Source organism: Kiloniella sp., from assembly GCF_048270245.1.
GTDB lineage: Bacteria > Pseudomonadota > Alphaproteobacteria > Kiloniellales > Kiloniellaceae > Kiloniella.
Window position 1 is genome coordinate 1 of record NZ_JBLWTH010000009.1, and the last position, 115,343, is coordinate 115,343.

General features: G+C 45.6%; 102 protein-coding genes and 2 pseudogenes (1 of these 104 running past the window's edge). 55 read left to right on the forward strand and 49 right to left on the reverse strand.

Translation table 11 applies throughout. The features are described from left to right. The first annotated feature begins 405 nt into the window (after positions 1–405). Positions 406–801 carry a group III truncated hemoglobin gene (locus ACN0W5_RS16745; RefSeq protein WP_417455228.1) on the forward strand — a complete coding sequence of 132 codons (396 nt, stop codon included), beginning with the start codon at positions 406–408 and terminating at the stop codon, positions 799–801. Positions 802–902: 101 nt separating this feature from the next. Here the strand turns inward: ACN0W5_RS16745 and ACN0W5_RS16750 are convergent, their stop codons facing one another. Together ACN0W5_RS16750 and ACN0W5_RS16755 are read right to left on the reverse strand one after the other, a co-directional pair. Further along, on the reverse strand, positions 903–2,597 hold the full coding sequence (locus ACN0W5_RS16750; RefSeq protein ID WP_417455229.1) for a methyl-accepting chemotaxis protein: 1,695 nt from the start codon (positions 2,595–2,597) through the stop codon (positions 903–905). 328 nt (positions 2,598–2,925) lie between these two features. After that, positions 2,926–4,476 (reverse strand): sigma 54-interacting transcriptional regulator, encoded by a 1,551-nt coding sequence (locus tag ACN0W5_RS16755; protein WP_417455230.1) that lies wholly within the window; start codon positions 4,474–4,476, stop codon positions 2,926–2,928. Positions 4,477–4,699: 223 nt separating this feature from the next. On the opposite strand from ACN0W5_RS16755, the gene ACN0W5_RS16760 reads away from it, so the two are divergent. Both ACN0W5_RS16760 and ACN0W5_RS16765 read left to right on the forward strand, forming a co-directional pair. After that, positions 4,700–5,932, forward strand: a complete 1,233-nt coding sequence (locus tag ACN0W5_RS16760) for a methionine gamma-lyase (protein ID WP_417455231.1) — start codon at positions 4,700–4,702, stop codon at positions 5,930–5,932. Between the two features lie 143 nt (positions 5,933–6,075). Continuing rightward, entirely contained in the window at positions 6,076–7,461 is a 1,386-nt protein-coding gene (locus ACN0W5_RS16765) for a tetratricopeptide repeat protein (RefSeq protein WP_417455232.1), read from the forward strand. Between the two features lie 39 nt (positions 7,462–7,500). Here the strand turns inward: ACN0W5_RS16765 and eda are convergent, their stop codons facing one another. The 9 genes from eda to ACN0W5_RS16810 form a co-directional block, all read right to left on the reverse strand. Then, complete coding sequence (gene eda / locus ACN0W5_RS16770) at positions 7,501–8,151, reverse strand: bifunctional 4-hydroxy-2-oxoglutarate aldolase/2-dehydro-3-deoxy-phosphogluconate aldolase (RefSeq protein ID WP_417455233.1); 651 nt, start codon at positions 8,149–8,151, stop codon at positions 7,501–7,503. 11 nt (positions 8,152–8,162) lie between these two features. Beyond that, complete coding sequence (locus tag ACN0W5_RS16775; protein WP_417455234.1) at positions 8,163–9,110, reverse strand: sugar kinase; 948 nt, start codon at positions 9,108–9,110, stop codon at positions 8,163–8,165. 136 nt (positions 9,111–9,246) lie between these two features. Continuing rightward, the gene (locus ACN0W5_RS16780) at positions 9,247–11,037 is read right to left on the reverse strand and encodes an IlvD/Edd family dehydratase (protein WP_417455235.1); all 1,791 of its coding nucleotides are present in this window, start codon (positions 11,035–11,037) and stop codon (positions 9,247–9,249) included. A gap of 53 nt (positions 11,038–11,090) precedes the next feature. Then, the gene (locus tag ACN0W5_RS16785; RefSeq protein ID WP_417455236.1) at positions 11,091–11,891 is read right to left on the reverse strand and encodes an SDR family NAD(P)-dependent oxidoreductase; all 801 of its coding nucleotides are present in this window, start codon (positions 11,889–11,891) and stop codon (positions 11,091–11,093) included. Positions 11,892–11,907: 16 nt separating this feature from the next. Next, positions 11,908–12,768, reverse strand: coding sequence for an SMP-30/gluconolactonase/LRE family protein (locus ACN0W5_RS16790; RefSeq protein ID WP_417455237.1), 861 nt, complete (start codon positions 12,766–12,768; stop codon positions 11,908–11,910). A 68-nt stretch (positions 12,769–12,836) separates the two neighbouring features. Beyond that, positions 12,837–13,961 (reverse strand): ABC transporter ATP-binding protein, encoded by a 1,125-nt coding sequence (locus ACN0W5_RS16795; RefSeq protein ID WP_417455238.1) that lies wholly within the window; start codon positions 13,959–13,961, stop codon positions 12,837–12,839. Between the two features lie 14 nt (positions 13,962–13,975). Next, a complete protein-coding gene (locus tag ACN0W5_RS16800) occupies positions 13,976–14,863 on the reverse strand; it encodes a carbohydrate ABC transporter permease (protein WP_299371255.1) in 888 nt (295 codons plus the stop codon). Then, positions 14,856–15,764 carry a carbohydrate ABC transporter permease gene (locus ACN0W5_RS16805; protein ID WP_417455239.1) on the reverse strand — a complete coding sequence of 303 codons (909 nt, stop codon included), beginning with the start codon at positions 15,762–15,764 and terminating at the stop codon, positions 14,856–14,858. Before ACN0W5_RS16805 ends, ACN0W5_RS16800 begins: the two co-directional genes overlap by 8 nt. A gap of 236 nt (positions 15,765–16,000) precedes the next feature. Continuing rightward, on the reverse strand, positions 16,001–17,263 hold the full coding sequence (locus tag ACN0W5_RS16810; RefSeq protein WP_417455240.1) for an ABC transporter substrate-binding protein: 1,263 nt from the start codon (positions 17,261–17,263) through the stop codon (positions 16,001–16,003). Between the two features lie 308 nt (positions 17,264–17,571). Between ACN0W5_RS16810 and ACN0W5_RS16815 the strand changes: the two genes are divergently transcribed. From ACN0W5_RS16815 to ACN0W5_RS16850, 8 genes are all read left to right on the forward strand, one after another. After that, on the forward strand, positions 17,572–18,333 hold the full coding sequence (locus ACN0W5_RS16815; RefSeq protein WP_417455241.1) for a response regulator: 762 nt from the start codon (positions 17,572–17,574) through the stop codon (positions 18,331–18,333). Positions 18,334–18,341: 8 nt separating this feature from the next. Next, positions 18,342–19,817, forward strand: coding sequence for a sensor histidine kinase (locus ACN0W5_RS16820; RefSeq protein WP_417455242.1), 1,476 nt, complete (start codon positions 18,342–18,344; stop codon positions 19,815–19,817). A gap of 195 nt (positions 19,818–20,012) precedes the next feature. Next, positions 20,013–21,578: an ABC transporter substrate-binding protein gene (locus ACN0W5_RS16825; RefSeq protein ID WP_417455243.1), complete on the forward strand. Its 1,566-nt coding sequence runs from the start codon at positions 20,013–20,015 to the stop codon at positions 21,576–21,578. Beyond that, positions 21,568–22,380 (forward strand): ATP-binding cassette domain-containing protein, encoded by an 813-nt coding sequence (locus ACN0W5_RS16830; protein ID WP_417455244.1) that lies wholly within the window; start codon positions 21,568–21,570, stop codon positions 22,378–22,380. The genes ACN0W5_RS16825 and ACN0W5_RS16830 overlap by 11 nt, the downstream gene beginning before the upstream one ends. Continuing rightward, positions 22,373–23,149, forward strand: a complete 777-nt coding sequence (locus ACN0W5_RS16835) for an ABC transporter ATP-binding protein (protein ID WP_417455245.1) — start codon at positions 22,373–22,375, stop codon at positions 23,147–23,149. The genes ACN0W5_RS16830 and ACN0W5_RS16835 overlap by 8 nt, the downstream gene beginning before the upstream one ends. A 2-nt stretch (positions 23,150–23,151) precedes the next feature. Next, the gene (locus ACN0W5_RS16840) at positions 23,152–24,099 is read left to right on the forward strand and encodes an ABC transporter permease (RefSeq protein WP_417455246.1); all 948 of its coding nucleotides are present in this window, start codon (positions 23,152–23,154) and stop codon (positions 24,097–24,099) included. 67 nt (positions 24,100–24,166) lie between these two features. Continuing rightward, positions 24,167–25,039: an ABC transporter permease gene (locus tag ACN0W5_RS16845; RefSeq protein ID WP_417455247.1), complete on the forward strand. Its 873-nt coding sequence runs from the start codon at positions 24,167–24,169 to the stop codon at positions 25,037–25,039. 42 nt (positions 25,040–25,081) lie between these two features. After that, positions 25,082–25,969: a DMT family transporter gene (locus ACN0W5_RS16850; RefSeq protein ID WP_417455248.1), complete on the forward strand. Its 888-nt coding sequence runs from the start codon at positions 25,082–25,084 to the stop codon at positions 25,967–25,969. 80 nt (positions 25,970–26,049) lie between these two features. On the opposite strand, the gene mdoH is transcribed toward ACN0W5_RS16850, so the two are convergent. Both mdoH and ACN0W5_RS16860 read right to left on the reverse strand, forming a co-directional pair. After that, a complete protein-coding gene (gene mdoH, locus ACN0W5_RS16855) occupies positions 26,050–27,894 on the reverse strand; it encodes a glucans biosynthesis glucosyltransferase MdoH (RefSeq protein WP_417455249.1) in 1,845 nt (614 codons plus the stop codon). Between the two features lie 15 nt (positions 27,895–27,909). Then, positions 27,910–29,475 carry a glucan biosynthesis protein gene (locus ACN0W5_RS16860; protein WP_417455250.1) on the reverse strand — a complete coding sequence of 522 codons (1,566 nt, stop codon included), beginning with the start codon at positions 29,473–29,475 and terminating at the stop codon, positions 27,910–27,912. Between the two features lie 277 nt (positions 29,476–29,752). Here ACN0W5_RS16860 and ACN0W5_RS16865 point away from each other — a divergent pair, with 277 nt between their 5' ends. The 3 genes from ACN0W5_RS16865 (at position 29,753) to ACN0W5_RS16875 (ending at position 33,604) form a co-directional block, all read left to right on the forward strand. Continuing rightward, the gene (locus ACN0W5_RS16865) at positions 29,753–30,997 is read left to right on the forward strand and encodes an OpgC family protein (RefSeq protein ID WP_417455251.1); all 1,245 of its coding nucleotides are present in this window, start codon (positions 29,753–29,755) and stop codon (positions 30,995–30,997) included. Between the two features lie 27 nt (positions 30,998–31,024). Beyond that, entirely contained in the window at positions 31,025–32,026 is a 1,002-nt protein-coding gene (locus tag ACN0W5_RS16870) for an alpha/beta hydrolase (RefSeq protein ID WP_417455252.1), read from the forward strand. Between the two features lie 246 nt (positions 32,027–32,272). After that, positions 32,273–33,604, forward strand: coding sequence for an NAD(P)/FAD-dependent oxidoreductase (locus tag ACN0W5_RS16875; RefSeq protein WP_417455253.1), 1,332 nt, complete (start codon positions 32,273–32,275; stop codon positions 33,602–33,604). A 6-nt stretch (positions 33,605–33,610) separates the two neighbouring features. Here the strand turns inward: ACN0W5_RS16875 and ACN0W5_RS16880 are convergent, their stop codons facing one another. Then, a complete protein-coding gene (locus ACN0W5_RS16880; RefSeq protein ID WP_417455254.1) occupies positions 33,611–35,008 on the reverse strand; it encodes a tetratricopeptide repeat protein in 1,398 nt (465 codons plus the stop codon). 92 nt (positions 35,009–35,100) lie between these two features. Between ACN0W5_RS16880 and ACN0W5_RS16885 the strand changes: the two genes are divergently transcribed. Beyond that, on the forward strand, positions 35,101–36,495 hold the full coding sequence (locus tag ACN0W5_RS16885; RefSeq protein ID WP_417455255.1) for a YeeE/YedE family protein: 1,395 nt from the start codon (positions 35,101–35,103) through the stop codon (positions 36,493–36,495). A gap of 125 nt (positions 36,496–36,620) precedes the next feature. Here the strand turns inward: ACN0W5_RS16885 and ACN0W5_RS16890 are convergent, their stop codons facing one another. After that, positions 36,621–37,661 (reverse strand): lipid II:glycine glycyltransferase FemX, encoded by a 1,041-nt coding sequence (locus ACN0W5_RS16890; protein WP_417455256.1) that lies wholly within the window; start codon positions 37,659–37,661, stop codon positions 36,621–36,623. Between the two features lie 232 nt (positions 37,662–37,893). Here ACN0W5_RS16890 and ACN0W5_RS16895 point away from each other — a divergent pair, with 232 nt between their 5' ends. Then, positions 37,894–38,310 (forward strand): PilZ domain-containing protein, encoded by a 417-nt coding sequence (locus ACN0W5_RS16895; RefSeq protein WP_417455257.1) that lies wholly within the window; start codon positions 37,894–37,896, stop codon positions 38,308–38,310. Here ACN0W5_RS16895 and ACN0W5_RS16900 read toward each other — a convergent pair. Genes ACN0W5_RS16900 through ACN0W5_RS16910 form a run of 3 tightly spaced genes read right to left on the reverse strand, consistent with a single transcriptional unit; the run spans position 38,302 to position 40,963 of the window. Then, positions 38,302–39,168: an SDR family NAD(P)-dependent oxidoreductase gene (locus ACN0W5_RS16900; protein WP_417455258.1), complete on the reverse strand. Its 867-nt coding sequence runs from the start codon at positions 39,166–39,168 to the stop codon at positions 38,302–38,304. The genes ACN0W5_RS16895 and ACN0W5_RS16900 overlap by 9 nt on opposite strands. Before the next feature lie 25 nt (positions 39,169–39,193). Further along, on the reverse strand, positions 39,194–40,165 hold the full coding sequence (locus tag ACN0W5_RS16905) for an LLM class oxidoreductase (protein WP_417455259.1): 972 nt from the start codon (positions 40,163–40,165) through the stop codon (positions 39,194–39,196). Between the two features lie 15 nt (positions 40,166–40,180). Beyond that, positions 40,181–40,963 (reverse strand): CmcJ/NvfI family oxidoreductase, encoded by a 783-nt coding sequence (locus ACN0W5_RS16910; protein ID WP_417455260.1) that lies wholly within the window; start codon positions 40,961–40,963, stop codon positions 40,181–40,183. A gap of 147 nt (positions 40,964–41,110) precedes the next feature. Here ACN0W5_RS16910 and ACN0W5_RS16915 point away from each other — a divergent pair, with 147 nt between their 5' ends. The 4 genes from ACN0W5_RS16915 (at position 41,111) to ACN0W5_RS16930 (ending at position 44,974) form a co-directional block, all read left to right on the forward strand. Further along, on the forward strand, positions 41,111–42,019 hold the full coding sequence (locus tag ACN0W5_RS16915) for a LysR substrate-binding domain-containing protein (protein WP_417455261.1): 909 nt from the start codon (positions 41,111–41,113) through the stop codon (positions 42,017–42,019). 102 nt (positions 42,020–42,121) lie between these two features. After that, the gene (locus ACN0W5_RS16920; RefSeq protein WP_417455262.1) at positions 42,122–43,111 is read left to right on the forward strand and encodes a zinc-dependent alcohol dehydrogenase family protein; all 990 of its coding nucleotides are present in this window, start codon (positions 42,122–42,124) and stop codon (positions 43,109–43,111) included. Between the two features lie 553 nt (positions 43,112–43,664). After that, positions 43,665–44,294, forward strand: coding sequence for a DUF4447 family protein (locus tag ACN0W5_RS16925; protein ID WP_417455263.1), 630 nt, complete (start codon positions 43,665–43,667; stop codon positions 44,292–44,294). A gap of 29 nt (positions 44,295–44,323) precedes the next feature. After that, positions 44,324–44,974 (forward strand): alpha-ketoglutarate-dependent dioxygenase AlkB family protein, encoded by a 651-nt coding sequence (locus tag ACN0W5_RS16930; protein ID WP_417455264.1) that lies wholly within the window; start codon positions 44,324–44,326, stop codon positions 44,972–44,974. Between the two features lie 410 nt (positions 44,975–45,384). Here ACN0W5_RS16930 and ACN0W5_RS16935 read toward each other — a convergent pair whose 3' ends face one another. Further along, positions 45,385–45,765, reverse strand: a complete 381-nt coding sequence (locus ACN0W5_RS16935; protein WP_417455265.1) for a VOC family protein — start codon at positions 45,763–45,765, stop codon at positions 45,385–45,387. A 69-nt stretch (positions 45,766–45,834) separates the two neighbouring features. Here ACN0W5_RS16935 and ACN0W5_RS16940 point away from each other — a divergent pair, with 69 nt between their 5' ends. Then, a complete protein-coding gene (locus tag ACN0W5_RS16940) occupies positions 45,835–46,374 on the forward strand; it encodes a winged helix-turn-helix transcriptional regulator (protein ID WP_417455266.1) in 540 nt (179 codons plus the stop codon). A 129-nt stretch (positions 46,375–46,503) separates the two neighbouring features. On the opposite strand, the gene ACN0W5_RS16945 is transcribed toward ACN0W5_RS16940, so the two are convergent. The 3 genes from ACN0W5_RS16945 to ACN0W5_RS16955 form a co-directional block, all read right to left on the reverse strand. Continuing rightward, entirely contained in the window at positions 46,504–48,678 is a 2,175-nt protein-coding gene (locus tag ACN0W5_RS16945) for a KAP family P-loop NTPase fold protein (protein WP_417455267.1), read from the reverse strand. A 177-nt stretch (positions 48,679–48,855) separates the two neighbouring features. Continuing rightward, positions 48,856–50,904, reverse strand: a complete 2,049-nt coding sequence (locus ACN0W5_RS16950; RefSeq protein WP_417455268.1) for a hydantoinase/oxoprolinase N-terminal domain-containing protein — start codon at positions 50,902–50,904, stop codon at positions 48,856–48,858. 413 nt (positions 50,905–51,317) lie between these two features. Further along, a complete protein-coding gene (locus ACN0W5_RS16955) occupies positions 51,318–52,223 on the reverse strand; it encodes a DMT family transporter (protein WP_417455269.1) in 906 nt (301 codons plus the stop codon). 243 nt (positions 52,224–52,466) lie between these two features. On the opposite strand from ACN0W5_RS16955, the gene ACN0W5_RS16960 reads away from it, so the two are divergent. After that, positions 52,467–52,925, forward strand: coding sequence for an Lrp/AsnC family transcriptional regulator (locus ACN0W5_RS16960; protein ID WP_417455270.1), 459 nt, complete (start codon positions 52,467–52,469; stop codon positions 52,923–52,925). Positions 52,926–53,168: 243 nt separating this feature from the next. Here ACN0W5_RS16960 and ACN0W5_RS16965 read toward each other — a convergent pair whose 3' ends face one another. From ACN0W5_RS16965 to ACN0W5_RS16975, 3 genes are all read right to left on the reverse strand, one after another. Further along, complete coding sequence (locus ACN0W5_RS16965) at positions 53,169–53,819, reverse strand: GDSL-type esterase/lipase family protein (protein ID WP_417455271.1); 651 nt, start codon at positions 53,817–53,819, stop codon at positions 53,169–53,171. 44 nt (positions 53,820–53,863) lie between these two features. Continuing rightward, entirely contained in the window at positions 53,864–54,865 is a 1,002-nt protein-coding gene (locus ACN0W5_RS16970; protein WP_417455272.1) for a D-cysteine desulfhydrase family protein, read from the reverse strand. Positions 54,866–55,254: 389 nt separating this feature from the next. Continuing rightward, positions 55,255–55,917 carry a cupin domain-containing protein gene (locus tag ACN0W5_RS16975; protein ID WP_417455273.1) on the reverse strand — a complete coding sequence of 221 codons (663 nt, stop codon included), beginning with the start codon at positions 55,915–55,917 and terminating at the stop codon, positions 55,255–55,257. A gap of 133 nt (positions 55,918–56,050) precedes the next feature. Here ACN0W5_RS16975 and ACN0W5_RS16980 point away from each other — a divergent pair, with 133 nt between their 5' ends. The 8 genes from ACN0W5_RS16980 to ACN0W5_RS17015 all read left to right on the forward strand — a co-directional run bounded on the left by ACN0W5_RS16980 (position 56,051) and on the right by ACN0W5_RS17015 (position 63,701). Then, positions 56,051–56,614, forward strand: a complete 564-nt coding sequence (locus ACN0W5_RS16980; protein ID WP_417455274.1) for a TetR/AcrR family transcriptional regulator — start codon at positions 56,051–56,053, stop codon at positions 56,612–56,614. A 337-nt stretch (positions 56,615–56,951) separates the two neighbouring features. Further along, positions 56,952–57,704: a hypothetical protein gene (locus tag ACN0W5_RS16985; protein ID WP_417455275.1), complete on the forward strand. Its 753-nt coding sequence runs from the start codon at positions 56,952–56,954 to the stop codon at positions 57,702–57,704. Continuing rightward, the gene (locus tag ACN0W5_RS16990) at positions 57,701–58,957 is read left to right on the forward strand and encodes a hypothetical protein (protein ID WP_417455276.1); all 1,257 of its coding nucleotides are present in this window, start codon (positions 57,701–57,703) and stop codon (positions 58,955–58,957) included. The genes ACN0W5_RS16985 and ACN0W5_RS16990 overlap by 4 nt, the downstream gene beginning before the upstream one ends. After that, positions 58,944–59,900, forward strand: coding sequence for an AAA family ATPase (locus ACN0W5_RS16995; protein ID WP_417455277.1), 957 nt, complete (start codon positions 58,944–58,946; stop codon positions 59,898–59,900). The genes ACN0W5_RS16990 and ACN0W5_RS16995 overlap by 14 nt, the downstream gene beginning before the upstream one ends. Beyond that, positions 59,900–61,216, forward strand: coding sequence for a DUF58 domain-containing protein (locus tag ACN0W5_RS17000; RefSeq protein ID WP_417455278.1), 1,317 nt, complete (start codon positions 59,900–59,902; stop codon positions 61,214–61,216). Before ACN0W5_RS16995 ends, ACN0W5_RS17000 begins: the two co-directional genes overlap by 1 nt. Positions 61,217–61,234: 18 nt before the next feature. Further along, entirely contained in the window at positions 61,235–62,242 is a 1,008-nt protein-coding gene (locus ACN0W5_RS17005) for a stage II sporulation protein M (RefSeq protein ID WP_417455279.1), read from the forward strand. Then, positions 62,227–63,285 carry an RDD family protein gene (locus tag ACN0W5_RS17010; protein WP_417455280.1) on the forward strand — a complete coding sequence of 353 codons (1,059 nt, stop codon included), beginning with the start codon at positions 62,227–62,229 and terminating at the stop codon, positions 63,283–63,285. The genes ACN0W5_RS17005 and ACN0W5_RS17010 overlap by 16 nt, the downstream gene beginning before the upstream one ends. Positions 63,286–63,434: 149 nt before the next feature. Beyond that, on the forward strand, positions 63,435–63,701 hold the full coding sequence (locus ACN0W5_RS17015) for a metal-sensing transcriptional repressor (protein ID WP_417455281.1): 267 nt from the start codon (positions 63,435–63,437) through the stop codon (positions 63,699–63,701). Between the two features lie 4 nt (positions 63,702–63,705). Here ACN0W5_RS17015 and ACN0W5_RS17020 read toward each other — a convergent pair whose 3' ends face one another. Next, complete coding sequence (locus tag ACN0W5_RS17020) at positions 63,706–64,119, reverse strand: DUF1801 domain-containing protein (protein WP_417455282.1); 414 nt, start codon at positions 64,117–64,119, stop codon at positions 63,706–63,708. A 134-nt stretch (positions 64,120–64,253) separates the two neighbouring features. Next, on the reverse strand, positions 64,254–64,994 hold the full coding sequence (locus tag ACN0W5_RS17025; protein ID WP_417455283.1) for a pyridoxine 5'-phosphate synthase: 741 nt from the start codon (positions 64,992–64,994) through the stop codon (positions 64,254–64,256). Between the two features lie 109 nt (positions 64,995–65,103). Between ACN0W5_RS17025 and ACN0W5_RS17030 the strand changes: the two genes are divergently transcribed. The 3 genes from ACN0W5_RS17030 to ACN0W5_RS17040 all read left to right on the forward strand — a co-directional run bounded on the left by ACN0W5_RS17030 (position 65,104) and on the right by ACN0W5_RS17040 (position 67,911). Next, positions 65,104–66,474 carry a PLP-dependent aminotransferase family protein gene (locus tag ACN0W5_RS17030; protein WP_417455284.1) on the forward strand — a complete coding sequence of 457 codons (1,371 nt, stop codon included), beginning with the start codon at positions 65,104–65,106 and terminating at the stop codon, positions 66,472–66,474. A gap of 176 nt (positions 66,475–66,650) precedes the next feature. Beyond that, the gene (locus tag ACN0W5_RS17035) at positions 66,651–67,004 is read left to right on the forward strand and encodes a VOC family protein (RefSeq protein WP_417455285.1); all 354 of its coding nucleotides are present in this window, start codon (positions 66,651–66,653) and stop codon (positions 67,002–67,004) included. A gap of 193 nt (positions 67,005–67,197) precedes the next feature. Continuing rightward, on the forward strand, positions 67,198–67,911 hold the full coding sequence (locus ACN0W5_RS17040) for a substrate-binding periplasmic protein (RefSeq protein WP_417455286.1): 714 nt from the start codon (positions 67,198–67,200) through the stop codon (positions 67,909–67,911). 34 nt (positions 67,912–67,945) lie between these two features. Here the strand turns inward: ACN0W5_RS17040 and ACN0W5_RS17045 are convergent, their stop codons facing one another. From ACN0W5_RS17045 to ACN0W5_RS17065, 5 genes are all read right to left on the reverse strand, one after another. Continuing rightward, complete coding sequence (locus ACN0W5_RS17045; protein WP_417455287.1) at positions 67,946–68,710, reverse strand: DeoR/GlpR family DNA-binding transcription regulator; 765 nt, start codon at positions 68,708–68,710, stop codon at positions 67,946–67,948. A gap of 36 nt (positions 68,711–68,746) precedes the next feature. Then, on the reverse strand, positions 68,747–69,823 hold the full coding sequence (gene ugpC, locus ACN0W5_RS17050; RefSeq protein WP_417455288.1) for a sn-glycerol-3-phosphate ABC transporter ATP-binding protein UgpC: 1,077 nt from the start codon (positions 69,821–69,823) through the stop codon (positions 68,747–68,749). Further along, positions 69,823–70,677: an ABC transporter permease subunit gene (locus ACN0W5_RS17055; protein WP_417455289.1), complete on the reverse strand. Its 855-nt coding sequence runs from the start codon at positions 70,675–70,677 to the stop codon at positions 69,823–69,825. Before ACN0W5_RS17055 ends, ugpC begins: the two co-directional genes overlap by 1 nt. A gap of 11 nt (positions 70,678–70,688) precedes the next feature. Then, positions 70,689–71,567, reverse strand: a complete 879-nt coding sequence (locus ACN0W5_RS17060; RefSeq protein WP_417455290.1) for an ABC transporter permease subunit — start codon at positions 71,565–71,567, stop codon at positions 70,689–70,691. Positions 71,568–71,654: 87 nt separating this feature from the next. Then, a complete protein-coding gene (locus tag ACN0W5_RS17065) occupies positions 71,655–72,959 on the reverse strand; it encodes an extracellular solute-binding protein (protein ID WP_417455291.1) in 1,305 nt (434 codons plus the stop codon). A 363-nt stretch (positions 72,960–73,322) separates the two neighbouring features. On the opposite strand from ACN0W5_RS17065, the gene ACN0W5_RS17070 reads away from it, so the two are divergent. Beyond that, the gene (locus ACN0W5_RS17070) at positions 73,323–75,782 is read left to right on the forward strand and encodes a DUF3772 domain-containing protein (protein ID WP_417455292.1); all 2,460 of its coding nucleotides are present in this window, start codon (positions 73,323–73,325) and stop codon (positions 75,780–75,782) included. 138 nt (positions 75,783–75,920) lie between these two features. Further along, a complete protein-coding gene (locus ACN0W5_RS17075; RefSeq protein WP_417455293.1) occupies positions 75,921–76,679 on the forward strand; it encodes a DeoR/GlpR family DNA-binding transcription regulator in 759 nt (252 codons plus the stop codon). Between the two features lie 7 nt (positions 76,680–76,686). Here the strand turns inward: ACN0W5_RS17075 and ACN0W5_RS17080 are convergent, their stop codons facing one another. Then, positions 76,687–77,967 (reverse strand): NAD(P)/FAD-dependent oxidoreductase, encoded by a 1,281-nt coding sequence (locus ACN0W5_RS17080; RefSeq protein ID WP_417455294.1) that lies wholly within the window; start codon positions 77,965–77,967, stop codon positions 76,687–76,689. Between the two features lie 36 nt (positions 77,968–78,003). After that, positions 78,004–79,344 (reverse strand): NAD(P)/FAD-dependent oxidoreductase, encoded by a 1,341-nt coding sequence (locus tag ACN0W5_RS17085; RefSeq protein WP_417455295.1) that lies wholly within the window; start codon positions 79,342–79,344, stop codon positions 78,004–78,006. A 319-nt stretch (positions 79,345–79,663) separates the two neighbouring features. Here ACN0W5_RS17085 and ACN0W5_RS17090 point away from each other — a divergent pair, with 319 nt between their 5' ends. Continuing rightward, positions 79,664–80,176 (forward strand): HEPN domain-containing protein, encoded by a 513-nt coding sequence (locus ACN0W5_RS17090; protein WP_417455296.1) that lies wholly within the window; start codon positions 79,664–79,666, stop codon positions 80,174–80,176. 177 nt (positions 80,177–80,353) lie between these two features. Here the strand turns inward: ACN0W5_RS17090 and ACN0W5_RS17095 are convergent, their stop codons facing one another. Further along, positions 80,354–80,614, reverse strand: coding sequence for a hypothetical protein (locus ACN0W5_RS17095; RefSeq protein WP_417455297.1), 261 nt, complete (start codon positions 80,612–80,614; stop codon positions 80,354–80,356). Positions 80,615–80,898: 284 nt separating this feature from the next. Here ACN0W5_RS17095 and ACN0W5_RS17100 point away from each other — a divergent pair. After that, positions 80,899–81,021 (forward strand): annotated as a pseudogene (locus tag ACN0W5_RS17100) (IS30 family transposase); the annotation flags it as partial. A gap of 330 nt (positions 81,022–81,351) precedes the next feature. After that, positions 81,352–81,573, forward strand: coding sequence for a hypothetical protein (locus ACN0W5_RS17105; protein WP_417432906.1), 222 nt, complete (start codon positions 81,352–81,354; stop codon positions 81,571–81,573). Positions 81,574–81,789: 216 nt separating this feature from the next. Here the strand turns inward: ACN0W5_RS17105 and gcvA are convergent, their stop codons facing one another. Beyond that, complete coding sequence (gene gcvA, locus ACN0W5_RS17110; RefSeq protein ID WP_417455298.1) at positions 81,790–82,695, reverse strand: transcriptional regulator GcvA; 906 nt, start codon at positions 82,693–82,695, stop codon at positions 81,790–81,792. A gap of 319 nt (positions 82,696–83,014) precedes the next feature. On the opposite strand from gcvA, the gene ACN0W5_RS17115 reads away from it, so the two are divergent. The 3 genes from ACN0W5_RS17115 to ACN0W5_RS17125 all read left to right on the forward strand — a co-directional run bounded on the left by ACN0W5_RS17115 (position 83,015) and on the right by ACN0W5_RS17125 (position 87,182). Continuing rightward, positions 83,015–84,202, forward strand: a complete 1,188-nt coding sequence (locus ACN0W5_RS17115) for an acyl-CoA dehydrogenase (RefSeq protein ID WP_417455299.1) — start codon at positions 83,015–83,017, stop codon at positions 84,200–84,202. Between the two features lie 83 nt (positions 84,203–84,285). Next, the gene (locus ACN0W5_RS17120) at positions 84,286–85,494 is read left to right on the forward strand and encodes a CaiB/BaiF CoA transferase family protein (RefSeq protein ID WP_417455354.1); all 1,209 of its coding nucleotides are present in this window, start codon (positions 84,286–84,288) and stop codon (positions 85,492–85,494) included. Between the two features lie 59 nt (positions 85,495–85,553). Beyond that, entirely contained in the window at positions 85,554–87,182 is a 1,629-nt protein-coding gene (locus tag ACN0W5_RS17125; RefSeq protein WP_417455300.1) for a thiamine pyrophosphate-binding protein, read from the forward strand. 302 nt (positions 87,183–87,484) lie between these two features. On the opposite strand, the gene ACN0W5_RS17130 is transcribed toward ACN0W5_RS17125, so the two are convergent. Further along, complete coding sequence (locus tag ACN0W5_RS17130; protein ID WP_047765275.1) at positions 87,485–87,694, reverse strand: cold-shock protein; 210 nt, start codon at positions 87,692–87,694, stop codon at positions 87,485–87,487. 406 nt (positions 87,695–88,100) lie between these two features. Between ACN0W5_RS17130 and ACN0W5_RS17135 the strand changes: the two genes are divergently transcribed. The 7 genes from ACN0W5_RS17135 (at position 88,101) to ACN0W5_RS17165 (ending at position 93,259) form a co-directional block, all read left to right on the forward strand. Continuing rightward, positions 88,101–88,574: an MEKHLA domain-containing protein gene (locus tag ACN0W5_RS17135; protein ID WP_417455301.1), complete on the forward strand. Its 474-nt coding sequence runs from the start codon at positions 88,101–88,103 to the stop codon at positions 88,572–88,574. Positions 88,575–88,864: 290 nt separating this feature from the next. Then, positions 88,865–89,866, forward strand: a complete 1,002-nt coding sequence (locus ACN0W5_RS17140; protein WP_417455302.1) for a GlxA family transcriptional regulator — start codon at positions 88,865–88,867, stop codon at positions 89,864–89,866. 82 nt (positions 89,867–89,948) lie between these two features. After that, positions 89,949–90,863, forward strand: coding sequence for an NAD(P)-dependent oxidoreductase (locus ACN0W5_RS17145; RefSeq protein WP_417455303.1), 915 nt, complete (start codon positions 89,949–89,951; stop codon positions 90,861–90,863). Positions 90,864–90,874: 11 nt separating this feature from the next. Beyond that, complete coding sequence (otnI, locus tag ACN0W5_RS17150; RefSeq protein ID WP_417455304.1) at positions 90,875–91,663, forward strand: 2-oxo-tetronate isomerase; 789 nt, start codon at positions 90,875–90,877, stop codon at positions 91,661–91,663. A gap of 140 nt (positions 91,664–91,803) precedes the next feature. Further along, positions 91,804–92,244, forward strand: coding sequence for an Rrf2 family transcriptional regulator (locus ACN0W5_RS17155; RefSeq protein WP_417455305.1), 441 nt, complete (start codon positions 91,804–91,806; stop codon positions 92,242–92,244). 298 nt (positions 92,245–92,542) lie between these two features. Further along, positions 92,543–92,800, forward strand: a complete 258-nt coding sequence (locus ACN0W5_RS17160) for a YjhX family toxin (RefSeq protein WP_417455306.1) — start codon at positions 92,543–92,545, stop codon at positions 92,798–92,800. A gap of 30 nt (positions 92,801–92,830) precedes the next feature. Beyond that, positions 92,831–93,259, forward strand: a complete 429-nt coding sequence (locus ACN0W5_RS17165; RefSeq protein WP_417455307.1) for a GNAT family N-acetyltransferase — start codon at positions 92,831–92,833, stop codon at positions 93,257–93,259. Between the two features lie 61 nt (positions 93,260–93,320). On the opposite strand, the gene speB is transcribed toward ACN0W5_RS17165, so the two are convergent. The 4 genes from speB to ACN0W5_RS17185 are packed head-to-tail and all read right to left on the reverse strand — an operon-like array spanning position 93,321 to position 97,606. After that, a complete protein-coding gene (gene speB / locus ACN0W5_RS17170; protein WP_417455308.1) occupies positions 93,321–94,289 on the reverse strand; it encodes an agmatinase in 969 nt (322 codons plus the stop codon). Positions 94,290–94,341: 52 nt separating this feature from the next. Continuing rightward, on the reverse strand, positions 94,342–94,890 hold the full coding sequence (locus tag ACN0W5_RS17175; RefSeq protein WP_299372897.1) for a cupin domain-containing protein: 549 nt from the start codon (positions 94,888–94,890) through the stop codon (positions 94,342–94,344). Positions 94,891–94,940: 50 nt separating this feature from the next. Next, on the reverse strand, positions 94,941–96,218 hold the full coding sequence (locus ACN0W5_RS17180) for an NAD(P)/FAD-dependent oxidoreductase (protein WP_417455309.1): 1,278 nt from the start codon (positions 96,216–96,218) through the stop codon (positions 94,941–94,943). 2 nt (positions 96,219–96,220) lie between these two features. Continuing rightward, positions 96,221–97,606 (reverse strand): glutamine synthetase family protein, encoded by a 1,386-nt coding sequence (locus tag ACN0W5_RS17185; protein ID WP_299375601.1) that lies wholly within the window; start codon positions 97,604–97,606, stop codon positions 96,221–96,223. Between the two features lie 287 nt (positions 97,607–97,893). Here ACN0W5_RS17185 and ACN0W5_RS17190 point away from each other — a divergent pair, with 287 nt between their 5' ends. The 7 genes from ACN0W5_RS17190 to ACN0W5_RS17220 all read left to right on the forward strand — a co-directional run bounded on the left by ACN0W5_RS17190 (position 97,894) and on the right by ACN0W5_RS17220 (position 105,606). Next, complete coding sequence (locus ACN0W5_RS17190; RefSeq protein WP_417455310.1) at positions 97,894–98,649, forward strand: gamma-glutamyl-gamma-aminobutyrate hydrolase family protein; 756 nt, start codon at positions 97,894–97,896, stop codon at positions 98,647–98,649. Positions 98,650–98,714: 65 nt separating this feature from the next. Continuing rightward, a complete protein-coding gene (locus ACN0W5_RS17195; protein ID WP_417455311.1) occupies positions 98,715–100,061 on the forward strand; it encodes a glutamine synthetase family protein in 1,347 nt (448 codons plus the stop codon). A gap of 44 nt (positions 100,062–100,105) precedes the next feature. After that, positions 100,106–101,479, forward strand: a complete 1,374-nt coding sequence (locus tag ACN0W5_RS17200) for an aspartate aminotransferase family protein (protein WP_417455312.1) — start codon at positions 100,106–100,108, stop codon at positions 101,477–101,479. Positions 101,480–101,567: 88 nt separating this feature from the next. Then, positions 101,568–102,665: a polyamine ABC transporter substrate-binding protein gene (locus ACN0W5_RS17205; protein ID WP_417455313.1), complete on the forward strand. Its 1,098-nt coding sequence runs from the start codon at positions 101,568–101,570 to the stop codon at positions 102,663–102,665. A 69-nt stretch (positions 102,666–102,734) separates the two neighbouring features. After that, entirely contained in the window at positions 102,735–103,880 is a 1,146-nt protein-coding gene (locus ACN0W5_RS17210; protein ID WP_417455314.1) for an ABC transporter ATP-binding protein, read from the forward strand. Positions 103,881–103,891: 11 nt separating this feature from the next. Then, positions 103,892–104,794, forward strand: coding sequence for an ABC transporter permease subunit (locus tag ACN0W5_RS17215; protein WP_417455315.1), 903 nt, complete (start codon positions 103,892–103,894; stop codon positions 104,792–104,794). Beyond that, a complete protein-coding gene (locus tag ACN0W5_RS17220) occupies positions 104,791–105,606 on the forward strand; it encodes an ABC transporter permease (RefSeq protein ID WP_299375587.1) in 816 nt (271 codons plus the stop codon). The genes ACN0W5_RS17215 and ACN0W5_RS17220 overlap by 4 nt, the downstream gene beginning before the upstream one ends. 91 nt (positions 105,607–105,697) lie before the next feature. Here the strand turns inward: ACN0W5_RS17220 and ACN0W5_RS17225 are convergent, their stop codons facing one another. The 8 genes and pseudogenes from ACN0W5_RS17225 to ACN0W5_RS17260 form a co-directional block, all read right to left on the reverse strand. Beyond that, positions 105,698–106,678 carry an FAD:protein FMN transferase gene (locus tag ACN0W5_RS17225; RefSeq protein ID WP_417455316.1) on the reverse strand — a complete coding sequence of 327 codons (981 nt, stop codon included), beginning with the start codon at positions 106,676–106,678 and terminating at the stop codon, positions 105,698–105,700. Positions 106,679–106,702: 24 nt separating this feature from the next. Further along, entirely contained in the window at positions 106,703–107,236 is a 534-nt protein-coding gene (locus ACN0W5_RS17230) for a nitrous oxide reductase accessory protein NosL (protein ID WP_417455317.1), read from the reverse strand. Beyond that, on the reverse strand, positions 107,233–108,063 hold the full coding sequence (locus tag ACN0W5_RS17235) for an ABC transporter permease subunit (protein ID WP_417455318.1): 831 nt from the start codon (positions 108,061–108,063) through the stop codon (positions 107,233–107,235). Before ACN0W5_RS17235 ends, ACN0W5_RS17230 begins: the two co-directional genes overlap by 4 nt. 1 nt (position 108,064) lies before the next feature. Further along, positions 108,065–108,898 (reverse strand): annotated as a pseudogene (locus tag ACN0W5_RS17240) (ABC transporter ATP-binding protein); the annotation flags it as partial. A gap of 86 nt (positions 108,899–108,984) precedes the next feature. Further along, positions 108,985–110,334, reverse strand: a complete 1,350-nt coding sequence (locus ACN0W5_RS17245; RefSeq protein ID WP_417455319.1) for a nitrous oxide reductase family maturation protein NosD — start codon at positions 110,332–110,334, stop codon at positions 108,985–108,987. Between the two features lie 18 nt (positions 110,335–110,352). Then, positions 110,353–112,254: a TAT-dependent nitrous-oxide reductase gene (nosZ, locus tag ACN0W5_RS17250; RefSeq protein ID WP_417455320.1), complete on the reverse strand. Its 1,902-nt coding sequence runs from the start codon at positions 112,252–112,254 to the stop codon at positions 110,353–110,355. A gap of 89 nt (positions 112,255–112,343) precedes the next feature. Continuing rightward, positions 112,344–114,737, reverse strand: coding sequence for a 4Fe-4S binding protein (locus ACN0W5_RS17255; protein ID WP_417455321.1), 2,394 nt, complete (start codon positions 114,735–114,737; stop codon positions 112,344–112,346). 198 nt (positions 114,738–114,935) lie between these two features. Next, positions 114,936–115,343, reverse strand: partial view of a 5-guanidino-2-oxopentanoate decarboxylase gene (locus ACN0W5_RS17260; protein ID WP_417455322.1) — the end only. It continues 1,209 nt past the right edge of the window; 408 of the gene's 1,617 nt are visible here — the last part of the coding sequence; the start codon falls outside the window, past its right edge; its stop codon occupies positions 114,936–114,938.

The window sequence follows — 115,343 nt, forward strand, 5'->3', positions numbered from 1 at the left end:
TGCAAGCTTTTTACGGCCTGTTGGATTGATCCGCTCGCCAATAATACAGAAAGGATCATCAAAACCAATCGCGATCTCTTTGGTCGCTGAACTAACGATCGTACGGGTCATATCGGTGCGTCTCCGGTAAAGTAGGGTATTAACCCAAAAAGTTATAAACAATAACCCCAATTATTTTCGGGGTTTTATTATTAATTATATATAGACTGGTAGGCGCACAGACGCCTGCGCGACACTATGTAGCCCAAAAACGCTCTTAGGGCAAAAGAGACGAAATAATATACTTTTAAAGGCGTTGTTTTCCTTTTGAATTTGGATAACATTTTGTTGCGACAATTTTGCCATTCGCATACTTTAAAGATATATATTATAATCATCTTAATGTTTGTTTATTGAGTAGATTAAATGCACCAGCCGTACACAGAGATTACAGAAGAAGCCATACATACTATGGTGCACAGATTTTATGACAGGGTTCGTAAAGACCCGATGTTGAAAGACGTCTTTAATAATAGCATTGGTGATCGGTGGGATCCTCATTTGGCGACGATGTGTCGCTTCTGGTCTTCGGTTTTATTGACATCTGGTCAATATAAGGGAAACCCGATGATGGTTCATATGAAGGTTGACGGTATTAAAAGACATCTGTTCGACCGATGGTTAGAGCTTTTTCGCGAAACCAATTTGAATTTGTTTACGACAGAAATTGCTGACTTTATTCAGGAAAAGGCTGAGCGAATTGCCCAAAGTTTGATGTTGGGTATTTTCTATAAACCGGAAGACGTCAAAGTTGGTACTTAACGAATATCGCGGGAATATCTAATTATTAAGGCGAATAGAAAAGGGCTGGAAAAACACCAGCCCTTTTGTCATATCTTTTGTACAATCTTTAAAAATTGCACTTAACCATTACGGACCTGAGACAAGAAAGTATCCAGTCCTTGTTGGAGATTCACAGATTGGTGTGACAGACTGCTAGAGGCTTTTAGTATTTCTTTCGCGGTCTCGCCCGTATCTGCGGCTGCTTGCCTGACGTGCTGGATGTTGCTGGAAACTTCGCGGGTTCCTGCAGATGCTTGCTCAACATTTCGGGCGATTTCCTGTGTTGCAGCGCCTTGTTCTTCAATGGCTATGGAAATGGCGTCGCCTATTTCATTCACTTCACGGATAGAATTTCCAATGGATTCGAGTGCTTTGGCTGCATCTTCCGTGACGGATTGAACATTGGAAATCTGTCCAGAGATTTCTTCGGTCGCTTTTGCCGTTTGATTGGCAAGGTTTTTTACCTCACTTGCGACAACGGCAAAACCTTTTCCGGCCTCGCCTGCACGTGCGGCTTCGATCGTTGCGTTGAGCGCAAGAAGGTTGGTTTGTTCTGCAATGCCCGTAATGAGTTCGATAACCTTACCAATCTCATCTACCGAGCTGACGAGGGTTCCAACTGTATCGTGCGCGCCATCTGCTTTCTTGACAGCTCCGGCGACGACCTCTGATGATCTTCCTACTTGACGATTAATCTCTCGTTCAGAAGCGGAAAGTTCTTCGGCAGCAGCAGCAACAGTCTGCACGTTAGAGGCCGCTTCATCTGATGCCGCCGCAACGGATGTGGCCTGTTGCGATGTGTTCTCCGCTGTGGTTGATAAAAGTTGGGCTGATGCTTCCATGCCAGTCGCGGCGTTACTGACTTCTCTGATGGTCGAACCAACCTGGTTTTCAAAATCGTCAGCCAGTTTGTTGATCAGGCTCTTTCTTTCAAGCTCGGCCTGTTCTTCTCTTTCTTTTTGTCTCTTTTCCATTTCGTGGATTTTTTCGGCGTTTTCTTTAAAGACAAGAACAGCGCGGGCCATTTGTCCAATTTCATTTTTCCACTCTATTGCTGGTACCATGATAGAAAGGTCGCCATCTGCCAATCGTGTCATGACTGAGGTGATAGCTGTTATCGGTTTGTTGAGGTGGTTTCGGCTCCACCAAAGGTTCATACCAGACATAAAAAGAAGGAAGGCAAAAACGGATGTCAGGGCAAAGGTATTCAAACGTTCAACAAAGTTGATTGATTGCCGAACCGATCCTGTATTCAGATCAATCCCTTCTTGAATAGCGGCATTAAGAATATTAATACCGTCCAGGGCTGGTTGATCGTCAATTTTAACTGTTGAATCAATTTCTTGAGGTGACTTTCCTGCCTTAACCATTGCTTGGGCTTCGGTCAATTTTTTTGCATAATCATCAACAACAGAAGCAATCATTTTAAGGGCATCGGTTTCTTTTTTTGTTACCCCCAATTCTTGATACTTACCAAGAGATTCTTTTGCACTATTGATTGCATTATCTATTTTTGTAATACGATTTTGATCCTGGCGAAGAACGTAATTTTTAAATTGATGGACCATCCCACCAAAGCCAAGAGAGTGTTGTAAATTAGTAATTGCAAGCTGCTTGTTATAGTCAATCTGGCGAAATGTGTCCCAGTGGTGATTAATGTCTTCATTGCCCTTGTGACTAAAATAGGTTGCGGCTCCGACAATGCCGACGATTATCAGTAATGCTGCAGAAAAAATCATACCCAAATGTTTAATTTGGAAATTATTGATAAACATAGTGAACTCTTTCGAAAACTTATCACTTGGAAATTGAATGCGTTTATAACGCGCGTGGCACCACCATCTGGAAAAATAAAACGTAACCTGATTTTGACAAAGGTACGTTTCTGCAAATTTCCAGCCCGTATTATCAAGCTGAAATATTAACGCATATTAAAGGTTACAACTATGGATGTATTTAGTTGGAAAATATGAATTTTAATTTAATGTCATTAAAAACAATAAGATACGGTGATTGTTAATTCTTGAGTGTTTTAGTCGCGCTTTTCTGTCGCAGGCTGTGAGCTTAACCGTTTTGCTTTATTTGTTCGTCCTCTGAGGGATTTTACGTCAACCCATATTTCTTGAGTTTCTCGGCAACGGTTGTGTGGGAAACCCCGAGCACCTTTGCAAGTTTCCTGCTGCTTGGGTGTTGTGGGTACAAGTTTGCGAAGAGTTCCTTCTCGAATGCTTCTAGAGCTTCTTTGTAGTTGGTAATATTATCGTATGTTAGCTCTGAACCATGGGGTGATTTGAACGGCTGTGAATTAGAGAACTCTACGTCTGCAGTTGTGAGTTCTGTGCCTTCGCACAGTGACACAGCCCTAAAAATAGCATTCTCCATCTGACGAATATTGCCGGGCCAAGGATGGTTTTTAAGCAGTGCAAGAAGTTCATGTGAAATTTTGGGGGGTGGGCAGTTGACCTGTTTTGATGCTCTGTTTGTGAAATGTTGCGTCAAAAGGGGGATGTCACCCTTTCTTAGTCTTAGCGGCGGCAGAGTAATAGATAAGACGTTGAGGCGATAATAGAGATCTTCCCTGAATGCCCCCGTTTTTATCATGTCTTCTAGGTGCCGATTGGTCGCACTTACGACCCGGACATTTACTTTGATCTCCTTTGTGCCCCCCACACGTCTGAAGATACCGTCTTGTAAAAACCTCAACAATTTTGCCTGAAGGTAGGGTGACAATTCACCAATTTCGTCAAGAAAGAGCGTACCCGTGTCTGCCAGCTCCAAAAGGCCGGGTTTGCCGCCCTTTACAGCAGACGTAAAGGCACCGGGGGCGTAGCCGAACAATTCGCTTTCGGCCAGACTTTCCGGTAAGGCGGCACAGTTCAGGGCAAGAAAGGGTTTTCTGTTGCGATTGCTGGTTTCGTGGCATGCACGGGCAAAAAGCTCTTTACCTGTTCCCGTTTCACCCAGAATGAGAAGGGGGGCATCGACCTTTGAAAGCCGTAGGGCTTTCCCCTTTATGTTCTGCATAATTTCCGTTTCGCCAAGGATGGCATCAAAGCCCCGGGTTGCCTGTCGTGTGTCTAATGCGCTAAAGGCGCGACCAAGCTGTGCTGGTCTTAGGAAAATGAGGACGCTTCCTGATATTTTACTATCCGATTTTTCCTTTGATGTAATTGGTTCTGCCCTTATCAGGTAAGTTTCGCCACCCAACACGGCCTCAGTTTCTGTTATGTGAAACGCAGATTGTTGTAGGGTTGCGATCAATGGCGTTTGTAATAGAGTATCCAGTGAAGCATTGCGCAATTTGGCTTCTGTTTGCTTCGTGATCGCTTGTGCAGCTTCGTTCGCTTGGGTGATATAGCCGTTCGTGTCAATTGCGATGACGGGTTCTGGTAAGCTGGATAACACGGCATGAAGCTGTAAGCGTCTGCGTTCTGTGGGCAAAAGATCAATAGCGCTGACCTCATGAATTCCCGGCACTGACTTTACAGCAGAGGTCAGGGTTTCGAGTTCCGATTTTCTAAGGGCAGGAATGTCCATATAGATGAAGTGTGTTGTTACTTCCATATTACGGATATCTAGCCCGGATTTAACCAGAACATTCAAAACTTCATAGGTAATTCCTAATCGGTTATCACCCTTTAATTGTAAACGCATGTAAAATATTCCTTACGTAAGAATATATTTACATCATATTTTTGTTTAAAAATCAAAGATAATAAGGGAACAATGGGTTAGTTATACTAAAAGTGTAAGGAATATTTTACATTAATTAATGTGCTGTAAGGTTAACTGGTTGATTTAAAAGGATTTTATTTGTTGGCACGACTGTTGCTCTTAGATGGGAATAACAAATGCTTCATTCTGGGAGAAGAAACAAATGTCTGATGTTGTTGGTAAAAAAGGCTTTGCAACCCGTGCAATTCATCATGCCTATAATCCTTTGGATCATCAGGGGGCTTTGAACCCGCCAGTTTATATGACATCAACCTTTGCTTTTGATTCCGCTGCCCAAGGTGGTCGCCGTTTTGCGGAAGAAGAGGGCGGTTATATCTATAGCCGTATTTCGAACCCGACACTTGCCTTGCTCGAAGAACGTATGGCCATTTTAGAAGGCGGTGAAGCTGCTCTGGTGACATCTTCTGGGATGGGCGCGATTACATCGGTTTTTTGGACACTCGTGAAACCCGGTGATGAAGTTATCGTTGATCGTACCCTTTACGGCTGTACTTTCACGTTCTTTAATCATGGTCTGGAACGCTTTGGTGTTAAAATCCGTCACGTTGATCTGACTGATCCTGCAAATTTGGCAGATGCAATCAGCGACAAAACCCGTGTCGTATATTTTGAAACCCCGGCAAATCCCAACATGCGTATCGTTGATATCGAAGCAATTTCAAAGGTAGCGCATAGCAAGAATGCCACGGTGGTTGTCGATAATACCTATTGCAGCCCTTATTTACAGCGCCCGCTCGAGCTTGGGGCAGATTTGGTTGTGCACTCTGCAACAAAATATCTGGGCGGCCACGGTGACCTAACGGCGGGGGCTATTGTTGGCTCTGCCGAGCTTATGCATGACATTCGCCTGATCGGTCTAAAAGACATGACGGGTGCAGTTCTTTCGCCACAAGATGCACAGCTTATTCTCCGTGGCTTGAAGACCCTGAGCTTGCGTATGGATCGTCATTGTAAAACCGCCAAGACCGTTGCGCGTTATCTCGAAGATCACAAGCTGGTCAACAAGGTTTACTACCCCGGCCTTGAAAGTTTTGAACAGCACGATGTTGCTAAGAAGCAAATGTCCGATTTTGGCGGCATGATAGCCTTCGAGCTAGAGGGTGGTCTGGATATGGGGCAGAAGATGATTGATGCCTGTCAGATGATTGTTCGGGCGGTGAGCCTTGGTGATGCGGAAACACTTATCCAGCATCCGGCGACCATGACCCATTCGACCTATACGGAAGAAGAGCGTCTGAAGTATGATATTACAGACAGCCTTGTGCGTTTGTCCGTCGGGTTGGAAGAGGAAGAAGATATTCTCGCTGATCTCGATCACGCTCTGGAAATCGCTGGGGGTGGTCGTAACGTAAGTGTTATGCCAAAAACGGCATAAAACCCAAAACGGCGTAAACAAGAGTAAGCTAGGGCTTCTTTTCTATCTAAAGAGAAGAGCCCTGGTAATTCAGCCTCATTGATAACAAAACCTTAATTTTAACCGGGTGAGGCAAATAAGTTATAAATTTGGAGGGATGGTTTGTGGCCTTAAAAGATATTCGTGGTGTTCCTGTTTCCTATGGGGATCAGAAAGCGATAGATGCCATGGAAGACGCACATATTTGCGCGATGTCTTTTTATGGTGATCCCATTGGACGAATTGACAAGGTTCTCAAAGAACATCCCGACTTTATCATGGGCCATTGCTTCAAAGCAGCTTGGCTGACCCAAACTCTTGAAACCCGTATTTATAAAAGAATGGTTGCAGCGTTGAATGCAGCCGAAGCGCTTTGGGATAAAGCCAATGATCGGGAAAAGGGACATATCAGGGCTGTAAAAGCTTGGATTGAAGGGGATTTTTACGGGGCCGTTCAACAATGGGAAGCGGTTTTAACCAGCTATCCTTATGATCTTCTCGCGCTTCAATTGATCCACCTTACTGATGTTTTGCTTGGTGATGTTGCGGGGCAACGGGATTGTGTCGCTAGGGTCTTTGCCCTATGGGACGAAGATATGCCGGGCTATGAATTTGTCCTTGGGTTCTATTCATTTGGTCTGGAAGAAAATTCGGACTATCTACAGGCTGAAGAAATGGGGCGTATGTCCCTAGCGATCCGACCAGATAATCCCTATGCGGTTCATGCTGTTTCTCATGTAATGGAAATGCAGGGACGACAGGCTGGTGGTATCAGCTTTATGCGTGATCGGGCACCTAGTTGGTCGAAAAGCCATTTTGCCAATCATCTCTGGTGGCATTTGTCATTGTTCCACCTTGATATCGGCCAAATGGATCGTGTCTTTGATGTCTATGATAATAACCTTAGAACACCGCATCAAACAATTGATAAATATGAAGAACTCGATGCTGCAGCATTATTATGGCGACTGAAGTTGCTCGGTGTTGATGTCGGGGATCGCTGGGCATCTCTTGCGGATAAGTGGGAACCGAGTGCTTCGGACACACTTTATGCCTTTAACGATGTTCATGCCATGATGACCTTTGTTTCAGACGGACGTACCGACGCGGCACAAAAGCTTCTCACTGCCAATGAACGCTATATTGATCATGCAACCGATGCCAATACGGCTATGAGCCGTGAAATTGGGCTTCCTTTCTGTCAGGCGCTACAAGATTTCGAGAACGAAAACTATAATAGCTGTGTTGATCGTCTGTTGGCTGTGCGTTATCGGACACACCGTCTAGGCGGCAGCCATGCACAGCGAGATATCATTGGCTGGACCCTTCTGGAAGCAGCCTTGAGATCAAAACGCTATGATCTCGCATTGGCGCTGGCGAACGAACGCTGCGCATTGAAAACCACGTCCGTTCAAAACTGGAACTATGTTGCCCGCGCCCACAAGGGACTGGGCGATATTGCAAAAGCCGATAAAGCTGCGGCAAGGGCCCAATCGTTGATGGCAGGCTAAAGCTCTTTATTCTGCCCCAGACATATAAATGCTCAAGCTTTAGCGAACGGCGGCCATGCTTTTCTGAACGATCTGTGTGATCGCGGACCAGTTCTTTGCAGCGACCAGATCTTTTGGGGCAAGCCAGCTGCCACCGACACAGATCACATTGGGCTGTTGCAGATAATCTTGAACATTTGCTGTGGAAACGCCGCCCGTCGGGCAGAAACGAACGTCTGCTATTGGGGAGCTCAGGGATTTAAGCATTTCAATGCCCCCAGAGGCTCCGGCGGGGAAAAGTTTTTGAATCTTAAAGCCAAGTTGACGTAATTCTAAAACTTCAGACGGCGTTGCTGCGGCAGGGACATATGCCAGATCAGAATCTATTGCTGCCAAGGCAAGCTTTTTTGTCGTGCCGGGACTTAAGGCGTAACTAGCGCCCGCGTCTTTAACCTGTTGGAACTGTTCGCACTCTAGAAGTGTTCCGGCACCCAGCGTAAGTTCAGGTAGATGTGTGGCTATCTTTTCCATAGAAGCAAGAGCAGATTCACTGCGCAGCGTAACTTCAACTGAAGTGCAGCCACCTGCAAGTAAAGCCTCGGCCAATGGAATAGCATCCTCAACACGCTCAATGACAAGCACAGGCAAGATAACGGCCTGTTCAAGTGTTTTGCTTAGGAAATTTTGATGTTGCTTGTCTGCAATAGCCATAATCGTGAGCCTTAGAATGTCGGGGGTGTTACAGGAACAATAGCGCCAGTCTGGGCAATGACCTGTTTTGCGAGGTTTGATCCTGCTTTAACCGCCGTAGAGATATCGTGGTCTGATAGTCGCGCGTAGAGATAACCAGCGTTAAAACTATCCCCGGCAGAGGTCGTGTCTTTCACATCAGTCGCCGGAACAATAGCATGCTTCTCAGTCTGACCATGACTGTGGACATAAACTTCTTCAGCACCGTTCTTAAGCACAATTTCTTTCGCGCCAAGCTTTGTGATGCGGTCTATCGCGTTTTGAGGGGAACTGGTTTTAAAAAGCAGGGTTTCATCATCATAGGAGGGCAGGGCGAGATCACAAATTGTGTAAGCTTTATCAATAATAGATCGTGCTTCGTCTTCACTTGCCCAAAGGCGCGGGCGATAATTGATATCAAAAGCTATCTTCCCCCCTTGTGCCCGAAAGGTTTGGCAAAATTCGAAGAAGGTTTCTCTGCCTTTAGGGTGAAGGATCGCGAGTGTAATGCCTGAAAAATAGAGCCAGTCTTTTTTTAAGAGTTCAGATTTAAGCGCTTCACTTTGCGGTGTTTGAAAAAGCTGTCGAGCGGGTGCTTCGGAGCGCCAGTAAAGAAAGCTGCGCTCCCCATGTTCATCTGTCTGTATGGCATATAGACCGGGCACTGCACCGGGTATTTTCTCTATCAAATCCGTATTGACACCCGCCGCAGAAAAGGTCGCGATCATATCATCACTGATGGCATCATCACCTAGTGCGGTAACATAGTTGACGTCGATTTTCGATTTCGCGCATTGGGCAAGGTAATAGGCGGTGTTGTAGGTATCACCGCCATATCGCTTTTGATAAAGCAGTTCGTTATGTTCAGAGGCATCAGCCCCAGAAACATCCGCTCGGGACAGTTCGATCATACACTCGCCGATAATACCAATTGAGGTCACGTTACTATTCCTGATTAAACCTGTCTCGATAAAGATAGGATATCTGGTTGGCAGATTTTGATTATTTTATAAGACAGATCCTGTTCAATGGCTAGCGATATGTCCGAAAAAATACTCTCATGTCCGATATAATGGATTAATGGGAGTGCCGGGGTAAGCCCTTTTCATCAACGACCCTTAAGTGGAGCGTTGCTGGTTCCAGACAGGCTCCAGTAGATAGCTGACCTACCATGGAACGATATATCTCCTGCCAGGGTGTTTGATTATCCAGTTCTGGCAGCACAAGGTTGTTTTTTCTTATCCGTAGTTCATCATCGCTGATGACCATGTCCACCTGCCGTGTATTCAGATCGACCCGGACGTCATCCCCACTTTTCAGAAGCGCCAATCCGCCACCGACCGCAGCTTCAGGTGAGGCATTGAGGATAGAAGGACTGCCAGACGTTCCGCTCTGGCGGCCATCACCAACGCAAGGCAGGGAGGTAATGCCCTGTTTGACCAGACTGTCTGGCGGCAACATGTTTACCACCTCGGCTGAACCGGGATAACCTACCGGGCCACAGTTTCTGATGAAAAGGATTGAATTTTCAGTAACACCAAGATCTGGATCGTTGCGTCTTTGGTGATAATCTTCGGACCCTTCAAAGACGATTGCTTTTCCGGTAAAGACATTGGGTTGCTCTGGATCTTCTAGATATCTTTTTCGAAAGGTTTCATCGATGGCAGATGTTTTGAGAACCGCGTTATCAAAAAGATTGCCGGATAACACCATAAGCCCTGCGGATTGCAGCAGGGGATCATCTGTTGGTTTGATAACGTCACGGTCGTGGGTAAAGGCTTCTCTGCAATTATCACCAAGGGTTTGATTGTTTACGGTCAGACAGCCTTCGTGGATTAAGTCTGCTTTGATCAATTCAGCCAGAACTGCCGGAACACCACCCGCTTTGTGAAAACGCTCGCCCAGATGTCGTCCGGTTGGTTGGCAATCGACGATCATAGGAACGCTGTAACCAAGGCGCTGCCAGTCATCCATTGTCAATTCAACACCCATATGGCGGGCAATGGCAATCAGGTGAGGAGGGCAGTTGGTCGAAGCCCCAAGGGACGAAGCCAACACAATGGCATTTTCAAAGGATTCTCGGGTCATAATTTTAGATGGCTTCAAATCCTCCCAAACCATATCAACGATACGCTTGCCAGTATGATAGGAAATCTGCCCACGTTCCCGATAAGGGGCTGGAATAGAGGCACAACCGGGCAATGACATACCTAATGCTTCAGCCAGACAGTTCATGGAAAGGGCTGTACCCATGGTGTTGCAGTGCCCCACAGACGGAGCTGATGCCGCAGCGAGGTCCATAAAACCGTCGTAATCAATTTCACCTGCCGCCAGTTGTTCGCGTGCTTCCCAGATGATACTGCCCGAACCGACTGTTCGGCCTTTGTGATAGCCATCCAGCATGGGACCACCGGAAAGAACAATGGCGGGAATGTTGACTGTCGCTGCGGCCATCAAACAGGCTGGGGTTGTTTTATCACACCCCGTTGTCAGGACGACGCCGTCAAGTGGATAGCCATAGAGAACTTCGACCAGACCAAGATAGGCAAGGTTTCGATCAAGCGCAGCGGTGGGGCGTTTGCCAGTTTCCTGTATGGGATGCACTGGAAATTCAAGGGGGATGCCCCCGGCATCACGGATACCTTCTTTTACACGAACAGCCAAGTCTGTGTGATGGCGATTACAGGGTGTAAGGTCTGATCCCGTCTGTGCAATACCGATAATAGGTTTGCCGGACTGGAGTTCTTCGCGGGTAAGGCCAAAATTAAGATATCGTTCCAGATAGAGTGCAGACATGCCGGGATCATCAACATCATCAAACCACTTTTTACTTCTCAGTTCTGCGGGGGTGATCCGTTGTTGTGTCATGGTTTTCTCTTTTATACCGGAATTGTTCAGAGTTCTTCTTGTAATGTAAAAGCTTAATCTGCTTGCCCGCTTGTCACGCGGTTACGCCCTATTACCGGGTATTGCTCGACTTCAAAAACCGTTCCGCTGACGGGTGCTGATTTGTCTGACAGCCAGAACACCACATGATTTGCAACCTGTTCGGGTCGTAGGATCGTGCCAGAGGGTGCAGAGAGAGGTGACACATTGTCCAACCAGTTTTCAGGGTTACCTTCGGCCAATTGTAACTGGTGTTCGTTTTCGGTCAGGGTCCAGCCAACATTGATCTGGTTGACGCGAATTTTTTCCGGTCCCAAAGCATCACCAAGGTTTCTTGTCAGCGTCTGAAGACCGCCTTTGGATGTTGAATAGATCAAAAGATCCGGTTGCCCGCAGTGCGCATTTATCGACCCGATATTAACCACGCTTGCCGATCCGTTGTCTCTAAAGCTTTGCATTGCAGCCTGAATGGTCAGCATCGGTGCCCGCAAATTGATTGACATAACCTGATCAAAGTCTTCGGCAGATGCCGTATCAATGTTATGGCGTGGCGATATTCCTGCGTTATTGACCAGACCATCTAGATAGCCAAATTTTTTGACGGCTGCTGAAACCAGTTTTTCAGGAAAGGTCGGATCAGCAATATCGCCGGCTAGTCCAGAAACGCGATTGGTTCCATAGCCTTTGCTCAACTCTGACAGGGCTTGTTCGACCAGATGTTCTCGCCGCCCATGCAAGAAAACATTGGCACCTTCTTTTAGGGCTTCTTCGGCGATGACACGGCCAATGCCACTGCTAGATCCAGTTATGAGAATATTTTTATTATTCAATAGCATAATTGATTACTTTAACTTATTGGATTATAGGTTTCTCTGGAAGTCCGGCAACAGGGACGTCTAATTGAAATAACCCCCCCGCATCGGGATTTTCTGCAAGTTCTTTCGGTGATAGTCGGGTTGATGCAGAGGTCACAAAAAGCGTTTTGAGATCTTCACCTCCAAAGCACAGTGACGTGGGCCGTTGAACAGGCATATCGATTTTTTGATCAATAGTTCCGTCCGGACGGTATCGGGTGATCGCCCATCCATCCCACTGGGCATTCCATAGATAACCTTCACTATCAACCGTCATGCCATCAGGATAACCATCTTTGCCAGTTAGTTGAACAAAAACCTCTGGCTGTGAAGTGATTCCTTCTGCGGGGCTATAACTTGCGGTCATGATCTGTTGCGTTGGTGAGTTCGCAAAATAAATTTTGTCACCAGCAGGGTTGAATGCTGGCCCATTAAATACGATAAACTTTTGTTCCAGAGGGCTAATCTGACTGGATTGGTATCTCCAAGATCCTGCGACAGGGGCACATTCTCTTAGATGCTTTGCCCCGAAAATGAAATTACCAGCTCTGTCGGCTTTGCCATCATTCATCAAGCAGTTATCATCTGCTAATTCCGGCTCAATGGGGGTGACGGCTCCCAAATCGGGCTCTATGAGGAAAAGCCCCTGACCCATAGCAGCAATCAGTCCGCCATCATGCCACAGCGCTATTGAGCCGACAGGCGCGGGGAGGTCCATCGAAGAATAATCAGATCCATCAACTTTTTGCCAATAGAGTTTACTATTCTCGATATCAATCCAATAAAGGAAGCCTGTTCGATGGTCCCAAAGGGGGGACTCACCCAACAGAGCTGGCCCTTTCCAAATTTTTTGGATCAAAATTTTTCCCCTGAATCTTTTATTGTGGGATCTTTTGGTACGGTCACGTTCGTCTTCTTCTTCTGTCTTTAAATGCGAAGTTCGGTTTTGGGATCAAAGAGACTGGCTTTTCCCATATCGACCATAAATGCCATCGTTTCCCCCGGTGCTGTGGTATTGTAAGGGTTTACCCGTGCAATTACTTCGCGTCCGCCCAGTTCGATATAGGTTAGTGTATCTGCACCCGTAGGTTCCAGTACTTCGACCTGACAGTCAAATGCCTGTAAGCCTTTGTTCAAAGATATTTCAGCATCCGAGTGATGTGTCAGAGTCTCTGGCCTGATACCAAGTATGACATCACGTCCCACCCAGTCGCCGATATCTTGCCGATCATTCGGTAAGGCTAGGAAGACAGAGCTTCTGTTGCCATTGGCTGTACGTTCGATAGAAACCCCGAGCTTGCCATCTTCACTGACAACAGCAGCGGGAACAAAATTCATTGGCGGAGAGCCAACGAAGCCAGCAACGTACATGTTAGCTGGTTTCTCGTAAACTTCCTGCGGGCTTGCAAACTGTTGGACTTCGCCTTCACGCAGAATGGCGATACGGCTGGCAAGGGTCATGGCTTCAATCTGATCATGGGTCACATAGACCATGGTCGTGCCAAGGCGCTGGTGCAATTTTTTGATTTCTGTACGCATCTCAACTCGAAGTTTTGCATCCAGGTTTGACAAAGGTTCATCAAACAAAAATATTTCGGGATCCCGTACCAGCGCACGTCCCATGGCAACGCGCTGTCGTTGTCCACCGGAAAGTTGTGCTGGTTTGCGATCACTCAGGTGATCGATCTGCAACATGCGTGCTGCTTCATCTACACGCTTTTCGCGGTCTTCCTTGGTAACTTTGCGCATTTCCAGACCAAAGCCGATGTTCCGGGCAACAGACATGTTGGGATAAAGCGCGTAGCTCTGGAAAACCATTGCTATATCACGGTCTTTTGGGTGTACATCGTTTACGACATTTTGATCAATCAGGATTTCGCCATCTGTAATGGTATCCAAGCCTGCGATCATATTCAGTAGCGTTGATTTCCCGCAACCGGATGGACCCAGAAGGACCAGAAATTCACCATCTTCCAGATCAAGGTCGATGCCTTTGAGAACTTCGATAGCGCCATATGATTTTTTGACATTTTGAATGGATAGGGATGCCATGAGTATTTTTCTCCTTACCCTTTAACTGAGCCAGCGGTTAGACCGCGTACGAAGTAACGACCTGCCAATACATATACGACGAGTGTTGGTGCTGCTGTAATCAGGGCAGCGGCCATATCCACATTGTATCGTTTGACGCCAGTTGTTGTGTTTACGAGGTTGTTGAGTGCGACAGTAACCGGTTGCCCACCACCAGTGGTGAAGGATGCCCCAAAGAGGAAGTCGTTCCAGATTTGGGTGAACTGCCAGATAATGGTTACGACGATGATTGGTGGTGATAAAGGCAACATGATGCGCCAGAAAATCATAAAGAAACCTGCTCCGTCGATTGTTGCGGCCTTGATCAGATCATCGGGAATATTGACGTAATAGTTTCTGAAAAAAAGCACCGTAAAGGGCAGGCCATAGACAATATGAACCAGAACCAACCCCGGCACTGTATTGGCAATTCGCAAGTAACCCAGTGACTGTGCCATAGGAAGCAACACGACTTGAAAGGGGATAAAACATCCAAACAGGATCATCGCAAAGATCAGGTTCGCGCCTTTGAACTTGAACTTGGTGAGCGAGTAGCCTGTCAACGCCCCCAGAATGGTGGAAATCAGGACGGCCGGAATGGTCATTGCGACAGAATTCCAGAAATACGGCTTTAATCCGGTACAACTGACGCCGATACAGGCTTCATTCCAGGCATACCCCCACGCATCAAAATTTATCTCTGCGGGTAGGGATAACAGTGTACCATTGCGGATTTCGTCCAGATCTTTCAAGGATGTAGAAAGAACAACAATCAACGGCAGGATATAATAGGCTGCAAAAATTAAAAGCAGGGCGTAAAGACCAAATCGAGCGGCGGATTGCCAAGGGCTTTTCCCGCCGGGGAGTGCAGAAAGATCAGCCATTTTTCTTTTCCCTTAATTCGGAATAGAGGTAAGGGATGACAATGGCCATTACGGTCGCAAGCATCATCATTGCTGATGCTGCGCCAAGGCCGATCTGGTTACGGCGAAATGTCATTTCATACATAAAATTAGCAGGCATGATTGTGCTGTAACCTGGTCCACCGCCCGTGAGGGCAACCACAAGGTCAAAGCTTTTAACAGCCATGTGCGTGAGAATAAAAAAGCAGCTAAGGAATACGGGCCGTAACGTCGGTAAGATAATGACGAGATAGATACGAGATAAGGAAGCTCCATCCAAATATGCTGCTTTGATTATCTCACTATCAACCCCACGTAATGCCGCGAGGAAGAGTGCCATAACAAAGCCGGATGATTGCCAGACGGCCGCGATCACCAAGGTATAGACCGCCATTTCACTATTGATGAGCCAATCAAAGGAAAAGCTTTCCCAACCCCATGATTGCACTAAATTTTGAATGCCAAGTCCGGGGTTAAGGATCCATTTCCAAGCTGTACCCGTGATAATAAAGGAAATCGCCATTGGATAGAGGTAGACGGTACGCAGTACGCCTTCGGCACGGACTTTTTGATCTAGTGCAATTGCCAGCAAACAGCCAAGAACAATTGCAATAAGAATAAACAGACTGCCAAAAACAAGCAGGTTTTCCATTGCAACATTCCAAGGGGTCATCTTCCAGAGGCGAATGTACTGGTAAAATCCTTCGAATGAATAGGTTGGCAGCATCTTGGATTTTGTGAAAGAGACATATCCGGTCCAGGCAATAAAGCCATAAACAAAGAATATGATCAGACCAAAAGTAGGTGCCACAACCAACTTAGCTACATTCCGGCGAAACCAATCAGAAAGTGGTTTCTTAGCTGGTATGGATTTTTGAGTCATGAGGCTCATCATTTATTCGGGAGCATTCAGGCAAGCAAAGTTTCATCAGTAGCATCGCTTGCTGCTAGTGAATGCTCTAAGTCAAACAGATAAAGTTTTTCCTGTCATTGATTAATGATGACGGAAAGGCTTTTAAGCATAGATTAAACATGCTCAGTCTTAAAAAAATAACGGTGTCTCCGATGAATGTTCTCGCAATCGACATTACAGGGGAAACACCGTTATTTTCAGGGAGACTACTCAGCCAACTCGATTGCTTCGGCTAGGCGTTCAACCGCAACATCTGATGTCATGTCAGAATTGAAGTGTTCTGTAACTACGTCCAGAATTGCTCCACGGATAGCGCCTGAAGCCGCGATCTCATGCGCCATTGATCCAACCAGTGCACCTCTTTCAGATGCAGATTGTAGATCGTTCATGGATTTCACAGCACATTCGTCAAACTTTTCAGTAGGTACGCCCATTCTTGCGGGAATGGACCCTTTGTACAGATTAAAGGTTTCCTGAAACTTTTCGCCCAGTATCAGACGTGCGAGCAAGGCTTGACCTGCTTTGTCATCTTCACTACTGACATTGAACATGGCAAAGCTGTCAGAATTGAGAATGTATCCACCGTTGGATGGTGTCGGAACACAAAGGAAATCTTTGCCCGGAACTTTACCGGCGGCAAGAAATTCACCTTTTGCCCAGTCACCCATGATCTGCATGGCTGCTTCGCCGCGCATGACCATACTTGTTGCCAAATTCCAATCGCGTCCAGAAAAATCGGCATCAACATAACCGCGCATTTTACGCATCTGTTCAAAGACTTTTTTCATGGTGTCAGATTTGATCGTTGCCATATCTTTTTCGACGAAAGCTTTGTTGAAAAACTCAGCGCCGCCCATTCCCAAGACTACTGTTTCGAATACGGTACCGTCCTGCCATGGCTGACCACCGTGCGCCAGTGGCGTAATGCCTGCTGCTTGAAGCTTGTCAGCAAGGGCATTGAATTCATCCCATGTACGGGGCGGTTCACCATCGACTTTTGCCAAAGATTCCGGGTTTGCCCAAATCCAGTCAACACGGTGAATGTTCACAGGGACAGCAACATATTTACCGTCATACTTAACAATTTTCTGCAACAACGGTGGCAGAACGTCGTCCCAGCCTTCTTCTTCACCAAGTTTGGACAAGTCACCCAATGCGCCGGATTCAGCCCATTCCTGAATGCTCAAACCTTTGATCTGTACAGCCGCTGGAGGGTTACCAGATAGAACGCGAGAACGAAGAACTGCCGCCTGTGCATCTCCACCACCGCCAGCAACGGGTGCATCCACCCATTTACCGCCATTTGCTTCAAAGTCTTCTTTTAGGGCTTTAACAGCTTTCGCTTCACTGCCTGATGTCCAATAGTGCAACACTTCTGCTGTTGGTTCTGCTTGTGCGGAAACTGCGCCCAAAGCAATAGAACTTACCAAAGCCGTCGTAAGTGCGAGTTTTTGAGTAAAAGATTTCATTCCCATTTTCCTCCCCGTGCGATTTGGACCTGATATGATTATGGTCCAATGTGGTGTTGACCCATTGAGATATTGACCCATTGAGATATTGACAAAGAACCAACGAGCATCCCATAGATTATAGTTAGTTGTTTAGAATGCTCGGGTTCCGATAGCCTTAGTAAAACCCTATCGTGTATAACTAGCGACTAATTTAAGGTAACAGAAGATTGCAGATCATTCGCTCTGTTACAAACCGTTACACTGGCGAGATAAAGTATTTTGTTTCTAAGGGCTTGCTGCACCAGCGAAATATGACAGGTAAATGAATGGAAAAGGCCAAACATCTGCTAATTGTGGATGATGATGAAGAAATTAGAGATCTTTTAACCGGGTTTCTGACGCAACGGGGCTTTAGAGTCTCTGAAGCGGGTTCAGGTGATGAAATGCGCCGTGAGTTGAATAAATGGTCTATTGATCTGATCATTCTCGACATCATGCTTCCGGGTGAAGATGGGCTAAGTCTCTGCCGTGCGGTACGTGAAAAATCAGATGTTCCAATCATTATGCTTACGGCTGTAACGGGCGATGCAGATCGTATCGTTGGTCTGGAAGTAGGGGCGGATGACTATCTGGAAAAACCTTTTAACCCCAGAGAGCTCTTGGCGCGAATGAAGGCGATCTTCCGCCGTGTTAGTGGCGTTGGTACAGACGATAATACTTATATAGATCATGGTATTGCCAATAGAGTTTTCAAATTTTCCGGTTGGCAGTTACATGAGGGAAAGCGAGAAATACGTTCACCTGATAAGTTTGTTGTTCATCTTTCTTCTGGTGAGTTTGCTCTGTTGGTCGCTTTTTTGGAGCAGCCGCAAAAAGTTCTGACCCGCGATGATTTGATTAACGCCACCAGAGGGGTTGAGGCGATTGCCTTTGATCGGAGTATAGATATTCAGGTTAGTCGATTACGTAAGAAGCTTGAAAGTGATGCAGATAGGCCAAAATTGATTAAAACGGTGCGAGGACAGGGATATATTTTTGCTGAGAAGGTTTATACAAATCCTGTGATTCCTGTTCGAAATAGGGCTTGATCTCTGATATGATTTCGCGTTTTGTCGAGAAATATCTTCCGACTAGAATACGCCCTAGAATTCTTCTTTTTGGTTTCTTATGCGGGTTCCTTGCCGCCAGTTTCGCCTCTGTCGGGGTTGGGGCGATTATCAATCGCAGAGCTGAAATCGCTGAAACCACATGGATTGGCCCTGTTATTGCCCGGGTCTACGAAGAAATTTCTCGTATGCCGCTTGAACGCAGGCTTTTATCTGTCGGGAATTTTAATCGGTCCGATGCGGTGCAGTTTGCGTTGGTTAAGGTGCATGAGCTCAATGATGCTCCGCCTTTAGATAATTATTTTTTGTTGAATACGAATTCGCAGTATGGGCCTAACCCGCGAATTTACCTTGATCTTCTTGATCGTAATCCCCGTCAAAAAATCCTCAAGTCTGACTATCCACCCGAAGATCTAACTGCAAAATTAACATTTCTTGTATCAGCAATAGCCAGGCATGACAGTCGAGCAATGCTTTATATTCCTTTTGCCAATGGTGAGAGGTTGGTTGTTGCTAGCCCTAAGTATTGGCAAGCCCGAATAACAGAAGTTCAGTGGCTATTGATTTGTCTAGCAGGGATGGCGTTTTCGGGTGTTCTTTATGCTGTGGGGACACGGGCTCTATTACGCCCCTTTAAAGTTTTAAGCGAAAATAGCAACGAACTGAATACTCTTAATATTAAGAGTATTTGGCCGGAAGAAGCAAAAGGGGTCGCGTACAGGCTTTCGACGGAACAAAAAGAAAAAGCCGAAGTTCTTGATGAAAGAACGCGTATGTTAACGGCCATTTCTCATGATCTGCGCACGCCCGCGACACGACTGAGATTACGGGCTGAATATATCGAAGATGAAAGCTTGAGGAATAAGATACTTTCCGATCTTGATCTGATGCTGGGCATGACTAGGGACGCAATTGATTTCCTCAAGGGTGGATTAGAAAGAGAAGAAGAAGAATATTTTGAGATTGTCTCCCTTGTTCAAAGCATCTGTGATGATTTTTCTGATGTTGGGATGCCAGTTACATTCTTGCCAATACAATATCCAACGTTGAGAACAACGGGCACAGTCTTTAGTTCCCATGAAAAGTCAGTACCTTTGGACGGTATGTTAAAAGGGAACATGAAGGGGCGACCCAAAGCCTTACAGCGCGCCATTACGAACCTTGTTGCCAATGCAGTTAAGTACGGATTTCAGGCAAAGGTCAGCTTAACAATAGAGCCCAGTCGCGTTTTAATTGAGGTTATGGATAAGGGCCCAGGCATTCCAGAGGATGAAATGGAAAATGTCCTCAAACCCTTCTACCGTCTAGAGAAATCTAGAAATAGGGAAACCGGGGGAAGCGGACTTGGATTGAGCATCGTTAACAGTGTTATTCAGACCCATAACGGACATTTTGATTTAATCAACCTGCCTGTTCAGGGTTTGAATGCAACAGTTGATATTCCTCGTTCTATTGAAATGATATAAAAGATATCCGTTATCTTATTGAATACAATTGAAAAATTCACTCTCTTAGGTTTTATCAGGAGAGTAGATTTTGAGTATTTATTTTTTAATTGTTATGTTATAACGTTTTGTATATGTTGCCGATCTGAAGACACGAATTGATGTTTTTACAGATTTCTCCTAATTGTTCCCTAATTGTTCATAGGCTTTATAGTTATGAAAAAAAGATCATTAAGGGCCATTCTTGCGTCCGGTTTTATTGTGTTTACTGCTGGTACGATTGGCCCGGTCTCTATTAATTTTGCGTATTCTCAAGAAAAAGTAATAACAATTGCTGTGCCTTTTGGCCCGAAAAGCTCGGTTCCAGACCCAAGGGCACGTCAAAATGGCTGGTTGAGTAATAAGGCGGGTGTTTCTGAAACATTGGTTGGTTTAGATTACCAAATGAAAATGTTTCCGCGTCTAGCGGAAAGTTATCGTAATATTAGCCCAACCCAATGGGAATTTACATTACGTGAAAATGTTAAGTTCCATGATGGTAGCCTATTAACATCGGAACAGGTTAAAGATTCATTTCAAAAATTGAATGACAAAGATCATGCTGCGTACAACCCGCGCCTGATCAAATTGTTGAATATCAAAAAGATTACAATCAAAGATGAACGAACGTTTGTTTTTGAGACGAACGAGCCTAATTCAGCTTTTATCTGGTCCCTGACAGAGCCGACAGCATCAGTGATCAAAGAAGGTACTGAAAAGCTACCGATTATCGGTACAGGACCATTTGTTTTTGTTTCTGCTGAAGCTGAGAAAAATTATCACACCAAAGCCTTTGCTGATTATTGGGGCGGCAAACCAAAACTTGACGGCATTATTATGGATGCCATTTCTGATGCGTCGGTTGCCGCACTTGCTTTGCAAGCTGGTGATGTGGATCTTGTCACGAATTATTCTGAGCCAGATTTCGCTGCGCTGGAAAAAAGCAATCAGGGGCAACGTTTTGATGGGGCGACGACACGATTGTTTTTCTATCAGGTTAGAACCGCAGATGGACCTTTGGCAAATAAAGAACTAAGACAGGCTCTTTCTTTGGGGTTGGATCGTGGTTTGATCGTCGAGGCGGCTTTGGCAGGTGTTGGGGGGGATCCTGCGCATTCTATTTTCCCCGTAACCATGAAGTCTTGGGTGAATAAAGCTATAGAGGCACCTTATGATGTCAAAAAAGCCCTTGAAATTCTTGATAATGCCGGACTGAAAGATACCAACGACGATGGTATTCGTGAAATAGATGGTGAAAATATTGTCCTTAAATTACGGTCCTATGAAGGACGACCTGCGCTAAAACCAACGCTTGAAGTTACACAGGCACTTTTAAGCAAATTGGGTCTTCAAGTTGAAATTTCTATGGGGGAATACCAAGCCAATAACGACGCATTGAAGTTGGGTGAAATTCAAATGCACTTACAGGCATGGGGAACCGCACCTCAAGGAGACCCGGATTATTTCCCTTCTACATTGCTGGATTCCAAGGCCGGGTATAACTTCTCGGGCTATAATAACCCTAAGCTTGATGTCTTGTTAGAAAAGGGTCGTGGTGAGTTTGATCCTGTTAAGCGCAAGGTCATTTATGATGAAATTCAGGAAATCATTGCCGAAGATCTTCCTTTAATTCCAGTGTTCCATAAAACGCAGGTTTCTGTCGGTAACGGTAAAGTAAAAGGGTATAGAATTCACCCTGCTGAAACGTACCTGGCTTCTCCGGAGTTGGACATTGAAGGGTAAAGAAACACTCCCTATTGTTGAGTTATCTGGCCTGACCGTTACTTATGACGGTCAGGTTTTGATCGACAGCATCAATCTGGATGTTATTTCTGGTGAAACCCTTGCAATCGTGGGGGAATCAGGGGCAGGGAAAACCACTCTTCTCAGAAGTTTGCTGGGGGGGACGAGCCACGGTTTCAAGGTTTCAGGCTCTTTAACATTCAAAGGACAACAACAAGATCTTGCAAGCCATAGATCGTCTGAGTCTTTGGTAAAAGGTTCTATCGCCTATGTGCCTCAAAACCCCAGTGTTGGGCTGGACCCACTAAAGCGATTGAAATGGCAATGGTCACAGGCGTTACGAGGGGCGAGGGCTTTAAAAGGAACTCTGCTTCATAAGGAACAAGGGGCCGAGGAAAAGACGTTTTCCGAAAATATTTTATCTCAGTTAAAGCTAAAAGCTTTTGATGAAAAATATCCACATCAGTGGAGTAGAGGAATGCAACAACGGCTTCTTTTGGCCTTTGCTCTTATTGCAAAACCTAAGATTATTATTCTGGACGAACCTACGTCTGCCTTGGATCCTATTATTGCTGCAAAGGCCTTGGTTGAAGTAACAAAGGTCGCGAGAGATCATAATATCTCTGTGTTGATGGTGACCCATGATTTGGCTTTAGCAACCCAGTTTGCTGATCGTGTAGCTGTTTTATCTTCTGGAAAGTTAATAGAGGTGGGGATGACCGATGAAATCCTGAATTCACCGTCACATCCCTACACGTCGAACTTGGTAAAACATCGACATTGGGGGCATGCGCATGCTTGAAGTAAATAATTTATCGGTGCAGATACAAAATCAATGCCTTCTTGAGGATATTAATTTTGATCTTTGTCATGGCGAAACGCTTTGTATTATTGGCGAAAGTGGATCGGGTAAAACAACACTACTCCGGTCTCTTCTTGGCTTGATTCCCTTATCTCAGGGAAGCGTATCGCTCAATGGTCATGTTTATCAAAGCCCTGAAAGTTCTCAAATTGGATTGCCGTCTACCCAAATGGTTATGCAAGATCCGATTGCTGCATTAAATCCGCGTAAAAAAGTAAAAATTTCTATTGCCGAAAGCCTTTATCGGTCATCTTTAAAAGCAGCAGAGATCGAACATGCTATCAAGCAAGCTTTAAACGATGTGGAATTACCCGACGGCTTGGAAAATAGGTATCCTTCTCAGATTTCTTTAGGGCAAGCCCAACGGGTGTGCATTGCCCGGGCTATTGTTGCCAAACCTGATATACTCTTTTTCGATGAGCCCCTTAGTGCATTGGATGCGATTATCCAAAAACAGATAGCTCAAGTTTTAGAGCGTATAAAAAAACAAAATGAACTGAGCTATATTTTCATTACCCATGATTTAGGGTTTGCACGACATTATGCAGATAAAATTTTACTCCTTAATCGTGGAAAGGTCGCGGAATATCAAGGTGTAGGCTTGTTCTTCGAAAGGCCGGAAAGTGCTTATGGCCAAGAGCTATTGGAAGCTGCTTATATCTTGGGATCATTACCTCATAAAAAAACAAAAGAAATTCAGGCGGCGTAACATTGAATAACTTTATGCGTGTTGCTGCGATCAAGATCGTTAGCCTGTTACTCGTACTTTTTTGCGTCTCCTTTCTAACATTTCTGTTGTATTATTATGCACCAGGGGACAAAGCGCTGGCCATTGCAAATGCGCGGTATATTGGCGAAGGGAGTGCATCTGCTGAACTTGTGGAGCAGATACGCTTAGAGACAGGTATAGATAGACCCTTATTTGTACAATTCTATTATTGGGCCCAAGATATTATTCAGCTGGATTTCGGCGTTTCATTAATTTCTCAGGAACCTGTCGATGAGATTTTTGTCAGTCAGTTGTGGGAAACAATGGAGCTGGCGTTCTCTGCCCTTCTTCTCGGGATGTCCGTTGCAATCCCACTCAGTCTGATTTCAGTGTGGAAACCTAAAAGTTTTATTGATCGTTTTGCGATAGCTTTGTCATCCATAGGGGCCGCTATTCCATCTTATTGGTTAGGCCTTATCTTTATCTTTGTGTTTGCTGCCAACCTGCAATGGCTACCTGCTTATGGCACAGGAAGTCTGGCACACTTGATTTTACCAGCCTCTACATTAGGTTTCTGGGTTCTTTCTTCTCAAACTCGCTTGATCCGATCCTTTTTACTCGAAGCAAGTACCGCGCCTTTCCTGGAGGCTTTGAAAATCAGGGGTGTTGGCTCAAAAGAGCTATTTTGCCGTCATATTGTTCGGCATGCTTTTGTCCCCTTTGTAACAATGTTGGGGCTAGAACTGGCTTTCCTATTGGAAGGGGCGGTGATTGTCGAAGTTGTTTTTGCCCGTGGTGGTATTGGTTCCTTATTGGTGCATTCCGTGATGGGCAGGGATTTCCCCATTATTCAATGCATCGTTCTTTTTTCTGCCGTGACTTACGTAACGATAAATAGTGCTGTTGAAATTTTTCAATGGTTTATGAACCCTGTTTCCCAACAAAGATAATCCCCCGGCCAAGATAATAATCTAACAAAGATAATTATCGGGCTAAGATTATAAATTGAGCTATTTCATGAACGTCTCCTCATTTAACCATTCTACCTTTTTTAAAAGTTTTTTTTCATTCTGGCTTCAAACAAAGACTATTCTAAAAAAACACTATTTCATCTTTTCTATCTTTACCCTTTTTGCCGGGGCAATTCTGTTTGGTTTTATCCTGACGCCCTATGATCCCGTAGAAACCGATTTTTTAAATCGTCTTAGTTCACCGAGCTGGCAAAATTGGTTTGGAACGGATCAGATGGGGCGTGATATTGCGACCCGTATTCTTTACGGTGCGGGGTGGTCTGTGGGGCTGGCATTGATCGTGTCAACCACAGGGGCCGTTATCGGCACAATTGTTGGTTTACTCGCGGGGTCTCTCGGTCGTTTTGTCGATGGCTTTTGTATGCGAGTGACAGATAGCTTTTTTGCATTCCCTGAATTAATTGCTGCAATCGTGATTACAGGTGTTCTGGGGCCGAATACCGTAAATATGGTTATCGCCTTAATTCTTGTGAGCTGGATGCGTTTTGCCCGTTTGGTCCGGGCATTGACCGATGATGTGAAACAACAGGACTATGTTCTACAGGCAAAGTTAAACAAAATTCCATATATTTTAATATTAACAAGGCACTATATTCCAAATATTGTATTGAGTGTTGTCGTTGTCTGGACAAGTTCGTGGTCCAGAACAATCTTGTCGATATCTGGTTTAAGCTTTCTCGGTTTTGGTGTGCAACCTCCCCAAGCTGAATGGGGGGCGATGCTTTTGGATGGAAAGCCGTACATGTTGACGGCACCCCATGTCATGGTTTTCCCGGGGCTTGCCGTTTTAATAACAGTTTTAACACTTAATCTTATGGGGGATCACCTACGTGATCATCTTCAACCTTTGGAAAAATAGCCTTACTTTAAAAAAAGATAACCGGGCTTTGGAAAAAATAAAATGAGTTCTGATTTTAAAGGCATTTCGTTACGAATAGGTGCCACAATATTTTTTACGATTATGGTCCTTTTCATAAAAATGCTCGCAACAGATTTTCCTGTTGGCCAAACGGTTTTCTACCGAAGTGCTTTTGCATTGATACCTTTGGTCATTTTTTTGTTTATGACAGGTGATTTTCCATCAGGGTTGAAAACCAAACGACCGGGGGGGCACGTTGCACGTTGTCTTTTTGGATGTGTTGCAATGTTTACTTCATTTGCTTCGCTGAAATACCTGCCAATTGCCGATGCGACCATCATCGGATATTTGGCGCCGATCCTGACGGTTCTATTGGCAAGGCTGGTCCTTGGTGAGGCCGTTTCTGGGGTGCGATGGGTCGGTGTCGTTTTTGGTTTTGCTGGAATGCTGGTGCTTATTTTGCCTCAATTAAATGGTTTCGATGTTGATCAGGGTTATTTGATCGGTGTTGGCTTGGGGTTTGCCACGGCAGGATTTACGGCAATTGCAAAAATTCAAATTCGCAGTTTAGCCCTGACTGAAAACGCAGGTGCAATTGCATTGTATTTTGCTTTAACTTGTACGCTTGCTGGTTTGGCAACTCTTCCCTTTGGATGGCCAACCCCTGATAGCACACAACTAATGCTGCTTATTGGTTCCGGACTTGCTGGTGGTGTGGCACATATTATGATGACCCTCAGCTATCAGTTCAGTGAAGCATCGAAATTGGCGACGTTTGAGTATCTGTCACTGATTTTTGCTGTCTTTTCTGATTTCTTTTTCTTCAGTATTATACCGGGATATAATTTCTATATCGCAGGTTGTTTTATTCTGTTTGCTACTGCTTTTGTTGCATTCAAGGATAAAAAGAAGGACGTAAAAGCCACTTGATCTAGATATCCCAGCTTATAAACAAACAGCCCGGATTGATAATCAATCCGGGCTGTTTGTTTTATGAGATAAAGGGGACTTTACTCGGCAGCTTTAGGGGAAAGTTCTGTCGAACCTAATGGGCTGCTTTCCTGTATGTTTTGTGTAAAGATTAATGGTAATTCTTCGGGCGGCCTGGTTTCCTCTGGGATCAGAAGAATACCGTGCCGCTGCAAAAACAAACCAATCTTTTCTTGCCCAAAGGCAACGGCTAATGGAGCACCAAAGATCAGACCGGTGAGGATTGGGGCCAGCCATAGTAACAGTTCTGGAGCTTGATTTAGATAGACAGATCCGAGGACCGCAGCGGCAAGTAAGTGTGCCTGATGTTGTTTGAAAGCTTCTTTCCATGGAATACTTCGGCCACTTCTGCTCTGTGCATTCCATTGCACCGTTTTACCCACCAGAAGGGCTGAAATAATGCGAACATGGAATATCATGATAACAGGTGCTGAAATTGCAGAGAAGACCATCTCTAGAATACAACTTAATGTAAGCTTGAATGCCCCACCGTATGCGGATGCATCTTTATAGGCCAGAAAAAGTGCAAGTATTTTTGGCATAAACAGCATACTCATAACAATGATAAACAAAGTTAGAGGGGATGCTGTGTAGGGTGTCAGCATTGACCATTCATAGGGCAGTGGAATAACAGGACTGATCGGCATCGTCCGCTCGGTCACCAAAAAGGCACTCATTAACAGCAGCAACATCCAGAGATAAGATGATCCGTAGCTCATCGCACCCATAAGCATGTGGATACGGCTTACCTTTTTAAGCCCTTTTTCTGATACAAGACGCATGTGCTGGAAATTACCCTGACACCAACGCTGATCCCTAATAATGTGATCCAAAATGTTGGTTGGCACTTGTTCATAACTGCCTGTGCCTTCTGGGTATATCCAGACGTCTTGTCCTGCACGACGTAAAAAGGCAGCTTCGACAAAATCATGGCTTAGAATTTCGCCTGATAGCGGGCCTTTACCTGAAAGAATGGGAAGTTCACAGTGTTCAATAAATGGCGCAATTCTAACGATAGCATTATGGCCCCAGTAGTTACCATCATTCATGGTCCAGTAACTAAGGCCGGTTGTGAACAGCTCGCCGGTTAATCGGATGTTGAATTGAGTGAGGCGGCCAAACAGGGTTTTTTGTCCCATGGCGCGGGGTAATGCCTGTATCAGACCAGTGCTTGGATTGTTATCCATCATTCTGGTCATGTTCAGGATTGTTTCACCCGACATGATACTATCGGCATCCAATACAACCATATAGTCGAAAGAAGCGCCCCAACGATCACAGAAATCTTTGATGTTGCCAACTTTACGATGGGTGTTCTTTTCTCGGCGACGATAGTGAAACTTTCCCTGCAAGGCATAGCGATGCATTAATTTCTGGGCCAATGTTTCTTCTTGGGCTGCAATGGAAAGATCTGTTGTATCGCTTAAAAGGAAGAATTCAAACGCATTACCGTGTCCCGTTGCTAGCACAGACCGAAGTGTTTGTTCCATTCCCAGAAAAACCAATTCAGGATCTTCGTTATAGGCAGGCATAACCACGGCAACTTTACCTTTCGGGGCAGCAGTATGGTCCAGATCCCGGGCAATGGGTGTCACAGTTTTAGCAGCATTTGTGTTATGAAAAGCGCGAATGACAAAGCCGATAACAGAGGTCCAGAAAGACTGACTGATCCAAAGAAAGGCAATGGTTGAAAGAAGGACATAAACCCCTTCGAGCAGGCTTAATCCGTTTTCGAAAAGGTTGAGTGCCAAGTTTGTACTAAGGGCACCGACGGTCAGGCTGAGCAACAAGAGAAGCAGAGATCTGCGTCGACGCTTTGTAACCGCGACGTCAATCTTGCAAGGTTTGTTGGTTTGATGGCTCATTAAGTTTATCCAGCCTTAGGCATATCTAGTTGTATAGAGGTAAGTCCAGGTTTCTGTCAGGGCGCGATCGCCAAGCTTCAGATACCCGCGTAAATCACAAGGTTGGTCGTTTTCCGGTTCCATGTTGAACTCGACACGCCACAGCTTGTTTTCTGTATTTTTAAACGTTTTTACGTCGTATATATTTCCAGCCTGACACTCGAATATGGCCTCAAGAGGACTATCAGCGGGTAGATCATTCAGTTCAGTACTTTCAAATTCCACAACAAAAAAACGGGCCTGAGCACTATGTCCATAGGAAAACCCTGCTCTGTTGGCGGGGCCTTCGCGAGTACTCATTGACTTTCCGGCGGGCGGCCATTGTTCTGATTCCAGATAGCTGGTCAATCGATAGCCGTATTGCAACGAACCGCCAGCCTTCATTTGTTTGTCAGAAACCCAATAGGCGACAATGTTGTCTGTCGTTTCCAGGTCCGAAGGAATTTCAACCAATTCTACATGACCGTGCCCCCAGTTCTGTTTGGGTTCTATCCAAATGCTCGGGCGTTTTTGGTATCGGGATTCCAGATCACCGTAATGATTAAAATCTTTATCACGTTGTGAAAGGCCAAAGCCATTCGTATTTTCACCTACAAAAGCAGAAATAGTGACGTTTTTACGTCGGGCTAATGGACGCCAGATCCATTCGTCAGAAGATGTACAGACCATCAAGCCGTCTGAATCATGTACTTCAGGTCTGTAATCATCCAGACCCTTGGTGTTTTCACCAAACAGGAACATACTTGTTAAAGGTGCTAGACCAAGTTTCTTGATGTCTTTGCGGGCAAAAAGAGAAACATCAATATCAACAACGGTGTCTTTGCCCGGTTGGATTGTGAAACGATAAGCGCCGGATACACTTGGACTATCCATCAGCGCCATGATGACGAGGTCATTTTTATCAGAGTCTTTGTCTGGTCTTTCTAACCAGAATTCTTTGAATAGGGGGAATTCTTCCCCTGTCGGTTCTGCTGTATCAATTGCCAACCCTCTAATCGAAAGGCCGTATTGCTGTCCTTGGCCTAAAACGCGGAAATAGTTGGATCCAAGGAAGGAGATCAGTTCATCATAATATTCGCTGTTGAGCTGGTGATGAACCCGAAAGCCAGCAAAGTGCAGATCTTCCATATCTGATGATGCAGGTTGCTTTCCTTCGTACCAAAACATGCCGGGCTGGATTGTCTGGCCTTTTTCTTCGCCACTTTCCTGTAGGTTGATATCAACCGTATGGTGGAACCAGGGGCCACCGGGGTGGAAAAACTGTAGCTGATAGGGGCCGCCGTCATTCCAAAGTGGTTTGTTCGGGTTGTAATAAATTTTGGAAAACTCTTCGACGGACATACTTTTCCAAAAATCACTTATGGTGCTTTCGGGGTTGTTGTAGGCCGTTTGCGATAAAATCTGTGCTTTTTCTATGACATCGTCATAATGGGTAACGTCCTTGGCAGTGGTGTTACTGGCAAAAGGACGCGAAATCACACCGGGGATTAACCCTGTGGTAGAGAGCGCGATAGAGGAAAGAAGGAATTTTCTACGGTTCATTGTGCAATGGTTCAAGTTTAAATTAATACAGAGGAAGTCGCTGAAATGTAATAGTTTTTCAAGGGATATTTCTGTGTCATTGCATTTTTTTTACCTTATTATGATTTGTGCCTCTCCATAACAGATTGGTTTGTTGTAAGCTTTCCAAAAGTGAAGGGATATACAATCCTCATCACAAGTTCGCGAACAGGGTTTACTGTACCTGTGGTTGATCAGGTATCATTTTCAATATAGAGACCTCTTTTTACGAATTATGAATCGGCCGGACAAAGAGCGCATGTACAAAGCGAACGATCTACCAACAGAAAATAAGTTAAGTCCTGCAGCTCAAGCTGCCCAAACTATCGGGACTGGGAAAAAAGAGCGTGATCCTCGGTTGGATTTTTTCCGGGGCGTTGCCATGCTGATTATTTTTGTCGCTCATGTGCCCGGTAATTTTTGGGCAAAATTCATCCCTGCACGATTTGGGCCCAGTGATGCGGCTGAAATGTTTGTTTTCTGTTCGGGCTTTGCGGCGGCAATTGCCTTTGGGGGTACCTTTCGCCGGTCCGGATTTTTTATGGGAACTATGCGCATCGTCATTCGTTGTGTTCAGCTATATGTGGCGCATTTGGGCTTGTTCTTTGTACTGGCGACGGTCTGTGCCATTGCGACTGCATACTATGTTGATTTCAACTATATAGCCAAGTTGAACTTGCCTTATTTCTTTGATAACACGACCGAAGCCCTTGGGGCTTTGTTTACCCTGACTTATGTACCGAATTTTTTTGATATCATGCCAATGTATATCGGGGTTTTGGCGCTTGTCCCTGTGGTTATTCTTCTGGCAAGGGTTCACCCCTACCTAGTCCCGGTTTTCTCGATCGCTTTGTATGCGGCAAGCTGGCAGTGGCAGCTCGAATTTCCCGCGGAACCTTTTTCTGATCGCCCTTGGTTTTTCAATCCGCTGACGTGGCAGCTGCTGTTTTTTACAGGCTTTGCAATCTCTGCGGGCTGGATCAAGGCACCACCCGCAAACAAGTGGCTGCTCATTGTCTGCATTATTTTTGTGTTAGCATTGGTTCCGATCAGTAACTGGCCGATTATGCGGGCGGTACCAGAATTAAAAGATATCCGCACCGAACTCGTTCTTGGTTTTAATAAAACCAACTTTGGGCTTTTACGCTGGTTACACTTTTTGGCGCTCGCGTATATTTGCGTGACCTTGCTGAAAGGGCGGGAACAGATCCTGAGACACCGCTATTTCAAGCCCTTGATCAAATGCGGACAACAGGCTCTACCTGTTTTTTTATTGGGCATGACTTTGTCATGGATAGGCGGTATTGTTCTGGATCAGATTGGTCGCGATGCCTTGGGTCTAACCATTGTGAATCTCTCTGGAATGTCGATCTTAATTGGCTATGCCTATCTGATGGGGTGGGTGAAATCATCCCCGTGGCGGCAGGCCCCAAATAAGCCTACCCAGACAGAGACAAAACCAGAAACTCATTTGAACAGGACTGTGGCACAGCCTGCAGAATAATCAAATATTTCGTTGATCGGGGGGCACTTGCGTAACGCACTTAAATTGTTTTTTGCAGGGATTGGAACCATCTGTTTTGGGATGTTGTGGCCCTTAACAGCCTTTGCGCAAGGTCTCGTGATCAAGGGGCAGAACGTTACTCTGTCGAGTTTCAAAAATCCGTTAGAATATTCGCTTTATCTTCCTGAAAAATATTGTGTTAATAACCGCTTATACCCCGTTCTTTATCTTTTACATGGGTATGGTGGGTCCCATGAAGACTGGTTGAAAGCCGGACAGGTTGCTAAGACATTGGATCGTTTGATCGCTGATAAGGTTATTAATCCTTTGATCGTCGTGATGCCCGCTGCTGGAAAATCTTGGTATCTTAATTCTGAAAAATATGGGGCCTTTCAGTCCGGACTTGGACAAGAGTTTCCTGTGGTGATGGAAGACCTTTTGGCAAACAAAGTTTCCAAAGAAAAACGCGCCATTGCCGGATTATCTATGGGGGGATATGGGGCGTTGAAGTTTGCGTTTGAAAAATCGGGAAACTATGTCGCGGTTGCTGCTTTAAGCCCAGCTATTTTCCCTAATATTGATAGCGTGGACAGCTTTAAACCGGTTCAGATAAAGCTTTTTGCCGGTGCCTTTGGCGATCCTTTTTCTGTTGAGATCTTTAATCGGGAAAACGTCTTTACTGCCCTACAAAGGGCAAAGCCAGAAAGCTTTCCCCATACGTATCTAACGGTCGGAGATGATGACTGGTTTGGTCTCTACGAAGGCACATTTGCGCTCTATAAAGAACTCAAGAGTAGGAAGCTTCCATCCGAGCTACGGATAACCAATGGTAATCACACATGGAAGCTATGGCGAGAGGAGATTGAACAGGCGTTGGTTTTTATAGATAGCAAGTTTAAAGCCGAAAAATCAGAAAAAACCCAAAAGCTTCTAAAGGAAACTCGTGATGATACTGCGGGGGTAAATTCAGAAAACAATAATATCATCCCGACAGCGACAGCAGACAGAAACTCTTTTTTGTGTTCTTAAGGTAAAGTGCCTGATTGCAGAGGGAAGTGAACTTTATGATTTTACCAACCGTTTTATACTGTTCTACGTTGGTCGATTTTTCCCAATATTAGAATAATACCAAGGATATAAACCTTATTAGAATAATACCAAGGATATAAATTCAGTAACTATTCCTGTCGGGAAAGTTAAACGATTTTTGCTGTTCTTAGTTCGTGTTTAAGTTTATAGATTCATTGGGTTTTGTTAACGGGTGCGCTTATTCCAATGATTTTAAATGAAAACTCTCCAATTACTTTTAACGATCAAATTCCCAAACATGTTGATGTCGTCGTTATTGGCGCAGGCATTATCGGTATCTCTATCGCTTATTTCTTGGCGAAGCAGGGAAAGAAAGTTCTGGTTTGCGAGAAGGGGCGGGTAGCAGGCGAGCAATCCAGTCGTAACTGGGGGTGGGTACGTCAACAAGGGCGTCATAGTTCTGAATTACCCATTATGAAAGAAAGCCTGCGTATATGGCGAGGGCTGGCTGAGGAAATTGGTGAGGATCTTGGTTTTCGTCAATGTGGCTGTCTTTATCTTGCTGAAACTGATGCGATGGAGCAAGAAAACGAGGGTTGGATTGATATTGCACGTCAACATAGTCTTGATACAAAGTCATTAAGCGGGCGGGAAGTTCAATCCCTGTTAGGCCAAGAAAACAAGTATTGGAAGAGTGCGATCTATACTTCCTCTGATGGCCGGGCAGAGCCTTTGATTGCTGTTCCACGACTTGCCTCTGCGGCTCAAGGTCTCGGTGTAACAATTATTGAAAATTGCGCCGTTCGTTCCTTGGATGTCATGGCGGGAAAACTATCCGGTGTCTATACTGAATTGGGGCGTGTAAACGCCGCACAGGTTGTATCTGCAGCGGGTGCGTGGTCCTCTCTTTTTGCGGGTTTCCATAATATATCTCTGCCTCAGTTGAAAGTTAAGGGAACCGTTGCTCGTACTGAACCTGTTAGGGGGTTTTTCGAAGGGAATGCAGTATCAGAAAATATTGCTTTTCGAAAAAGAATAGATGGGGGGTACAGTATTGCCCTTGCTGATCAAACATCTCATTCAATTACACCTGATAGTTTCAGGTATTTTTCCAAGTTTTTACCTTTGATGAAAAAATCTTATCGGGACGTTTCTTTAAAGTTTGACCGATCTTTTTTTAATGAAGTCGGTCATCGGGTTAAAAATAATCCGACTAAGATATCGCCATTTGAAAAAAACAGAGTTCTAAACCCCAAACCAGATGAAAACATTCTTAAACAAATGCGTGAAGCTCTAAAGTCCCATGTGCCTGAATTGGCAAATGCCGCTTTTGTAGAGAGTTGGGCGGGTATGATCGAGACCACGCCAGATGTTTTACCAATTGTTTCGCAAGCTGATCACATAGATGGTTTTTATATGGTTTCTGGCTTGAGTGGCCATGGCTTTGGTATTGGTCCGGGAATGGGCAAGGTTGTTGCTGATCTGATATGTGGGCGACCCATGGAATATGATCTAAGCCGTTTTAGACTTGATCGGTTTCACGATGGATCGCCGATTGAACTAAGCATGTCTGCCTGATTAAATTTAGGAAACCAACTCGATATTCTGTTGTCTATTCACGGTTTGTGTTGGTGCTTCATCTGTTTCTACTGTTTCATATATTTCAGGGATTTTTGCCAGTCTCTTTAAGGCCCAGGGGTTTTCTGGGCGTTGTTGTAGGCGGGTTTCGAGAAGGTTTTTGGCGGTGCTATAGCGCTGTGAGCGGATAGAGGCGTCGATCAACAGCCTGTGGAACACATCACGCTGGGCGTGGCTGCCGCCGATTTCTTGCAGATCATCAAAGACGGGCAAGAGGTGATCAACACACTGCGCATCGTTTCCGGTCTTGCAGGCATGAATGGCTTTTGCCAGGGGCATGCCATAGTTGCGGAAGATTTCCTGTGCTGTTCCTTCACCTTGTGCTTTTTCACGCATGGTTTCGATAAAGGCATCGGCTGCTTTGGTGTTCCCGCTGCTCAGGATCGCGAGCAGATAGTGTGCATCGGCAAAGGCCAGACTGTGGTCGTTGACGTGGTTGGCGGATAGCTTCGCCATTTCTTCCCAGCGATTGCCGACGTTGACGCCCTCTAGCTCTAGACGATAGAGCAGGGAGACTGCGTTGCTGATATCACGAAAGTCGTCGGTGTGATCCTTGCGAATATAGGAATCGTACAGGCGCAGCACTTCGTCTTTTTGGCCCAGTTCCAGATGGAACAGCGCTTTGTGCCAATGCATATGGTAAGAGAAGTTGTTACAGTTCTCCCACTCGTTTTGGTACTGTTTCAGCCAGCTAATACCCTCGGACGGGCGGTTGGACATTTCTAGTACGTGGCCGACTGCATGGGTGCCCCATGCATCGTTCGGGGCGATCTCGACACCGCGCTTGCCGGTTTTTTCTGCCTCTGCATAAGATCCGGTTTCTTCCAGACCAAAGCTGTGACATCCCAGAATAAAGCCGTAATCGCGCACGCCTTCGTTCCATGCGTTCATGATCTTCGTGGTCGAGGCCCGCATACCATGGTTTTGCCCGCGAATAAATTGACAGGCGTGGGTAATTTTTACGCTCAGGGCGTCAAGCGGATAATCATCAAGCAAGGCATCAAGTCTGACGATTGCTTTGTCGAGGTTGCCGTAACACCATTCTTCCAGAGCAGTTAGCAGCTCGCTTTCGCGGTGGCTTGCACCGCGTTCTCTGACTGATAGCTTTGCTTTGAACAGAGATTCCAACGCAACGGGATCTGTTTCGACCTTGGCCAGCATCTTGTAGAAAAAACCCTTGGCAATCAACGCCAGAACCATTTGCGGATCAGCGGCCAATGTCAGGCCGAGAGCGTCAGGTGTTTTCTTTGAATGGGCGAGAAAGAGGGAGACTGTATTGTCAAAATGATCAACGGCGTTTTGATTCAAAGCTGTTACTGCGTGTCCACGACAATCAAACAACACGAGGTGCCTCCATAGCAATTTTCATACGGCGATTTTTAAATTCTTAAATTCCATATGGCATGCATTGGGGGGCAATTTCCAGTGCTCAAAAGATGTCAAACCTTAGCGTTTTAGGTAGTTGTGATCACCGTGATGGGGCGTGTGCTGGCCCAAAGCAGCAGAATAGCTCTGCTTTTTGTCTCTGCGCTCAAACGCCGTTCACAGGCCGGACACAGCCTTCTGACAAAATTGTGAAAGGAAAAGAGTTACTGGATAGGTATTATAGGCTCAAAATCGACAAGACATGGTTTATACAAACCCATTCAATGGACCCTTTAATGCAAGTGCAATCAAGTTATACACTCTTTTCAAGCAAGTACTTACCATTAGTAATTTCTTTGCTGTCGCTTGTTGTGTTGTATTTTTATATGGGCCAACGGCCAGCCATCGCAACAGGGTTGGGCATAGCCCTTGGCATTAGCCTTTATCACGCGGCTTTCGGGTTTACCTCGGCATGGCGACGTTTTTTGACAGAGGGCTGGGGGGCAGGGCTCAAGGCACAGATTGTCATGCTTGCCGTTGTGGTCACGCTTTTCTTTCCGGTACTCGATAGCGGCACTATTCTGGGGCACAGGGCATCGGGTTTTGTGGCGCCGGCGGGAACGGGTGTTGTGGTCGGGGCCTTTGTTTTTGGCATCGGCATGCAAATCGCGGGTGGCTGTGCCAGTGGTACGCTCTTTACGGTAGGCGGTGGTAGCATCCGTATGGTGGTGACCTTGATCACCTTTATGTTGGGGTCGGTTATTGCGACAGTGCACTTGCCGTTCTGGCACACACTGCCAAAGTGGAAAGCGGTTTCCATGGTGACCCTCTGGGGATGGGAACAGGCTTTGGTCTTGCACCTGATTGTCTTTGCCTTGCTCTATCTCTTTGTCCGCAGGGTCGAAAACAGAAGTTTTCTGGTAAACGAGGCAGAGGACACATCCAAAACACCTTTATTCCAACGGATAACCCAAGGTCCGTGGCCGCTTGTGCTCGGCGCGGTGGCATTGGCTCTGTTGAACTTCGCGATGCTGGCGTTGTTGGGGCACCCGTGGGGGATTACATCTGGTATTACCCTGTGGGGCGGCAAGATGGTGTCTTTCTTCGGCGCGGATCTGTCCGACATTCCCTATTGGTCAGGCCGGATGGCGACTCTTGATAGATCACTCTTCAAAAGCGATGCCTCTGCAACCAACATCGGTATCGTGGCAGGTGCCATGAGCGCGGCGGTGCTTGCAGGAAAGTTTGGCAAATCGCAGAACGTCACCACCAAAGGTATTCTTACGGCCCTGATCGGCGGTTTGATGTTAGGCTACGGTGCCCGCTTGGCCTATGGCTGTAACATCGGTGCTTTTTTCAGCGGTGTAGCATCGGGTAGTGTGCACGGCTGGGTGTGGCTCTTTGCGGCCTTAGCCGGGAATATGATCGGCGTCCGCATCCGAAAAGCCTATAGTTACTCTACTTAATTCCTGTTTTGCGTTGTTTCATCGTTCGTGTAGGTCGCCTACACGTCTCTCTTCACGCCTTGAACAGAAATCAAGTATAGCAACTATTGAATAGTAAATAGACGGAAAAGTTGTCGTTATAACGACTAGTTGTAGCTGCCGACGAGGGTGAAGGGATCTCCGCCGAGGCCTTTTTTGAAGAAGGTCACGCCCTTGGCATCATTGGGGTTGATCCCGCCGAGGTCGAGCCATTTGACGTCGCGCTTTTTCAGTTCCAGTAAGGCATTCCATAACAAGTAGTTGTGCGCACGGGCATCGCGCCCTTCTTGCGAATTCCAGCCCACCAGATAGGTTGCACTGCCTTCGTGCTGGAACAATAGGATGGCCCCGACGGCTTCTCTGTTTTCCTCTCGGTTTGGCCCACCTTGCAATGCCCGCATCAACAGGAATTCGCCTCGGTCTTTTGTGAAGCGTTTCAGGTGCGCGACCAAGGCGGGGCTTGGGCCTTTGAATTCCTTGAGGATCTTGTCCATCTCGCTGAGTTTTAACAGCCAGTTCAGGTGTTTTCCCTCAGTGTCCAATTCCAGCGAGAGGCTTTTCTTCTCGGATTGATTAAGGGTATTGCGCCAGTTCTGTTTCAGGTTCGCGCGTAAGACTTCTTCGGGCTGTCTCAGGTCCAGCCAAATCGATGAATAGCCATCGGTCTGAATTCGGTTGAGGCCAAATTTTGCCAACATTGCACGGTTTGCTTCGGTATCCGGCATTTCGGGCAGGAAGTACCGAAACCGCCAGGGACGCGATGGGTAGCGTTTTTGAATTTCCGCCCAGAAAAATTCGTGAACTTCTTGCGGAAGATCGGGTTCAAGCCACAGCGGCCCGCGATAGAGCCGAACCTTTTGAAAAATGCCGAGTAATCGCTGTTCCAGCACCTGACAGATGCCAACAACACGACCCTGCCAATAAATTGTGGCAAACTTGCCGACCAGACGTTCGGTTACCAAGACAGCTTGTGCATAGGGCCAGCTTTGCAATAGGTTTGATTGCCCCGCCTTGCGCACAAGGTCCCGCCATTGGCGCACGGAAACGTCATTCCATTTGATAGCTAATAGATTTGCGTCCGGTGATGAGCTAGATGCTTTGGCGACTGGTTTTTGTGGCGTTAATTTTTTTTGCGATTTTTGAGGCATATAAGAACAGTTGTTCGCTAATTTTTTTATGAATCATCTATTATCCATAATGCTTTATCTATGGCTTTGTAAATGATTTCCCGATATATTCGTGCTATTATTACATAAGTTCAACAACCATAGTTATTAAACCTAGCTTTTACTTAGAAACGTGTAGGCGACCTACACGAACGATGAAACAACGCTAAGGAAGAGTTAGGTTGGGTGACTATCAAAAGGGATACAAGGTTTTATGGCGAAGGTAGTAGCGGTTTATAACAAAGAAAGAAGACGCGATCATCGCCGCGCAGTGAACCTTGCCGCAAAGCTGAAGGGGATAGAAGCTCTTCTCAAGGGTGTGCGCGTGACCATTAACGATATTAGTCCCGGTGGTGTCGGCATCAAAGGGGAAGAAACCGACCTTGAAGAATACGGCGATATGGACGTCATCGTTGATGATGGCGAAAAGCTGGATATCGAAGGGTTGGGCCTGAAAGTCGGTGATATCGTCAGCCTCGAAATTCTTTTAAAAAAGGCCGATCCCTTTTTGATTGATATCGAAATCCGCCGCGCAGATACAGATCACGGCAAACTCGGCGCTCGTTTTGTGAAAATTGGCAACAAAGACTTTAATACGTTGGAAAAGATCGTTCTGGGGCGGTTACGATAGATTAGAGGTTTCGAGTGTTCGTGAATTTGCAAATCCCATGTGACCTTTGTTTTTTAATAACTTGTCAATTACATTACCCATGACTGCAATCAGTTTTTCATTTATGCGAATATCAAGTGCATCGGGGTGAGGGCTGGAAAAGCTCTTTTTGTCATTGTCGAAATAGCGTCCAGTTGCTTCATTGAATTCGCTGCCGAGGGCAGCCTGTACAAGGATATCAACTCCGATACTTAAATCATTACCTTGTATGCCATATGCTTCCTTGACCATTTTGCTTGCAAGGAATGAGGCTGGGTTGACAGTAATGATGGCAGATCCTCTGCTGCCTAGTTGCTGTGCTAGGTAAAATGACCACATGATCATAGCGAGTTTACTTTGGGCGTAGGCCTGTTCATCTGTAAGAGAAATTTCACCGACAATGGCTTTTAAATCTACAGATGATTGTGCCGCTGATGAAACGTTCACGACGCGTCCTGAGCAAGGGATAAGTGTTAATAGTTCTGTCGTTAAGAGATAGGGGGCAATGGTATTGACGAGAAAGCGAATATCATGGCCACTTTCAGACTTCGTATTAGGGATCTTGTAAACACCTGCATTATTGATCAGTACGTCTAGCTTTGAGTGTTTGGATTTGATTGCGTTTGCAAGGGAAACCACATCCTGCATATTTGAAAGATCAGCACAATATGTTTCGATAACCCCTGTGCTGCCAAGTTTCTCAAGCTTGTTTTTTGTGTTGGTTAGTTTTGTTTCACTTCGACCGTGGATCAAAAGGGTATGACCTTGGTTGGCCAATATTTTTGCTGTTTCATAACCAATACCGTCCGTTGCGCCAGTGAGTAAAATTATTTTTGTCATGGTTCGATTCCTCGTCAGTAAAGCTTTAGCTGTTAAATTCAGGTAAAATTTCTGTCGCTAGTCGTTGAAGCGTTTCTTCAATGCCGACACTGTTAAAACGTAAATTGAGGGCAATATGATTAACGCCAATTTTTCTGCGAGATCGCAAATATTTCCCCAATTCATTTACTCCCAAACGTAATCCTAAGTGAATTGGGGATGGTGGTGTATCCGGGGATTCTGTTAGGTCGATATAACAAGGTTCCATCACCGGCTTATCAAAACCGCCTTTTGCCTGAATGGTTTCTCTTAGTTTCTTAATCTCATTTTCTTGGGTTTGCGTGGGGCGTGGATAGGTCATCCACCCATCACCGTTTTCTGCTATCCAGTCGATTGATTGTTGGCTTGCGCCGGTAATTAACAAGGGTAATTGACTGCCATAAGGTTTCGGGAGCATGTCAATATCACCATTTACCGTTCCGAATGCGTTGGAAAAAAAGGGAAAGTCCTTATCCATCTGTCGGATATAATCATAACTTTCTCGGAAATATTCACCGCGTAGGGCAAAGGGAATATTTATGGCTGGATATTCATCAGGTCTGTCACCAGAGGCAACCCCAAGGATAAGCCGACCATTTGAGAGTTGATCCAGTGATGATGCCGCCTTTGCAACATGCGCTGGATGACGAAGTGGGAGGATTATGCTAGATACGCCTAGCGCTATGTCCGAGGTTGATACAGCCAGCGCCCCAAGATATACAAATGGATCAAACAGCTGTCCTGCATCGCCAAAGTTTGGAACATTAAAAGGAACATCCCTAAGCCAAACTGAAGCAAACCCCAGTTTTTCTGCTAGTTGTATACGCTCAATATGTCTGGACATCGATGGAATTGGTCCGGTTGGATAACTTTCAAGCGGGACCACCAACCCAATCGATAATTGACCAGGTTTGAAGACCTTATTGTATCCCTGATTGATGTTGGGAAAGCTTTTTTCTTTTGTCAAAGTTGGTCGCATAAACGTTTCTTTCAATTAGCTGTAGCGTATCAACGTTCTGCTTTCGATACTCATTCGAGGGGCTTTACTGTGTGTTTTTTCGTGCATGTCGAGTGCACTATGGGCCAGGTGAGGGCGATCCTGATTATCAAATATGTTAAAGATAGTGATCTCATCTGGCGTCATTTCAGACAGGTAAAACCAGTCGTGGTTTTTATTTGCTGCCACACCTAGAATTTGTCCCTGTCGATCGGGATAGATCAGCTCTATATCCATCCAATCATCAGATTTCATTGAACTTGGACGGATAAAACCCAATGGTGATGTTTGAATGGTATGTTTTATTGGTCGCCAGATATTCACAAAGCCATAGTGGCCGTTGACATATTCTTTGGCGCGCTCTTTACCGACAAGCTTGATCAAGCGCTGTTCCGCACCCCGGGGACTGTAATCATTATGAACGTTGCGTGCTGGCTTGCGTTTCGCATTTTGATCATCGATACGAACCGTATGATCAAAGACCATAACGTCTTTGGCTTGAATCTGTTCTTTTAAAATGCTGTCAAGTTCGGCGGCATAAATATCCTGCCACTCAGAGGTATCAGAAAAATCCTGTATCTGACTTTGATAGTGCCTGAAGATAATACCATCGTTGTCAAAGTTAATGGCGTCGAGGTTGTGTCGTACATCACGTACGTGAATATCTGTGGGTAAAAGTTCGGGCGATATAATATTGCCAACAATACCATCGACATCAAATTGGAATGCCTGTGGTTCAGTGCTTTTGGCATGATAGTTTACAGTTGCATTACCTGACATTCGTTATCTCCGGTTTTGAGACAGAACCGATTTATTGTTCTGTGTTCTTTCAGTACGGTTGATAATATATTGTTTAGTATTGGTGGATTAAATATAGAAATTTGAGTAACATAATTCTGGTTTTCTATATAATTAGGCGATGTGGTTATGGACACAGATGGGTTAAGGCTTTTTGTTATGGCGGCAGATATGCTCAATATCACGGGTGCAGGACGCGCACTTGGCCTTGCCCCGGCGGTAGCAAGTGCGCGGCTTGCAAAGTTAGAGAGGCAGGTTGAGGCCGACCTTTTACATAGATCGACACGCAAGGTTTCTGTTTCTCTAGAGGGGGCCGAGTTTTTACCTTATGCACGGGAAATGCTGGCGCAAGAAGATGCGGCGAAAGCTGCCCTTGGTCATAGGGCTCCTGATGTCTCGGGTACGTTGAGGTTTGCCGCGTCCAGTACATTTGCACAAGCATATGTCGCGCCAATTCTACCAGAATTTCTGGATCGTTATCCAAAAATCAATTTGCAATTAAAACTTTCTGATACCCAAACAGGATTGATCGAAGGTGGCTTTGATCTGGCTTTGCGTAATTATGCTATTGAAGATAGTAGCCTAAAGGCAAGAAAGCTTGCAGACGATAAGCGGATGCTTTGTGCTTCGCAAAGTTATCTTGACGACTTTGGTATGCCAGAAACCCCGGACGACTTGAACAAGCACCAAATTCTTGTTTTTGGAAGTGGGAAGCCGCGGAAGTTAATTACCAACGACGGAAAAGTCGCTTACACTTTCCCGCCAGAGAATGTAACACATCGTGTCGCGTTTGATGATGGTGCCAGTATGCGCATAGCGACAAAGGCAGGATCTGGTATTTCCATGAATTCGTTATGGAGCATACATGCTGATCTGAAAAACGGTTCTTTGGTTCGTGTTCTTCCTGATTATACAATCCAAGACCAATCTGCGATCTGGCTTGTTTACCCGAAATCAAATGTTCTAACGGCTAAGGTACGTGTCTTTATCGATTATCTTTTGGAAAAGATAGGCAAGCCGCCAGTATGGGAGGAATAGATTATTATATACGAATTACGAATACTGATTTAGTATATAGGTCATTTATATTTATTTGTTTAATTATTAAGTTTGTTTCAGAAAATATTTTGGAGCACGATAATGAAAACAATGATCCTTAACAGCTACGGCGAGAACGCTAAATTTGAACCGGAAGATATAGCAAAGCCAGAACTTAAACCTGGACACGTTATTGTTCGCATTGCTGCGACAAGTGTGAACACCGTTGATACAATGATCAGGGAAATGGGACAGGAGAATTTACCAATTGCGCCTGATCTTCCTGCTGTACTTGGCATGGATTTCGCCGGAACAGTTGATGCGGTTGGTGAAGGTGTGACCGAATTTGCTGTCGGGGATGAAGTATATGGTTGTGCCGGTGGACTTGCTGATTTGCAGGGGGCCCTGGCTGAATTTATGCTTGCTGATGTAAAGTTGGTTGCACATAAACCCAAACGTCTGTCCATGCGCGAAGCTGCCGCTCTTCCTCTGGTTGGTATCACGGCATACGAAGGACTTAAACGAGCAGGTATTAAAGGCGAACAAAAGGTTCTGGTCCATGGCGGTGCTGGTGGGGTTGGTCACGTTGTTGTACAGCTTGCTAGGTATTTTGGTGCGGATGTCTATGCAACGGGAACTGGCACGGATCAGTTGAATCAAATTAAGGAATACGGGGCAACCGCAATCCATTTCCGCGAGCAAACAGTTGCAGACTATGTTGCTCAATATACAGATGGAGCAGGTTTTGATGTTGTCTTTGATTCCGTTGGCGGCACTAACATGCTTAATTCATTCGAAGCTGCTGGGTTAAACGGTAACGTTGCGACAACGGTTGCGATGACAGAGCTTGATTTAACGCTGGCGCATTTTAAAGGCCTGTCCCTTCATGTGGTCTTTATGCTTATTCCTATGCTGCATAACCATAAGCGCGAAGAACATAAGGCCGTCTTGACCGCACTCGCAGAGATCGTTGATCAAGGTGCTGTAACACCGTTGCTTGATTCAAACCAGTTTGGCTTTGCAGATGTAAATGAAGCCTATGATCATCTGGTGAACGGTAAGGCGGTCGGGAAAGTTGTTGTTGAGCTATAGATAAATAATCAAGCCAGTATGGAATGATTAACGGCTCTGTGCTGGCTTAATTTTTACGCATAAAACAAACCTGAATTATTGAAAAGCCTTCGTTCGCACCTGTGACGAAGGCTTTTTACTTCATTGTCCGTATTGTTCTGGTTTCATTCGTTTCGCTGTCTTAACAGCAATAAATAGGTATTTGTGATTCCGAACATCGCTGATGATGGCAGAGAAAGTAGCAGAGTCTATGCCAGAGTCTATACCAGAATCTAAGACAGAGAACTTGTTCTCGCACGAAGGCATAGTAATCCGCATTTTGAAGGGAATTTGATACCTACCAAAATACCTACCAGAACACCCACTTAAAAAATGACCGGAACAGTCACGCAAAATTTGCCAAAATTCTTTTGAAATAATATGTTCATAATCTGTCAGATCATGCTACATAGGCGTCAGAACAATCAGGCCTTATACCATCCCACAACTTCAACACGGATGAGGTCTACTAACTTTATTGCTATTGCTGTTCATGTTGTTTTAGCAATACCCTTACAAAACAGGACGTTATAAATTGTCAATACTTACACCAGATCAAATGGACGATATCATTTTTGGAATGGGCATGACCCATCGCGAGGCCGCTGGCGTTCTCAGAGTCCCGGCAAGGGATCTTTTCAGCTGGGTACAGGGAAAGTCCGAAATCCCTGATGAAAAAGCTACAGAACTGCTCAAGCTCGAAGAAATGATTGAGGATTATGCCGAAGACATTCTGGCAACCGTCGATGATATCGTCGAAGAAAAAGGTAAGCCCGAAAGTGTTCCCGTTATACGTTATCTCGGCAACAAAGTGTTTAAAGAGTGGAACCCGGGATTCTATAAAATATTCCGCTATCACAAGCTGTACAGCACGGTGATCACCCGCGCACGTATAGAGCTTAATAGAGAAGACATCACGTTGGTTCCCGTCACTTTTGATCCAGAGAGATATCAAGACTTCCTTGGCGAAAAAGAAGATAGCGAAGCCAACCGTCTTGCTTGGGCTGAAGCTATGGTTGCCGAAACCAAAACTGCCGCGACAAAGGCTATTGAGGCCAAATCTGGTGAGGCAGAGGCTGCCAAGAAAGAAGTTCCCGCAGAAGAAGCTCCCGAAGAAGATACTGGCGCAGAAGAGATTGGCCCAGAAGAGACTAACGAAGAATAGACCGCCAATTCTTAAGTCTGTTAAGGTAAGTGGGGGAGGGTAGATTGCCGGATACATCAAATACGCCGGATACACCGGGTACTCCAGATACACCTGGTACTAGGGTAATTCACTATCCTGCCCCACAAGCCGATATCTCCTGCTTTCCAGAGGCCTATTCGGCTGCTGAAAGCGCAGAGATTTTTGAACAGCTGAAAGCCGATCTGGATTGGCAGCAAGCGCATATCTCTCTCCATGGCCGAACCGTGCCGATCCCCCGTTTACAGCAATGGTACGGAGAGTCGGACTATACCTATTCACGTCTGCACATGCCGGCAAGACCGATGACGCCTTTGCTGTTAAGCCTCAAGCAACGGGTGGAAGACTTAACCGGGTTTACCTATAACAGCGCGCTTTGCAATCTCTACCGTCACGAGCGGGACAGCGTCGCGTGGCATGCGGATGATGAAGAAGAGTTGGGCACAAACCCGGCGATTGCCTCGCTCAGTTTCGGCGGTGATCGAATTTTTCAATTCAAGCCAAAATCAGGCGAGACCTTGCCGTTCGATATCAACCTACAGGCGGGAAATCTGTTATTGATGAAGGGCGAAACCCAGCACTACTGGCTCCACCAGATCCCCAAGACCAACAAACCAACAGGCGAGCGTATCTGCCTCACTTTTCGGATGACCTATTCCTGATCTAGGTAAACGTCGCAGACTTTAAGGCACAGATTTAAAGATAATGTCTTATGTGGGGGAGCTTCTTGGGCAAAAAAACGCCAATGGAGAATTGCCTCGTGATGAAGATTGTCTCGTGATGAAAATTGTCTTGGCTGAAAACGCTCTGTGGTAGAGGCATCCTTTTTAATCGACACTGAAATCCATAGTACCGATGTTGACCGGGGCAAACACTGGGCCCGCTTAGTGAGCATCGGCACTAAAGATTTAAAGCGCTGGAAAAGAACGTTCTGGGGCGGTGGTTGGGGGAGGGAATTGCTTGGTGCCATCAGAAGCAGGCATTAATCGGACCTATTGCAACAGTCTAAATAACAAGCCCCAAACAACGTTCCCCCAAAAAAACGAGTCTAAAGAACGAACCCTCAGGCCTATCAGCCTGCAGCTCCTGATAAATCTTCGGCAAGCATCAGGGCATTGTTGTCGGGGTCATAGAACGTTGCCGTTTTCACCATGCCTTCGACCACGTCTGTGGGGCCATCAAACCGAACGCCCGCGTCTTCCATCATGGCTCGCGCGCTATCCAGATCTGCGATGCCGAACACGGGCACACAGTTGCCGGGGGCGGGTTCTGTGTGTTCGCCTAGGCCGATTGTCACGTTTTGCGTGTTGGTTATAATCTCTGACCAACCAGCTTCATCTACATGATACATAACTTCAAACCCGAGTATTTCTTTATACCAGTCCGCACTTTTGTGGCGATCTGTGACCGATAGGGCAATTGTGATGGTTTCATTCAATTTTACGAGCGACATAACTTATCCTTTACTGCTTTTTTCCTTTAGGGGCTTTCTTGTGTTTTTAAAATATAGTAACTATACTTTATGGACATAAATACATTTGTCAACATCACATCACGAGCATGGGCGCTGCCCATCCTTGCCAAGCTCCACACTGGCGTGCCGGGGCGGCAAGCCCCTTTGCTGAGCGCAACGGGCGCAAGCCGAACCGCCTTCGCGCAAAGTATGGAACATCTGATTGATATCGGCCTGTTGGAACGCAACCCCGGCCACGGCCACCCTCTGCGCTCGGAATTCCGTCTGACCCCTTTGGGTAAAGTCGCAGCCGAAATGGCCAACAAAATTCTGGATGTATCGGAAGAAAAAGAACAGGACCTGATACGCAGATCCTGGACCTTGCCTGTGCTGGCAACGCTGCAAAAACCAAGTCAGTTCAGTGAGATCAAGCGCAGTCTATCCACCATCACCGACCGCGCCCTGTCCCAGTCCCTGCGCCGCATGGAAGACCGACAATGGATCAACCGACGCGTCGAAAACACCACCCGCCCGCCAATGCCAATCTATCACCCGATTAATACCGGGGCGATGATTAGTGATGTGACAAGTGGTGTGATCTTGGGGTGATGGGGAAAGTCGTTCTCTTTTAATCGTCATGGAAACTTGCTGACGTGGATACTGACTACGGCAAACTCTGTGCCCGTTTCATATCACAACACAAAAGGACAATTTTAAAGTAAATCACTTATCAGGTTTTTATTCCCCTTTATTTGATTCCTCTGCTTCTTCTGATTCACGTATTACAAATTGGTGCAACCAGACAAATTGTTCCAAGAATAATAAGCCCTTTTCAGCATCATCATCGTATAATCTTGGGAATTCATCAGATACATCCATTACCTGAGGGAAATTTTTTTCGATAGAGTTTAATATTATTGAGGTATCTAATGTGCTAATTAGACTGTTATATTGCCTTCTTGCGAAATCTGATTTGTGTGAAATACCTGATTCCATCCCCCATGAAGTTGGCACATATGATTCAAGTATTTTAATAAGAGATTTTGGGTCTTTTGAGACTAATTCCGTCACATAATCATTTACATAATTTTCATCTACAAATTCATGTAATGTGTCGAATATTGTCGGTATAGATTTTGGTGCTAATTTTGTTATGTCTTCCGTTTCATTAAGCTTATCGGCTATAAGTTTCCCAAGATGTTTCCCGATTTCATTTATACATGTTTCAGAAAAAGCATCTTTTTCAGGTTTATCTTCATCTTCTCGCTTTAACCATTTAAATATTTCAAGTTTAAATTCGAGTGTAGATGCTATACTTATACATTTTTTAGCTGCCTCAATTCGAACTGATTGCTGAATATTTTGAAGCAAATCGCTAATCAGAATAGCTGCTTGAGAAAAGGGAGATGTCCAACTATATAAAATGTCTGGGTTAGGAATTTTATTACTCTTTTGTGTGATCGCAACGGCTAGAGCAAGCGAACCACACGCATTAATTGTTCCTGATTTATGTCTTAATTTTTTAATTAATGTTTCTGCAGAAGCAGAAAATAGTATTTCATTTAGTGGATTACTTTCTTGATCGAAGGATTTATCCCAACTCTCACTAGCATCTAATAAATCTTGAATCGCTTGATCTGATATGTCTCCTCTCGGGATAGCGTAAGTAAAATATCGAGAATAATAATTATCAGAACAGATTCTCTGCCCGTTATCCCATTTCTCATGCCAATCTGACCCCCAAATCGTATTTCCATAAACGGATTGAAGTTTTGGGAACATGTTTTTTAATACACTAATAAAACCTGTTTTATTGATGTTCTTACCAATACTCAAGGCATCATCTATTAGGTTTCTTATATGCTCCTTTTCATTATCATTATTTGAGTATTGGCTATCTTGGAAACTGCCAGTAAATAGTGCTTTATTTGCTCTCAGTACTTCATACAACGAAGGGCAGAATACTCTTATCCCTTCTATAAGCATTAGATCAATTGGATTCACTTCACCTTGCAATATAGGCAAAGAGAACATTAATGTGTTTCCATAAAGCTTTGCTTTTCTTGGGGTCGTTAAGCAATCATCGAATGCAGAGCTAAAATCTCGAACAAACTCTTGAACTTGTTGTTGAGATAGTGTGATCCCTGCAATGTTTAGGGCTTCATCTACTCCTTGAAAACAAAATTCTCGAAGTACTTGTTTTTCAACGGACGGTAAATGTAGAGGAACTTGAATGATTTTTTCAAGAAATGCCTCTCCAGCATGATCTGTACTACTGGAGTAGCGGTCCTGTAAAGATGCTGCGACAACACCTTTGTCAAATGCTAAGATGTATGATGTGTATTTAAAATCGGCTGTTAACTTAACTAACCTAAAAAGTGCGTGGATCTCAGTCTTTTCCAATCTATCGACATCATCCACTAATATAAGAACTCGTTTTTGGGCAGTCTCTAACTCATTTTCTATCCTTTTCTTAAGTTCATTTATATCTGGCCCTGTAATAAAAGCACCAACAGCATCTCCTGCTCCCTTAGCACCTATAATTGCACCTGCTCCAGGAGCTGCTTTTTTTACGAAGTCTTTAAGCTTATCCCCAGTTTTAATTAATTCTGCATCAAGGGCTTCTGCTATATTGAAAAAGAATCCTGTTAACAGTTCTTCTTCTGTACCAAAGCGCCAAGGGTTAAACTTAATGCATATTACGTTTTCATCGGCTTCAAGTGATTTTTCGATAAAATTGAGCACAGATGTTTTACCATCGCCCCAAATTCCGTAAAGTCCAATAACAATGCTACTTGGGTCACTCCTCTTTGATATCACTTGGGCCACTCTCTGTGAAAAATTCCAGCGAGAAAATCTATCTTGTTCCTGCTCATGTATTGGTGAATCTGAGGAGTAGTTTCTGTTTTCCATATCGTCTCTTATGCCTAATAAGGAGTGAATTTTCCCATTCAACTAGGTGTTTACATTCACTTTGGGTTGAGATTAAACGGCTCCAAGCTCAATTCAACATTAAAGAGAAATATCAAAAATACAATCTTTGGTATTATTTTTATTTAAAACTATAGGTTTATAGTTTTATGTACTCCATCACCCCATCAATACAGGCCGCCCCTTCGCCGTCGCAATAATGGAGCTTTCGATAAAGAGTTGGTCGCCGCCGGCGTCGGTGATGATTTTATCGAACTGGTCAACCTCGACGATGATATCTGTGGCGCCGCTTTCCGCTGCCATTTGATAGGCCTTTTCTTCGGCGTGGGATTTGGCGTAGTTGACGGCGTCCTGGGCGACGGTAAAGTTCTTTTGCTCGGTGCCCATGTGGGTGCGGAAGCGCCCCTTTTCGGGGGAGGAGATCAGGACGGTGTATTTCTGGACAACGCCGCCACAGACGGCACCGACTGCGTTTGACACATCGGCGTTTTCCGGCAGGTTTAATTCTGTGTTCAGGCGCGTTGTGATTTCCGGGTAATAGATGGTTGACGGGGCACCTGTTGCCACGATGCCTCTGCCCAGTTTGACGGTAAAGTCCAGAAGGGGCGTGTTGGTGGTGGTGCCACTTTTATTGCTGCCACCTTTATGAGTGCCCCCTTTATGGCTATCTGGCTTATTTCGAAGCGCATTGTCGAGCAGGGCCAATCCCAGACTTTGCGTCTTGGTCATTTGCGGGATCTTTTCTTCGATAAAGGCGGTATCGAGAATGGTTTTACCAGCCTGAACGATGGTTTGCTGGTAAATCATTTCCGCAAGGTCGTCGGGCGTGACACCCAACAGGTGATTGTCGCGCTGGGCCTGTCTTAAAAACAGCTGCGCGCTGAGCAGAGCGCCGTCGCGGGTCCAGTTGTTCTGTTTGTTCAGGATATGGCTGCTATCACTTGGGGTCAGACCAGCATTAATGACAAGGCCGCGATCAATCAGGCGTTGCAAGGGCCCAGCCATGGCGGGGCGTTCCAGCAAGCTGTTGAGGGCAACGGGGCCGTCGGCGAGACTTTCCCAGATTTCCAGCTCTAACCGTGACAGGCTGGTGAGCGCGGTGTTGAGTTCGCGCAGCTTTAGGGCAAAGCGTCCGTCGTATTCACCAATGCGCTCATTGCGGAGTTGTTGCTGTAACTCTTCCAGAACGCTTGGATGTTGTTGCGTCAACAGACTGATGGGATAAGCCCTACGGGGGCCAATTGTAAGACCCTTTTGAGGGCGGTTGAGGGCGACTTCACTGTCGCCGCCCAGTCCATAGGTACTGACCGCGACGGCCTTGACCATGGTGCGCCAGCCGCCGACGTTGGCGCCTTCTTCACTGAGCTTGGGTTCGCCATCCATCAGGATCGCGATATCGGTGGTGGTGCCGCCCATATCGACCACAAAGACATTACTTTCGTTCGACAGATACTTGGCCCCGACCACAGAGGCCGCCGGGCCGGAGAGAATGGTTTCAACCGGGCGTTCCAGTGCGGTTTGCGCCGAGATCAGCGACCCGTCACCCTTGACCACCATCACGGGGGCCTTGATGCCCTTTTCCTGTAACATGATATCGACGGAATGGATCAACTGGTGCAATTGAGGGATCAGCTGGGCATTCAAAAACGCGGTGAGGGCGCGGCGGGGGGCATCCAGCCCGGATGAGAGTTCATGGGCACAGGTCACCGGGCGGTCGGTTTTTTCCAGTATCAGGTTGCGGACGGCTTCTTCGTGGGATGCATTGCGCACCGAAAAATAACCCGCAACGGCAAAGGCAGACACATTAGGGGCGTGTTCGTCGATGGCCCGTTGCACCGCGTCGAGATCCAGCGCGGACTGCTCATCGCCCAATGGCGTATGCCCGCCGTCAATAAAGACATAGGGGTTCTTGCCAATGGCGGTGCCGAGGTTTGATCTCTCAAGGGACCCTTTGTCATAGCCGATCATAATCAGACAGACCGGGCTGTCGTGGGCTTCGACAATGGCGTTGGTGGCAAGGGTGGTGGACAGGGACACCATACGGATCTGGTCGCCCTCGCGATCCATAATCCGGTTGACCGCATCACAGATACCGATGGACAGGTCGTGTTTGGTTGTCAGTGACTTGGCGGTCCGCAGCACACCGTCTTCTTCTGTGAAAAGAACCGCATCCGTATAGGTGCCACCCGTATCAATACCTAACAACATTCCCGAATAATTCCCTGATTAAGAAACTGTGCAAATACCAGAACAAGCATGAGCAACCATTATAACTGGCTATTCATTAAAAGAGACAATGGTTTAGCAATTTACTCGGAATACTGCTTCCCTAAAAGCGACGAGTACTGTTGACGCAAATAGATCAAAGCTTCTAGTTACTTTATTTAACTTTTCTTCGGCGTTGCTTCATCATTCGTGTAGTTTTCTACACTTCTTTCTTCGCGTCTTGAGAAAAAGCCAATTAAAATAACTAGTTGTCATGATGTTACGTCGCTATTCACGCCTTGAATAGCAGCAAATTAAAATAACTAGGTTATATGCTACAGCTCTGTGCCTTAAGCACTCTTCTTTTTTATTGGCCTTAATAAGGTACCTATCTTTTTCGGGCCTTGATCAGGTATTTATCTTTTGCGGGCCTTGATCAGGCCGAGGGCACCGATCATGCCGATGGTCACGATGCTGACGCCGATGATCTCTATGGTTGTCGGGACTTCACCAAGAACGGGAAAGGCGAGGATTACGGCAATACCGGGAACCAGTGCGGCGAAGACTGCACCCTTTGCTGCGCCTAGCAAGGCAACGGCTTTGGTATAGAACAGCAGGGCAAGAACAGCAGAGCCGATGCCTTGGAAAGCGGCCTGGAAAAGGGTTTCTTTGATCGGCGCGACAAAAATCTGGGGATCACCAAAGGCAAAATAGAGCGGCAGGTAAATCACCATGGATAGCACGGCAACCAAGGCCGTGGCGTGAAGTGGATCTGCTTTGAAATACTTTGTGCCAACGGTATAGCAAGCCCAACAGCCACCTCCGCCAACAAACAGTAAATGTCCAATCCATTGATTATCACCCGCCATGGCAAGGCCGGACCAGCCGAGTAGGGCAACGCCGAGGATAATAACGCCCAAACCGAACAGACGGTTTTTGTCGGGGCGATCGCCAAGGATAAACCAGCCACCGATTGTGGACAGGGTCATCATGCAGCTTGGCGCAATGATCCCCATATGACTGGCGGGGGCAAAGTTTAGTCCTGTGACGGTGAGCAGCATATAGGGCGCACCCGCCCCGAAGGCAAAAAGAAGCCCACCGGGTAGGCCGATGCCTTTGAAACCGCGTTTGAGGATCAGGGGTAAAAGGATCGTGCCCGCCACGCCAAAGCGTAAGGCGGTAATGTCATAGGCGTTCAAGGTCTGGTTCTGAAGTCCGAGGCTGGACACCACGGGCCACGCCCCCCACAACAGAGCAGCCATCAGGCCGTAGATAATACCCATTGTCATTGCACTTTGCTCTGCTTTTAAAACCTGATCCATAATTCTACCCGATACTCAAAAAATACGTTATGCCTTTATTATCTGGATCATAGTCGATTGTTTACGTCGTTTTGCTGCAAAATAAGTGGTTTCCAAATCAAAAAACTGCAACAAATAGAAATCGAAGCGTTTTTTCGACTTTCACACGGCTTAACGGTTATCGTAAAAGGCGACGGTTTAGTGTCGCCCCTCTGATTAGCTAGAGCCAGACCACGTCAAAGACAGATCACTTTAAAGACCAAGATGAAAATAGATAATTTCGACAAAGCTATCCTGCGATTATTACAGGAAAATTCCCGCCTAAAATCAGATGGCATTGCTGAGCAGGTTGGTCTGTCCGCCACCGCATGTCAACGCCGTATTAAACGCTTGCGCGATATGGGGGCCATTGAGCGGGAAATAGCGGTGATTAATCCCGAGGTTTCGAGCCACCAACTGACCCTGATTGTTCAGGTGATTATCGAACGTTGCCATGCAGAAATGTTGGGTCGTTTGACGACACAGTTCCTTGCCGAACCTGAAATCCAACAGTGTTACAACGTAACCGGTGCCTTTGATTTCCTGTTGATCGTCACCGCAGAAAACATGGCCAGCTATGACCGCTTCACCAAACGCGTGTTTTTCGATAATCCGGCGATACAGGAATTCACCACCACCGTCGTGATGGAAAACATCAAACGCGGGCTGGAGTTGCCGATATAGGCCCTGCTTTTTTTAGTTAGGGCTGCTTTAGTTAGGGCTATTTTTGGTGGCGGCGCGTTGCCGGAATTTCCTGAACTCTCTAGTCTTGTAAACCGAGGTGTTTGGGATAGTTGTCTAACTTCATTTTAGCTTAAGGCTTAAAGCGCGACGTGTATGTGATCTACACGGTCGATGAAGTTACGCATGAAGTATTAGACTGTAAGGTATTGATATATTGAAAAAGGTTAAGTTAGGCGACTATATCTAGGCCTGAATCAGGCTCTGCCAGTGAGGCGAAGATTGCACAATTTCTGCCATGGCCTGATAACCTTTTCCGGTTGAATGCAGACCGTCATTTTCGGCCAGTCCCGCCATAAAATCATCACTCGCACTCAAAGCCTCGTGCATATTGATAAAGGGGATATTCATATCCTGACAAATCGCGCTGTATTCGGTTGATCCGCTGGCCAGTTCTTCGTTTTTAAAATCAAAATGCATATTTGATACGGTCGATAAAAAGGGCAGCTTGCTTTCATCAACAGGTGTCGGGCCAAAGACAAGCAAAGGCGCGATTTCTGAAAGTTCTGTCATCAGGGTTTTGAAGTTATTCATGGCTCTGCGGCGCGGTGTTCTCGGCATATGTTTTTTGGGTATACCACTTTCGATCAGCGCGAAATCATTAGATCCCGTAGCAAAAACAATAAAATCCTTTGCATCTTGAAATCTGGCCCGGCATTCGGATGCCGCGCGCTCCGATATTTCCCTGAGCGTTTGCCCCCTGACGCCCAGATTATAGTGGATAAAGCTTTGTTTGGTTTCTGCCTCTAAAAGCGCAAGGCGTCCGGGCATCCCCAGCCGCGCTTCATCGCCCATACCCTCCATGACGGATGCGCCCAGAAAACAAACTCGCTTCATTTTTCTATCTTTCTGTCTTTGTAGTGGGTCAAATTAATTTTTGCTCAAGGCGTGAAGAGAGAAGGGTAGGCCCCAAGTGCCTGCGCGCCACCTGTGTGCAGGAAGATCACGGTATCACTTTCCGTAAATCGCCCCTGTCTTATATGATCAACAAGACCAGCAAAGGCTTTGCCGGAATAGACAGGGTCCAGCAATATCCCTTCGGTTCTGGCAAGCAGTTCTATGGCTTCGTTTCCGGCATCCGAGGGAATGCCATAGTTGCTACCGCCATAGCCTGTAATCACTTGCAAGTCCTGTTCAGGGTTCCAGATCTCGAACCGCCCAAGGCGTTCCAGCGCTTCCGGTACAATAGACTTGATGGCATCGGTGACAGGGGCAGGATCACCGTCAACTTCCACGCCGAGTATAGGGAAGGGGCGTTTCAGCGTGATCATCCCGGCAATGAGGCCAGCCTGTGTGCCGCCGCTGGATGTGGCGTGATAGAGCGCTTTGGGGGAGATGGCTAGTTCGCGGCATTGTTCCTGAATTTCCATCAAGGCGCTGGCATAACCAAGGGCGCCAACTGCATTGGAACCACCAACGGGGATGACATAGGGCGTTTCGCCCGCTTTCTTTAGGTTAGACGCCAATTCCTCCATAATGCGGTCGCGGTCAGAGCCGCCGGGATGAATGGTAACCTCAGCACCGAGCAACTTATCAAGGACGAGGTTCCCTGATGTCTGGTAAGCCGGATCCTGCCAGTCAACATTTCGCACCAGAACCAGATGGCACTTTAGCCCGTAACGTGCCGCTGCGGCGGCAGTCTGTCGAACATGGTTGGATTGCAGGCCACCCGCCGTAATCACACAGGTCGCTTCCCTGTCCAGCGCATCCGCAATCAGAAATTCCAGCTTGCGGGTTTTATTACCGCCCCCGGCAAGACCTGTGCAGTCATCGCGTTTGATAAAGATCTCTGGCCCGCCCAGATGCTTGGATAACTTGCCCAGAAGATGCAGGGGCGTCGGGGTGAAGGCCAGCGGCACAGATGAATTGAATTCGGTAAGCATGGGATACCTGAGAAACGAGAGGGCAAAAGCTATAAAAGAGTTCAGAGGCTTACTTTGATCTCTTTCCGGTTTTACTTCAATAGTGACAAGTAAAATTGCTGCCTTATATAACAATACCTGCGGGGTGGGCATCTCCTATGAAGGGGGCCTATGAATGGGCATTATTTCATGATTGTACCGCTTACGAACGGCTATAGTTGTTAAACGCAGCCCTTGTTATAGGATGCAAAGATAAGGGGGACATTTTATTAGCGAGATAAAAAGCTCGTCAAATATAAGGCCCAACCGCAAGGTAACACCACAAGATCCAGTCAAAAGATGCCGCCCTAAAATGAGTAGTCAGAAGATGGTGAAGAAGAGTTAGGGCAGCAAAGAGTTAAGATTGGCGATTAGACTTTCTCTAGGTGCCCTGTTTTGACCAGAAGGGTTGTGTCGTTGGTGAAATCGTAGTTGACCTCGGTTCCGGTCGGATAGCGCAACCATGATCTTTTGGGAAAAATTCGGCCATTGGATTTCAGCTCTCCCGTAACGACAAGAACTTCCATACCTTTGTCCGGGGCGGTCAGCTCGGCCTTGGCACTTGCGGCCCATTGCTGCAGAGTGACTTTTTCGCTCTCGAACTCATGCAGGTTTAGAACTCTCTGTCCTTTGTAGTCACCCTCTGTCCAAAGGCTTTTGTCGTTTGTATTCACGGACTTCTGTTCCGTATCGTTTTTATCAAACTGCCAGAGCTTCACAAAAATTGTGCAGCCCTCAACAGTGTGTGGCGCGTGGCTGGTCCCAATCGGGTTGCGCACATAGGTTCCGGCAGGAAAGTCGCCGTACTGGTCCGAGAAGGTTCCCTCAAGCACAAAGAACTCTTCGCCGCCGTCATGGGTATGTTCCGGGAAGTACTTATCGCGATCAAACTGCACAATCGTTGTTGCGCGCGCAACTTCATCGCCAATGCGGTCAAGCATCGTCCTGTTTACCCCCGCTGCCGGAGAGGGCGACAAGCTTGTATCCGAGGGGTGTAGTTCAACAGGTTTCGTGAAATCTGCATTGATGCGCATCGGGCTCTCCGTCATGTACCTATGGGTAGGTAACTTATCTTGTTTATCATTTATGTCTTTAAAAAGAAACGTCAAGAGGTTATCTATCATTTAATAGGTAAGCTTATCTGTGAGCTAAAAGTAAGAGAGATAAATGCCCGAAAGATCAACAGAAAGATCGAAAACAGCATCGTCCATTATGGACATTGCAGAAGACTACATTCGTACACGTGGCTATAATGCTTTCAGCTTTCGCGATATCTCTGCTGAAATTGGCATCAAGACGGCCAGTATTCACTATCACTTCCCCTCCAAAGCTGATTTGGGCGTCGCGGTTACACAGCGGTATACCGAACGCTTCATTGAAAGTCTGGGGGAACCGGATGCTTTTCCTGTTATGGAGCAGGTGCGTCGCTATAAAGAAGCCTTTCGGTCTTCTTACGCTGCGGGGGAACAAATGTGCCTTTGTGGTATGCTGGGCGCAGAGATTTCATCCCTCCCGGATAACGTTATGATGAAATCCAAGGCTTTCTTTGATCAAAATATGACATGGCTTACTCGTGTCTTTTTATCTGATAAGGCTAGCGAATATTCCCAAGACAGCGCGCAAAGCGAGGCCCTGAAACTTTTGGCGCTGCTAGAAGGGGGCCTTATTGTGGCTCGCACCTTAGATGGACTAAAGACCTTTGATCAGATCATTGACTATAATCCCCAATAACTCTTAACCCCAATAATTATAAACTCTGATATCAATATTCTTGCTACTCACAATTGACCTATAATAACAATCTGTTTAATTGTCTGGCAGGTCCTAAAAAACTATAGACATTCTTCTTGTGGCTGTGCCATTCTGCGTTGAATTCTCGTCAAGGTTTTGGTGTGCTCTAGTTGTTTTTCCTAATATGTTTTCGGCTTTTAATAAATAAATGCCCACCAAAGTATCATCGACTTGATAAGGCTTTTTGGGGGGCCTTTGTCTTTTGTTTTGTTTAGGTAAAAGTTGGGTGCGGTATTGCCGATATCCGAGTTTTCAAAAATATATATGTATAGGTTCTTTGACCCTGCTACTTAGTTTGGCGGCTATTCTTTCTGTACCATCCAACGCTATTGCCCAATCGGCTGAACCGTCGATAGATCAGTCTGTGGATGACGCGGTAGAAGACATTTATTCTGATAGTCGATACCAGAGCGAACCGCCTTTTGATGTCAAAGCCGAAAAAGTTGAAAAGAAAGTACCAGAGAAAAAAGAAGAAATCTCTTCTGATCCCCTTCCTGATCTTTCGGCTTTAGAGTTTTTAGCCAAAATTATCTTCTATGGTTTATTGGCTGTTGGGCTGTTCTTGCTGATTAAATTTGCCTATCAACAATATAAAGATTTTAGACGAAGACCTCAGAATAAAATAACTGTTAATGAAAAAACAGAGTCCTTTGCCAGGGTTAGTTCTATCTCTGAAGAATTGAGTAAAGAAACTCTGGAGCATGCGGATCAGTTGGCAGAACAAGGGCACTTTGAAGCCGCGATCCGGGCTATTCTTTTGTGTTGTTTGAAGCACGTTAAAGATAGCTATCACGCAACTCTACCAGACGCTTTGACCAATCGGGAGATCCTTCAGGCCGATTGGCTGCCATCTGATATCAAGACAAAAATGTCGATTATCGTAAACGCGGAAGAGTTAACAGAATTTGGCGGTCGTTCTGCTGGAATTAAAGAGTTTACAATGTGTCGTGACGCTTTCCAGATTTTCATGTTACCAGACAAAACAATATCAGGTAAGCAACCTGTTGCTGAGCCGGGAGGGATTAAATGAACGACCGGGTCTTTTCCAAACGCACATTGCTTTGGTTGCTGGTCATCGGAATGCTTTCTTTTGCCGGTGCTTTTGTTGCCTCTATTTATCAGGACAAGATTGTTCAGCTAAGCTCTTATGGCGCAAATTCCTATTCTGAATCAGCTGTCGGTCATAAAGCTTTTGTCAAACTATTACAAAAGATGAACTTTCGTACACGGATTAGTCGTGAAATTCGCGGAGGTTTTAATTTTTCTGACGCAAAGCTGGTTATAGAACCTCAATCCGTATCCGGATTGTCGAACACCTTGACGGGGTTTAGTGGTGTTGGATCGTTGATTGTGTTGCCAAAATGGAATGTCCGTCCTGATCTTAAAAATAACCGTTGGATCAGGGAAATGGAATTGCGGCATCCTGGTCAGGTGCAAAGTATTCTGAACTATGTGGGCAACGGCTTGAACCTTGTTCGAAATGACACCACGCTGACGGCGGAAAATTTCATATGGGATTCCGAGCTCTTTCCCCTGGATCAACAGTTATCTGTTCTTGCGCCCCAGTTAATCGTTGATAATCCCGGTGTCTTGCGCCCTTTGGTATATAATGACCAAGGAGTTTTATTAGCCGAAGTTATCCGATCTGATTTCTTTTATGACATTGATCGTACCTGGGTTTTGAGTGACCCGGATATCCTGTCAAATCACGGCCTGGATAATGGGGGGAATGCTGCCTTTATGATCCGCGTTGTTGATGAACTGACCCACGGACGTGCAGGGGGCGTTATCATTGACGAAACATCTCATGGATATGTAGCAGAACCGAGTTTGTGGCAAAAGATGTTTGAATTTCCTTTTGCTGTTGTCACTCTATTGGTCGCTGTATCGGTGATTTTTTTGGCATGGAGCAGCTTTAGCCGTTTTGGCGCGCCAGACAAAGATGAAAAAGAATATCAGGTGGGCAAAGAATTCCTTATTGGCAACACCGCAGAGCTTTTGGCCTTTGGGGGGCATGGGGCGCTAATGCTCAAACAATATACAGATCGATCGTTGCAATCGGTTGCTCTTAAACTGCACGCGCCTAAAAATATTAATACATACGAGCTTCTGGAATGGCTTGATCGTGTCGGGGGTGCCCGTGGCATTGATTTAAGAGGCCACGATGTCATCAGGGCAGCAGAAGATCTATGCAAAGCAAATACATTTAACGTTTTGGCTGCTATTCGCGCAGCACAGAATATCCATCGATGGAAACAGGAGATGCTGTATGGAACTGGATGATATCCGGACCATTAGTGATGGTTTAAAAGCAGAAGTACGCCGTACGATTGTCGGACAGGATGGTGCATTGGACCTGATGTTGGTCAGTCTTTTGTGCAAAGGTCACTTGTTATTGGAAGGTGTGCCAGGAACAGGGAAGACCCTGTTGGTTCGCTCTTTCTCAAAAGCATTAAATTTAAAGTTTGGTCGTATTCAGTTTACGCCAGACCTTATGCCGGGTGATGTACTGGGAACAAATCTGTTTAATTTTCAAACAAACGAGTTTTCGCTCACCAAAGGGCCAATCTTTACGGATTTGCTTTTGGCCGATGAAATCAACAGAACGCCGCCAAAGACACAGTCAGCGTTACTGGAAGCTATGAGCGAACGCTCGGTGACAATCGACGGTACCAGCCATAACCTTGGTGAGGGATTTTTGGTTATTGCGACACAAAATCCGATTGAGCAACAGGGGACATATCCACTACCAGAAGCACAGTTGGATAGGTTTATGTTCAAGCATGTTCTTGAATACCCCAGTGAAGCAGAAGAACGATCAATCGTCGCAATGCACGGCCACCAAACTTCTATGCCCAAACTAGACGAATTTGGTATGAAGGGGGTTGCTGATCTTGAAAAGCTGGAAGAGATGAGATCGATTGTCAGGACAATAAGGCTCAGCCCTGATATTACGAACTATATCGTGTCTGTGGTCCGGGCGACGCGAGAGCACCCGGCGCTTCAATTCGGCGGGTCACCACGATCAGCAACGATGCTTGCCGCGGCATCCAGAGCTTATGCCGCCTTACAAGGGCGTGATTATGTGATCCCGGATGATGTGAAGTTTGTTACTATTCCCGGGTTACACCATCGTGTTGTTCTTGCTCCAAGCGCAGAAATCGAAGGAACACGGACAAACAATGTCGTTCGTGAAATTCTGGAACAGACAGCTGCCCCGAGATAATGAGACCAACGCTTCGTAGTGCCCTTCTTTTATCGCTGGGAGTTCCGCTCAGTCTTGTCCTGATTGTCTGGGATGAGGGGCTGTGGCTGTTTGGTGTGGTCTATTTGTTATTGGCTCTTTTCCTTATTGGGGTTGATGCTCTGAATTCATTGGCGCCGCGCCGGATTACATTGTCTCAAAATATTCCGCTGATACTTTATGCGGGACATGAAGACTATGCGTATTTCTCTCTGACTGTTTCCAGCCGACTGCGCGCTTTTGGTGTGACAGCCTTGTTGGATGTAGAGAGCGAGTATCTTAATAAACCGTCACCCGTCATTATTGATCGTCTGGATCAGAATTCTGTTGGTGAGCTGGCCTTTCCTTTGATTGTTAAGCGTCGGGGAAAAGCCAAGGTCACGAACTTGTGGCTCAAGTGGTATAGCCCTTGGGGCTTGATTGTTCGCCAAACCAAGTGGGATCTGGCTCATGAAGTATCGATTGTGCCGAATATTCACGCCGTAAGGACTGCGGCTTTACAAATAAACAGTCGTGATGCTTTTCATGGCACAAAGATACAGAAACAACGCGGTGATGGAACGGAATTTGATGCGTTACGTGAATATCAACCGGGGTATGATCTGCGCTCAATAGACTGGAAGCATTCTGCCCGTCATAGAAAGCTGGTCTGTAAGGAATTTCAGGTCGAACGAAACCACAATGTTATTTTGGCGTTCGATACCGGACACTTGATGACGAGGCCGATCGACGGTCTGCCGCAATTAGATCATATGATTAATGCCGGGTTGTTATTGGGATTTATGGCCCTGCGCGGTGGGGATAAAGTTGGTCTTTATGGTTTTGATGCCAAGGTTCGAAGGCTTGCAAAGCCATTGGGTGGTCATCAGGCTTTTCATCATCTTCAGGCGAACTGTGCCGAATTGGACTATCAGCATAATGAAACCAACTTTACGCTAGGTCTTTCACATCTTGCCGGACAGTTGCAACGTAGATCGCTGGTCGTTCTGTATACCGATTTTGTCGATACAGTTACGGCCGAATTGATGATTGAGAATGTAACTCGAATAGCCAAACGCCACCTGATTATTTTTGTGACTTTGGAAGACCGTGAACTTGCAAAGGTTGCGGAAAGAAAACCTCATTCCGTTAATGATATTGCCAAATCGGTTGTCGCAGATGATTTTCTTCGGGATCGCCAAGTTGTTTTTGAGCGCCTACGCCGCCTCGGGGTGCACTGTATTCAATCCCCGGCAGCTTCCTTGAGCGCGGACCTTGTCGAGCGCTATCTGGCGATTAAAAATCAGGAACTTATCTGATATGGAAGGGCAGGCGTAATGTCAGATGCAACATTAAAGAGTTCCCAGTTTCGCAAAGAACGCGAAGCTTCCTGGAAAGAGCTTCAGGATCTGGTTGAGAAGATTGAAAAAAAGGGCGTCAAGTCACTGGATGCGGATCAGTTGATGCGCTTGCCAAACCTTTATCGCTTTACCTTGTCATCGTTGTCAGTGGCGCGTGGTGTTTCGCTGGATAGAAACCTGCTTGAATACCTCGAACTTCTTTCTACAAGGGCCTATTTTTGCATTTATGGAGTGCACGCCAGTTTTGGGGGAACTGTATTCAAGTTTCTTTTCGAAGAGCTGCCGGCAGCGGTCTGGAATGCCCGTTGGCGTATCTTGTTGGCCACGATTATCATGCTTGTGGGCGGGGTAATCGCCTATTACCTAACCATTACAAACGAAGAATGGTATTACACCTTTGTCAGCGATGGCATGTCCAGTGGGCGTACGCCTGCCAGTGCAACCGAAGATTTACGCAAAGGCTTGTATGATGGCGCTGATATTGAAGTCCATGAACTAAATGTCTTTGCATCATCCTTATTTTCGCACAACTCATCTGTCGGTATGTTTTCCTTTGCGCTTGGGTTTGCCCTTGGGGTGCCGAGTGTTTTGCTTATTTTTTATAACGGTTTGACGCTGGGGTCTTTTGTTGCCCTCTATAGCGAGCGTGGCTTGGGTGTCGATGTTGCCGGGTGGTTATCCATCCATGGCACGACAGAGTTACTGGCGATTATTCTATGTGGTGCAGGTGGGCTTGGTCTTGCCAAGGGAATTATCATGCCAGGGCAAAGATCCAGATTGTCAAACCTAGCGCACGAAGGCCGCCAGGCTGCAAAGGTAGTTATTGGGGCCGTCCTTATGCTCTTGATTGCGGCAATACTCGAAGGTTTTGGGCGCCAATGGATCACTGATACATCTACACGTTTTCTGATTGGCGGTTCGATGCTTGTTTTCTGGGGGGGCTATTTGGGCTATTGGGGGCGAAAAATATGCAAAAGACGATAATGCCTTCTTCCTCAAGTGCGTCGGGGCTGGATAAAAAGCAAGGTAATAGGCTTAAAAAAAACAATCGATCAAAAAAAATAAACAACGCCCAAAAAAACAAGAGTCACTGGCGACGGGTTATTACCCCAGAGGGAGTGCCCGTTAGTTTCCAATTGGCGTCTCGTGGCGATCGTGTTGCTGCGATATTATTGGATTTAATGATTGTCTACGGCTTGCCGATATTGATTCTTGTCGGTTTTCTTTTATCGGGTGCTTGGGAACATTTTCTGGATAAAAAAGAGGCAATATATGTCCTGATTTCGGTGATCACGGTTGTTTTATTTCTCTGGTACAACTTTTATTTCAGCTACTTTGAAATTAAATGGCAGGGACGGACGCCGGGAAAAAGGGTTTTAGGTATCAGGGTTGTGGACCGTCATGGCGGCCAGTTAAAGCCTGATGCTGTATTCGCGCGGAATTTGATGCGCGAACTTGAACTGTTTTTACCGCTTACAATACTGTCTTCCCCTATTGGTGACGGTGCTGATGGGTTAATTAATCTGTTAATATGGATCTGGCTTGGGGTTTTTATCTTCTTGCCTTTTTTCAACAAAGATCGCTTGCGAGCCGGGGATATGATCGCCGGAACATGGGTTGTTAAAATACCAAAAACCAACTTGTTGGGCGACATTGTGCAAGATCAAGACATTGCCTCTTCACGGACAAGCAAGATATCTGATCAGACGAGCCAAGCCGATGCTTTCAGTTTCTCAGATGAGCAGGTTGATGCTTATGGTATTTATGAATTGCAAACTCTGGAAGAGTTGTTGCGAAAACCAGAAGTTGCGCCAAAAACCATTAAAGAAGTCACTGAACGCATTAAAGCAAAAATTAAATGGGTTGAGCCATCCATCGACAAGAGGGCTTCGTTCTATTGGAAAAATCATAAGGGGAGCACGCAAAAGGATAAGGAGTTTCTCAAGGCTTATTATGCCGCGCTGCGTAAAAGGCTTGAAACTAAGATGCTCTTTGGTGTTCGCCGGGAAAATAAACATGATAAATGACAAGAAGTGTGGGACTTTAATGCAATTTATAAATAGCATTTTTTATTATACTAAAGAAAAGCTGGAACGATTTCGTTTCCGGCTTTTTCTTTATGTCATGGTAAATTATTGTTATGCACAATGACCATTCAGATGAAACGGCAGAATAAATGTCAGCACAGCACAAATCCCATAAGCAGGTTATAAACCGTCTTAAACGGGCGCATGGTCATATGCATAAAATTATGGAGATGCTAGAAGATGAACGATCTTGTGTTGATGTGGCGCAACAATTGTATGCGGTTGAAAAAGCCGTGGTCAAAGCCAAGAGGCTGTTAATCCATGATCATATTGATCATTGTTTGGGGCAAGGGGACCAAGATAGTCAATCAGGCCAAACGCTGGATGAATTAAAAGAAATTACGAAATATCTCTAGGGTATTATTTTTTGTTCAGATGATAGGTCAGGGCTAGGGAAATACAGTGCTGAAGTGCCGGAGCTTGAACGTCATCTTTTTCATTGAACAGGATTGCTCTGTTACCGCTATATGTAAACTCGGTTGGATAGAGTTCGCGAAATTGATCAAGTAGATTGGTCTGACAGTGGACATATAGGGCGTATTTCCCCTGATCCTTACCAGTTTGATCAATACGAATTGTGGTTCCACTTTTAGATTTTGTCGTCAGAAAGCTCGGCTGTCCCCATTTCAAGTTTTCTTCAATAGGACCAACATCTGGAATACTGGCTGCTGTATCCAGTATCATTTCCCTAAGATCGAGGAGCTTTTTACGAATGCCTGTCGGGTACTTGTCATAGGTTGATGCAATGTTATCTGGCAGTGATCTGACTGTCATGCGGTCCAAGCCTTAGGGGGCGTGTTTATAATGTATTGTGTCATTCAGAAATTTCATATTGAAAAATCCCCGACTGAATAGATGACTGTATAGACACAGCCTAACCGATACAGTCGGGGAATGCCATGTCGTGTTTATTTCTTTGCTATTTCCGCAAGGTAAGCCTTGATAGCACTATCCATTCCGTAGACGAGAGCATCAGCAGTCAGGGCATGGCCGATAGACACTTCATCTGTCCAGGGAATGGCTTGCAAGAAATGGGCGAGATTATCCAGATTTAGATCGTGACCTGCATTAACGCCGAGGCCTGCATCGCGCGCGGCAATCGCTGTGTTTGTATATTGTGAAAGTACCTGTTCCCGGTCATCTCTAAAGAAACATTCATAGTAGGGACCAGTATAAAGCTCAACTCGGTCAGCGCCTATTTCTGCTGCAGCAAGGGCCACATCCGGTTCGTGATCAATGAAAACGGATACGCGTGCATTTTGGGCGTGAAGTCGATCCACAATCTCTTTGAGCCTGTCTTTGTTACTGCGGATATCCCAACCATGATCAGATGTATTTTGGTCGGGATCGTCTGGTACTAATGTCACCTGTTCCGGTTTAGTTTCTGCGACAAATTCCATAAATTCTTCGGTTGGATTGCCTTCGATGTTGAATTCTATCGGGGCGCTATATTCTTCACGAAGCATTCTGGACAGATCATACACATCTGATTTTCGTGTGTGTCGTTGATCTGGTCTCGGGTGGACTGTGATACCACCTGCACCTGCTGCCAAGGCGATTTTTGCCATTCCTGTAACGCTAGGGTAGTCAATGTCACGCTGATTACGTAACAGGGCAACTTTGTTTAGGTTGATGCTTAAAACAGTCATGATTTCCTCATATTGTTGCGGTAACAATATAAATTGTTGTGATTTTCTATAGAATAATGTTCTTATTATTGTTCTAGTCAATAAAAACATTGTTGGGGTAACAATGTGGGTGCCACATAACCTTGATCCTAAACTATCCGTCTATCGCGCCATCACTGATTGTCTGGCGCTTGATATTGAACAGGGACGTCTTACCGAGGGTGAGAAGCTTCCGCCTATGCGTAACCTTGCTGATGAGTTGGGTGTTACCGTGGGGACTGTTTTACGTGCCTATGACCTTGCGGAACAACGAGGCTTGCTTGTCAAGCAAACGGGGCGAGGCAGTTTTGTTCGTGCCCATCGGGATCTCGCACAAAATAAACAGGATGCATTGGATGAAACCGGTGCTGTTGATCTTAGTCGTAATACGCCGCCCTTTATTAACCTAGAGGCACAGTTGCGGCGATCGCTGATTGAAATTGGCAAGGACAGTAATCTTGATGGCATGCTGGAGTATGGGCAAAGTCAGGGGTTGTTGCGTCATCGCGAAGTCTTGTGTGAATGGCTTGGAGGACGTGGGTTTAAGGCTGACCCAGAACGGTTGATTATTACTGGTGGTGCGCAACAGGCACTAACCGCTGCCTTGGGGGCCCTAACATCCCCCGGAGATACTGTACTGGTCGAAGAGCTCTCTTATCCCGGTATTAAGAACTATGCCCGGTTTTTTGGAATTAATCTTGTGCCCGTTGCTTTGGATGAAGGCGGGCTGGTTCCCCAATCCGTTGAACAGGCATGCCTCAGGAATGCGGTCAAAGCGCTGTATTGTATGCCTTTTGCTCATAATCCAACGACCGCAACCATGTCTGAAGCGCGGATTGCCGAAGTTGCAAAAATGGCAGATCAATATGGCTTTTTTGTTATTGAGGATGACGTCAATCCACGTAGCCCAAAATCTGACTTTAAACCCATTGCTGCTTACAACCCTGAACGTACCGTATATATCAGCAGTCTATCAAAGACCATTTCTCCGGGATTGCGCGTTGGTACTTTAATGCCGCCGCAAGGGCTATTATCTCAATTCCTTGCAGCGAGCCAGACCACAAGTTGGATGGCCCCGCCGCTGATGGCCGAGGTTGCGTGCCATTGGATCAAGGATGGCACGGCAAGTGAGCTTGAAATACAGCGGAATACGATAACGGCTAATTTGCTCAAACAGGCTGCGGACAGTCTTGCAGGAACAGTATATCGCTATAACGATGCAACTTCTCACCTCTGGATACCCTTAAACAATACATGGAAAGCCGAAGAATTTGCAGAGACACTTGGTCTGCGTGGCGTAAGGGTTTCACCTTCGAGTATTTTTGCCGTTGATCCCGTTTCTGCACCATCGGGTGTTCGGATCAATCTAACAAACATTGATGATACTTTACTGAAACGGTCTCTTTCCGCGATCGTGGAATTACTAAACAGTACCCCTCAAGCGACAAAGTTCCATATGTGATGAGGGCCGAGATCTGTCCGGAATAAATTGAGGCGAGCTCAAAGATTTAGTGTTTAACGAACTTGGAATCTCTACATAGTTGTCGCTATGCGGCAATCTGATAAAGATACCTAGGCCCCGATAAGGTTATGTAAACCTGATAAAACGATCTAAATAAAGACAAGAAGGAACAAGAAATGGGATGCCCCGTCGTACATTTTGAAATTATTTCCGAGGATGCGGATAAGGCACAGGCTTTTTACGGTGATCTGTTTGGATGGGATATTGATGCTGATAATCCAATGAATTATGGCATGGTTGACACAGAAAGCGATGATAAGGGAATAAATGGCGGTATTGGTGAGGATATGACCGATACAGGTGGTCATCTAACCTTTTATGTTGAAGTACCATCCGTCGAAGAAACCTTGAAGCTGGCTGTTGAAAAAGGGGGAACCGTTGTTCTTGAAGCTCTGGATGTTCCTGGTGGCCCTACGATTGGCTTGTTCAATGATCCCGATGGACGACGTGTTGGCCTTGTTGAGGCCTAAGAGTATTCGAAAATATAACCAATAAAGCTCTGGCTGGAATGTCAGAGCTTCATTCGTTTTTTAGGGTCTTTAATATAATTTTACCTATTTCCAATATTCTAATGTTGTAGAGAAACAGGTCATTGGATTTTGGATGAGATTCTTATTCTTCTTGTTTGTGCTATTTCATATTTGTTTCAGTGCGATAACAGCTATGGCTAAAGAGGTGAAATTGGCCACAGGGATGGATTATGCCCCTTATGCAAATCCAGGTTCTCTTAATGGGGGCGCCATTACCGAGATTGTGAGCGTGATTTTTTCTGAAATGGGGTACCGGCCTAATCTTGGATATTATCCATGGAATAGGGCTATTAATAGAGTTGATCGTCTTAAAAGTGATGCCGCTTTTCCTTTTGCCCATACCGTAGATCGTGACGAAAAGTTCTTTTATTCTGATCCGATTCACTACATTAAATTAAGTGTTTTTCAAAGTTCAGTCCAGCACAGGGATTATACCAAACCAGAGGATTTGATCGGTCTAACGAATTGTGAGCCATTGGGTTACAAGACAGAAATTGAATTGGTTGATTTGATTGAGACGAGACAAATTGACCAATTTCGAGCTGATAGCATAGAGGATTGTTTACAGGGACTTGCATCTGGACGTGCTGATTTTGTTGTGCTTAGTCCATCTGTTGCTTGGGTCGCAGCTCGTAAATTATGGAACGATAAAGCTACAGATATTATAAATGAAGAAAATGTACCGTTAAAGACGTCGACCGAGCACTTGATTATATCTAAGAAACATCCACACGGGCAGGGGATGATCAGGGAATTTAATGCTACTTTACTGCGATTAAAGGAGAGCGGTGCTTTGCAAGAAATATGGATTAAACATCTAGGGAAAGATGGTCATCCATTGATGTAGCTCGAAGTAAGTAGCAGGTAATATTCTCTATAGCTTAGGCACAGCATTCTTTTATTGTGAGTTTCGAAAGCTCCAGTTGTAAGCGCGTGTTATCGTCAGGTAATTGGTCTGTGACCATAAGATCAAGATCTTTAAAGGGGGCGACCTTCACATTTGCAGGCCTATTCCATTTTGTATTATCAGCAACAAGGATTTTTTTGCGGCTGTTTTCCAGAATGGATTGTGTAACATGCGCTTCGTCCGGCTTGAAATCCAACATACCGAAATCTGGATCCAACCCTCCTGTACCGACAATGGCATAGTCTGCTTTGAACGAAGAAAAGAAACGAATGGTTTCAACCCCGACAAGATCATGATCACTTTGTCTGAGGCGCCCGCCAGAAACATGCGTATCGATATTCTCGTTGTTGCAAAGGATAGCTGCTGCTTTGAGGTTATTCGTCAGCACACGCAAATTCTGGTATTTCAATAAAGCATTGGCGACTGAGCCGACCGTTGTTCCTATACCCAGAAAAATTGTTGAACCATCTGGTATCTGGTCCGCTACGGCCTGGGCTATTTTGTCTTTGTTTTTTGCATTCATGACCTGTCTTGTACTGAATGACAGGTTTTCAATGGCCGAAGGTAAGCAGACACCACCATGAACGCGTCTAAGCAATCCGGTTTCACAAAGTGCATTTATATCTTTGCGAATGGTTTGAGTACTTAACTGAAAATGGATAGCCAGATCTTCGATGCTCAAAGCATCTTCCCGGCTGGTCCATTCCAGTATTTTGTTTTGTCTCTCGCTTAGATGCATATTTTGATCGTGTCCGCTATTTTCGGGTGATAGCTATTAGATCAATCGCTTGCCTGTTTTTTTGCTGAACACAAGTGCATTCGTATGGTCATAACTAAGCGTTATTGTTTCACCAATTGATGGTTCCTGATCCTGATTAAGGCGCAGACAAAGTTCCAGATCTTCGTCATCTTCGTTTTTGGCTCCCTCAAGAGTACCGTAAACAAGATTATCTGCCCCGTGTTGTTCTACGAGGTCGATATTCATTACTAATTTGCCGTTGGGATCAATTCGAAGGTGTTCGGGACGTAGTCCCAATACAAGCTCTTCGGCTACGGGTAGGTTCTCAAATCCATCGATTTCCAATGTGCCGGATTTAAGTATTTTACCGTCATATTGTGCTGACATCAGGTTTATCTGTGGTGACCCGATAAAGCTGGCGACAAACAAGGTTTTTGGGTCTTTGTAAAGCTCGATAGGTTTACCCATTTGCTCTATCTGACCATTGTTAATCACTGCCAGACGATCAGCCAGTGTCATGGCTTCGGTTTGGTCGTGAGTAACGTAGATGCTGGTGACACCCATTTTACGTTGAAGCTTTTTAATCTCAATGCGCATCTGAACACGAAGTTTGGCATCAAGGTTACTTAAGGGTTCATCAAACAGGAACACCTTTGGGTTTCTGACAATCGCGCGGCCCATGGCTACTCGCTGTCGTTGACCACCGGAAAGCTGGTTTGGTTGCCTGTCCAAGAAGCCTTCTATGTGCAGTGTCTTTGCTGCCTGGATGACTTTCTGTTCGATTTCTTCTTTGGAATCACCGCGGTTCTTCAAACCGTAAGACATGTTTCCGCGAACGGTCATGTGTGGATAAAGGGCATAGTTCTGGAAAACCATCGCCACGTTACGTTCCGCGGGGGAGACATCATTGATTCGATTTTCATCAATGTGAAGATCACCTTCGGTAACCGTCTCCAACCCTGCGACCATGCGTAACAGGGTTGATTTACCACAACCACTTGGGCCAACGAATACGATAAATTCACCGTCGGCAATTTCCATGTTAACGCCTCTGACAGCGTGGGCACCGTTTGGGTACACTTTATTAACATTGGTGAGCTTAACTTCGGCCATTATTTTTCACTTTCTACCAAACCTTTAACAAACCAGCTCTGGAATACCAGCACCACGATTACCGGGGGCAGGGTGGCCAGAATGGTCAGGGCATATGCTTTTTGGAATTGGGGCAGCTCGCCGCCCTCTGACAATACTTGATAAATCTGCTTGATGCCGATGACCAAGGTATAATTGTCTTCATTCGTTGTCATGATCAGTGGCCATAGGTACTGGTTCCAACCCACCACAAACATGATGATCAGGATCGCCGCGATCATTGTTTTGGAAATCGGGATCAGTATATCGATAAAGAACTGCCAGGCATTCGCACCGTCCAGACGTGCAGCTTCCAAAAGTTCTTCCGGCACTGATTTATAAAACTGACGGAAATAAAATGTTCCGGTTGCAGAGGCAATAAGCGGTAAGATCAACCCTGTGTGAGTATCCAGCAAGCCCATACCAGCAACGACTTCATAAGACGGAATAATTCTGACCTCAAGCGGTAGCAGAAGCGTCATAAATATGACCCAGAACAATGGGGCCGCCAGTCTAAATCTGAAATAAACAATAGCGTAAGCTGCCAAGGTCGAGATCACCACCTTCCCAATGGCAAAACCAAGTCCTAACAACAAACTATTCCAGAGCATCATGCTGGCGGTGACACGTTTCATTACGCCACCTTCAACAAAGAGAACTTCATTATAATTTTCTAAAAAGTGACCGCCGGGCCATGCCTGAAGGCCTTCTCTGAATAAAGTTTCAGCGGAATGGGTTGATGACATAAAAGCAACCCAAACAGGTGCTGTCATGAAAATCGCCCCAAGAATAAGGATCAAGTGTCCCGAGATCGTATGCCAACTAAGTTTCAACATTCTGACCCCTCCTAGTAATGAACTTTGCGTTCAATGAAACGGAACTGGATAACTGTCAGAGCCAGAACCATAACCATTAGAACAACAGATTGAGCCGAGGAGCCGCCAAGATCGTTTCCTCGGAAGCCGTCCGTGAAAACTTTGTAAACAAGCGTGCTGGTTGATCCGCCCGGAGCACCACCTGTTGTGGTGTCGATGATACCGAAGGTTTCAAAGAAAGCATATGTGATGTTGATGACCACAAGGAAGAAGGTTGTCGGCGCCAGAAGCGGGAAGGTCATGGTCCAGAAACGACGTAGATTGCTTTTACAGTCGATTGTCGCGGCTTCGAGGACAGATTTTGGGATACCCTGAAGACCGGACAGGAAAAAGATAAAGTTGACGCTTACCTGTTTCCAGACGGCGATGAGCACAACAACAAAACCGGCATCGAATGAATCAAGTTTATGATTGAAATCCCACCCCATTGCATTGAGGAAATAATAGAGATCACCGATTAATGGGTTAAACATCAGATTGCCCATCAATCCTGCGACAGGCGGGGCAATCGCATAGGCCCACATTAACAAGGTTTTGTATGTTCGTGCACCCTGTATGACTTCGTTCGCCTTTACAGCCAATAGCATGGCAAGGGCAAGGGAAAGAAAGGTTACCAAAAAAGAAAAAACCAGCGTAAATCCAGCGGACTGAAGCCAGGCATCAGTCAAAATTGTATCTTTATAGTTTTTGAACCAAACAAACTGTGAAGAAAGGCCAAAGGCATCTTCCAGCAGAAATGATTGATAGATGGCCTGAGCAGCGGGCCACAGAAAAAATATACAAATGATAATAATTTGTGGAGCGATAAACAGATAGGGTATCGGGCTGTGGCTAAATTGAACTCGTTTCATAGCAGAAAGCGCGCTCCATATTCGTCGATAGTAAACATCGTAAAACTATGAGCGACGATCATTTCGATCGCCGCTCATAATCAGGTCTTAATTATAGGTCGCGTTAAAGCGCTCTAGCAGATCGTTGCTTTCTTCTTCGATTTTAGCGAAAGCATCGTCAACTGATGATTTTCCTGCGAAAATGTCATCAAAATGTTTGTAGAGAACTTCACGGATCTGAACGTAGTAACCAAGGCGGTAGCCTTTTGTCCAGTCACCACCAGGCTGGTTCAGCTGAAGAATACCGATTTCAGCATCTGGGGTTGTTTCGTAGTAACCATCCTTCTTGGCAAGGTCATAAGCTGCATTGGTAATCGGAACATAACCAGTTTCTTTGTGCCAGAAATACTGCATTTCCGGGCTGGTCAGGAACTTCATGAAGTCAGCAACACCTTTGTATTCGTCGTCGTCGTGACCTGACATGGCGAAAAGAGCAGCACCACCGATGAAGGTACCTTTAGGCTCATCAATGATTGATTTCCAATGCGGAAGGAAAGCGCCACCAAATTCAAATTCAGCACTCTTTGTCAGGCCACCAAACGATCCTGAAGAACCAAGCCACATAGCTGTTTTCTGCTGGACGAATGCATCCTGGTTGTCACCCCATGCGCGGCCATAATAACCGTACCAGCCTTTATCCAACCATTCTTTGACTTTGCCCCAGTGCATTTTCAGTTCTGGGTTGTTGTACATGATTTTTACATCAGTACTATCATAGCCGTTGTTCGCTGTTGCCATCTGAAGGTTATGACGGCTGTGGAAATTTTCAGTGAAAATCCATGGGCTGTGACTTTGTGCAAGGGCAATATAGCCAGCTTCTTTTAACTTAGGTGCAATTGCTTCAAACTCTTCCCAAGTTTTTGGTGGGTTTGCGATACCAGCTTTTTTGAAAGCTTCTTTGTTATAATACAGCAAAGGTGTGGAAGAGTTGAAAGGCATGCCGATCATCTTGCCATCGGAATCAGCATAAAAGTTACGCACACCTGGCAAGTAATCTTCTTTGTTGAAACCTGCACCATGTTCAGCCATTAAGTCAGCAACAGCAACTGTCGCGCCTTTGGCGTTGATAATTGTTGCAGCACCGGCATCAAAAATCTGTAAGATATGTGGCTGTTGCTTAGCACGGAATGCCGCAATACCAGCCGTCATTGTGTCTTCGTAACCACCTTTATAAGTTGGTACGAGCTTGTATTCACTCTGGCTTTCGTTGTATTTGACGGCAATTTCATCAACAACTTCGCCCAGACGGCCGCCCATAGCGTGCCACCATTGAACTTCAGTCGCAGCATTTGCGACGCTGATTGTTGCCAGGCACGAAAATGCACCAATGGCCGTAAGAGTACGTTTTAACATAGAGATAACTCCCTGTGGGTAAAGTATCGAAAGAATAAATTCAGACCCGTTGTTCCGGGTTCATTTGAACCATTTATAGCCTTCATATGAAACTATAACTACAAAAATTGGTCAAATAAAAGACAAAATCGTCATCCTAGGGTTTTCTAGGAATTCAATCTGTTGAATCGGCTTTTACTTACAGATTTTCTTTGGTTATTTGCTCATATTCTTCAGCTTAATTGGTATCTTTTGGGGGCTTAAAGTGGTCTTGTTGTTATGTATTCTGTCAATATTATAATTTGCTCTTAAGATATCTTTCCTACGTAAAGGTGTGTTATAGTCCGCATGGATTAATTTGCCTGAGCTTGAGAATTAAAATTTATGAAAATATTGAATGCAATGTCTCAAAAGGCATTGTTTATTTTTTACGTCTGCTTTTTATCTATATCTTTGGCGCTGCCTGTTTCCGCAAACGAGGATTTGCGTAGTAAATTTGATGCGGCTTTGACAACGTGGGAGCTAGAGCTCTATGAAAGAACACAGGATTTAGAGCGTAAAGACCTTTCCCAGGGCGATTTTGAGACTATTCGAGATGATCTCGATCGTGTGCGGATGCAATCTCGGGAATTTATTTCCCGGTTACAGCCGATCCAGAATCAACTAACCAAACAGCTGAAGGGCTTGGGACCTGTTCCAGAGCAAAATCAAACGCCTGAAGCCGAGCAAATTGTTATCATCAGGCAAAATCTTGAATCTGAACTTTCTATTGTTAACAGTCAGATTAAGCAGGCAGAGCTGATTTCACCACGTGTCGATGAACTGGTTGGACGGTTCAACAGGATTGAAAGACAACGTTTTGTTGATGAGGTTTTTAGTCGGGGCCCGGTTCCTGTCTCTCGGTCATTATGGAGAGAGGTTTTTGAGCTAAGTGGTACGGACTGGAAAGCATTTTTTATTCAGCTAGAACTCGCCCAGAGTACGGTTGGCGAACAAATAGAGTGGGAAGAGGTTATTCCTCTGTGGGTGATTGTTCTTGCCGCAGCTTTTGTCTTGTCCCTTTTGTTGCGGGTGATGCGAAGACGCTATGGTGTTCAGTCGGATATTATTAATCCTGATTACCATAAAAGAGTCCTTGCAGCGTCTTTGAATGCGCTTAAACGCGCTTTAATCCCAGTTACGTTCCTGACCTTGGTGGCAGGTACGTTTGTGTGGACCAATGTTCTTGATCCTGAAATAGAGCAGATGGCAGAAGCTGTCATTTTAGGTTTGCTGTTTGTTACAATTGCCGAGGCAATTACCAAGGCAACATTATTTCCAGATCGATCATCCTGGCGTGTGCTTGATATGGCTCTTCCTGCTGCACAACAGGTTCGAATTATTGCGATTATCATTGCCTTTACCTTTTCTGTAGATCTTCTAATCCGCGTTCTGAATGACGTTGTTCATGCATCTGCCAGTCAGCATCTCTTGGGGAAATTTTTTACCGCAACCACCATGGCCGTGCTTGTTATTCTTTTACACAGAAAAAGCCTCTGGAATCTTGTGGGAGAGGTCCCCGAAGAGATTAGCCGTGTTTCAAGGCTATGGTCACGGTTCCGGGTGACAATCGTTGCTTTTATGTCCGTCATGATCGCCGCAGCCTTTATCGGCTTTATTCCCATGGCACACTTTGCTGTTTTTAATTTGGTTGCGACGCTAGAGCTATTCTTGCTGTTGTTACTGGCTCATGTGATTGTTCACGAGGTCGCCCATTACGAACTTTCCGGAAAGGCCGATATTGGGCGTAGTCTTCGGAACATATTGTCGCTAGATGATGATGGGGCTGATCGTCTGGGGTTTTGGATTGTTCTTTGTGTTGGCTGTGGGCTGGTTGTGCTCGGGGTAATTGGAACCCTGCTGATTTGGGGGATGAGTGGGCAGAGACTGTTCGGGATTATTCAGACAGGGCTGACGGGCTTTAAAATCGGTGAGGTCAGAATATCATTTATTGATATCGCGGTCGCAGGTTTTCTCTTTATCGGCATGTTGGCCCTGACCAAAGTGTTCGCCAATGTTCTTGATGAACGGCTTTTGCCAAAGACAAAGCTTGATGCCGGGGTGCGAAACGCCATCAAAGCATCTGTCGGGTATGCAGGTTTGGGGCTTGCCGTTTTAATCGGGGTTTCTGCTGCGGGGCTTGACCTTTCTAACATAGCGATTGTTGCGGGTGCTCTTTCTGTTGGTATCGGTTTCGGTTTACAGTCGATTGTAAACAACTTTGTCTCTGGCTTGATCTTGATTTTTGAACGCCCGATTAAACAGGGTGACTGGGTTGTGGTTGGCAATGAAGAGGGGCATGTGAAAAAGATCAAAGTTCGGGCAACCGAAATAGAAACCTTTGATCGTGCATCCGTTATTATCCCGAACTCTGATCTTATTTCCGGGACAATGAAGAATTGGACCCACAAAAGTAAACTTGGGCGATTGGAAGTACGGGTCGGGGTTTCATATGATTCTGATGAAGAGAAGGTCAGGGATATTTTAACCAAGATTGCGACAGAGCATCCGGGGGTTCTCTCTCGTCCTGAACCTTACGTTCTGTTCATGGATTTTGGCGCAAGCTCGTTGGATTTCGAACTCAGGTGTTTTCTGAAAGACATAGAAAATAAAATGAGCATCGCCAGTGATCTCAGGTTTTCTATCCGTAAAGCCTTTCAAAATGAAGGTATTGAAATCCCATTTCCACAACAGGATGTTTATATCAAGCAAGTTTCTGGTGTTTCAAAATCTATAGACGTTTCCGATCAAGGTTTTGAAGATATGGAAAAAGGTTCTGGATCTAAGAAGTTGCCGTCGGATTAAATTGATATCAAAAATAATATGAGTGACCTTTAGGTGAATACACAAAAATTTGGGATTTTTGTGGTTATTAGTGGTTATTTCTTGAAATGAAGCGATTGTAACGGCATAAAGGTATTCGATTTATCTTTTGGGGTTATTATGTCTGCTTCGTCTCGACAGCAAGAAATTTTACGGGCAATTCGGTTAAAGGGCACCTGTGCCATATCTGAAATCGCGATGTCTCTTTCGGTTTCGGAAGAAACAATCAGGCGTGATATCAAGCCAATGGTTGCCAAGGGACTTGTGATTAAAACCCACGGCAAGGTAACGATGCCGGATGATGTCAAAGAACCGCCGTTCCATATGCGTATGCAAGAAAATATGGACGCGAAGGTCAAGATTGCGACGGCGGTTTCCCGTATAATTGAAGATGGCGAAACGGTCTTTTTGCATCCGGGATCAACGACGAACTATGTTGCCAGAGCATTATGTGATCACAGCGATTTGGTGATTTTGACGAACTCTGCCGAAATTTCCCGTACATTGGTTAGTGGCGAAGGTAACGAAGTGTATATGGCGGGCGGCCTGTTACGTACTGATGATGCTGCCTCTGTCGGCCCCACGGCAATTGACTTTATCAAGACATTTCAGGTTAAGACAGCTGTGTTTGCGATTGGGGCGGTTAGCCCCACTGGTTTGATGGATTTTCGTCTGAGTGAAAAAGAATTTTGCAATGCCGTTATGGAACGATCTGAACGTGTAATCGTTGCCGTTGACCACACCAAGTTCGAACGCAAAGGCATTGTCCATATTTCCGATCTGAGTGACATGGATCTTTTGGTGACCGACAGAGAACCGCCCCAAGAGTTGCGGGATGCGCTTGAGGAAGCCGGAGTGGAAACTTTAATCGCGACCTAAATCTAGGTTAGCGTGATGTAGCTTCGCGCCATCTGTCAGATATTCTCATGCCCCAATAAACACTCTGCGCTGCCAAGGGGCCAAAAATACCGCCGTTCCATTCCAAATCAAACGCTTTGAAAATCTTATGGCGGTCAGACACTTTGGCTATGCCCTCGGCAACAAGGCGTCCGCCAATAGGGGCCGAGTTCATCCCGTGTCCGCCAAAAGCGGTGCAGGACCAAACACCGGGTTTTAATTCACCGATATAGGGCATCTTGTGGCGGGCGTAGGCCATTAACCCAGTCCAAGCCATATCGATCTTTACATCTGCCAGTTCGGGATAAACGTTTGTGATATCCTGTTTCAACAGGTGCGCCAAACGCTTGGGTTGACTTGTTCGTGTCGTGATCCTGCCCCCCCAAAGCAAACGGTCTTCGTCAATGATGCGATAATAATCTGATGCCTGACGATCATCCAAAATGGCGGCACTGGTCTTGACCAGATCATGGACACGCGCCCCCAGCTTTTCCGTGACAACAACATAGGTTGCAATGGGCAGTAACGCACGACGAAGGCGATCAAACACACTACCGGAATAGCCGCCACCACAAAGAACAACGTCTTTTGCTTTGATGGTGCCGCTTGCCGTTTTTATTTCTTTAACAGGCGTGTCGAGGTTCATTTCAACAGCTTCGGTATTTTCGAATATTTGACCGCCTTTGTTCGTGATCTCTTGCGCGATCCCCAGACAATAGTTCAGCGGATGAAAATGAAACGCCCCCTTGTCAAAGTTGCCTTGATAGTACCGTGTGGTCTTGAATTTTTCCTGTAGGTCATCGCGGGATAGATAGTCCAGCGGATAGTCATATTGTTCTGCCATATAATCGCAGTGCTTTTTCATGCCATCGGGATCGTTGTAGCGTATGACAGACAGCATGCCGGGGCTCGGGTTAACTCCGTCCAGCTTTAGGGTGGCGATATTGTCCCGAACCATATTGACGCCTTCCAGTGACAAGGCAAAAACCTCGCGTGCCTTATCAATGCCCAGCCGTTTTTCGACAATGGCTTTACCGCCCGCAAAACCTGGTGATACAAACCCGCCATTACGCCCTGAAGCACCCCACGCAACACGGTTGGCCTCTAGGATCGTGACGGACTTTCCTCTGCCCAGAAGTTCCAGTGCACAGCTTAGGCCAGCCAAGCCACCACCGACGATACAAACATCTGTTTCCAGATTTTGTGTCAGAGTGGGATAGGTTGCATGTTCAACCGCTGTCCGGCTGTAGTAGGTATCAGGATAGGTCATGGTGTTGCTTATTTTCTTGGTTTTAAGGGATGACAGCTAAAGCCACTCGTCTTTGATTTGATAGAAGGCATAGGCTGCTTTTAAATATTGCAAGCGCAGGGCTGGCAAAGGGAATTTATTAAACCGCTTTGTAAAGACGGCGGGGAGCTTACTATGTGCTCTGTCCCCGGCGATCTCATCAGCCAAAGCACTTCCCGCCCAGCCGGACATAGCCACGCCGTTCCCGTGATACGCCAGTGAAGCCCACGCCGTTTTATCTTTGTTGATCGGGCCGATATAGGGAACGAGGTCATTTGCGAGGCAAATAAACCCCTGCCAAAAGTGAGTGTGCTCTATATGGGACCATGCTGGGAAGAGCGCTTCAAAATCTTCCCGAACGCGCTTTTCTGCCAGCTTTTCCCCTTTGGCAGAACTATCCGTGCCGCCGCGTCCGCCGAAAAGGAACCGCCCGTCAGGTAGCAGTCGGAAATAATGCAGCAAAATACGGCTGTCATAGACTGTTGTTGTGTTGGTCCAACCCTGATCCTGTTGTTCTTGCTCACTCAAGGGGCGCGTCACCAAAATGGATGAAAGAGCAGGGAGTAACTTTCCGGCGGCGTTAGAGGACAGGTTTTCCGCTGTATAGCCATTTGTGGCCATGATGACATGGTTGGCTTTTACGATGCCCTGTGGCGTGTGAAGATGATGCCCGTCAACATGCTTTTCCCACTTGGTCACAGGGCTGTTGCCGAAAATCTCAATGCCCGTATCGCGCAAGAGTTTGGCAAGTCCTCTGGCATATTTGAGTGGATGCAGACCAAATCCGGTCGGATTATGCAGACCGCCATGAAAATCACCTGACAGACCTATTTCCCCTAATTGATCCGGGGATAAAATGTGCGTTTCGTGACCAAAGGTTTTGATGAGGAATTCCTGTTCCTGTCGTAGATCATCCATGCGGTTAGCTTTATGCGCCAGCTCAATCTCCCCATTGCCCGTGGCATCCGCATCTATGTTGTGGGTCTCCAGAAAAGACTTCACAAAGGCCACAGATTTCTTTTGAGCCGCAAAGAAATCTTGTGTCGCCTCTAGCCCGTACCGCCGGATCATTTGCTGATAACTGAGCTTCGTCGACCCCATACAACAAAAACCACCATTACGCCCCGACGCTCCCCAACCGGGCTGGGCCGCCTCAAAAACCTTTACATCAATCTGATACTTTGTCGCCAAGCGATAGGCCGCCATCATGCCCGTATAACCACTGCCGATAACAGCCACTTCGCACTTGGTATCTGCTGTCAGGTTTGGGAAATCCGCTAACTCAGGCGCCGTATCCCGCCAATAGCTGGGAGCATGATTTTGAGCAGAGAAGGCGTGCGTATCATAAAGATATTTCATGGCGAGCGACGAGCTTTACAAAAGAAGGTGAGGGGGGAGCGTTTTTGTTTTTGTGTATTCCATGTCAGGAAACTGATTGGGTCAAGATAAAATGACTGTCATGTATCCGTAATTACGAGAGATGATTACTCAATGTAGTGGTTTGTGATCATTTATTCTAAACCACTTAATTACGGCGCGACGATTTCTTTGCCGCTACAAAAATAGAATCTAGACAACGATGAAATTAATGAGTGCATGTGTCTGATTTCAAACTTCGTGTATGTTTTAGTCTGTGTGTGCTAAATCGGACGACCTTGGAGAGAGAAAGAGGGCTTGGATGTCGTGGAGAGTAAAATATCAGGCAGATGATTTTTTTGAAGCTTATCAAGTATTAAAAAAGCACAATAAGTTCGGAAGCCCTAGCGTTGTAAACTTGGCGTTTGCAGTTGAACTCTACATTAAAGATCTTCACTTTACACTTCTTGGTAACATACCACGGGGGCATAATATTCTGGAGCTTTACAGAGAATTACCAGATGGAATTAAGCAAGAAATCAGAAGCTTTCCTGCTGTACAAAAAGGTATCTCTTTCTATTCCATGCAATTATCAAGGAGGTACGTCTCTGAAGATAAAAATAAGCAATTATTTACTATGCACGTCCCTGAAGATAAAAATGAGCAGCCAATCACCGATATATTGGAGCAACAAATTTATAAAATTAGCGATGCCTTTGTAACGTGGCGTTATGCCCACGAAAAATCAAACTTGAGATATGACGAGGGGTTCGCATTGGCTTTTATTGAAGCTGTTGTATCAACAACGAACAAAGTACGAAAACACGAACAGTAGGAATAGGGCTTGGTTAAAATAACGATAAAATACTATACAGAAATGTGTATTTTGTTTGGGAATTTCTGGCCACTTAGTGCCATAAGCGGACACCTGGAATGACCGAGATATATGATCTGCTGACAAAGAGTTTTGGAGCTTAAAGCTTAACTGCGTAAGTGGAAGGGTTGTTGTCCATTAGTCCGAAACTCCACGTTCATGGCAATAGGCTGTCCACGCTTTGTTTATTAATATGGAGTGATTATCACTTACAGCTCCATCTTCAAAAACATTAAAAGCCACTTTTGACTGATCCTTAAAGTGGATGTGAATTCCAAAATCATATCTGTAAGCATTGCCCTGATCTGTCATGCCTTTCAGTTTGCTAAAGTCATCATCGAAATTGTTATTTCTACCAACTTTAGCTTCAAAAACCAAAGTGTTTTCATCGTCAGTCATGCGACGATGGACCAAAATGTCTGGCCTAATCCAGGTTTCCTTTACAGGGTGTTTTTTCGAATCTACACCGTGCCTGTTGTACTCGCAGTCAACGTTATGCCCTGGATACATCGATCGGAGATAGCATCCAATCTGAGTGGTTATAGCAACCTCATGCGCTCTAATCTGGAGTAAATGTCTATCGTGCTCCATGAATTGCAAGACTGCTTCTAGGATTTTTGTCTGATGATCATTCCAGTTCACACTTCCCTCCACATTTAACTGTATCCGTTTGTAATCATAATTCTCAGCACTCACAGGTTCATCTCAACAAAGTAGCACGTCAGCTAAACGAACGCCCAAGAAAGACATTGCAATTTGAAACACCGGCAGACAGATTTAACGAATGTGTTGCAGCGACCGGTTGAGATCTCAGTCGAAAGCAGACGTTCCAATAACAAATCAAGCATTATATAAATCAATTGTGTGCACAACCTTTAGTGTTGTTGTGTTCATATTTTAAACGTTTTTTTGATGTTTTACGGTTTGGAGGTGGGAACTTATGCCCTAATTTACGGATAGAATTGTATTCGTAGTTAAGGTGAACTCGGCATTTTTATTTCATTTCGATATATCCAATAAACAACGGTTAAACTGCGGCATTTTGACCGGTATCAATATCTGTTATTGAGTTTAATATTGTAACATGTATATAAAATACATGTTTAAGAAGTAGAGACACATTAAAGGAGAAGCTTATGGCCTATGTTGTTCTCGCAGCCGAGCTTTTTACGGCCTTTTGGTTTGTGAATTACATCCTGTTGATTTCTGGTTTTGTCAAAGAAGGGGAGAAGGCGGCTTTTCCTAGAAAAGATCCGTTGGTTCGATTTTTTATTGCCAATGCCAAGTGGGCTATCGTTGTTGGCTTGACGACTGTGTATGCGGGAACCGTCGTGTACGTGTATGGACTGGCAACATAACAGTATCAATTACTTATGGTCAGTAATGACCTGTTTAAACACTGGTGATCCGCAGGTAATCCACTGGCGAAACACTGAAAAAAGGAGAGAGAAAATGCCTTTAGAAGTCGATAAACTACTTATCAAAGCCCTGACCATCAGTTTAATTTGGGTTCTTGTTCCGATGCCTTTGTATATCTGGCTTTTCCTTGATTTTCTAATCTAGAGAGCAAAAGCTTATTTCTGTTCCTGTCGGGCTGCTTCGCGCAACAGCCATCGGCGGAAGGTTTGCAGGCGGGGCAGGCCGCGTTTGTTTTCGGGATAGACGAGGTAGTAAGCATTCTTGCCACGGATACTGTCATCAAAAAGTTGGGTCAGAAGGCCTTGGCTTAGTTCTTCTTTGATAAGGAATGCGGGTAACAGAGCAACGCCAAGGCCCGTGAGCGCAGCATTGATAATCATGTGGAACTGCTCGAACTTGGGGCCAGCAGCGGGATTGATATCCTGCGTTTCTTTACCCCTAAGCCATTCTTGCCAGGCGTAAGGTCTGGAGCGAAGTTGCAATAGGGTATGGTGGCTGAGATCTGCGGGTGTTTTTATGGGGCCGACATCTTCTAACAGGGACGGGCTACAGACCGGGATCATTTCTTCACCCATGAGTTTGTCCGAAATCGTACCGGGCCAGTTGCTATCGCCAAAATAGATTGCGGCATCAATATCTTCGCTCTCAAAATTAAAAGCTTCGATCCGTGTGACAAGGTTCACGTTGATTTCCGGGTGTTGCGACGTAAAGCGGCCCAAACGGGGGATCAACCATCGACTGCCAAAGGTGGGCAGGCACGCCAGTAATAGCTCTCCGCCCACCCCTTGATAGGCTAGTAGGTTGAGGGTTGCTGATTTAAGTTGATCAAGACCTTTCCTGACTTCCTGAACATAACTGGCACCCGCTTCGGTGAGGACAAGCCTTTGGCGAACCCGCTCAAAAAGCCGAATGCCCAGTTCGTCTTCCAACTGTCTGATCTGTCGGCTGACGGCGCTTTGCGTCACGTTCAATTCTTCGGCGGCTTTCGTAAAGCTCATGTGCCTAGCGGAAGATTCAAAAGTACGTAGCGCGGTGAGGGAAGGGACGTATCGGTATATCACGTTATTAAAGCTCAGATATCTAACAAAAAATTATTCATGCGACAGTACAATTATTTTATACGTTAGTCATGAGTTTAATGAATGATGTTTGGAAAAATAATCGTTGGCCTTTATCGTTCTCGCAGGGGACAATAAATTCTAGTTGTTTAACTTAACTCTTTCTCTCAAAGTATTTCGTGGGGCGTTTCATCGTTCATGTCGTAAAATCTAAATTTCTCTCTTTACGCCTTGAGCCAGAATTAAGTTAAGCAACTATAACATTAAGACGCCTAAAAATCTTGAGGCACTTCTGTGCCACGCATAGCTCGGAAAGAAGAACATGTCTGCATCTGCTAAACTTGGAAAATTTGATTGGGAAGACCCGTTCCTGTTAGACGTTCAGTTGAATGAAGAAGAGCGCATGGTTAGGGACAGCGCGCGCGATTATGCGCAAGATAAGCTGATGCCGCGTATTCTAGAGGCAAACCGCCACGAGAACTTTGACCGCGATATTATGCGTGAAATGGGCGAGCTTGGCTTTTTGGGCGCGACAATCGAAGGCTATGGCTGTGCAGGGGTTAGCTATACCAGCTATGGCCTGATTGCCCGTGAAATCGAACGTGTCGACAGCGGCTATCGCTCGGCCATGTCGGTTCAGTCTTCTTTGGTCATGCACCCGATCAACGCATACGGTTCTGAAGAGCAAAAGCAAAAGTACCTACCAAAACTGGCGACGGGTGAATATGTCGGTTGTTTCGGTTTGACGGAACCGGATGCCGGGTCCGATCCCGGCGGCATGAAAACCCGTGCGCGCAAAGTTGACGGCGGGTACGAGCTGTCAGGCGCGAAGATGTGGATTACGAACTCACCCATCGCAGACGTCATGGTGGTCTGGGCCAAAAATGACGAAGGCATTATTCGCGGGTTTGTTCTTGAGCGGGGCATGGAAGGGCTTTCCACGCCAAAGATCGAGGGCAAGTTCAGTCTGCGGGCTTCTGTAACAGGTGAGATCGTTATGGATAATGTGTTTGTGCCAGAAGAAAATATGTTCCCGGAAGTCACGGGTCTTAAAGGGCCTTTTGGATGTCTTAACCGTGCGCGTTACGGCATTGCGTGGGGGGCTTTGGGGGCCGCTGAATTCTGTTGGCATGCGGCGCGTCAATATACGTTGGATCGTAAACAGTTTGGTCGACCTCTGGCGCAGACCCAATTGGTACAGAAGAAGCTCGCGGATATGCAGACTGAAATCTCTTTGGGATTACAGGGCTGTGTGCGTGCTGGGCAGTTGTTTGACGAAGGCAAGATCGCCCCGGAACTTATTTCCATGATTAAACGAAATTCCTGTGGCAAATCACTGGAAATTGCCCGAACAGCCCGTGATATGCATGGCGGTAACGGCGTCTCAGATGAGTTTCATGTCATCCGGCATGTGATGAATTTAGAGGCCGTAAACACTTACGAAGGCACCCATGATGTGCATGCACTTATTCTGGGGCGAGCGCAAACCGGTTTACAAGCCTTTATGTAAGTTTGGGCCTTTATGTAAGATCGGAATTCAAAGCGGTGACAAAGCCATCTGTTAGTCAGAAAGATGATATGCCCCCTGAAGATATGCCTTTGGAGGGGATTAGGGTTCTTGATCTGTCACGTGTACTAGCCGGTCCCTGGGTTGGTCAGACTTTGGCTGATTTGGGATGTGATGTGATCAAGGTAGAGCGCCCGGGTTACGGGGATGATACCCGTGCCTGGGGGCCTCCTTTCGTGAAAACCCCTGCGGGCGAGAATACGCAAGAATCTGCCTATTACATGTCTGCCAATCGGGGAAAGCGATCTCTGGCTGTGGATATGACCAAGGCGGAAGGGCAGAAAATCCTTCAGGATCTTGCGCTTCACTGCGATATTGTTATTGAAAACTTTAAGGTCGGTGGACTAAAGAAGTTTGGTCTTGATTACGAGGCGCTATCAACGATAAATCCCAAGCTCATTTACTGTTCGATCACGGGTTTTGGTCAGGAAGGTCCTTATGCGGACAAGGCGGGCTATGACCTGATGATACAGGGCATGGGCGGCTTGATGAGCATTACAGGCGAAGCTGACCGTCAACCGATGAAAGTCGGCGTTGCCGTTGTTGATTTGTTTAGCGGGATGTACGGAGTTACGGGTATTCTTGCGGCATTGTTTAAGCGGGAACGAACCGGGCGTGGCGATCATATCGATATTGCTTTGATGGATTGTCAGGCCGCGATGCTTGCCAATCAGGCTACGAACTATCTGGTTTCGGGCAAGGTACCGCACCGCAGAGGGAACGCGCACCCTAATATTTCCCCCTACGAAGTTTTTGAAACGTCGGACGGTTATATGATTTTGGCCGTTGGGAATGACCGTCAGTTCGAAGCTTTTTGTGATATTGCAGGGTGTGCAGAGCTTGCAGAAAACCCTAAGTACCAGACAAACACAGCAAGAGTTGAAAACAGAGAGCAGCTTGTTCCTTTTGTGCAGGAGATTTTGAGGGGAAAATCAACAGAACATTGGATTTCAGCGCTTGAAACCGTGAAGGTGCCCTGTGGACCGATTAATGACCTTTCTCAGGTTTTTACCAATCCGCACATTCAGCAGCGCGGCATTCTCAAGGAATATAGGCATCCGGACGGTGCGCAGCAGCAATTGGTTTCTACGCCGATCAAATATGGACAGGCAAAATCTGGCGCTGAACTCCCGCCGCCGATGTTAGGGCAACATACAGACGAAGTGCTCAGTGATATTCTTGGTACGGAAAAGGATGACATTGAAAAGCTGCGGCGCATTGGGGCGATTGCATAATCAAGTGGTCTAAAGGCGAATTAACAAAATAAAATCAAAAAGTTGGACAGGAAAAATTGATGGTAAATCTAAAAGAACGTTCAGGCGGGGAAATTCTGGCTCAGGGCCTGCAAGCACATGGTGTCGATACGGTGTTCTGTGTGCCGGGCGAAAGTTATCTGGCTGTTCTGGACGGTCTTTATGATTTAACAAAAGACATCAACGTTGTGACCTGTCGGCAAGAAGGTGGCGCGGCCTATATGGCCGAAGCCTATGGCAAGCTGAAAGGAACGCCGGGGATCTGTTTTGTAACGCGAGGGCCGGGGGCAACCAATGCCTCTATCGGTGTTCATACCGCGTATCAGGATTCCACGCCGATGATCTTGTTTATTGGACAGGTGGCGCGGGATCAGCAAGATCGGGAAGCTTTTCAGGAAATTGATTATCGCCGCATGTTTGGTGAAATGGCGAAATGGGTCGCTCAGATTGAAACCGCTGATCGCATTCCGGAATATCTTAATCGTGCTTTCCATACCGCAACATCAGGAAGACCGGGGCCTGTGGTATTGGCGTTGCCCGAAGATATGTTGACCGAACTTGCAACCGTTGTAGATACCCCAGCCTATAAAAAGGTCGCATCTGCGCCACGCCCCGAAGATATGGCTGATTTCAGGACACTGTTGAGTGAAGCGCAGAAACCTTTGTTGCTTATTGGCGGCGGCGGTTGGTCAAAAGAAGCCAGCCAGAATATAACGGCCTTTGCTGAAAAAAATCATCTGCCCGTTGCCTGTGCTTTCCGCAGGCAAGATGCCTTTGATAACCATCACGCTCAATATATTGGCGAGGTTGGCATTGCACCCAACCCCAAGCTTGCTACGCGGGTAAAGGAAAGTGATCTTCTTATCGTTGTTGGTCCGCGTCTGGGGGAAATGACAACCAGCGGATATAGCTTGCTGGATAGTCCAAATACCAAGCAAAAGCTTGTGCATGTTTTGCCCGGCGCAGAGGAACTCAATCGCGTGTTTAATGCAGAGTTGGCGATTTTGAGTGATTTGACGGCCTTTACCAAAGCCGCTTTAGCGTTGGAAACGATTGGTACGCCAGTTTGGAAGGCAACGGTTGCTGAGGCACGCGCTGAGTATGAGGCATTTATTGCTGAAGAAGCTGGTATCAAAGACTTCCCGATGCACAAAATCAGTAGCTATCTGAGGGAAAATTTACCCGAGGATGCCATCATTACGAATGGTGCGGGGAACTATACGATTTGGGGACAGCGTTTTTATCAGTTTTCATCCTATCCAAGTCAGTTGGCCCCGACTTCAGGTGCCATGGGGTATGGTGTTCCGGCTGGTATTAGCGCTAAAATTACGGAACCCGAGAGAGTTGTTGTGACATTGGCCGGGGACGGCTGCTTTATGATGAACGGGCAAGAAATTGCAACAGCTGTTCAGTATGGTGCCAATGTCATTATTATTGTTGTTGATAACGGATGCTTTGGAACAATTCGTATGCATCAAGAGCGTGAATACCCTGATCGCGTTATCTCAACCCGTTTGAATAACCCTGATTTCGCAGCTCTGGCGCGGGCTTATGGCGGGTTTGGTGTTACTGTTGATAATGCCGATCAGTTTCCCGAAGCCTTTGAACTGGCTAGGAGTAGTGGCAAACCAGCCCTTATTCATATGAAGGTGCCTAATGTGTGGGAGTAGGGCGTTGATCCAGAAGCCCTAAATAAGATTTCTAAAATAGAGCATCTATAAAGGCGGAGATTCTATAGAAGCCTCGAATCTCTTAAATAGAGAATTTCTAAAAGTGGCGAATCCCTAATAATTTGGGGCTGTGATTTTTATTACCCACTTTTATTGGATTCTTTAGATTTTATGACTGGATTTGTATAGATCTTGTTTTTACGGAAAATCATAAAAGTCAAAAATCAGGCAAGAAAAAAGGGCACCTAGTCGGTGCCCTTTAATCTTTTGCACAACAATCAAATTAATGATTGTTAAATGACTTACTCAGCAACCGCGATTGATGAGACAGCCATTTTGCCGTTACGGCCGCGTTCTAGTTCGAACTCAACACGTTGGCCTTCGTTCAAACCTTGTAGGCCTGCACGTTCTACAGCAGAAATGTGAACGAAAGCATCATCCCCACCAGCATCAGGCTCGATAAAGCCAAAACCTTTAGTGGAGTTAAACCATTTTACTACGCCAGTCGCCATTAAAGAGACTCCTAATTACTTAACTTGTGTGACAGCCAAAATCAGCCGTTGGTAAAGGGTTCGGCAAGGCCGGGAATCTTCTTTAGTGACCAGTGTAGGGCAGGCAGAGGAGCCGGGACTTTTAAAACCATAATAGCTTTATCTACGAATTTTAGGAAAAGTCAAGTGTTATTGAGATTTAGGCACATTAAAGTTTTGAGTAACGCCTAGATACGGCATTCTCTTGATAGCTGGTGGCCCATTTCAAAAATAAGATAATAATCGTATGCATATATTATTTGAAATATTATGATTTAAAGCAAGGATTAATTTGGTTTCTATATGTTTTAACAACCCGTGGGAGAAAAAATATAGAAATTATCCTTTGAGGTTTAAGTGTTGAGAAATATTTCGGGGAAAATATTCAGTGTCAGAGATTAGTGAGTTTCAAGAACAGCATGCCAAACGCTTGATTGACAGCTTTAAAGCTGTAACAGGAACAGATTTAATTAAATTAAATAGCAAGAAAAGCTTGGGGCGACAGTTATTTGAAGCTCCTTTTGTTGTGGTATCTCATAACGGTGCGGATGACCCCGTGCTAAATTATGGGAATTCGATAGCTCTCAATCTTTGGGAAATGTCATGGGAAGATTTTACGCAAACACCTTCGCGTAAAACAGCAGAACCTGAATTTAGGAATGATCGTGCTGCCATGTTACAGCAGGCCAAGGATAAGGGATATTTTGATAACTATACGGGTATCAGAATTTCAAGTTCAGGTAAGAGGTTCTTGATTGAAAAGGCTATTATATGGACTGTTCCTTCTGTCGAAGGTAGCGGTGATCCTCGTTTGCAAAAAGCCGGACAGGCGGCAACCTTCAGCTATTGGAAATATTTATAAGTCTGAAGAGGTGGCGCATTTACGTAATAAAAAGTCGCAAATAAAGAAAAAAAATCACCTTCATTTAACTGAATATATTGATTAAATGGTGTAAGCCATTGAATTGTAATCAATAATAATAAATAAATTATCGATATAAAGAGATCTTTATCTTGTTGACTAAATAAAGATCTCTTTATATGCTTATTTTGCGGATAACAAAGAATGCTGCATAATTTTTGAAATAACTACGGGTAGATGGCTGGAGCCCAATCCTGAGAAGGGTTGTCAGTCTGGAAAGGAAGGCATTTATGCATTTAAAAGTGTATAGTGCAGAGCCACATATAAAAAGAAAAGCACCACGCAGAGACCTGCAGCGTGTTGTTATTGTCGTTCTTCCCGGTACAGCTTCTTTAGATGCCAGTTTAACTATTCAGGCATTAAAGACCGCGAATGCGGTTGCTGGTTATGCGGCTTTTCATTGGCGAATAGCAACGATGGACGGTCAGGACATTGATCTTGAAGACGGTTTCATTCTAAAACCGGATATGGCCGTGGGGGATGACGAAGCTATCGACCTCGCACTTGTGTTTGGTGAATGGGGTGTTCGCACAGGAAAATCAGACCTTTTTATCAACTGGCTTAAGCGACTGGATCGGCAGAGTGTTTATGTTGGTGCTGTTGGCGGTGCCTGTAATGAACTTGCAAGCGCGGGATTACTGAGCGGTTATAGGTGTGCTGTGCCGTGGGCATATCATGATAGCTTTAAAGAGCTATATCCCTCTGTTGAAATACAGGACGCGCTATTTTCCTGGGATCGAAAGCGTATTACCTGTACGGGGAAAGCGGCCTGTCTGGATTTAATCCTTAATATTATTGAACATCAATGCGGTACGGATGTTGCCGGACAGGTTGCAGAGGCTTTCAACTATGAAGTCAGGGGCGGGGCATCTATCCCTTTGCGCCAACGTAATCTTACCTTGCAAAAGCTTTCAGGCAAACTTGCCGAGGCCGTTCGCATTATGGAAGAAAACCTTGAAGTTTTGTTAACTGCAGAGGAAATCGCTAAAGAAATCGGTAGCTCAAAGCGACAGATAGAACGTCTGTTCGCCCGCCATCTCGGGTGCAGCCCAAAGCGCTATTATAAACGTTTGAGATTGAAACGAGCTCGTGCACTTCTACGGCAAACGGCTTTGCCTGTCAGTGAAGTAGCCATTGCTTGTGGCTTTACATCCTTTTCTTATTTCTCACGTGCTTACAGAGGGTATTTTGGGTCAACACCTAGGGAAGATCGTCTGGCACGTGTCAGCTAGAAATTAGCTTATTTATTTTGACCTTATTCGATAACTCTTTCAGAATGTTTCGAAATTAACAGCTGTTAGATTGTCTTATCCTATGAGTGGGTCTTCTGAATTTTCATTTCTTTCTGGAACAAAAGTGGGTGTTGTCGGCCTAGGCAAAATGGGTTGGCATTTCGCGATGCGTTTGCACAATGCCGGGGCAGAGGTGTTCATCCATTCCAGGACCCGTGACAAGGCTTCTGATCTGGAAGCGCTCGGCCTTACATACTGTAAAACACCACAGGATCTTGCGCGAAACATCAATAGTGGATTTATTGTTATCTGTGTAACCGATACCCCAGCCATTGAGCAGGTGATTTGCGGTGATCAGGGGCTGTTACTGGCAATGCACACTGATACGCTGGTCATTGATATGGGGACGACCCAGGTCATGAATACACGTGTCCTTGCCGGAAGGGTTGATCATGTGGGGGCTGGCTACCTTGATGCACCGGTAAGTGGCGGGGCTATCGGCGCAGAGCAGGGATCGCTCTCTATTATGGTTGGGGGTGATGAAAACGATTTTCATCGTGCGATGCCGCTTTTTAACGTTTTGGGTGAAAATATTAACCATGTAGGTCCCCTTGGTGCAGGACAGATTGCAAAGACCGCAAATCAGATGATTGTCGCAATGACTATAGATGCCGTTGCTGAAGCGTTAACGTTGGCAGCCAAAGCAGGGGCTGACCCCGCGAAGGTTCGCAATGCTTTGTTGGGTGGTTTTGCAGATAGTCGTATCCTTGAACTACATGGTCAGCGTATGGTCGATCGCAATTTTGAACCGGGGGCTAGGGCGACCGTTCAGTTAAAGGATGTGAAGCAAGCCATGGAATTGGCTGAACATTATAGTCTTCGTTTATCCGGCTTGGAAACCGCTATGGATCTCTGGCAAGGTATGGTTGATGACGGGCTTGGGGAGCTGGACCAAGCTGGTTTTATTCGTGCTATTGAGGAAAAACAATTAAACTAAAGGCTGATATAATGTACCGTTTCGCTGCCAATTTAAGCATGCTTTTTACCGAAGTTCCTTTTCTTGATCGTTTTAAGGCTGCGCAGGATGCAGGTTTTGAAGGAGTGGAGTTTCTTTTTCCTTATGAATGGTCAAAGCAGGACCTTAAAACGAGGTTGGATGATACGGGGCTAGAACAGGTGCTGTTCAACCTTCCGGCGGGGAACTGGGAAAAGGGAGAACGTGGGATTGCAGCTTTACCGGGGAGAGAAGGTGAATTTCAACATAGTGTTGAGCTGGCGTTGGAATATGCCGAGCATTTAAATTGTCGTAAGCTTCATGTGATGGCTGGTATCTGTCCCGAAGGTGAAACACTGGAATCCTGTTTTGAAGTTTATCTCGCCAATCTGGCTTATGTTTGCGAGCAGGCGAAGGCCGCAGGTGTTATGGTACTGATTGAGCCATTGAATACGCGGGCTTTTCCGGGGTATTTGTTGTCTCATCAAGCTCAGGCGCGTAAAATTATTGATCATATTGCCGCGCCAAACCTGAAATTACAGATGGATCTGTATCACGCCCAAATCATGGAGGGCGACCTTTCGGTGCTGATCCGTCATCAAATGGATTATGTCGGGCATATTCAGATTGCTGGGGTGCCGGATAGGCACGAACCATCTGAAGGAGAAATTAATTATGGTTGGATATTCTCTGAATTGTTAAAGGCTAAATATGAAGGGTGGGTCGGTTGTGAGTATACACCTAAAGTTGATACGAAATCAGGTCTTGGGTGGCTGGATACGGCTCGAAAAATCTTTTCCTGATTACTTGTGCCTGATAAGTAGGGGATCGACTGAATTTTTATAGCGTCAACCTGTCCTATTGTTTTTCGTGTGGTGTGATCCTATTTTAGATCGAATAAATGCTTATTGTGATATTTGTTGTTTGAGATGTTTGGCCTGAAATGAGACTTACTACCTATACTGACTATTCATTACGTGTCCTGATTTTTGTCGGACTAAAAGGTGATGAATTAACGACGATCACTGAAATTTCAGAGCGTTATGATATTTCACGTAACCATTTGATGAAAGTGGTTAATCAACTGTCTCAGGATGGATATCTCAAAACTATTCGTGGTAAAAAGGGCGGTATGCTCCTTGCCCGTTCTCCTGCAGAAATAAATCTGGGGGATGTGGTACGGGATATGGAAGACAATTTGGATATTGTCGAATGTTTCGACAAGAAAAAAGGCTGCTGCCAAATCGATGGTTATTGCCGGTTACAGGGTATTTTGGGCGAGGCCGTTGTTGCTTTTTTTGATGTTTTATCCCGGTATACGCTTGAAGATCTAATGTCTAATAGGCAAGGCCTTCAAAAGGCATTAAGCATCTCGTTTATGTAGTATCTATTTGTCGGTGTGTACTATTTATAGGGCGGATATGATTTATTTCATAACCGCCTATTTTATTTTTCTGGGATGAGCATGAGTAAAATTTTTTGCCTTGTTCGAAAATACAGATTTTGTTAGATCTATATTTGCCTGTGCAATTCTATTGTCCGCACAGGTTCTACGGAGATTTTATGTTAGAGATTGCGGTAATCCGCTAGTTCCTGAACCTCGGGAACATTTGAAACTGTTGTAACGCTCAAGCTGTGCGCTGAGCGATACCTTTTCTATGCTCACATAAAACGAAAATCCATTGAATATTTCAAAGTATGAACAGCGTGTTTTACACGTTCTTGCTCAGGGTGGTTCTATTCACTATGAGCGGGGTGAGAATGGCAAGGTTACGAAGGTAACTTGTTATACCCGTGATGGTCATGTCCTTGCTGATTGTAACTATCGCGTTTTTCAGCGCCTGAGAAAGCGGTCCTTTGTGAAATCTCAAAAGGGGCAACCCTATCGAATTACACGATTGGGTATTCGGTCCGTTAGATCTCAATTGGATAACAGATAAATCAGTAAAGCTAGAAAGAAGTATGTTGTTATGATTAGAAAGTACGAAATTGCCGATACGGCAGCACTAATTAAAATTTGGTTCGAAGCAAACAAAGTTGGTCATCCCTTCCTGAGCGATGAATTTGTCGCCCAAGTCGCCAAAGATATGCCGAATGTTTACCTTCCCAATGCTGAAACGTGGGTTTTGGTTTTTGATCAAAATCCTGTTGGTTTCATTTCCCTCATGAATGATAAAATCGGCGCGTTGTTCCTTGATCCGTTATTTCATGGCAAGGGGTTTGGTCGGGCTTTAGTTGATCATGTGGTGAAGTTGAAAGGTTCTCTGAGTGTAGAGGTCTTTGAGAAAAACAAAGTGGGTCGACGGTTCTACGATCTCTACGGCTTTGTCGAAGTTGGCCGTTATTGTCATGAGCCGACAAATGAGATTTCTCTGAAACTGACATTGGCGAAAGATTGATCAAAAACAAGGGCACTTCGCATGGAGTGCCCTTGTTCAGTTGGCTTTCTTTGTGGCGTTATTATCCCTTTTTCTTTTTTTGTACGGCCATAAGATAGAGCATTTCAAAGGCCATCGTCGCGCCAGCAAGGGCGGTAATGTCGCTAACATCGTAGGCGGGGGATACTTCGACGACATCGGCACCGACAATGTTAATACCCTCTAGGCCTCGAAGTATTGTCAGGGCCTGATGCGGGGTTAAGCCCCCACTTACAGGTGTTCCTGTGCCCGGAGCAAAGGCAGGGTCCAAGCTATCAATATCGAAAGTGAGGTAAGCCTTTCGATCGCCAACAATGCGCTTGATCTCTGCGACCACTGCTTCAGGGCCTTTGTCGTGAACCCAGGGGGCATGAATAATGTTAAAGCCGTGAGTTTTGTCGTTGTGTGTGCGGATGCCGACCTGTGCAGAAGATGTGGGGTCAATAATCCCCTGTTTGGCGGCATGGTAAAACATCGTGCCATGGTCTATGCGTTGTTGATCTTCTTCCCAAGTGTCGGAATGGGCATCTATCTGGATTAAGGCGAGTTGGCCATGCTTTTCTGCGTGTGCCTTTAGAATGGGGTAGGTGACAAAATGGTCACCGCCGAGTGTCAGCATTGCAGTGTCTGTGTCCAGAATTGCTTTTGCATGGGCTTTGATGGCACCGGGAATGGACATTGGTTCGCCGGGATCAAAAACAAGGTCGCCGTAATCTGCCACGGCCAAAACTTCAAAAACGTCAAGACCAGAAGGGAAGTGTGGTGCCCAAGCAAGATTGGCAGAGGCTTTTCTGACAGCCTGTGGCCCCAATCGAGTACCCGATCTGCCCGTGGTTGCGCAATCATAAGGAATGCCGGATATGGCAACATCTGCGTCGCGAAGATCTCGTGTGTATTTACGGCGCATAAAAGAATTTGCACCGGAATACATAGGTTCAACATCTGTCCCTAGAAGGCTTTTTGCCATAAAGGCGTTGTCGCCTTCGGAATTAATACCGGATATATCGGTCATGCTGTGTCTCCAGAACGATCTTGGTCTTGTTGTTAAGCTTATAAGTTTATTGTTAGAAAGATGGTGGTGTTGCCGAACTTACCACTTCACACTCTTCGTCGCCGGGGTTGCGAAAGCGGTGCGGGATTTCTGTGTTAAAGTAATAGGCTTCCCCTGCATTCAGCACTTTTATTTCATTGCCGACGGTGATTTCAAGTTGCCCACGAATAATAACCCCGGCTTCTTCGCCTTCTTGCACAATCATCTTGTCGCCAGTATCACCATGGGGTGGGTATTTTTCATGCAAAACCCGCATTTTACGATCTTTCTTGGCAGCACCTACCAAGCGGACAGACATTGTGCCGTCAGACATTTCGACTAGTTCGTCCTTGGCATAGAAGATTTTCTCTTCCTGCTCGGGTTCCATAGAGAAGAATTCGATCATGGTTACAGGAAAACCAGCCAGAACTTTTGTTAGCGAGTCAATAGATGGACTTACGCGATCTTGTTCAATCATAGAGATCGCGCTGTTGGTAACGCCGGCACGCCGGGCAAGTTCCCGTTGTGAAAGGCCGTGCATGGCGCGTAGTGCTTTTAAGCGTTTTCCAACACTGGCTGACATCTGTTCTGTTTCACCTCGTTCAATAGTGATCTCGTGCAATGTATTTTTCTCTATAGTAAGTCTCGAAGACGATAATAAGCCATAGCTAAGACCAAGGCAGGCGTGCGCAAGAGGCTGCCCCCAGGGAATGATTGATGCGGGATGCGACTGAATACGTCAAAGCGTTCTTCAGAACCTGCAATGGCTTCGGCTATTAATTTTCCGGCTAACCCCGTTAGGACAACCCCGTGTCCGGAAAAGCCATGGGCAAAATAAGTGCTTTCGGCCAGTTTACCGAAATGCGGAAGGCGGTTGACGGTAATGGCAACATTTCCGCCCCATGCATAGTCTATTTTTTTTGATGCAAGTTGGGGGAAATATTCAAGCATGGTTTTTTGCATGATTTTACTGATATCAGACGGATCTTTACCTGAATAATTAACCTCGCCACCAAAAAGCATACGTTTGTCGCCAGATAATCGGTAGTAGTTGAGGACAAAAAGAATATCGGCCACAGCGGCATTGTCAGCGATCAGTTTGCTTGCTTCTTTATCTGCAAGAGGCTCTGTTGCTAGGATGTAAGTGCCGACGGGCATAATTTTTTTATCTAGCTTTTTGTCGAGGCCGTCGAGATAGGCATTGGTGCAAAGCGCGACATGTTTACAGTTAATTATAGCTTGATCAGTATAAACTTTTGGGGACTTGCCGTGATCAATTTTTGTAACACGGCTATGTTCGTAAAGCTTCACGCCTGCTTTTTCAGCGGCATCTGCCAGACCGAGTGTGTAATTAAGCGGATGCAGGTGACCGCCATTGGGGTCGTACATGCCGGACAGGTACTTGTCGCTGTCGATTTTTTGGCGAATTTCGTTTTGATCTAAAAGCTGACAGCCTTTGTATCCAGCTAATTCCAAATCTTCGAGGTATTCTTCCAATTCACCCACGTGACGTTGTTTGGTGCTGACGTGGTAGTGGCCAGCAGCCAGATCGCAATTTATGTTGTGCTTCTTTATCTGGTTTCTGGCGAGCGACATTGCCTCTTCGCCCATTTTCCAAAGCTTGTGGGCGTCGTCCTTACCGACCATTTTTTTGATATCTTGATAGGACTGGTTGTATCCAATAATCATCTGGCCGCCGCTGCGCCCAGAAGCACCCCAGGAAATTTTACTGGCCTCGAGTAAGATAACCTTATAACCACGTTCGGCCAAATGAAGCGCGGCTGATGTGCCGGTCATGCCGCCACCAATGACACATACATCACAGCTGTGTTCCCCGGTAATAGCGGGATGATCACGGCTTGGGTTTATGCTCGCCGTATAATACGAATTTGTGTAGTCTTGATCGTTCATTTCTAAACGCTCCTTAGGTACCAATCAAATTCGACTGTGGAAATATGGCTGTTAAAACGTTCTCGTTCGGTTTTCCGGCAAGTAGAAAAGACGTTGCAGAATTCTTCGCCCATGTATTTCGGCAGAATTTCGGCTTTCTCAAAGGCGTCAATAGCATCGGGCCAGATGTTTGGCAGGGTCGCTTCTTTTTCTTCATAAGCGTTACCTGTTATCCGCGGGCCAGGGTCAATTTTATTTTCCAACCCATGGAGAATGCCGGATAAAACGGCAGACATCACAAGGTGTGGACTGGCGTCTGCACCTGCTAGCCTGTGTTCAATGCGTGTCGCAGCCGGGTGCCCTGCAGGAATGCGCAGGGCAACCGTTCTATTATTTATACCCCAGCACGGTGTGTGCGGTGCATAAGATCCTAGTTGGAAGCGTCTATAAGAATTTGCGTTTGGGGCAACAAGCGCCATTGATTCAGCCATGGAAGCACAAAGACCACCCATTGCCCATTTTATTTCGTCACTCAGGCGTTCTTCATCTTTCGTGCCTTTACCCTGAAAGATATTCTTTCCATCATCATCCAGTAAGCTGACATGGATGTGGGTGCCATTTCCAGACTCTTGTGTATAAGGCTTTGCCATGAAAGTCGCTTCCATCCCATGGCGTTGGGCAACATGTTTGATCAGGCGCTTAAGAAGAACAGCTTGGTCGCATGCCAGCAGAGGGTCATCAACATGGTGAAGGTTGACTTCGTATTGTCCTGGAGCATATTCCGCCACCATTGTATCGGCGGGGATGCCTTGCGCCTTTGCTGTTGCAGCAACTTCGTCTAAAAAGTCATCAAAATCATAAAGCTCATCAATGCCGTAAACGGCTGGTCGTGCGTGGCGTAACCCCGATATCGGTGATACCGGAGGTTGCGGATAGCCCGCCATGGTTCTGTCTTTGTCAATAAGGTAGAATTCCAATTCGACAGCTGTCACTGGCTTTAACCCCATTTTTGTGAAGCGATCAATGATACCTTTTAAAACGTGGCGGGGATCAGCGAAGAAGGGGGAGCCATCCTCTTCGTGCATGGTTAGTAGAACCTGCGCCAAACCTTTTCTGTGCCATGGGGCTGGTTTAAGCGTTCCTGGAACAACATGGCAAACCCGATCAGCATCACCATTCGCCCAGACCAACCCTGCGCCTTCTACATTTGCCCCTGATGTGTCGAGGCAAAAAATGGAGCCCGGTAAAAGAATTCCTTCTTTGTAAACGGATGCCAATTTATCCCTGGTAATGCGCTTGCCACGTAAAATACCATTGCCATCAGCGATAAGAAGTTCAATCAAACCAATTTCAGGGTGGGCTTTTAGAAAGTCCGCCTGTTCAGAATAATGATCGGGTGTGCTGTTCATTTTATTTGTCGCCTGTTCTAACACATTTTAGGCAATTATGCGCATCCGAAGCTTATATTTGTCAAGAGATGTCCAATAAAAAGAACTCTTTTCTTGTTGGTTTAGGATTCACGTTAAAATGTGTTCGTTATATTGATCACGTTATAATTGTCTGTAATTAATAATAAATAATGATGTTTAAGTAGAAATATTTTGAAAATATAAATTTTTTTGTATGAATTTTAGAAAATGATATCTATCATTCTGTTCAGAATAACGATCATCATTTGCGTTAAGGTAGTTCAAAAATGAGTATTGGTAAGGCCTTTGTGGGTGTTTCCACCTGTCGTATGCCGAAGAACGGAAATGAATACGATAGTGTGAGCCGATATTATTCAGAGGCTGTCTCAAATGTCTCTGAGGCAATTCCATTGGGGATTCCTGCCTTAGGGGAGAAGTTGGACAGCGATGCGCTATTGGATCATCTGGATGGTGTTCTTTTTACGGGAAGTCCCTCTAATGTTGATCCCAAGCATTATGCTGGTGCGCAAAGTGACGAAGGAACACTTCATGATCCGGCACGGGATGCAACGACATTACCACTAATCAAGAAGGTCTTGGAAAAAGGAATTCCAATGCTGGCTATCTGCCGCGGGTATCAGGAACTTAATGTGGTTTTTGGCGGCACGCTTTTTCAGAAAGTTCAGGACCAACCAGAAAAAATGGATCATCGAGCTGATATGACAGGTGCAATAGAAGACCGCTTTGCTCTTGCTCATGACATTGAATTGGTTTCTGGTGGAATTTTATCTGGGTTAACGAATGATCCCGTTGTTAAAGTTAATTCCGTTCACGCACAAGGCATTGATCGTTTAGGAGAGGGGCTGACAATAGAAGCTTACGCCCCAGATGGGCTGGTCGAAGCCGTCAGTGTTTCTGGGGCTTCTGCATTTGCGCTGGCTGTGCAGTGGCACCCGGAATGGAACGCCAGTGATAATGAATTCTCCAACAAGATTTTCAAGGCTTTTGGAGAGGCTTGCCGCGAGCGCGCCAGAAGGCGCTAACAAGAAGGCGGTGAGTAGGACAGGGTTTGGTATAGGAAGCCAATATCCAATAAAACAGGTGATTTATGACGTTTGAAGAATTAGAACAGTGGTGTAAAGAACGAAAAATTACTGAAGTCGAGTGCATGATACCTGATATTTCAGGCGTGCCACGCGGCAAAATTTTGCCTACTGAAAAATTCTTGCGTGGTATTGGAAGTAACGGACACCGTCTTCCTGAAAGTATTTTTACCCAAACCATAACAGGTGAATGGCCCGAAGAGGATACTTGGGTTGATATTGCTGATCACGATGTGATTCTAGAAGTTGATACAAGCACCATACGTCCTGTTCCTTGGTATAAAGAACCAACAGCCCAGGTCATTTGTGATTGTATTTATCCGGATGGAAAACCTGTAGATCTCTATGCGCGTCAAATCCTTCGCACCGTGTTAGGACTGTATGAGAAAAAAGGTTGGGAGCCTATAATCGCGCCTGAGCTGGAATTTTATTTGGTACAAAAAAATACCGACCCAGATATGCCCTTGGTACCTCCCATTGGTAAAAATGGTCGACCTGAAACTGCTCGCCAGTGTTACGGTATTGATGCGGTTAACGAATTCGATCCTGTGTTTGAAGATGTGTATGATTACTGCGAAGCTCAGGGGTTGGATATTGATACTCTAAACCATGAAGCAGGTGCCGCACAGATCGAGATTAACTTCTTGCATGGTGATCCTCTGTCTCTTGCTGATCAGGTTTTCCTGTTTAAGCGCACAGTTCGTCAAACTGCCTTGTCTCATGATATCTATGCAACTTTTATGGCTAAGCCGATGAAGGGTGAACCTGGTAGTTCAATGCACATTCACCATTCTGTGGTTGATGCCAAAACGGGCCAAAATATCTTTAGTGATGCTGATGGTAATGCAACTGAAGTGTTTGGCAATTTTATTGCTGGTCTACAGCGCTATTCCAGTGCGGCAATGCCATTCTTTGCGCCAAACGTGAATTCTTATCGACGGTTTGGGTACGATGAATCTCCGATTAATATTCATTGGGGAATTGATAATAGAAGTTGTGGGTTCAGAGTTCCAAATTCCAGTCCACAGAGCAGGCGTGTCGAGAACCGTTTGTGTGGATCTGATGTTAACCCTTATCTGGCAATCGCAGGAAGTTTACTTTGCGGGTACTTAGGGATGACACAAGGACTTAAGCCTGCCGCAAAAATCGAAGATAATGCTTATGTTCTACCGCGCGGTTTACCGCTGTATTTATCCGATGCAATTACAGAATTGATGGATTGCAAGCCGATCAAAGATGTACTGGGTAATCGCTTCGTCGAAGCTCACTGTGCAACTAAAGAAGTCGAATATAATAATTATCATCAAGTAATTAGTTCGTGGGAACGCGAACATCTGTTGCTTAATGTATAGAAGCTCGTGATCTTACTTTTAAGGTCTGCAGTTAAGAGGGTGTTATGAACCATATAAATAAAAGTACTGAATATTGGCAGGAATTGGATCGGGCGCACCATTTGCACCCTTTTACTGATACTAAGAGCCTGAATGAAAAAGGCACCCGTGTTATTACGAAAGCTGATGGCATTTACCTGTGGGATTCTGACGGAAATCGTGTTCTTGACGGGATGGCTGGGCTTTGGTGTGTAAATATTGGTTATGGCCGAAAAGAACTGGTTGATGCAGCGCAGCGTCAGATGTTGGAGCTTCCCTATTACAACACATTCTTTCAAACGACCAATGCCCCTGCGACAGAACTGTCACAGGTTTTGGCTGAAATTACGCCAGAAGGACTTAACCGGGTCTTTTTTGCCAATTCCGGATCGGAAGCAGTTGATACTGTTATTCGGCTTGTTCGTCGCTATTGGCAGGTCGAAGGCCAACCTGAAAGAAATGTAATCATCAGCCGAAATAATGCTTATCACGGAAGTACTGTTGCTGGTGCATCCCTTGGCGGTATGGATCCTATGCACGAGCAAAGCGGTCTTATGATGCCGGGGATCGAGCATATAATGCAACCATACTGGTACAAAGATGGCGGCGATCTGACGCCAGATGAATTTGGGTTGAAAGCAGCGCAAGCACTGGAAGAACGTATTCAGGAAGTTGGCCCAGAAAAAGTTGCTGCTTTTATCGGCGAGCCAATCCAGGGTGCTGGTGGGGTGATTGTTCCGCCAGAGACCTATTGGCCTGAAATTCAACGGATCTGTGAAAAGTACAACATCCTTTTGGTTGCTGATGAAGTGATCTGTGGATTTGGTCGTACCGGAAACTGGTTTGGCAGTGAGACCTTTGGGATCAAGCCTGACCTTATGTCTATGGCAAAGGGCATGTCATCTGGTTATCTACCTATTTCTGCGGTGATGGTTGGGGATCGGGTTGCCAATAGTCTTATTGAAAAAAGTGGTGAGTTTTATCACGGCTATACATATTCCGGTCATCCTGCAGCCTGTGCTGTGGCGCTTGAAAATATTCGGTTGCTGCGCGAGGAAGGTATTGTTGACAGGGTACGGGATGAAACCGGACCCTATTTTCAAAAACGCCTGCGTGAACTCGAAGACCACCCACTGATTGGTGAGGTTGTTGGCTATGGTATGGTTGCCGGTATGGTAATGGTCAAAAACAAAGAGACTCGTGAGCTTTTTGAAAACGGATCGGAAGTCGGTAACATTTGCCGTGATCACTGTTTTAACAACGGCCTGATAATGCGGGCCTGTGGAGACCGGATGGTTCTTTCGCCGCCATTGGTCATGACAAAGGCGGAAATTGACGAGTTGTTGGAAAAAGTAAAATATTGTCTTGATTTAACAGCTAAAGATCTTGGAAAGTTATAACTGGGAGTGGATATTGATAACTTACTCATAAAAGAGGCCGATATCCACATAACTTTACCGGGTACATTTACTCAACGGAGGCTACATCGTGAAAAAAATTGGAAATAGTTTGCTGACCAGTGTTCTGGCATTAGGTCTAGCAGTAAGTACCCAAGCCAGTGCGGAAGAAGTAGTTAATGTCTTTAACTGGTCCGACTATATAGACGAAGAAATCCTTGCGGAATTTGAGGCCGAAACAGGCATCAAAGTGGTCTATGATGTTTTCGATTCTAATGAAGTGCTTGAAACAAAACTTCTTGCCGGGAGTTCCGGTTACGATGTGGTTGTTCCAACCGGTACCTTTTTGGCGCGTCAAATTCAAGCTGGTGTTTTCCAAAAACTTGATCAATCAAAATTGACGAATAATGGCAATCTTTGGGATGTTGTGAGTGAGCGCGTTAACAAATATGATCCGGGTAATGCTTATTCTGTGAACTATATGTGGGGCACCACAGGTATCGGCTATAATGTCGATATGATCAAAGAACGACTTGGCGTTGAGCGGATTGACAGCTGGGATGTTGTTTTTGACCCTGAAAAACTGGCTAAGCTAAAAGACTGTGGCGTGTATTTATTGGATGCACCGACCGAGTTGATACCAGCGGCTTTGAATTATCTGGGCAAAAATCCGGATAGCCGTGACAAGGATGACTTGAAGGCAGCAGAAGATCTATTGCTGTCAATTCGTCCCTTTGTGCGGAAATTCCATTCTTCTGAATATATATCAACCCTTGCCAATGGTGATATCTGTCTGACAGTTGGTTGGTCCGGTGATATCCTACAGGCACGTGATCGTGCTGCTGATGCAGATAACGGGGTTACCGTTGACTACGCTATTCCGAAAGAAGGCGCTTTGATGTGGTTCGACCAGATGGCCGTACCTGCCGATGCATCAAACACTGATAATGCACACAAGTTTATCAATTATATCATGCGTGATGACGTGATGGCTAAGGCTTCCAATTACGTCTATTATGCAAATGGTAATCTTGCATCCCAAAAGCTATTGGCAGAGGATGTCATTGGCGATCCAGCGATCTATCCTGACTCAGGAACGATGGAGCGGCTCTACACAATTATGCCTTATGATCCCAAAACACAGCGTGTGATAACTCGCTTGTGGACCAAGGTCAAAAGCGGCAGTTAAATCCAAATAAAAGCATCGTCTCAATTTAGAGGCGATGCTTTTTTGTGTAGAGTATTGTTTGAGGGTGCTATGAATACTTCATCAGCCAAGAAACCATCGGCTCGCTTTGCGCCTTGGGATAATCCCGATGAAAAGCCGTTGGTGCGATTTAAGAATGTTACCAAGCGTTTCGGGTCATTTACCGCGATCGATGATATCAGTCTCGATATTTATGAGCGTGAATTTTTTGCCCTGCTCGGCCCATCCGGTTGTGGCAAGACAACGATGATGCGCATGCTGGCCGGGTTTGAAACACCCAGCGAAGGTATTATTTCCCTTGGTGATGATGATATTGGGGCTGTACCGCCTTATAAGCGCCCTGTGAATATGATGTTTCAATCTTACGCACTTTTCCCGCATATGACGGTTGAGGCGAATATCGCTTTTGGTTTGAAACAGGATAAATGGCCCAAAAACCTTATCGCAGAACGCGTAGAGGAAATGTTGTCACTGGTTCAGTTACGCAAGTTTGCCAAACGTAAACCTCACCAGCTTTCGGGGGGGCAGCGACAGAGAGTTGCACTTGCCCGTTCCCTTGCCAAAAAGCCTAAACTTCTTTTACTTGATGAACCTCTTGGGGCGCTTGATAAAAAGTTACGGGAACAAACCCAGTTTGAGCTGATGGATATTCAAGAAAAACTGGGTATGACCTTTGTTATTGTGACCCATGATCAAGAAGAAGCCATGACTGTTGCTAGCCGTATCGCGGTGATGGACGATGGTAAAATCATGCAAGTGGCAACTCCAGAAGTCATTTATGAATATCCCAACAGTCGTTATGTGGCTGATTTTATCGGGGATGTGAATATAATCGAAGGCCGGCTTGATCATAAGGCCGAAGAAGGAATTCAATTGGCCTGGGCCGAAGGAGAACCGGAAATAAAAATTGCGAACAATGCTAGCCGATCAGAAAAAGAAAATGCTTGTTTCGCCATTCGTCCCGAAAAGGTGCATGTCACCCGTGATGAACCCCAAGATGTAGATAACAAGATAAAAGGGCAGATTGATGACATTGCTTATGTTGGCAATCTTTCCACTTATCACGTCAGGTTAAGTAATGGGATGATTTTTAAGGCACAGGAATCAAACATACGTCGTTTGGCAAACCGAGAGTTTACCTGGGAAGATCATGTCTGGTTGTCTTGGCGTAGTACCGCCGGCGTCCTATTGGATTAAGGGCGGGGATCATGGATAGAAAACTCGGTCGCTTTTTACTTATTGGAATACCTTATTTTTGGTTGTTCCTGCTTTTTCTTGTTCCTTTCGGGATTGTGCTCAAAATCTCGCTTTCGGATGTCGCGGTTGCAATTCCACCTTACACACCAACTTTTGATCTTGAGAATGGTTGGGAAGGCATAAAATCATTATTTGGGGCTCTGGATTTTGAGAATTATATCTGGCTCACCGAAGATGACCTCTATTGGTCGAGTTATCTATCCAGCTTGAAAATTGCGTTTGTATCCACGGTTCTATCCCTTTTGATCGGCTATCCCTTGGCGTACTCTATGGCCAAGGCACCATCTGAATGGCGTCCAACCTTGTTAATGCTGATTATTTTGCCCTTTTGGACGAGCTTTTTGATCCGGGTTTATGCGTGGATTGGTATTCTGAAAACTGAAGGGCTGCTCAATCAGCTTCTAATGTTCGTAGGGGTTGTGGATGATCCATTACATATACTGAATACTGACACAGCTGTTTATATCGGTATTGTCTATTCATATCTGCCTTTTATGGTGCTACCGCTTTATTCCGCACTTGAAAAAATGGATGGTTCGTTATTAGAGGCCGCTCAAGACCTCGGTTGTACGGCGATATCTGCTTTTTGGAAGGTGACGTTACCTCTTTCAATTCCGGGGATTATCGCAGGATCTTTCCTTGTATTTATCCCGGCGATTGGCGAGTTCGTTATTCCTGATCTACTTGGGGGGTCTGATACCAAGATGATTGGGAAAACCCTTTGGGTTGAATTTTTTAGTAATAGAGACTGGCCCGTTGCTTCGGCTGTTGCTGTATTACTCTTGTTATTGTTAATTGTCCCGATCGTTCTGTTCCAGAAACAGCAAGAACGCGCGCAGGAGGCAGAACAATGAGTAATCGTTTTACATGGTTTAACACCACGTCCCTGACCTTGGGATTTGTCTTTCTGTATTTGCCCATTCTTATTCTGGTATTCTTTAGCTTTAACGAGTCCAGACTTGTAACTGTTTGGGGTGGATTTTCGACAAAATGGTATGCCGAGCTTTTCAAAGATGAAGCCTTTCTGGATGCAGCACTGGTTACGTTACGAGTTGCTTTAGTATCGGCCACTATGGCCACAATTCTGGGGACTCTGGCCGCGGTTGTCATGGTACGGGCAGGACGTTTTCGCGGCCGAACCCTTTTTTCTGGTATGATCTATGCGCCGTTGGTAATGCCAGAGGTGATAACCGGGCTTTCTCTGCTTCTACTTTTTGTTTCTATGGGAATTGACCGGGGTTTTTGGACCATAACAATGGCCCATATTACCTTTTCAATGTGTTATGCAGCTGTTGTTGTCTCTTCGCGAATGGTTACCTTTGACAGTTCATTAGAAGAGGCTGCGACTGATTTGGGCTGCACGCCGTTTCAATCATTTATAAAGGTGACGTTGCCGATCATGGCACCGGCTATTATTTCTGCTTGGCTGTTATCTTTTACCCTGTCGTTGGATGATTTGGTGATCGCATCCTTTACGTCGGGGCCGGGGGCGACAACTTTGCCAATGAAAATATATAGTCAGGTAAGACTTGGTGTGACGCCAAAGATTAATGCGCTTTCGACGATTTTAATTTTGATTGTCACAATGGGTGTCATCACAGCATCAATACTGACGAAACGGACAGAGGCGCGGCGTAAAGAAGATGAACGGATGGCTGAATCTTAAGTAAGGGGTAAAGGGCGTTAAGGCTTAAGACGAAATTATGTAAGAAATTCAGTCCTAGCCTTGTCTCTAACGTGCCCCCACCATTTCATGGCTAGATCCTGATTGTCTCGCCTGTAACTGTATGTGCGATAATTTCTATGTTGTCCTTGGTTGAAATTATGTTTTTCAATTCTTGAGGAGGGATGAAAGATAGTCCCGTTGATAGAGCATCGGCAGTTGTGGCGTTATCAGCGATAACACTCATCGTTTTGTAAAGAGCTAGGGCATCTGTGTTCTTAACCTGAAGTAAATGCGAATGACCATCCTTCAGGATCGTACCTGTCGGGGACGATGTGGCAATTGCTTTGCCAGCATGAAGGTTTACAGCCTTTTCGGGCATTTTTTCTTCTTGGCCTTTAATAGACACCACCCATTCACGGCCAGATGGATGATTTCCCAACGCTTTAATTTCGCCAACATTAACCAAGCTATTTGTCAGTCCATGGCTTATCAATAGCTGATAAATTCGGTCGGTAATAAAGCCTTGGGCGATACCGTTAAGGGTAATGGCCATCCCGCGTTTTTTGAACGATATATGTTCGGGGGAAACTGTTATGTTTCTATAATCAATCAATTCTTGGACTGATTGTATGGTCTTGTTGCGCTTATGATCTGTTAGGTTTGGCATTTCACTATGGACAAGCCATAGGGGCTGTATCGTTATATCAAAAGCCCCCTTGGTCAGTGATGAGATTTCATGTGCCTTGGAGATAACTTGAAAAAGCTCTGGCGAAGGGTTTTGAAGCTCGCCCTGTGAATTTAAGAGATTAATTTCTGAAGCGGGCAGGTAAAGGCTAAATATTTTTTCCAAACGGCTAATTTCGTTTTGAATTTTTCGCGCTAGGTCTTCTGATCCTTTTTCTTTGGGCAACAGTATTTCAGCTTGCCCGCCAAGTGCGACACCTTGCCATTTAAAAAACACGGCGTCTTTTTGTGTCCCCAGAGCAAGAGATTGCTTGATTAAAGCGGGGGATAGAAGAGACGCTGTTCCGATAATTTGTAGAAAACGCCTTCTGGTTTTATTTTTAAGCATGCTATTTACCTGAATATAAGGGCTTTATTCTAATGTTGATAATGCAGGATTATCGGGGATCTCGACCATTCCAAGCACATAATCAATCGGGATTTCATCTAACGAAATCATTCTTCCCCCGTACTGAGATATAAAGTTTTCTGCTGATGAGACTTCTTTAAACGGCACAACAGCAGGTGCGCCCATACCCCCGCGACGGTTGCTTTCAATTACCAAGGTCGCTTCTTTTATATCAATCCAAGGGCCTGCCTCTGGTGATTTCCAGTTCGCTTTTCCCATGTCGGTAACATAAACGGCTGTTATTTCATTACTTTCGTCTGGCAGTTTCATATAACCGACGGCATCTCTGGTTGCAGCGAACCAGATTGGGACTGTTTGCCCCAAGATGTGGATTTGCGCTTTAGGGCCGGGGTGACCCGCAGCTGTCATGCCACAAAAATAACTTTGGTCATCAGATGTAAGTGTTGCCGGATCTGGTCTTGGTGTGTCGTCTGAACCGAAACAGCCATTAAGAAGTAAGCTACCTGATACAAGCAGTAATGTGCAGAGCTTGTTCATATCTCTCTCCTTGAAAAGAGGTATCCGGAAAGCAATAGCGGAAGAGTGATCCAGCCTACTAATGCAACGATGGCATATTGGACGGGAAGTACTGCTCGTCCAGCAATGGACGACATTCCAGAAAGAGCTGCTGTACTGTCAAAGCCGGTAAGATTTAATAATCTGAAGGAATCAGCCGGGTTAAATAGCAGCAGGAAATTTACAAAATCTGATTTTATATTTTCACCTTGATCGACGACCAAAGCCCCTAAAACGGCCATATCAAACAGAAGTACAAACAACAACCAAACTGCGACAGCCAACCCCATTGCTGTTGCCCGTTCTTTCACGCAAACGCTCAGTAGATAACCGATCGACAAGAAAGCACTACCTAATAAAACGGTAGAGGCAATTAAGCTCCCAAATACAAGCCAGTCTTGAAGACCAGCCCCATTGGAGCTAAATCCGATTAGGAAACCTGCGGCGCCATAGCCGAGAAGTGTCGCGATGGACAGAATAAGAGTGTGCCCAAGAAATTTTCCTAAAATGATTTGCCACCGATTGATGGGGTAGGTGAGCAATAATAGCATAGAGCCGCGCTCGACCTCGCCGACAATACTGTCATAAGAAAGCATCAGGGATATCAAAGGGACAAGAAAAACAGACAGACTTGAAAGGCTGACAACAGTGACTTGCATGGTACTAATTTTTGCGCCGCCTACAGGTGCTGTCCCCACAAATGCCAAGCTGAGGGCAAGCACAGCTAGCAGACAGGATGCCGCAATGATCCAGCGGTTACGCAGGGCGTCTTTTAATTCCTTTAGGGCAATGATCCAGATTGTTTTCATCTCATTGTCCTCTCTGATCACTAAAGACGGCATACAGCTGGTCTAGCGATGTATTTTGTAGTTCGACGTCTTCAATAAGTGAACCTAGTTCTCCTAAGTGACGAAGCATTGCCATCTTTGAGCTAGGGGCGCATTCGATTTCCAGATGTTTGCCGTTCATAAAGGTTATCGTTGCATTCTGATTTTGAAGTGGTTGAGCAATTTGTTTCGTCATACCTTCTTTCACAGTGATCCGCAGGCTAAGTGGTAAGTTTGCTTGTGTGCGAAGGTCTTCTAAAGAGCCAGAGGCAACGATCCTGCCAGAGTTCATAACGGTTACGGCATCTGTCTGGGCTTCGAGTTCGGTTAAAACATGAGAACAGAGCAAGATCGTAACACCGTCTTTTCTGAGGTCACGGATAATATCGTAAAAGTGTTGTCTGGCAGCGGGATCAAGACCTGATGTCGGTTCGTCAAGTAGCAGCAACCGTGGTTTACCTAAAAGTGCCTGTGCCAGTCCCAAACGTTGTTTCATACCTTTAGAGTAGGTTTTATAACGACGATTAAGGGCATCAGACAAGCCAACGATATCCATCAGCTCCAAGCTTCGAAACTTGGTCTCCCCTTTTAGGCTTGCATAGAAAGAAATCAGCTCTTTACCTGTCATATTTGCATCAAACGCAACATTTTCAGGCAAAAATCCAATGGCATTACGGTAATGGAACGCTGTCTTGTCTTTGGGGTCGTGGCCGAGGATCGAAAGTGACCCTGCTGTCGGTTGTACCAGCCCCAAAATTAATTTCATCAGTGTTGTTTTTCCGGCACCGTTATGTCCGACCAAAGCCATAAGACAGCCTTCGGGTACAGAGAAGTTAATGTCCGTCACAGCTTTGTGGGAAGGATAATCCTTACTAACATTCTTTAAAATAATGCTGTTTTTAATCATGGATTTGTCTCCATGCCAGAATTTGATGGGCCAGAATTTAAGAGACCTGAGTTTAATGTGTCAGAGTTCATTGAAATACGATCAATTTTCGGGGGCGTCATCAAGGGTGCACTGTCAAAAACGCCGCCGGGCTGTAGTGACGGAAACTGAGATTGTGACCAACGTAAGATTTCCATAGCTGGTGAGTTGATCAACAACTTCGCAGCGGGGTAAGCCCAAATTACCTGATCCAGAACATCATTTGGGCGATAGACGCTATCGGCGATATTATCACCGTTTAGATCGAACGCAGGGTTATCGCTCCAGTAATTACCTCTATTGTTCTCTGACCAATCCAGATGACGAGTACCAACATATTTGACTTGGTGTTGATTGTTGATAAAGGCGTTTTCACTAACCGTATTCTTTTCAGATCCCGCTGTGAAGTGGATACCAATTTGGCATCCTTCAAAATGATTTTGCACAAAACGATTTTTGTTGGAGTTATAGATGAAAACGCATTTTACGCCGCCGTTCTCGACCAAATTTCCTTTGAAAAGGGATGAGTTTGCATAGTTGAGCGCAAAACCATGTTCCTTGTCATTGATTGACTGATTGTTGGTTATTTTCAACTTTTTGGAAAACATGAGGGCGTAACCAACATCGTTGCCGCGGGAAATATTGCCGCTGACTTCACTATTGTTTGTATACATGTAGTGAATGGCAAAGCGCGTTTTTTCGAAAGTATTGTTTCTGAAGATGTTCTTTTTACTCGTGGTGGTGAAAATACCGTCACGACCAAAAAGGATTGTATTGCCTTCGACAATTGATCCCGGCGTATTCCAAAGCTGGACACCATTCCCACGATCATTGACTTGCAGAACCTGTAAACCCTCAATGTGATTATTCCTGACAACAGCATTTTTAGGTCCCCAGAGATAAACGCCGATGAGGTTGTTTTGTAAGATATTATTTTTAACAACAGTATTGTGAGCTGTCTTATTGACAAAAACGCCACTGTTTTGTTGTGAAAGATCCTGTCCGGAATTTATGATCTTTAAACCGGAAACAACACTGTCAGGGGCGATAACTTCAATGGTATTACCTGTGCGATTACCATCAATGACGGCACCTTGTTCGCCTTTAAGTGTCAGTGATTTTTTTAAAACAATCGGACCTGTATAAATACCCTTGTTCAGCACAATAACATCGCCGTCCTGTGCCTTGGTTAGTGAGGTTGTTAGTGTTTCTGGTGTTACCTGTAAAACGACGGCTTGGCTCTCAAACATCGTCATCAAGACGACGGTGCTAAAAAGAAACGCCCAAACATTTTGTTTCATGATCAGTTTTTTAAAAAACCAAGCCATCGATCTACTCAACTTTCCCTAAGCTGGCTCAACCAGCATACGGCCACGCATTTCCATATGAAGCGCGTGACAGAACCACTGACAATAGAACCAGTGAACACCGGGACGATCAGCAATGAAGGTTACGGAAGCTGTTTGTTGAGGACTTACTTCGAAGCAAACGCCATAGTTTGCCAAGGTAAACCCGTGAGTCAGATCTTCAACATCATCAAGGTTGGTAATCACGACGGTGACTTCATCCCCTTGCTTGACGGTGAATTTTTCCAGACTGAATTCTGGAGCAACAGAGTTCATGTAAACTCGGACCTTGTTACCGTCTCTGATAACATCCTGGCAATCTTCCAGATCAATGCCGTCTGCTTTTGCCATTGCAACGGTATCAGCAAAAGTTGGGTCGTTGCGATCATAAACATGAACCGGATTAACAACTGATCTGTGAACGATGATACAGTCATGTGGTTCGGCAAAGGTCGGGCCATCATGAACAATTTTCATCTCGTCGCCAGAAATATCGATCAGCTGTTCGTTCTCTGGTTTAAGAGGTCCAACATTGATGTAGCGATCTTTAGAGAACTTGTTCATAGAGATCAGCCATTTACCATCGGCTTCAGAGGTTTCCCCCATAGACGTATGGTTGTGACCAGGCTGGTAATGAACATCAATCTTCTGAATAATCGGATCGATATCTTCACCTTTGTAGGCGCGAATAGCTTTTTCAATGTCCCATTTAACAACCTGGCTATCCAGGAAGAGGGTGGTATAGGCGTTGCCGCGTCCATCAAATGCTGTGTGGAGGGGACCAAGGCCAAGCTGTGGTTCTGCTACAATCGCATCACGAGGTTTGATCTTGCCGTCAAACACATCATCAAGACGGTCAACGTCAATAACAGATGCTGTTGGTGACAGTTTACCGTTCACAACAATGTGGCGCTTATCCGGCGCAGCATTGACACCGTGCGGGCTGTTGGAAATTGGAATGTAGGTGGTAAGGGAAGAACCTTTGGTTCCATCAACAACTGGAACACCGCCGTCAAATACTTCGTATTCACCTTTGGCTACGGCTTCTTCGATACGTTTGATGTTGAAAACGACGACATGATCCTGCTCTGATGATGTCATTTCAGCTAAGTTAACACCTTCTTCAGAGTTGTAAGAGGAAGATATCGCGTATTTACCCTGATAATCGGCATCGACGTTATCTAGGTTACCACTGACTTTAACTTGCCACTTAACTTCCATGGTGTCGCCATCAATGGCAGAGAACACAGCAAAGTACTTACTTGGGTCGTCTAGAACAGAACCATCGTTTGGCAAGGGAACACGGTGTTCGCCATTGGCAAAAATATAGCCCGTACGTGGATATCTTTGCGGACGCAGACCATGAATATCTGACGCATTCGGAATTTCGATGATTTTATCGACCTTCATGATATCACAGCGAACACGCGCGACACGTGTATTGGCCTTGTCATTCATGAAGAGATAACGGCCGTCATAGGCACCTTCGGTAAAGGACATATGAGGGTGGTGTAAATCACCGTTCATATAGTCGCCACCGCGTGTTTCAAGAAATTTCTTGGTTTGTGGCAACAGGTTTTCAGTAAGAATTTTCTTACTTTCGTTGGTTTGTCCCCAACCTGTCGCAGAACATCTATTGAATACCGGTACGCGCATAAGCTCACGCATAGAAGGAAGACCAAGAATACGGAGTTCACCCGCTTGTCCTGATGACCAAAAACCGTAGTATTCGTCCAATTGACCCGGCTCAACGGCGGCGGGGTTATTAGCGCCAGCCGCAGATGCTGTTGAAACACCCCCTAATCCAGCAATACCAGAGGCAGCACCGACACCAGCGATAGTCGCTAGTTTAGCTGAACCCCCAAGCAGATCACGTCTGGACAGACCTTTATCTTTTGACATTTATATGCTCCTCTTTAAGTGCCCAACCTGTCGCGTGTCTCACCATTCAACAGGCTGGGCGTGCTGTCGCCCTTGGGGCGACGGTTTTGCTAGCCCGGGGTTCCTTTCCCCGGGGTAGCGCCTTTCCCTCTGGCTTTTGCAGAAGGTCCGGGGTTGTTCTTATCATCACCTATGAAATCTGGAATTTCAGTTGCAGAGCAGCTTGCTTTTACAACAGCAGCGCTTTTGCTTTGAAGATCCTGTAGGCGTTCTCTACGCTTGCGTTTTTGTACCATTGGTGGACAGCGATGTTCATCGTGATAAACAACCTGACAATGCAGACAATAGAGACATTCGTTCGGGTTGATCTCGCCAGTGGGATGGATTGCTTGAACCATACATTCCTTGGCACAGGTCTGGCAGGGACTACCACAGTCTTTTGGGTGGCGTTTGAGCCATTCAAACATGCGCATACGTCCGGGAATGGCCAAGGCAGCGCCCAAAGGACAAATGTACCGGCAATAAAAACGCTCAACAAACAGGCCAGCAGCCAACAGGGCAACCGCATAGAGAACCCAAGGCCAGTCGCGAACAAACTTCAGGATGATAGAGGTTTTGAATGGTTCAATTTCTGCCCAATGTTCTGCGTCTTGCAGGGAATAGAGGGACAGGCCAAACAGACCTAGAAAGATAATGTATTTCAGGGGCCAAAGGCGTTCATGAAGTCCCCATGGTAGCTCGAATTGCGGTATTTTACAGAATTTAGCTGCTTGATTTAAGAGTTCCTGTAAGGCCCCAAACGGACATAGCCATCCACAATAGGCCCCGCGTCCCCAAAAAAGTAGCGCCCCGGCAACAGATAACCACAATAAGAAGATCATGGGTTCCATCAGGAAGTAGTTCCAGCTGAAATCTGTTATAAGCGCATTCGCAAAAGTGAGGACGTTAACAACAGAAAGCTGTGCCTGAGCATAAAATCCAATAAAGAGAACGGTAAAGACAAGAAACAGATTTCTGGTCCATGTCAGAAGTTTTGGGCGTTTAACCAACCAGTCTTGAAAAAAGAAAATGATCGTGAGTATGGCAATCGCAACACTAAGAACAGCGATGTCGGGTCTTTTAAGATCCCACATGCGTTTCCATAACTCTACGCGATGGGTATCTTCGGATGATTCCTGATTTACAGAAGACTCTGATGTTTTTGTTGTCGCAGTAGGTGTGGGTGCTAGTTTCTCTATTGTGACGTACTTGTCTGGCAGATCATAATTTAGTTCGAAGGCTAGAAAAATCTTTTTGATTGCTGCAATTTCACGGTTGGCAAGTAACTCTATACGAAAATTATCTGCCGGGTTAAACTCAACATCCGTTGGTATACGGAAGAGAGCTATTTCCTTGAAATAAGGGGCGCCATCCGCACCAAGATCACCGATGCGTTTGTGGAACTTATCCCTAAAACGAACAGAACTTTCGCCTTGGATAAGTTGAAAGCGATCAAAGATGCCACCACGTACATAGCCCGAACCTTTGAATGAATAGCGACCATTGGCAAAGATAAGAACAGCCTCTTGATCGGGTTCTAGTTGTTTTTGCAAGTGGTTGTATTCTGCATCCCCAAGCAAGGTCTTTCCAATAGCGGGTACACTAACCGGAGCGACATAGAGATCTATGTAGATATCATCTGGCGCCCCCTTTTCTGGACGAGCAGCTGCTTTTTTGTTTCCAGAATTTTCAAAGGCTTCGTTGATTTCTGCAAGGGTGATTACCCTGTGACGAACAGCACCATTGCCAAGTAGCGTTTGCCAATCAGTAACCTCGGTGATGTCTTTGTTGACGTGCCTTATTTCTGTTGGTCCGGATGCTTGATCTTGTTGAACACCAGCAATGCCAAGATATCGTGCAAATTTAATGGCTGACCTGAAGATAGAATCTTCAATGACCATGATGGTGACCGTTGCACCACTGATCATATCGACTTCACCCGTGTCGCGGCTTTGTCCTGTCCGACTAACAGCATCAATACCAGTGTAACCAGACATGAAATTGGATATTTTTTCTTCTGGAATACCAATCAGAACTATAGGTTCATGGTGTTTAACAAGCTTTGTTCCGCTTACAACACCTTCCGGAGTTAGACCGACGACTACGTTGATCGGTTTACCTGAATACCCCGTGGCATTAACGAAGTCAGTATTGAGATAGGCGTATCCAACTGTTTCGTTATCTTTTAATATCTCTGCATAGGAAGGTGCGCCGGGAACCAGCCGAAACTCTGTCGCACCTTCAAATATTTCATTTGGTGTTACCTTGGATAGGTATTTTTCAAAGTTGTTTGACGCAGCATTTGCCGTGGCCAAAGCGAAGAGAATAGTAAGCCCGATTAGAAGCGGTATATAGATGAGCTTTTGTATAAAGACAGCAGATACATCATGACAGGCGGCAATTGCCTTTGTTCTGTTGATGTTTTTTTCCGTTGTACTCTTTGCCCATGCCTTTTGGTTCGGCATGAAGCATCTCCTTTCGCTTACATACTGACAAAATCCTAATGGAAACAAACATCTGCCTATTTACCGAAATTGCCTTTGATGTAAGTCAATAAAGATGCAAAAAAAATGTGTCTTTAAGTTTTATATTCTCAATCTAATAGTTAAAAATCTGATCTCAGGCATTCAATAAGAAGAGATATAAGGGGAAGAGCAAAAGAATTAACCCGTGGGGCTGAATAGATTTTCTTCTATTTGGATAAGGGTTGGACGATTCTCAGCACGCGCTCTTTTTAACGCCGCCGGCAGCTCTTCTTTTGATGAAAGATGTTCGGCGTAAAGACCATAAGCCTCGGCTATAGCAGGAAAGTCTGGGGAACTGGGCGTGACACCCTCTGGGGTTATATCATTTTCCAGCATAAAGTTTTTAATTTCCAGATATCCGTCGTTATTCCAGACGATAACGATAATGTTTGCAGCTGCGTCTATCGCTGAACCCAGCTCACCTAGTGTAAATTGAATGCCGCCATCACCCGTTAAGCAAACTACCGGACGCTCAGGATCGGCAAGTTGTGCGCCGATAGCAGCAGGAAGTGCGTAACCCAATGTTCCAAAGCCCGTTGCTGAATT

Excerpts from the sequence above, each read along its gene's own strand:
- ACN0W5_RS16910 (WP_417455260.1), bottom strand. The coding sequence starts at position 40,963 with ATGTCAGGTAATGCAACTGTAAACTATCATGCCAAAAGCACTGAACCA.
- ACN0W5_RS16890 (WP_417455256.1), bottom strand. The coding sequence starts at position 37,661 with ATGCCTCAAAAATCGCAAAAAAAATTAACGCCACAAAAACCAGTCGCC.
- ACN0W5_RS17015 (WP_417455281.1), top strand. The coding sequence starts at position 63,435 with ATGTCAGCACAGCACAAATCCCATAAGCAGGTTATAAACCGTCTTAAA.
- ACN0W5_RS16895 (WP_417455257.1), top strand. The coding sequence starts at position 37,894 with ATGGCGAAGGTAGTAGCGGTTTATAACAAAGAAAGAAGACGCGATCAT.
- eda (WP_417455233.1), bottom strand. The coding sequence starts at position 8,151 with ATGGCTATTGCAGACAAGCAACATCAAAATTTCCTAAGCAAAACACTT.
- ACN0W5_RS17010 (WP_417455280.1), top strand. The coding sequence starts at position 62,227 with ATGCAAAAGACGATAATGCCTTCTTCCTCAAGTGCGTCGGGGCTGGAT.
- ACN0W5_RS17185 (WP_299375601.1), bottom strand. The coding sequence starts at position 97,606 with ATGAACAGCACACCCGATCATTATTCTGAACAGGCGGACTTTCTAAAA.
- ACN0W5_RS16900 (WP_417455258.1), bottom strand. The coding sequence starts at position 39,168 with ATGACAAAAATAATTTTACTCACTGGCGCAACGGACGGTATTGGTTAT.
- ACN0W5_RS17140 (WP_417455302.1), top strand. The coding sequence starts at position 88,865 with ATGCATTTAAAAGTGTATAGTGCAGAGCCACATATAAAAAGAAAAGCA.
- ACN0W5_RS16995 (WP_417455277.1), top strand. The coding sequence starts at position 58,944 with ATGGAACTGGATGATATCCGGACCATTAGTGATGGTTTAAAAGCAGAA.
- ACN0W5_RS17000 (WP_417455278.1), top strand. The coding sequence starts at position 59,900 with ATGAGACCAACGCTTCGTAGTGCCCTTCTTTTATCGCTGGGAGTTCCG.
- ACN0W5_RS17200 (WP_417455312.1), top strand. The coding sequence starts at position 100,106 with ATGAACCATATAAATAAAAGTACTGAATATTGGCAGGAATTGGATCGG.
- ACN0W5_RS16935 (WP_417455265.1), bottom strand. The coding sequence starts at position 45,765 with ATGTCGCTCGTAAAATTGAATGAAACCATCACAATTGCCCTATCGGTC.
- ACN0W5_RS17145 (WP_417455303.1), top strand. The coding sequence starts at position 89,949 with ATGAGTGGGTCTTCTGAATTTTCATTTCTTTCTGGAACAAAAGTGGGT.
- ACN0W5_RS16940 (WP_417455266.1), top strand. The coding sequence starts at position 45,835 with ATGGACATAAATACATTTGTCAACATCACATCACGAGCATGGGCGCTG.
- ACN0W5_RS17255 (WP_417455321.1), bottom strand. The coding sequence starts at position 114,737 with ATGCCGAACCAAAAGGCATGGGCAAAGAGTACAACGGAAAAAAACATC.
- ACN0W5_RS17195 (WP_417455311.1), top strand. The coding sequence starts at position 98,715 with ATGACGTTTGAAGAATTAGAACAGTGGTGTAAAGAACGAAAAATTACT.
- ACN0W5_RS16875 (WP_417455253.1), top strand. The coding sequence starts at position 32,273 with ATGATTTTAAATGAAAACTCTCCAATTACTTTTAACGATCAAATTCCC.
- ACN0W5_RS17120 (WP_417455354.1), top strand. The coding sequence starts at position 84,286 with ATGCCTTTGGAGGGGATTAGGGTTCTTGATCTGTCACGTGTACTAGCC.
- ACN0W5_RS17165 (WP_417455307.1), top strand. The coding sequence starts at position 92,831 with ATGATTAGAAAGTACGAAATTGCCGATACGGCAGCACTAATTAAAATT.
- ACN0W5_RS16805 (WP_417455239.1), bottom strand. The coding sequence starts at position 15,764 with ATGACTCAAAAATCCATACCAGCTAAGAAACCACTTTCTGATTGGTTT.
- ACN0W5_RS16980 (WP_417455274.1), top strand. The coding sequence starts at position 56,051 with ATGCCCGAAAGATCAACAGAAAGATCGAAAACAGCATCGTCCATTATG.
- ACN0W5_RS16755 (WP_417455230.1), bottom strand. The coding sequence starts at position 4,476 with ATGCGTTTACAATTAAAGGGTGATAACCGATTAGGAATTACCTATGAA.
- ACN0W5_RS17065 (WP_417455291.1), bottom strand. The coding sequence starts at position 72,959 with ATGTTAAAACGTACTCTTACGGCCATTGGTGCATTTTCGTGCCTGGCA.
- ACN0W5_RS17105 (WP_417432906.1), top strand. The coding sequence starts at position 81,352 with ATGGCCTATGTTGTTCTCGCAGCCGAGCTTTTTACGGCCTTTTGGTTT.
- ACN0W5_RS16975 (WP_417455273.1), bottom strand. The coding sequence starts at position 55,917 with ATGCGCATCAATGCAGATTTCACGAAACCTGTTGAACTACACCCCTCG.
- ACN0W5_RS16865 (WP_417455251.1), top strand. The coding sequence starts at position 29,753 with ATGTACAAAGCGAACGATCTACCAACAGAAAATAAGTTAAGTCCTGCA.
- ACN0W5_RS17085 (WP_417455295.1), bottom strand. The coding sequence starts at position 79,344 with ATGAAATATCTTTATGATACGCACGCCTTCTCTGCTCAAAATCATGCT.
- ACN0W5_RS16800 (WP_299371255.1), bottom strand. The coding sequence starts at position 14,863 with ATGGCTGATCTTTCTGCACTCCCCGGCGGGAAAAGCCCTTGGCAATCC.
- ACN0W5_RS17225 (WP_417455316.1), bottom strand. The coding sequence starts at position 106,678 with ATGCTTAAAAATAAAACCAGAAGGCGTTTTCTACAAATTATCGGAACA.
- ACN0W5_RS16955 (WP_417455269.1), bottom strand. The coding sequence starts at position 52,223 with ATGGATCAGGTTTTAAAAGCAGAGCAAAGTGCAATGACAATGGGTATT.
- ACN0W5_RS17180 (WP_417455309.1), bottom strand. The coding sequence starts at position 96,218 with ATGAACGATCAAGACTACACAAATTCGTATTATACGGCGAGCATAAAC.
- ACN0W5_RS17060 (WP_417455290.1), bottom strand. The coding sequence starts at position 71,567 with ATGAAACGAGTTCAATTTAGCCACAGCCCGATACCCTATCTGTTTATC.
- speB (WP_417455308.1), bottom strand. The coding sequence starts at position 94,289 with ATGACCGATATATCCGGTATTAATTCCGAAGGCGACAACGCCTTTATG.
- ACN0W5_RS17055 (WP_417455289.1), bottom strand. The coding sequence starts at position 70,677 with ATGTTGAAACTTAGTTGGCATACGATCTCGGGACACTTGATCCTTATT.
- ACN0W5_RS17210 (WP_417455314.1), top strand. The coding sequence starts at position 102,735 with ATGAATACTTCATCAGCCAAGAAACCATCGGCTCGCTTTGCGCCTTGG.
- ACN0W5_RS17025 (WP_417455283.1), bottom strand. The coding sequence starts at position 64,994 with ATGACTGTTTTAAGCATCAACCTAAACAAAGTTGCCCTGTTACGTAAT.
- ACN0W5_RS16960 (WP_417455270.1), top strand. The coding sequence starts at position 52,467 with ATGAAAATAGATAATTTCGACAAAGCTATCCTGCGATTATTACAGGAA.
- ACN0W5_RS16750 (WP_417455229.1), bottom strand. The coding sequence starts at position 2,597 with ATGTTTATCAATAATTTCCAAATTAAACATTTGGGTATGATTTTTTCT.
- ACN0W5_RS16845 (WP_417455247.1), top strand. The coding sequence starts at position 24,167 with ATGAACGTCTCCTCATTTAACCATTCTACCTTTTTTAAAAGTTTTTTT.
- ACN0W5_RS17020 (WP_417455282.1), bottom strand. The coding sequence starts at position 64,119 with ATGACAGTCAGATCACTGCCAGATAACATTGCATCAACCTATGACAAG.
- ACN0W5_RS16785 (WP_417455236.1), bottom strand. The coding sequence starts at position 11,891 with ATGCTATTGAATAATAAAAATATTCTCATAACTGGATCTAGCAGTGGC.
- ACN0W5_RS16815 (WP_417455241.1), top strand. The coding sequence starts at position 17,572 with ATGGAAAAGGCCAAACATCTGCTAATTGTGGATGATGATGAAGAAATT.
- ACN0W5_RS17125 (WP_417455300.1), top strand. The coding sequence starts at position 85,554 with ATGGTAAATCTAAAAGAACGTTCAGGCGGGGAAATTCTGGCTCAGGGC.
- ACN0W5_RS16745 (WP_417455228.1), top strand. The coding sequence starts at position 406 with ATGCACCAGCCGTACACAGAGATTACAGAAGAAGCCATACATACTATG.
- ACN0W5_RS17070 (WP_417455292.1), top strand. The coding sequence starts at position 73,323 with ATGAAAATATTGAATGCAATGTCTCAAAAGGCATTGTTTATTTTTTAC.
- ACN0W5_RS16965 (WP_417455271.1), bottom strand. The coding sequence starts at position 53,819 with ATGAAGCGAGTTTGTTTTCTGGGCGCATCCGTCATGGAGGGTATGGGC.
- ACN0W5_RS17035 (WP_417455285.1), top strand. The coding sequence starts at position 66,651 with ATGGGATGCCCCGTCGTACATTTTGAAATTATTTCCGAGGATGCGGAT.
- ACN0W5_RS17190 (WP_417455310.1), top strand. The coding sequence starts at position 97,894 with ATGAGTATTGGTAAGGCCTTTGTGGGTGTTTCCACCTGTCGTATGCCG.
- ACN0W5_RS17220 (WP_299375587.1), top strand. The coding sequence starts at position 104,791 with ATGAGTAATCGTTTTACATGGTTTAACACCACGTCCCTGACCTTGGGA.
- ugpC (WP_417455288.1), bottom strand. The coding sequence starts at position 69,823 with ATGGCCGAAGTTAAGCTCACCAATGTTAATAAAGTGTACCCAAACGGT.
- ACN0W5_RS16905 (WP_417455259.1), bottom strand. The coding sequence starts at position 40,165 with ATGCGACCAACTTTGACAAAAGAAAAAAGCTTTCCCAACATCAATCAG.
- ACN0W5_RS16825 (WP_417455243.1), top strand. The coding sequence starts at position 20,013 with ATGAAAAAAAGATCATTAAGGGCCATTCTTGCGTCCGGTTTTATTGTG.
- ACN0W5_RS17130 (WP_047765275.1), bottom strand. The coding sequence starts at position 87,694 with ATGGCGACTGGCGTAGTAAAATGGTTTAACTCCACTAAAGGTTTTGGC.
- ACN0W5_RS17090 (WP_417455296.1), top strand. The coding sequence starts at position 79,664 with ATGTCGTGGAGAGTAAAATATCAGGCAGATGATTTTTTTGAAGCTTAT.
- ACN0W5_RS17080 (WP_417455294.1), bottom strand. The coding sequence starts at position 77,967 with ATGACCTATCCTGATACCTACTACAGCCGGACAGCGGTTGAACATGCA.
- ACN0W5_RS17175 (WP_299372897.1), bottom strand. The coding sequence starts at position 94,890 with ATGTCAGCCAGTGTTGGAAAACGCTTAAAAGCACTACGCGCCATGCAC.
- ACN0W5_RS16950 (WP_417455268.1), bottom strand. The coding sequence starts at position 50,904 with ATGTTGTTAGGTATTGATACGGGTGGCACCTATACGGATGCGGTTCTT.
- mdoH (WP_417455249.1), bottom strand. The coding sequence starts at position 27,894 with ATGAGCCATCAAACCAACAAACCTTGCAAGATTGACGTCGCGGTTACA.
- ACN0W5_RS16780 (WP_417455235.1), bottom strand. The coding sequence starts at position 11,037 with ATGACACAACAACGGATCACCCCCGCAGAACTGAGAAGTAAAAAGTGG.
- ACN0W5_RS17215 (WP_417455315.1), top strand. The coding sequence starts at position 103,892 with ATGGATAGAAAACTCGGTCGCTTTTTACTTATTGGAATACCTTATTTT.
- ACN0W5_RS16820 (WP_417455242.1), top strand. The coding sequence starts at position 18,342 with ATGATTTCGCGTTTTGTCGAGAAATATCTTCCGACTAGAATACGCCCT.
- ACN0W5_RS17095 (WP_417455297.1), bottom strand. The coding sequence starts at position 80,614 with ATGACTGACGATGAAAACACTTTGGTTTTTGAAGCTAAAGTTGGTAGA.
- otnI (WP_417455304.1), top strand. The coding sequence starts at position 90,875 with ATGTACCGTTTCGCTGCCAATTTAAGCATGCTTTTTACCGAAGTTCCT.
- ACN0W5_RS17075 (WP_417455293.1), top strand. The coding sequence starts at position 75,921 with ATGTCTGCTTCGTCTCGACAGCAAGAAATTTTACGGGCAATTCGGTTA.
- ACN0W5_RS16990 (WP_417455276.1), top strand. The coding sequence starts at position 57,701 with ATGAACGACCGGGTCTTTTCCAAACGCACATTGCTTTGGTTGCTGGTC.
- ACN0W5_RS16970 (WP_417455272.1), bottom strand. The coding sequence starts at position 54,865 with ATGCTTACCGAATTCAATTCATCTGTGCCGCTGGCCTTCACCCCGACG.
- nosZ (WP_417455320.1), bottom strand. The coding sequence starts at position 112,254 with ATGTCAAAAGATAAAGGTCTGTCCAGACGTGATCTGCTTGGGGGTTCA.
- ACN0W5_RS16945 (WP_417455267.1), bottom strand. The coding sequence starts at position 48,678 with ATGGAAAACAGAAACTACTCCTCAGATTCACCAATACATGAGCAGGAA.
- ACN0W5_RS16920 (WP_417455262.1), top strand. The coding sequence starts at position 42,122 with ATGAAAACAATGATCCTTAACAGCTACGGCGAGAACGCTAAATTTGAA.
- ACN0W5_RS16760 (WP_417455231.1), top strand. The coding sequence starts at position 4,700 with ATGTCTGATGTTGTTGGTAAAAAAGGCTTTGCAACCCGTGCAATTCAT.
- ACN0W5_RS17235 (WP_417455318.1), bottom strand. The coding sequence starts at position 108,063 with ATGAAAACAATCTGGATCATTGCCCTAAAGGAATTAAAAGACGCCCTG.
- ACN0W5_RS16850 (WP_417455248.1), top strand. The coding sequence starts at position 25,082 with ATGAGTTCTGATTTTAAAGGCATTTCGTTACGAATAGGTGCCACAATA.
- ACN0W5_RS17155 (WP_417455305.1), top strand. The coding sequence starts at position 91,804 with ATGAGACTTACTACCTATACTGACTATTCATTACGTGTCCTGATTTTT.
- ACN0W5_RS16835 (WP_417455245.1), top strand. The coding sequence starts at position 22,373 with ATGCTTGAAGTAAATAATTTATCGGTGCAGATACAAAATCAATGCCTT.
- ACN0W5_RS17005 (WP_417455279.1), top strand. The coding sequence starts at position 61,235 with ATGTCAGATGCAACATTAAAGAGTTCCCAGTTTCGCAAAGAACGCGAA.
- ACN0W5_RS17045 (WP_417455287.1), bottom strand. The coding sequence starts at position 68,710 with ATGCATCTAAGCGAGAGACAAAACAAAATACTGGAATGGACCAGCCGG.
- ACN0W5_RS16860 (WP_417455250.1), bottom strand. The coding sequence starts at position 29,475 with ATGAACCGTAGAAAATTCCTTCTTTCCTCTATCGCGCTCTCTACCACA.
- ACN0W5_RS16885 (WP_417455255.1), top strand. The coding sequence starts at position 35,101 with ATGTCAAACCTTAGCGTTTTAGGTAGTTGTGATCACCGTGATGGGGCG.
- ACN0W5_RS17040 (WP_417455286.1), top strand. The coding sequence starts at position 67,198 with ATGGCTAAAGAGGTGAAATTGGCCACAGGGATGGATTATGCCCCTTAT.
- ACN0W5_RS17230 (WP_417455317.1), bottom strand. The coding sequence starts at position 107,236 with ATGAACAAGCTCTGCACATTACTGCTTGTATCAGGTAGCTTACTTCTT.
- ACN0W5_RS16810 (WP_417455240.1), bottom strand. The coding sequence starts at position 17,263 with ATGAAATCTTTTACTCAAAAACTCGCACTTACGACGGCTTTGGTAAGT.
- ACN0W5_RS16915 (WP_417455261.1), top strand. The coding sequence starts at position 41,111 with ATGGACACAGATGGGTTAAGGCTTTTTGTTATGGCGGCAGATATGCTC.
- ACN0W5_RS16795 (WP_417455238.1), bottom strand. The coding sequence starts at position 13,961 with ATGGCATCCCTATCCATTCAAAATGTCAAAAAATCATATGGCGCTATC.
- ACN0W5_RS17115 (WP_417455299.1), top strand. The coding sequence starts at position 83,015 with ATGTCTGCATCTGCTAAACTTGGAAAATTTGATTGGGAAGACCCGTTC.
- ACN0W5_RS17245 (WP_417455319.1), bottom strand. The coding sequence starts at position 110,334 with ATGGCTTGGTTTTTTAAAAAACTGATCATGAAACAAAATGTTTGGGCG.